Origin of the sequence: Delftia acidovorans SPH-1 (assembly GCF_000018665.1) — a bacterium.
GTDB lineage: Bacteria > Pseudomonadota > Gammaproteobacteria > Burkholderiales > Burkholderiaceae_C > Comamonas > Comamonas acidovorans.
Genome location: NC_010002.1, coordinates 5535176 through 5649578, shown reverse-complemented (window position 1 = coordinate 5649578; position 114403 = coordinate 5535176). Strand labels below are relative to the sequence as shown.

97 protein-coding genes (2 of these 97 cut by a window edge) are annotated in these 114403 nt (G+C 67.2%); 66 read left to right on the top strand and 31 right to left on the bottom strand.

Annotated elements, in window-relative coordinates; all coding sequences use genetic code 11:
• Positions 1-368: the 5' portion of an FKBP-type peptidyl-prolyl cis-trans isomerase gene (locus DACI_RS25755; protein WP_012206894.1), read on the bottom strand. Its footprint begins 154 nt before the window's first position; 368 of the gene's 522 nt are visible here — the first part of the coding sequence; its start codon is at positions 366-368; the stop codon falls past the left edge of the window.
• 152 nt (positions 369-520) lie between these two features.
• Positions 521-1972, bottom strand: a complete 1452-nt coding sequence (locus tag DACI_RS25750; RefSeq protein WP_012206893.1) for an aldehyde dehydrogenase — start codon at positions 1970-1972, stop codon at positions 521-523.
• A gap of 260 nt (positions 1973-2232) precedes the next feature.
• Here DACI_RS25750 and DACI_RS25745 point away from each other — a divergent pair, with 260 nt between their 5' ends.
• From DACI_RS25745 to DACI_RS31680, 3 genes are all read left to right on the top strand, one after another.
• Entirely contained in the window at positions 2233-3192 is a 960-nt protein-coding gene (locus DACI_RS25745) for an AraC-like ligand-binding domain-containing protein (protein ID WP_012206892.1), read from the top strand.
• Between the two features lie 103 nt (positions 3193-3295).
• Positions 3296-4426, top strand: a complete 1131-nt coding sequence (locus DACI_RS25740) for a cupin domain-containing protein (protein WP_012206891.1) — start codon at positions 3296-3298, stop codon at positions 4424-4426.
• A gap of 387 nt (positions 4427-4813) precedes the next feature.
• Positions 4814-5098, top strand: coding sequence for a hypothetical protein (locus DACI_RS31680; protein WP_012206890.1), 285 nt, complete (start codon positions 4814-4816; stop codon positions 5096-5098).
• 183 nt (positions 5099-5281) lie between these two features.
• Here DACI_RS31680 and bamC read toward each other — a convergent pair whose 3' ends face one another.
• The 5 genes from bamC to DACI_RS25715 all read right to left on the bottom strand — a co-directional run bounded on the left by bamC (position 5282) and on the right by DACI_RS25715 (position 9425).
• A complete protein-coding gene (gene bamC / locus DACI_RS25730; protein ID WP_016447628.1) occupies positions 5282-6394 on the bottom strand; it encodes an outer membrane protein assembly factor BamC in 1113 nt (370 codons plus the stop codon).
• 41 nt (positions 6395-6435) lie between these two features.
• Positions 6436-7332, bottom strand: coding sequence for a 4-hydroxy-tetrahydrodipicolinate synthase (gene dapA, locus DACI_RS25725; protein WP_012206888.1), 897 nt, complete (start codon positions 7330-7332; stop codon positions 6436-6438).
• A 75-nt stretch (positions 7333-7407) separates the two neighbouring features.
• The gene (locus tag DACI_RS25720; RefSeq protein WP_043782632.1) at positions 7408-7977 is read right to left on the bottom strand and encodes a class I SAM-dependent methyltransferase; all 570 of its coding nucleotides are present in this window, start codon (positions 7975-7977) and stop codon (positions 7408-7410) included.
• Between the two features lie 70 nt (positions 7978-8047).
• The gene (locus tag DACI_RS32425) at positions 8048-8197 is read right to left on the bottom strand and encodes a hypothetical protein (protein ID WP_012206886.1); all 150 of its coding nucleotides are present in this window, start codon (positions 8195-8197) and stop codon (positions 8048-8050) included.
• Position 8198: 1 nt separating this feature from the next.
• Complete coding sequence (locus DACI_RS25715; RefSeq protein ID WP_012206885.1) at positions 8199-9425, bottom strand: MFS transporter; 1227 nt, start codon at positions 9423-9425, stop codon at positions 8199-8201.
• Positions 9426-9585: 160 nt separating this feature from the next.
• On the opposite strand from DACI_RS25715, the gene DACI_RS25710 reads away from it, so the two are divergent.
• The 4 genes from DACI_RS25710 (at position 9586) to DACI_RS25695 (ending at position 16768) form a co-directional block, all read left to right on the top strand.
• Positions 9586-11568 (top strand): DNA topoisomerase IV subunit B, encoded by a 1983-nt coding sequence (locus DACI_RS25710; RefSeq protein ID WP_012206884.1) that lies wholly within the window; start codon positions 9586-9588, stop codon positions 11566-11568.
• Between the two features lie 3 nt (positions 11569-11571).
• Positions 11572-12444 carry a lytic transglycosylase domain-containing protein gene (locus tag DACI_RS25705; RefSeq protein ID WP_012206883.1) on the top strand — a complete coding sequence of 291 codons (873 nt, stop codon included), beginning with the start codon at positions 11572-11574 and terminating at the stop codon, positions 12442-12444.
• 39 nt (positions 12445-12483) lie between these two features.
• Entirely contained in the window at positions 12484-14871 is a 2388-nt protein-coding gene (parC, locus tag DACI_RS25700) for a DNA topoisomerase IV subunit A (protein ID WP_012206882.1), read from the top strand.
• Between the two features lie 127 nt (positions 14872-14998).
• Positions 14999-16768 (top strand): methyl-accepting chemotaxis protein, encoded by a 1770-nt coding sequence (locus DACI_RS25695; RefSeq protein ID WP_012206881.1) that lies wholly within the window; start codon positions 14999-15001, stop codon positions 16766-16768.
• Positions 16769-16811: 43 nt separating this feature from the next.
• Here DACI_RS25695 and DACI_RS25690 read toward each other — a convergent pair whose 3' ends face one another.
• Positions 16812-17270 carry a RidA family protein gene (locus DACI_RS25690; RefSeq protein WP_012206880.1) on the bottom strand — a complete coding sequence of 153 codons (459 nt, stop codon included), beginning with the start codon at positions 17268-17270 and terminating at the stop codon, positions 16812-16814.
• 173 nt (positions 17271-17443) lie between these two features.
• Between DACI_RS25690 and DACI_RS25685 the strand changes: the two genes are divergently transcribed.
• The 3 genes from DACI_RS25685 to DACI_RS25675 all read left to right on the top strand — a co-directional run bounded on the left by DACI_RS25685 (position 17444) and on the right by DACI_RS25675 (position 22524).
• A complete protein-coding gene (locus DACI_RS25685) occupies positions 17444-19942 on the top strand; it encodes a DNA internalization-related competence protein ComEC/Rec2 (protein WP_012206879.1) in 2499 nt (832 codons plus the stop codon).
• Positions 19943-20085: 143 nt separating this feature from the next.
• Positions 20086-21555, top strand: a complete 1470-nt coding sequence (locus DACI_RS25680) for a circularly permuted type 2 ATP-grasp protein (RefSeq protein WP_012206878.1) — start codon at positions 20086-20088, stop codon at positions 21553-21555.
• Positions 21556-22524 carry an alpha-E domain-containing protein gene (locus tag DACI_RS25675; RefSeq protein WP_012206877.1) on the top strand — a complete coding sequence of 323 codons (969 nt, stop codon included), beginning with the start codon at positions 21556-21558 and terminating at the stop codon, positions 22522-22524.
• Positions 22525-22597: 73 nt separating this feature from the next.
• Here DACI_RS25675 and DACI_RS25670 read toward each other — a convergent pair whose 3' ends face one another.
• On the bottom strand, positions 22598-23140 hold the full coding sequence (locus DACI_RS25670) for an ureidoglycolate lyase (protein ID WP_043782625.1): 543 nt from the start codon (positions 23138-23140) through the stop codon (positions 22598-22600).
• Between the two features lie 216 nt (positions 23141-23356).
• On the opposite strand from DACI_RS25670, the gene DACI_RS25665 reads away from it, so the two are divergent.
• The 3 genes from DACI_RS25665 to DACI_RS25655 all read left to right on the top strand — a co-directional run bounded on the left by DACI_RS25665 (position 23357) and on the right by DACI_RS25655 (position 26914).
• Complete coding sequence (locus DACI_RS25665) at positions 23357-24691, top strand: MFS transporter (protein WP_013801125.1); 1335 nt, start codon at positions 23357-23359, stop codon at positions 24689-24691.
• 106 nt (positions 24692-24797) lie between these two features.
• Positions 24798-25517, top strand: coding sequence for a FadR/GntR family transcriptional regulator (locus DACI_RS25660; RefSeq protein WP_034396394.1), 720 nt, complete (start codon positions 24798-24800; stop codon positions 25515-25517).
• 98 nt (positions 25518-25615) lie between these two features.
• On the top strand, positions 25616-26914 hold the full coding sequence (locus DACI_RS25655) for a sensor histidine kinase (RefSeq protein WP_012206873.1): 1299 nt from the start codon (positions 25616-25618) through the stop codon (positions 26912-26914).
• A gap of 94 nt (positions 26915-27008) precedes the next feature.
• Here the strand turns inward: DACI_RS25655 and bfr are convergent, their stop codons facing one another.
• Positions 27009-27485, bottom strand: a complete 477-nt coding sequence (gene bfr, locus DACI_RS25650; protein WP_012206872.1) for a bacterioferritin — start codon at positions 27483-27485, stop codon at positions 27009-27011.
• A 368-nt stretch (positions 27486-27853) separates the two neighbouring features.
• On the opposite strand from bfr, the gene ahpC reads away from it, so the two are divergent.
• The 5 genes from ahpC to DACI_RS25625 all read left to right on the top strand — a co-directional run bounded on the left by ahpC (position 27854) and on the right by DACI_RS25625 (position 34327).
• Complete coding sequence (ahpC, locus tag DACI_RS25645) at positions 27854-28417, top strand: alkyl hydroperoxide reductase subunit C (protein WP_012206871.1); 564 nt, start codon at positions 27854-27856, stop codon at positions 28415-28417.
• A 103-nt stretch (positions 28418-28520) separates the two neighbouring features.
• Positions 28521-30077: an alkyl hydroperoxide reductase subunit F gene (gene ahpF, locus DACI_RS25640; protein WP_012206870.1), complete on the top strand. Its 1557-nt coding sequence runs from the start codon at positions 28521-28523 to the stop codon at positions 30075-30077.
• Positions 30078-30479: 402 nt separating this feature from the next.
• Positions 30480-32768: a TonB-dependent hemoglobin/transferrin/lactoferrin family receptor gene (locus DACI_RS25635; protein WP_012206869.1), complete on the top strand. Its 2289-nt coding sequence runs from the start codon at positions 30480-30482 to the stop codon at positions 32766-32768.
• Positions 32769-32834: 66 nt separating this feature from the next.
• Positions 32835-33206, top strand: coding sequence for a hypothetical protein (locus DACI_RS25630; RefSeq protein ID WP_043783655.1), 372 nt, complete (start codon positions 32835-32837; stop codon positions 33204-33206).
• Positions 33203-34327: a hemin-degrading factor gene (locus DACI_RS25625; protein WP_012206867.1), complete on the top strand. Its 1125-nt coding sequence runs from the start codon at positions 33203-33205 to the stop codon at positions 34325-34327. The genes DACI_RS25630 and DACI_RS25625 overlap by 4 nt, the downstream gene beginning before the upstream one ends.
• 48 nt (positions 34328-34375) lie before the next feature.
• On the opposite strand, the gene DACI_RS25620 is transcribed toward DACI_RS25625, so the two are convergent.
• Positions 34376-34654, bottom strand: coding sequence for a DUF2798 domain-containing protein (locus DACI_RS25620; protein WP_043782617.1), 279 nt, complete (start codon positions 34652-34654; stop codon positions 34376-34378).
• Positions 34655-34798: 144 nt separating this feature from the next.
• Here DACI_RS25620 and DACI_RS25615 point away from each other — a divergent pair, with 144 nt between their 5' ends.
• Complete coding sequence (locus DACI_RS25615) at positions 34799-35743, top strand: LysR family transcriptional regulator (RefSeq protein ID WP_012206865.1); 945 nt, start codon at positions 34799-34801, stop codon at positions 35741-35743.
• A gap of 15 nt (positions 35744-35758) precedes the next feature.
• On the opposite strand, the gene ppsR is transcribed toward DACI_RS25615, so the two are convergent.
• On the bottom strand, positions 35759-36580 hold the full coding sequence (gene ppsR, locus DACI_RS25610; RefSeq protein ID WP_012206864.1) for a posphoenolpyruvate synthetase regulatory kinase/phosphorylase PpsR: 822 nt from the start codon (positions 36578-36580) through the stop codon (positions 35759-35761).
• A 209-nt stretch (positions 36581-36789) separates the two neighbouring features.
• Here ppsR and ppsA point away from each other — a divergent pair, with 209 nt between their 5' ends.
• The 4 genes from ppsA to DACI_RS25590 all read left to right on the top strand — a co-directional run bounded on the left by ppsA (position 36790) and on the right by DACI_RS25590 (position 42381).
• The gene (ppsA, locus tag DACI_RS25605) at positions 36790-39180 is read left to right on the top strand and encodes a phosphoenolpyruvate synthase (RefSeq protein WP_012206863.1); all 2391 of its coding nucleotides are present in this window, start codon (positions 36790-36792) and stop codon (positions 39178-39180) included.
• Between the two features lie 17 nt (positions 39181-39197).
• Complete coding sequence (locus DACI_RS25600) at positions 39198-39578, top strand: DUF4212 domain-containing protein (protein WP_012206862.1); 381 nt, start codon at positions 39198-39200, stop codon at positions 39576-39578.
• On the top strand, positions 39571-41670 hold the full coding sequence (locus tag DACI_RS25595) for a VC_2705 family sodium/solute symporter (RefSeq protein ID WP_012206861.1): 2100 nt from the start codon (positions 39571-39573) through the stop codon (positions 41668-41670). Before DACI_RS25600 ends, DACI_RS25595 begins: the two co-directional genes overlap by 8 nt.
• Before the next feature lie 186 nt (positions 41671-41856).
• Positions 41857-42381 (top strand): hypothetical protein, encoded by a 525-nt coding sequence (locus DACI_RS25590; RefSeq protein WP_012206860.1) that lies wholly within the window; start codon positions 41857-41859, stop codon positions 42379-42381.
• A 117-nt stretch (positions 42382-42498) separates the two neighbouring features.
• On the opposite strand, the gene DACI_RS25585 is transcribed toward DACI_RS25590, so the two are convergent.
• The 3 genes from DACI_RS25585 to DACI_RS25575 all read right to left on the bottom strand — a co-directional run bounded on the left by DACI_RS25585 (position 42499) and on the right by DACI_RS25575 (position 44564).
• Positions 42499-42852, bottom strand: a complete 354-nt coding sequence (locus DACI_RS25585) for an FKBP-type peptidyl-prolyl cis-trans isomerase (protein ID WP_012206859.1) — start codon at positions 42850-42852, stop codon at positions 42499-42501.
• Between the two features lie 109 nt (positions 42853-42961).
• On the bottom strand, positions 42962-43267 hold the full coding sequence (locus DACI_RS25580) for a winged helix-turn-helix transcriptional regulator (protein WP_012206858.1): 306 nt from the start codon (positions 43265-43267) through the stop codon (positions 42962-42964).
• A gap of 220 nt (positions 43268-43487) precedes the next feature.
• Positions 43488-44564, bottom strand: a complete 1077-nt coding sequence (locus DACI_RS25575) for a Bug family tripartite tricarboxylate transporter substrate binding protein (protein WP_012206857.1) — start codon at positions 44562-44564, stop codon at positions 43488-43490.
• A gap of 370 nt (positions 44565-44934) precedes the next feature.
• Here DACI_RS25575 and DACI_RS25565 point away from each other — a divergent pair, with 370 nt between their 5' ends.
• The 6 genes from DACI_RS25565 (at position 44935) to DACI_RS25540 (ending at position 51982) form a co-directional block, all read left to right on the top strand.
• Positions 44935-45573 carry a PepSY-associated TM helix domain-containing protein gene (locus DACI_RS25565; protein ID WP_012206856.1) on the top strand — a complete coding sequence of 213 codons (639 nt, stop codon included), beginning with the start codon at positions 44935-44937 and terminating at the stop codon, positions 45571-45573.
• Positions 45574-45593: 20 nt separating this feature from the next.
• A complete protein-coding gene (locus DACI_RS25560; protein WP_012206855.1) occupies positions 45594-46121 on the top strand; it encodes a DUF2271 domain-containing protein in 528 nt (175 codons plus the stop codon).
• Between the two features lie 100 nt (positions 46122-46221).
• Positions 46222-47040 (top strand): DUF4198 domain-containing protein, encoded by an 819-nt coding sequence (locus DACI_RS25555; RefSeq protein WP_012206854.1) that lies wholly within the window; start codon positions 46222-46224, stop codon positions 47038-47040.
• Between the two features lie 41 nt (positions 47041-47081).
• Positions 47082-48158: an FAD:protein FMN transferase gene (locus DACI_RS25550; RefSeq protein ID WP_043783652.1), complete on the top strand. Its 1077-nt coding sequence runs from the start codon at positions 47082-47084 to the stop codon at positions 48156-48158.
• A gap of 45 nt (positions 48159-48203) precedes the next feature.
• Positions 48204-49589, top strand: coding sequence for a sulfite reductase subunit alpha (locus DACI_RS25545; RefSeq protein ID WP_012206852.1), 1386 nt, complete (start codon positions 48204-48206; stop codon positions 49587-49589).
• A gap of 212 nt (positions 49590-49801) precedes the next feature.
• Entirely contained in the window at positions 49802-51982 is a 2181-nt protein-coding gene (locus DACI_RS25540; protein ID WP_012206851.1) for a TonB-dependent receptor domain-containing protein, read from the top strand.
• Here DACI_RS25540 and DACI_RS25535 read toward each other — a convergent pair.
• The 3 genes from DACI_RS25535 to gabT form a co-directional block, all read right to left on the bottom strand.
• The gene (locus DACI_RS25535; protein WP_012206850.1) at positions 51970-52947 is read right to left on the bottom strand and encodes a ketopantoate reductase family protein; all 978 of its coding nucleotides are present in this window, start codon (positions 52945-52947) and stop codon (positions 51970-51972) included. The genes DACI_RS25540 and DACI_RS25535 overlap by 13 nt on opposite strands.
• A 105-nt stretch (positions 52948-53052) precedes the next feature.
• Positions 53053-54510 (bottom strand): NAD-dependent succinate-semialdehyde dehydrogenase, encoded by a 1458-nt coding sequence (locus tag DACI_RS25530; RefSeq protein ID WP_012206849.1) that lies wholly within the window; start codon positions 54508-54510, stop codon positions 53053-53055.
• Positions 54511-54540: 30 nt separating this feature from the next.
• Positions 54541-55851, bottom strand: a complete 1311-nt coding sequence (gene gabT / locus DACI_RS25525; protein WP_012206848.1) for a 4-aminobutyrate--2-oxoglutarate transaminase — start codon at positions 55849-55851, stop codon at positions 54541-54543.
• Positions 55852-55990: 139 nt separating this feature from the next.
• Between gabT and pdxR the strand changes: the two genes are divergently transcribed.
• Together pdxR and DACI_RS25515 are read left to right on the top strand one after the other, a co-directional pair.
• The gene (gene pdxR / locus DACI_RS25520; RefSeq protein ID WP_012206847.1) at positions 55991-57499 is read left to right on the top strand and encodes a MocR-like pyridoxine biosynthesis transcription factor PdxR; all 1509 of its coding nucleotides are present in this window, start codon (positions 55991-55993) and stop codon (positions 57497-57499) included.
• A 41-nt stretch (positions 57500-57540) separates the two neighbouring features.
• Positions 57541-58047, top strand: a complete 507-nt coding sequence (locus DACI_RS25515) for a GNAT family N-acetyltransferase (RefSeq protein ID WP_043782603.1) — start codon at positions 57541-57543, stop codon at positions 58045-58047.
• 85 nt (positions 58048-58132) lie between these two features.
• Here the strand turns inward: DACI_RS25515 and DACI_RS25510 are convergent, their stop codons facing one another.
• The 5 genes from DACI_RS25510 to DACI_RS25490 all read right to left on the bottom strand — a co-directional run bounded on the left by DACI_RS25510 (position 58133) and on the right by DACI_RS25490 (position 66472).
• Positions 58133-58612 carry a CYTH domain-containing protein gene (locus DACI_RS25510; RefSeq protein ID WP_012206845.1) on the bottom strand — a complete coding sequence of 160 codons (480 nt, stop codon included), beginning with the start codon at positions 58610-58612 and terminating at the stop codon, positions 58133-58135.
• Between the two features lie 150 nt (positions 58613-58762).
• Positions 58763-61189, bottom strand: a complete 2427-nt coding sequence (rpoD, locus tag DACI_RS25505) for an RNA polymerase sigma factor RpoD (RefSeq protein WP_012206844.1) — start codon at positions 61187-61189, stop codon at positions 58763-58765.
• Between the two features lie 263 nt (positions 61190-61452).
• Positions 61453-63486, bottom strand: a complete 2034-nt coding sequence (gene dnaG / locus DACI_RS25500; protein WP_012206843.1) for a DNA primase — start codon at positions 63484-63486, stop codon at positions 61453-61455.
• Between the two features lie 41 nt (positions 63487-63527).
• A complete protein-coding gene (locus tag DACI_RS25495; protein WP_012206842.1) occupies positions 63528-65750 on the bottom strand; it encodes a sensor histidine kinase in 2223 nt (740 codons plus the stop codon).
• Positions 65747-66472 carry a response regulator transcription factor gene (locus DACI_RS25490; RefSeq protein WP_012206841.1) on the bottom strand — a complete coding sequence of 242 codons (726 nt, stop codon included), beginning with the start codon at positions 66470-66472 and terminating at the stop codon, positions 65747-65749. Before DACI_RS25490 ends, DACI_RS25495 begins: the two co-directional genes overlap by 4 nt.
• Positions 66473-66739: 267 nt before the next feature.
• On the opposite strand from DACI_RS25490, the gene DACI_RS25485 reads away from it, so the two are divergent.
• The 3 genes from DACI_RS25485 to DACI_RS25475 all read left to right on the top strand — a co-directional run bounded on the left by DACI_RS25485 (position 66740) and on the right by DACI_RS25475 (position 71672).
• Complete coding sequence (locus tag DACI_RS25485; RefSeq protein WP_043782599.1) at positions 66740-68077, top strand: SPFH domain-containing protein; 1338 nt, start codon at positions 66740-66742, stop codon at positions 68075-68077.
• Positions 68078-68080: 3 nt separating this feature from the next.
• On the top strand, positions 68081-69553 hold the full coding sequence (locus DACI_RS25480) for a hypothetical protein (RefSeq protein WP_012206839.1): 1473 nt from the start codon (positions 68081-68083) through the stop codon (positions 69551-69553).
• A gap of 472 nt (positions 69554-70025) precedes the next feature.
• Positions 70026-71672: an acyl-CoA synthetase gene (locus tag DACI_RS25475; RefSeq protein ID WP_012206838.1), complete on the top strand. Its 1647-nt coding sequence runs from the start codon at positions 70026-70028 to the stop codon at positions 71670-71672.
• Between the two features lie 27 nt (positions 71673-71699).
• Here the strand turns inward: DACI_RS25475 and DACI_RS25470 are convergent, their stop codons facing one another.
• Genes DACI_RS25470 through DACI_RS25460 form a run of 3 tightly spaced genes read right to left on the bottom strand, consistent with a single transcriptional unit; the run spans position 71700 to position 73116 of the window.
• Positions 71700-72035 (bottom strand): SMR family transporter, encoded by a 336-nt coding sequence (locus tag DACI_RS25470; RefSeq protein ID WP_012206837.1) that lies wholly within the window; start codon positions 72033-72035, stop codon positions 71700-71702.
• Between the two features lie 2 nt (positions 72036-72037).
• On the bottom strand, positions 72038-72844 hold the full coding sequence (map, locus tag DACI_RS25465) for a type I methionyl aminopeptidase (protein ID WP_012206836.1): 807 nt from the start codon (positions 72842-72844) through the stop codon (positions 72038-72040).
• Positions 72841-73116: a ParD-like family protein gene (locus DACI_RS25460; protein ID WP_012206835.1), complete on the bottom strand. Its 276-nt coding sequence runs from the start codon at positions 73114-73116 to the stop codon at positions 72841-72843. The genes map and DACI_RS25460 overlap by 4 nt, the downstream gene beginning before the upstream one ends.
• Before the next feature lie 397 nt (positions 73117-73513).
• Between DACI_RS25460 and DACI_RS25455 the strand changes: the two genes are divergently transcribed.
• Entirely contained in the window at positions 73514-74836 is a 1323-nt protein-coding gene (locus DACI_RS25455; RefSeq protein ID WP_012206834.1) for an NAD(P)/FAD-dependent oxidoreductase, read from the top strand.
• Between the two features lie 16 nt (positions 74837-74852).
• Here DACI_RS25455 and DACI_RS25450 read toward each other — a convergent pair whose 3' ends face one another.
• From DACI_RS25450 to DACI_RS25430, 5 genes are all read right to left on the bottom strand, one after another.
• A complete protein-coding gene (locus tag DACI_RS25450; protein ID WP_012206833.1) occupies positions 74853-76484 on the bottom strand; it encodes a phospholipase D family protein in 1632 nt (543 codons plus the stop codon).
• A gap of 23 nt (positions 76485-76507) precedes the next feature.
• Positions 76508-77737, bottom strand: a complete 1230-nt coding sequence (gltS, locus tag DACI_RS25445; protein WP_012206832.1) for a sodium/glutamate symporter — start codon at positions 77735-77737, stop codon at positions 76508-76510.
• A gap of 137 nt (positions 77738-77874) precedes the next feature.
• Entirely contained in the window at positions 77875-79509 is a 1635-nt protein-coding gene (locus DACI_RS25440) for an alkaline phosphatase D family protein (RefSeq protein ID WP_012206831.1), read from the bottom strand.
• Positions 79510-79569: 60 nt separating this feature from the next.
• On the bottom strand, positions 79570-81168 hold the full coding sequence (locus DACI_RS25435; protein ID WP_012206830.1) for a GGDEF domain-containing protein: 1599 nt from the start codon (positions 81166-81168) through the stop codon (positions 79570-79572).
• 58 nt (positions 81169-81226) lie between these two features.
• On the bottom strand, positions 81227-82207 hold the full coding sequence (locus DACI_RS25430; RefSeq protein WP_012206829.1) for an NADPH:quinone oxidoreductase family protein: 981 nt from the start codon (positions 82205-82207) through the stop codon (positions 81227-81229).
• A 117-nt stretch (positions 82208-82324) separates the two neighbouring features.
• Between DACI_RS25430 and surE the strand changes: the two genes are divergently transcribed.
• The 31 genes from surE to ntrC all read left to right on the top strand — a co-directional run.
• Positions 82325-83110: a 5'/3'-nucleotidase SurE gene (surE, locus tag DACI_RS25425; RefSeq protein WP_043782596.1), complete on the top strand. Its 786-nt coding sequence runs from the start codon at positions 82325-82327 to the stop codon at positions 83108-83110.
• Entirely contained in the window at positions 83107-83895 is a 789-nt protein-coding gene (locus tag DACI_RS25420; protein WP_013801166.1) for a protein-L-isoaspartate(D-aspartate) O-methyltransferase, read from the top strand. Before surE ends, DACI_RS25420 begins: the two co-directional genes overlap by 4 nt.
• A gap of 13 nt (positions 83896-83908) precedes the next feature.
• Positions 83909-84787 carry a peptidoglycan DD-metalloendopeptidase family protein gene (locus DACI_RS25415; protein WP_012206826.1) on the top strand — a complete coding sequence of 293 codons (879 nt, stop codon included), beginning with the start codon at positions 83909-83911 and terminating at the stop codon, positions 84785-84787.
• A complete protein-coding gene (locus tag DACI_RS25410; RefSeq protein WP_012206825.1) occupies positions 84787-85857 on the top strand; it encodes an RluA family pseudouridine synthase in 1071 nt (356 codons plus the stop codon). Before DACI_RS25415 ends, DACI_RS25410 begins: the two co-directional genes overlap by 1 nt.
• Before the next feature lie 110 nt (positions 85858-85967).
• Positions 85968-86804 (top strand): SMC-Scp complex subunit ScpB, encoded by an 837-nt coding sequence (scpB, locus tag DACI_RS25405; protein WP_012206824.1) that lies wholly within the window; start codon positions 85968-85970, stop codon positions 86802-86804.
• A complete protein-coding gene (locus DACI_RS25400; protein WP_012206823.1) occupies positions 86801-88204 on the top strand; it encodes a pseudouridine synthase in 1404 nt (467 codons plus the stop codon). The genes scpB and DACI_RS25400 overlap by 4 nt, the downstream gene beginning before the upstream one ends.
• 169 nt (positions 88205-88373) lie before the next feature.
• Entirely contained in the window at positions 88374-88799 is a 426-nt protein-coding gene (gene ndk / locus DACI_RS25395; protein WP_012206822.1) for a nucleoside-diphosphate kinase, read from the top strand.
• 92 nt (positions 88800-88891) lie between these two features.
• The gene (gene rlmN, locus DACI_RS25390; protein WP_043782590.1) at positions 88892-90016 is read left to right on the top strand and encodes a 23S rRNA (adenine(2503)-C(2))-methyltransferase RlmN; all 1125 of its coding nucleotides are present in this window, start codon (positions 88892-88894) and stop codon (positions 90014-90016) included.
• 49 nt (positions 90017-90065) lie between these two features.
• On the top strand, positions 90066-90926 hold the full coding sequence (pilW, locus tag DACI_RS25385; protein ID WP_225970998.1) for a type IV pilus biogenesis/stability protein PilW: 861 nt from the start codon (positions 90066-90068) through the stop codon (positions 90924-90926).
• Positions 90919-91950: a RodZ domain-containing protein gene (locus tag DACI_RS25380; RefSeq protein WP_012206819.1), complete on the top strand. Its 1032-nt coding sequence runs from the start codon at positions 90919-90921 to the stop codon at positions 91948-91950. Before pilW ends, DACI_RS25380 begins: the two co-directional genes overlap by 8 nt.
• A gap of 2 nt (positions 91951-91952) precedes the next feature.
• Entirely contained in the window at positions 91953-93236 is a 1284-nt protein-coding gene (ispG, locus tag DACI_RS25375; protein ID WP_012206818.1) for a flavodoxin-dependent (E)-4-hydroxy-3-methylbut-2-enyl-diphosphate synthase, read from the top strand.
• A gap of 179 nt (positions 93237-93415) precedes the next feature.
• Positions 93416-94675 (top strand): histidine--tRNA ligase, encoded by a 1260-nt coding sequence (gene hisS / locus DACI_RS25370; protein ID WP_212739077.1) that lies wholly within the window; start codon positions 93416-93418, stop codon positions 94673-94675.
• Between the two features lie 70 nt (positions 94676-94745).
• A complete protein-coding gene (locus DACI_RS25365) occupies positions 94746-95429 on the top strand; it encodes a YfgM family protein (RefSeq protein WP_012206816.1) in 684 nt (227 codons plus the stop codon).
• A 20-nt stretch (positions 95430-95449) separates the two neighbouring features.
• The gene (gene bamB / locus DACI_RS25360; RefSeq protein WP_043782580.1) at positions 95450-96607 is read left to right on the top strand and encodes an outer membrane protein assembly factor BamB; all 1158 of its coding nucleotides are present in this window, start codon (positions 95450-95452) and stop codon (positions 96605-96607) included.
• A 15-nt stretch (positions 96608-96622) separates the two neighbouring features.
• Complete coding sequence (gene der / locus DACI_RS25355; RefSeq protein WP_012206814.1) at positions 96623-97969, top strand: ribosome biogenesis GTPase Der; 1347 nt, start codon at positions 96623-96625, stop codon at positions 97967-97969.
• Between the two features lie 102 nt (positions 97970-98071).
• Positions 98072-98323 (top strand): RNA chaperone Hfq, encoded by a 252-nt coding sequence (gene hfq / locus DACI_RS25350; protein ID WP_012206813.1) that lies wholly within the window; start codon positions 98072-98074, stop codon positions 98321-98323.
• A 67-nt stretch (positions 98324-98390) separates the two neighbouring features.
• On the top strand, positions 98391-99605 hold the full coding sequence (gene hflX / locus DACI_RS25345) for a GTPase HflX (RefSeq protein ID WP_012206812.1): 1215 nt from the start codon (positions 98391-98393) through the stop codon (positions 99603-99605).
• A gap of 71 nt (positions 99606-99676) precedes the next feature.
• Positions 99677-101071 carry an FtsH protease activity modulator HflK gene (hflK, locus tag DACI_RS25340; RefSeq protein WP_012206811.1) on the top strand — a complete coding sequence of 465 codons (1395 nt, stop codon included), beginning with the start codon at positions 99677-99679 and terminating at the stop codon, positions 101069-101071.
• 12 nt (positions 101072-101083) lie between these two features.
• A complete protein-coding gene (hflC, locus tag DACI_RS25335) occupies positions 101084-101974 on the top strand; it encodes a protease modulator HflC (RefSeq protein WP_012206810.1) in 891 nt (296 codons plus the stop codon).
• A 200-nt stretch (positions 101975-102174) separates the two neighbouring features.
• Positions 102175-103323, top strand: a complete 1149-nt coding sequence (locus DACI_RS25330) for an ATP phosphoribosyltransferase regulatory subunit (protein ID WP_012206809.1) — start codon at positions 102175-102177, stop codon at positions 103321-103323.
• A gap of 39 nt (positions 103324-103362) precedes the next feature.
• A complete protein-coding gene (locus DACI_RS25325) occupies positions 103363-104739 on the top strand; it encodes an adenylosuccinate synthase (RefSeq protein ID WP_012206808.1) in 1377 nt (458 codons plus the stop codon).
• Positions 104740-104782: 43 nt separating this feature from the next.
• Complete coding sequence (locus DACI_RS25320) at positions 104783-105307, top strand: phosphoribosyltransferase (protein WP_012206807.1); 525 nt, start codon at positions 104783-104785, stop codon at positions 105305-105307.
• A gap of 182 nt (positions 105308-105489) precedes the next feature.
• On the top strand, positions 105490-106722 hold the full coding sequence (locus DACI_RS25315) for a YncE family protein (protein WP_012206806.1): 1233 nt from the start codon (positions 105490-105492) through the stop codon (positions 106720-106722).
• Positions 106722-107540 carry a polysaccharide deacetylase family protein gene (locus DACI_RS25310; protein WP_012206805.1) on the top strand — a complete coding sequence of 273 codons (819 nt, stop codon included), beginning with the start codon at positions 106722-106724 and terminating at the stop codon, positions 107538-107540. Before DACI_RS25315 ends, DACI_RS25310 begins: the two co-directional genes overlap by 1 nt.
• A 39-nt stretch (positions 107541-107579) precedes the next feature.
• Positions 107580-108560 (top strand): sterol desaturase family protein, encoded by a 981-nt coding sequence (locus DACI_RS25305; RefSeq protein ID WP_012206804.1) that lies wholly within the window; start codon positions 107580-107582, stop codon positions 108558-108560.
• A 15-nt stretch (positions 108561-108575) separates the two neighbouring features.
• Positions 108576-109475, top strand: coding sequence for an EI24 domain-containing protein (locus tag DACI_RS25300; RefSeq protein WP_043782572.1), 900 nt, complete (start codon positions 108576-108578; stop codon positions 109473-109475).
• Positions 109472-110290 (top strand): competence/damage-inducible protein A, encoded by an 819-nt coding sequence (locus DACI_RS25295; protein ID WP_012206802.1) that lies wholly within the window; start codon positions 109472-109474, stop codon positions 110288-110290. The genes DACI_RS25300 and DACI_RS25295 overlap by 4 nt, the downstream gene beginning before the upstream one ends.
• Positions 110291-110526: 236 nt before the next feature.
• Entirely contained in the window at positions 110527-111942 is a 1416-nt protein-coding gene (gene glnA / locus DACI_RS25290) for a type I glutamate--ammonia ligase (RefSeq protein WP_012206801.1), read from the top strand.
• A gap of 180 nt (positions 111943-112122) precedes the next feature.
• Complete coding sequence (locus DACI_RS25285) at positions 112123-112626, top strand: hypothetical protein (RefSeq protein ID WP_012206800.1); 504 nt, start codon at positions 112123-112125, stop codon at positions 112624-112626.
• Positions 112627-112656: 30 nt separating this feature from the next.
• The gene (gene glnL, locus DACI_RS25280; RefSeq protein WP_012206799.1) at positions 112657-113733 is read left to right on the top strand and encodes a nitrogen regulation protein NR(II); all 1077 of its coding nucleotides are present in this window, start codon (positions 112657-112659) and stop codon (positions 113731-113733) included.
• A gap of 45 nt (positions 113734-113778) precedes the next feature.
• A protein-coding gene (ntrC, locus tag DACI_RS25275; RefSeq protein WP_012206798.1) for a nitrogen regulation protein NR(I) crosses the window boundary here: on the top strand, positions 113779-114403 show its 5' end (the start). It continues 947 nt past the right edge of the window; 625 of the gene's 1572 nt are visible here — the first part of the coding sequence; the start codon lies at positions 113779-113781; its stop codon lies off the right edge, out of view.

Genomic DNA, 114403 nt, shown 5'->3' with positions numbered 1-114403 from the left:
TCCAGCACCACATGCTCGGGATAGATTTCCGTGACGGTGTAGAGCAGGTCGGGCTGCACGGCGCTGCAGCCCTTGGGCAGGGCGCTGGCCTCGAAGCTCATGCCTTCCTCCAGCTCGGCCGGGAACAGGGCGCGCGGCTCCAGGAAGATCAGGCTTTCGTTGTAGTCGCCAAAGGCTTCCTCGGGCTCCAGGTGCAGGTCCAGGGTCTTGCCCTGGCCGTGGCCCTGCAGGGCTTCCTCGATGCGCTTGAGCAGATCGTCGCCGCCGACCAGGAACTCCACGGGCTCATCGAGCACGTCCAGTTCCTCGCCCAGGGTGTCCTTGAGGGTCCAGGTCAGAGCGACCACGCATTGTTCTGTGATTTCCATGGTGTGCAGCTTGTGCGGCCCATGCCGCGGTGGGGAAAAAGAAAGACCGCCGCGCGCGCCCGTGTTTGACGAAGGCGTGCCGGCGGCCGCGTTGGCGCGATTTTCCCACGGCTGCCCGGCTGCTGCGCAGGCCGGGCGGCGAGTCCTGCCGATCAGAACGGATAGTGGCGGGGGGTGGTCTGCATGGTGATCCAGCGCGTCTCGGTGAAGGCATCGATGCCTGCCTGGCCGCCGAAGTGGCCGTAGCCCGAGTTTTTCACGCCGCCAAAGGGCATCTGTGCCTCGTCATGCACGGTGGGGCCGTTGACGTGGCAGATGCCGGCCTCGATGCGCGCCGCCACGCGCCAGCCGCGTGCGGTGTCGCGGGTGTAGACGGACGAGGACAGGCCGAATTCGTTGTCATTGGCCATGGCGATGGCCTGCTCCTCGCCGCGCACGCGCACGATGGCCTTGACGGGGGCGAAGGTTTCCTCGCGGAAGATGTCCATCTCGGGCGTGACGCCGTCGATCAGCGTGGCCGCCATCAGGGTGTTGGTGGCCTTGCCGCCGCACAGCAGCCTGGCGCCCTTGGCCAGCGCGTCGTCGATCAGGCGGTTGGCGCGCTCCACGGTGGCCATGTCCACCACCGAGCCCAGCACCACGGGGCCCTTGCGCGGATCGCCCAGCGGCAGCGAGCTGGCACGGGCCACCAGCTTGTCCAGGAAATCGCCGGCCACGGACTCGTCCACGATGATGCGTTCGGTGGACATGCAGATCTGGCCCGAGTTGGCGAAGGCACCGAAGGTGCAGCCGGCCACGGCGGCGTCGATGTCGGCATCGTCCAGCACCACGAAGGGCGCCTTGCCGCCCAGCTCCAGAATGGCGGGCTTGAGGTACTTGGCGCAGGTCTGGCCGAGGATGCGGCCCACGCGCGTGGAGCCGGTGAAGTTCACGCGGCGCACGGCCGGGTGGGCCACCATGGCTTCGACCACGGCCCCCGCATCTTCGGGCGCATTGGTCACGAAGTTGACCACGCCGGGCGGCAGGCCGCCTTCCTGCAGGGCCTCGATGATCAGGCCGTGCGTGGCGGGGCACAGCTCCGAGCCCTTGAGCACCACGGTATTGCCGCAGGCCAGCGGCGTGGCAATGGCGCGCACGGCCAGGATGACGGGCGCATTCCAGGGCGCAATGCCCAGCACCACGCCAGCGGGCTGGCGCACGGCCATGGCCAGGCTGCCGGGCACGTCCGAGGGAATGATCTGGCCGTTGATCTGGGTGGTCAGCGATGCGGCCTCCAGGAACATGCTGGCAGCCAGGTGCACGTTGAAGCCGGCCCAGATGCCCGATGCGCCGGTCTCGGCGGCCATGGCGGCGGCAAAGGCCTCGGTCTTGGCCTCCAGCGCCTGCGATGCCTTCATCAGCATCTGGCGGCGCTCGGTCGGACCCAGCGCGGCCCAGGCGGGGAAGGCCTTTTGCGCGGCCTCGACGGCACGCACGGCATCTTCGGGGGTGGCGGCCGGGGCGCGCGTGGCCACCGATCCGTCCAGCGGATTGCGGCGCTCGAAGGTGGCGCCATTGCCGGCCTGTGCGGCCTGGCCTGCGATGAGCATGGTTTGTTCGATCATGACTGTCTCCTTGGTATGCGGTTGTGGCCTGGGCGTTGGCGCTGCCGGGCGTGCCGGTCATCGTAGAAGCAGGCGATGGCGAAGGCAGCCCGCTGCGCGCACAAAGCGCATGACGGATCGTGCACAGGCTCCGGGGTTTACCCTTGTCCTGGCTGTCCGCGGGGAAAGCCAAGGGGCGCGATGGGCCTGCACTTTCCCATAATCAAGTCCATGGCCGCACACAGATCCTTCACCCGTGCGGCGAGCAGGAGGGACCGCACATGACCGATGCCATGGTGTTGAGCACCGACGGACTGCCGCCCGGCGAGACGGCGTCGGCTTGGCACGCCTGGATGTCGAGCCTGTTTGCGGGCCTGGATACCGATGTCTATGGCGATCGCCTGTTCGAAGGCCATGTGCGCGTGGCCAATGCCGGCGATGTGGTGCTGACCCGGCTGGAGGCGGGCCGCCACCGCGTCATGCGCAGCATGCAGGGCCTGCGCGCCCATGAGTCCCCCTATCTGAAGATCGTCGCGCCCTGGGAGGGCGTGGCCAGCGTGCGCCAGCACAACCGCGAGGCCAGCGTGCGCAAGGGCAGCTGGGTGATCTATGACACGGCGCAGGAGTACGAGGTCACCAACCCCGAATGGTCTGAACACCTCATCGTGATGCTGCCGCGCCAGGCCATCGTGGACCGGGGCATCCGGCTGGAAGGGCTGATGGGGCGCAATGTGGGCGGCAGCTCGGGCATTGCCCGCATCGCGCTGGAAACCATGCGCAGCACGTACCAGGAGCTGCCCGGTATGGCGCCGCATCTGGCGCGCCGCGCGGGCGAGCTGCTGGTGGACATGGTCCATCTTTCGCTGCAGGAGCTGGCCGGGCAGGGCACGGCAGGCACGCAGCAACTGGCGCTGCAGGACCGCATCCGCGCCCATGTGGCGGCCCACCTGCGCGACCCGGGCCTGTCGGTGGAGTCCGTGGCCGCCGCGCTCAACTGCAGCAAGCGCCATCTGCACAACGCCTTTGCGGACAGCCAGACCAGCCTGGGCGCCTTCATACAGCACAGCCGCCTGGAGCTGTGCATGCGCGAGCTGCTGCAGCCCGCCCAGGCGCAGCGCACCATCACCGAGGTCGCCATGGATTGCGGCTTTGGCAGCACCGCGCATTTCAGCCGCGCTTTCAAGATCTATACGGGCCTGTCGCCCTCGGATTTCAGGGCCATGCGCAAGCCGGCCGGCTGACTGCCACGAAGCCATTGCGGGGCAGCTTGCGCTGGCGCCAGGACAGGGCAATGCCCGCATAGGACAATGCCGCCCTGTCTCTTCGCTCACTTCGGACCATTTCATGGACACCAACACACCGCTTGCCCTGCTGGGCGGGCTTACCGCTTCCCAATTCATGCGCCGCCACTGGCACAAGAAGCCCTTGCTGGTGCGCCAGGCAATCCCGGGCTTCAAGCCCCTGATTCCCCGCGCCAGGCTGCTGGCCATGGCAGGCGAGGACGGTGTGGAGTCGCGCCTGATCCAGCAGCAGGACGGTGGCCAATGGAAGCTCAGCCACGGCCCGCTGTCGCGCCGCAGCCTGCCCTCGCTGCAAAAGCCCGGATGGACCGTGCTCGTGCAGGGCGTGGACCTGCACGACGACGGCGTGCACCAGCTGATGCAGCAGTTCCGCTTCGTGCCCGAGGCGCGGCTGGACGATCTGATGATCAGCTTTGCCACCGACCAGGGCGGCGTGGGCCCGCATTTCGACAGCTACGACGTCTTCCTGCTGCAGGCGCATGGCCGCCGGCGCTGGCGCATCGGCCGCCAGAAGGACCTTTCGCTGCAACCCGATGTGCCGCTGAAGGTGCTCTCGAATTTCGAGCCCGAGGAGGAGTTCGTGCTCGAGCCCGGTGACATGCTCTACCTGCCGCCCAAGTGGGCCCATGACGGCATCGCCGAGGGCGAGTGCATGACCTACTCCATCGGCTTTCGCTCGCCCGCGCGCGACGAACTGGCCCGCGAGCTGCTGCTGCGCATGTCCGACGAGCCCGATGAACCCGAAGCGCCCATGGTCTACCGCGATCCCGACCAGCCCGCCGTCGAGGCTCCGGGCGAGATTCCGTCGAGCCTGCACGACTTCGCGCGCAAGGCGCTGGAGCGCGCGCTGGCCGAGCCGCTGGCGCTGGAGCGCGCGCTGGGCGAGTACATGACCGAGCCCAAGGCCAATGTCTGGTTCGAGCATGGCGAGGAGCACGGCATGTTCGAGAGCGTGGTCCTCGATCGCCGCACGCGCATGATGTATGACGCAAAACACATCTTCATCAACGGCGAAAGCTATCTGGCCGGTGGCCGCGATGCCACCCTGATGCGCAAGCTGGCCGATACGCGCGCCCTGTCACGCGCCGACCTGGCCAAGGCCAGCGATGACGCGCTGGAGCTGCTGTCCTCCTGGTTTGACGCCGGCTGGGTGCGAGGCGGGCCGCTGTCCTGAACCGGGTAGACGCTGTGACGCAGTCATGCTAAGTTCGGGCATTCACCGTTGACAGCGTTCTGCTGATTCAAGGCGGACTCCGATAGATTTGTAAAGAATTGTCTTGGGTTCGTCAGTAAATTGACAGCAACCTGGTTTTGTTACACAGTGGACGCCAAGGCAGCTTCCTGCTGCCCCATTCGGACTTGGCAAGAGGATTTGTGCGGAATTGTTCAGAGGCTGTCAGTTTCAGTCAGCCTTGAGAAAATCTCCCTATAATTCGCTCCAAGTCGAATGAATGTGTTTGACGTGGCTTGGCCGCCGCGTACCGGTTGCCCGCATCCGGTGGCGCAAGTGGCGGGGCCCCTCCTGTGTACTGTCTTCTTACCTACTCTCTAGGAAACTGTGATGAAGAACTCTCTGATCCTGGCTACCGTGATCGCTGCTGCAGCTCTGGCCGCTTGCGGCAAGAAGGAAGAGGCTCCGGCCCCCGCTCCCGCACCCGCCGTTGAAGCTCCCGCACCGGCAGCTCCCGCTCCCGCAGAAGCTCCTGCTGCTCCCGCCGCCGACGCTGCTGCTCCCGCAGCGCCTGCCGCCGACGCTGCAGCACCTGCTCCCGCTGCTGACGCTGCCGCTGCAGACGCCGCCAAGGCCGCTGCCGACGCTGCCGCCAAGGAAGCCACCAAGCAGTAATTCGGCCCTCGCCGATGGCAGAGGTTTCGGCCTCTGCTGCGAAAGAACCGCATCCTTCGGGCTGCGGTTTTTTTTCGTCTTCGCTTTGCTTTGGTCCAGCAAAAAAGCCACCGGCAAATGACTGCGCGGTGGCTGCAAGCCAAGGGCGGACGCTGCCGCCCCAAGGCTCGAAAAGAGGCTTGCTTACTTCATGTCGTCGGTGATGACGCGCACGATGCGCTGGGCATTGGCCGATGTCTCGGGCTGGCCCTGGGTGTTGAGCACGGTGACGGTGGACTTGTCGCCTTCGCTGCGCACCTGGATCTGGTACTTGACCGGCGCAGCCGCATCGGGCGAGCGGCTGAACAGCTTGCTGAAGAAACCCTTGGGCTCGACCTTGGCGTCAGGCGCGACATAGCGCACGAAGTAGATGCCGCGGCTGCGGTCACGGTCCTCCACGGTGAAGCCCGTGCGGTCCAGGGCCACGCCGACACGGCGCCAGGCGCGGTCAAAGCCTTCGTCGATCTGCAGCACGGGCTGTCCGTTGGCGGATTCCATGCGCACGCTGCCGGTGGCGGCTGCCGTGGTGGTGTTGGCCTTGGCCACGGCATCGGCCTGCTCCTGGCTCACGCCGAGCTTGACCATCAGGCGGCGCAGGAATTCGGTTTCCAGTTCCGGGTCGGAGGGGCGCGGCTGCCAGATGGTCTGGTCCTTCTGGGCGCTGGTGTAGACCTCCTGCATGCCGCGGTGCGTGATGTAGACCTCGGTGGAGCCGTCGGCCGAGCGCTCCAGGCGCGTGCGGAAGCGGTCGCGCTCGCTGGTGGAGTACAGGCCATCGAAGACCTTGCCCAGCGTCTTGCGGATCACGTCCTGCGGGATCTTGGCGCGGTTCTCGGCCCAGTCGGTCTCGATGATGCCCAGCTGGCGGTCTTCGGTAGTGAAGATGAAGCCGTTTTCCAGCCAGAAGTCGCGCACGGGCTCCCACAGCTGGTCAGCCGGGCGCTTGATCACCAGCCAGCGCTGCTCGCCGTTGCGCTCGATGCGCACATCGCCCAGGGCGGCGGTGGCGGTGCGGCCTTCGGCGGGCTTTTGCGCCTTGGAGTTGGCTTCCATGGCTGCGGCGGAGACCACGCCGCCGGGCACGGCATAGCGGGAATCCGTGGACAGCTGGGTCAGATCCGGGGGGACTTCCAGGGTGGGCGCCTGCTGCTTGCCGGCGCTCTTGTAGTCGATCTTGCTCTCTTGGAACGTGGTCGTGCAGGCTGTCAGGCCGATGGCCAGGCTCAGCAGGCTCAGACGTGCAATGGGCTGTTTCACGCGAATATCCTTGGTGCGTTCGGTCGGTGGGGCAGGGCGCCTCACAGCAGGCCAGCGGAGCCCAGGGCGGCTTCCACGGTGGCTTCCAGGTTCTTGCTCAGAGGTGTCATCGGCAGGCGCATGGCCGGGCCGCACAGGCCCAGGCGCGCTGCGGCCCACTTGACGGGAATGGGGTTGGCCTCGACGAAGAGGTTCTTGTGCACGGGCATCAGGCGCAGCTGGATGTCCATGGCGGTGCGCACATCGCCGGCCAGGGCCGCCTTGCACAGATCGCTCATCAGGCGCGGTGCCACGTTGGCCGTGACGCTGATGTTGCCGTGGCCGCCGCACAGCATCAGGGCCACAGCGGTCGGATCATCGCCGGAGTACACGCCGAAGTCCTTGGGCACTTCACGGATCAGCCATTGGGCGCGCTCGATGTTGCCCGTGGCCTCCTTGATGCCGATGATGGCGGGGATCTGCGCCAGGCGCAGCACGGTGTCGTGCTGCATGTCGGCCACGGAGCGGCCGGGCACGTTGTAGAGCACCACGGGCAGGTCGCCCACCGCTTCGGCAATCGCCTTGAAGTGCTGGTACTGGCCTTCCTGCGTGGGCTTGTTGTAGTAGGGCACGACCTGCAGCTGGCTGTCGGCGCCGACCTTCTTGGCGTAGCGGGCCAGCTCGATGGCCTCGTGCGTGCTGTTGGCGCCGCAGCCGGCCATCACGGGCACGCGGCCCGCGGCCTGCTCGACGGACACGCGGATGATTTCGCAGTGCTCCTCCACGTTGACGGTGGGGGATTCACCTGTCGTTCCCACCACGCCGATGCAGTCCGTGCCTTCGGCCACATGCCAATCGATGAGTTTTCGCAGCGCCGGGTAGTCAACACTACCGTCCTCGTGCATGGGCGTGATGAGGGCAACGATGCTGCCAGTGAGAGCGACGGAGGAGGATGTCATGTCCGCAAGAAAAAACGGGAAAGGATCATTCTAACGAGTGTCGGAGGCAGGCCCAAGGCGGGCGCCTGTAGGGATTCAGGCGATTGCAGAGCCTGACGCCTTCTGATGCGCCAGCATGGCCACGGGTTCCCGGCCTGTTGCATCGGGGCGCAGTGCCGCAATGCGCTGGACCATGCGATCGGGCTCGCCCAGCTGGCCGTGCTCGTAGGCCACGATGTGCCAGCCCGTGCAGGCCTGCAGCAGCTCGCCGGGCGCCAGCAGGAAATCGGGGCGGGAAGGCTTGCCGAAAGCCTCATTGCCCTGGGCAAAGGTTTCGTACAGCAGCACGCCGCCGGGGGCCACGCTGTCCAGCAGTGCCGGCCACAGCGGGCGCCACAGATAGTGGGTCACGACCACGGCGCCGAACTGCCGGCCGGGCAGGGGCCAGGGGCCGTTTTCGATGTCGGCGCACAGCAGCTCGCCCACGCCCTGCAGGCCGGCCAGGGCCTGGGCGTCGCGGTCCACGCCGGTGACGGCGTGGCCACGCGCTTGGAACCAGCGCATGTGCCGGCCGGGGCCGCAGGCCACGTCAAGCACCGAGGCCTGGGGTGCCAGAAGGTGCGACCAGCGTTGGATCCAGGGCGAGGGCGGCGTGGCTGCGTGCATGTGCAAATTTGGAAATAAAGTGAAAGCGGCCGACATTGTGCCGCCGGGCCTTCGCCGCTCCGCCTCCATTTCAGAAGCAGGCCCAGATCTGGTCTGCCATGCCCAGCATGAACTGCGGCTGCAGGTAGAGCATGAAGACCAGGCCCAGCACCAGTAGCACGGCGGCCCACAGCGCCAGCCTGCGCAGGATGCGTGAGCGGGGCCTGGTGGATGTCGTCATGTCAGGCAGCGGCCTGGGCCGCGCGCAACCGTGCCACCGGGGCTTCGCGTATGGGCAGGTTCAGCAGGCCGGCGGCCACGCCCAGGCCGATGGCCAGGTACCAGACCACCTGGTAGCTGCCCGTGTGGTCATAGAGATAGCCGCCCAGCCAGACGCCCAGGAAGCTGCCCACCTGGTGGCTGAAGAACACCATGCCGCTCAACATGGACAGATGCTGCACGCCGAAGATCTGGGCCACGGTGGCGTTGGTCAGCGGCACGGTGGACAGCCACAGCAGGCCCATGGCGGCAGAGAAGATGTAGACCGACCACGGCGTCAGCGGCGCCAGCAGGAAGAGCACGATCACCACCGAGCGCGTGAAGTAGATGGTGGACAGCAGGTAGCGCTTGGGCAGGCGCTGGCCCAGGTTGCCGGCCACGTAGGTGCCAACGATGTTGAACAGCCCCACCAGCGCCAGCGAGATGCTGGCCACCTGCGGTGCCAGGCCGTAGTCCTTGAGGTAGCTGGGCATGTGCACGCCGATGAACATCACCTGGAAGCCGCAGACGAAGTAGCCGGCCGTCAGCAGCACGAAGCTGGGCGTGCGCAGCGCTTCGGCGACGGCCTGGCCCGCGCTCTGGTCGCGCACGGGACGGGCGTTGCCGGGCTGGAAGCCCGGCTCGCGCAGGCCGAAGGCCAGCGGAATGATCATCAGCGCGCACAGCGACAGCAGCAGCAGGGCGTTGGACCAGCCGAAGTTCGAAATCAGGCTGCCTTCCACGGGCACCATGAAGAACTGGCCGAAGGAGCCCGCCGCCGCCGTCACGCCCATGGCCCAGCTGCGCCGCGCCACGGGAATCTGGCGGCCCAGCACACCGTAGATCACGGCATAGGTGGTGCCTGCCTGGGCTGCGCCGATCACCACGCCGGCCGTCAGGGCGAACCAGGTTGTCGTGGGCGCCATGGCCATGCCGGCCAGGCCCAGCGCATACAGCAGCGCGCCCACCAGGAGCACGCGGAAGGCGCCGAAGCGGTCGGCCAGCATGCCGCCGAAGATGCCGAGCACGCCCCAGGACAGGTTCTGGATGGCGATGGCCAGCGCGAAGGACTCGCGCGTCCAGCCCATCTCCTGGGTGATGGGCTGCAGCCACAGGCCGAAGCCGTGGCGGATTCCCATGGACAGCGTCACGACTGCGCCCCCGCACAGCAGTATCTGCACCATGGACATGGGTTGGTTGTTTTTGTGCATGCGGCAAACTTTAGCGAAACTCCGGGTTTTGCGCTGTGCCGCTTGGGTCGCCCATGCGCCAGCGCGGCCCTTGATGGCAGCGGCTTTTTCGGGATAGTCACTGTCAATGACTGTGAATGCATCCAGCACTGAGCCGGGCCGCGCACTACAATCCGCCCCCATGGCAGTCAAACCATCTCCCACTTCCGCCAGCGAATACTCCGAAGGCTCGATACGCGTGCTCAAGGGCCTTGAGCCCGTCAAGCAGCGTCCCGGCATGTACACGCGCACCGACAACCCCCTGCACGTGCTGCAGGAGGTGATCGACAACGCGGCCGACGAGGCCCTGGCCGGCTTCGGCAAGAAAATCCGCTTCACCCTGCATTCCGACGGCTCCTACAGCGTCGAAGACGACGGCCGGGGCATCCCCTTCGGCATGCATCCCGAGGAAAAGGCGCCCGTGGTGGAGCTGGTCTTCACGCGGCTGCATGCGGGCGGCAAGTTCGACAAGGGCAAGGGCGGCGCCTACAGCTTCTCGGGCGGCCTGCACGGCGTGGGCGTCTCGGTCACGAATGCGCTGGCCACGCGCCTTGAGGCCTGCATCCACCGCGAGGGCAAGGTGGCCACCATCGCCTTCTCGGGCGGTGACGTGGTCGAGCCCCTGCAGTCGCGGCCGCTGGCCGCGGGCGAACGCAAGCAGGGCACGACCGTGCGCGTGTGGCCCGATGCCCGCTATTTCGAATCGCCCCAGCTGCCCATGGGCGAGCTGATGCACCTGCTGCGCAGCAAGGCCGTGCTCATGCCCGGCGTGTCGGTGACCCTGGTCAACGAGAAGACGCGCGACACCCAGACCTGGCAGTTCAAGGGCGGCCTGCGCGACTACCTGCAGCAAAGCCTGCATGGCGAGGCGGTCATCCCCCTGTTCGAGGGCGAAGGCTTTGCCGACCGCCACCACGACAGCTTTGCCGAAGGCGAGGGCGCCGCCTGGTGCGTGGCCTTCACCGAGGACGGCGCACCGCTGCGCGAAAGCTATGTCAACCTGATCCCGACCACCGCCGGCGGCACGCATGACAGCGGCCTGCGCGACGGCCTGTTCCAGGCGGTCAAGGCCTTCATCGAGATGCACTCGCTGCTGCCCAAGGGCGTCAAGCTCATGCCGGACGACGTGTTTGCGCGCGCCAGCTATGTGCTCAACGCCAAGGTGCTGGACCCGCAGTTCCAGGGCCAGATCAAGGAGCGCCTGAACTCGCGCGATGCCGTGCGCCTGGTCAGCGGCTATGTGCGCCCCGCGCTGGAGCTGTGGCTCAACGAGCACGTGGAATGGGGCCGCAAGCTGGCCGAGATCGCCATCAAGGCCGCGCAGACCCGCCAGAAGGCGGGCCAGAAGGTCGAAAAGCGCAAGGGCTCGGGCGTGGCCGTGCTGCCGGGCAAGCTCACCGATTGCGAAAGCCGCGACCTGAGCCTGAACGAGGTCTTCCTGGTCGAGGGCGACTCGGCCGGCGGCAGCGCCAAGATGGGCCGCAACAAGGAAACCCAGGCCGTGCTGCCCCTGCGCGGCAAGGTGCTCAACACCTGGGAGGTGGATCGCGACCGGCTGTTCGCCAACAACGAAATCCATGACATCTCGGTGGCCATCGGCGTGGACCCGCATGGCCCCAACGACACGCCCGACCTGTCGGGCCTGCGCTACGGCAAGGTCTGCATTCTTTCGGATGCCGACGTGGACGGCTCGCACATCCAGGTGCTGCTGCTGACGCTGTTCTTCCGCCATTTCCCCAAGCTCATCGAGGCCGGCCACATCCATGTGGCGTTGCCGCCGCTGTTTCGTGTGGACGTGCCTGCGCGCGGCAAGAAGCCTGCGGCCAAGATGTACGCGCTGGACGAGGGCGAACTGACCGCCATCCTGGACAAATCGGCCAAGGACGGCGTGCCGCGCGAAAAATGCCAGATCAGCCGCTTCAAGGGCCTGGGCGAGATGAATGCGGAGCAGCTGTGGGAAACCACGCTCAACCCCGACACGCGCCGCCTGCTGCCCGTGCAGTTCATGAACCTGGACTTCGCGGCGGCCGAGCAGGTCGTCACCAAGCTCATGGGCAAGGGCGAGGCCGCAGCGCGCCGCGAGCTCATGGAGCTCCATGGCGACGCCATTGAAGTCGACATCTGACCCATGACTGTGCTCCGCGCCGCCCTGAAGCACCGCCCGCACCTGGCGCGCGGCGCCGGGGTGCGCGCGCTGGCGGCGCTGGGCCTGGCCCTGGCGCTGTGGGGGCTGGCGCGGCCGGCGCATGCCGATCTCTGGGCCTTCGTGGACGAGCGCGGCATCACGCACTTCGCTGCCGAGGCGCTGGACGAGCGCTACAGGCTGTACTTTCGCGGCTCGGTCTATGACAGCGCCGAGCAGGGGCTCAAGCCCCCGATGGTGCAGGCCGAGGCCGCTGCCGACGCTGACGGCAGCGGCGATGCCGGCCGCAGGCTGCAGGCGCATACGCGGCTGCAAAGCTTCTTCGACATCTCGCCGCGCTACAAGAGCGTGCGCGGCCATCTGCGCAAGGCGGCGGACCACACGGGCGTGGACTACGATCTGCTCAAGGCCGTGATCGCCGTCGAGTCGGGCTTTGACGCGCAGGCCATCTCGCCCAAGGGGGCGGTCGGCCTGATGCAGCTGATGCCGGCCACGGCCCAGCGCTTCGGCGTGGAGGCCAGCCGCCAGCGCAGCGTGCAGCAGCAACTGGCCGATCCGGCCGTCAACGTGCCGGCTGGCGCGCGCTACCTCAACCATCTGATGGGGCTGTTCCCCGGCCGGCTGGACCTGGTGCTGGCCGCCTACAACGCAGGCGAGGGCGCCGTGCGGCGCGCGGGCCAGGCCATCCCTCCCTTCCAGGAAACCCGCAATTACGTGAAGGCCGTGCTCGGCATCTACGAGCAGCTGCAGGGCGGGCGCGAGCGCGCGGGCCCTGCAGCGCCTGCAGCAGCGGCGTTGCCGGGCACCACGCCCCGGGTGCGCATGACGCTGCCCACAGGACTGCCCACGCCGCAATGAGCGGCATTCATTGCATTTTTTGAGATCACGAATTTCTTCATGAGCGACCAAACCTCTCTGGATCTGGCACAACAGGCGGCCGGCGATGCACTGGACCTGGGCCAGTACGCGCAACGGGCCTATCTCGAATACGCACTGTCCGTGGTCAAGGGCCGGGCACTTCCCGACGTGACCGACGGCCTCAAGCCCGTGCAGCGGCGCATTCTGTACGCCATGGACCGCATGGGCCTGAGCTACAGCGGTCCCAACCACAACACGGCGGCCAAGCCCGTCAAGAGCGCACGCGTGGTCGGCGATGTGCTGGGCCGCTTTCACCCGCACGGCGACCAGTCGGCCTACGACGCGCTGGTGCGCATGGCGCAGGACTTCAACCAGCGCTATCCGCTGGTCGATGGCCAGGGCAACTTCGGCAGCCGCGACGGCGACGGCGCAGCCGCCATGCGCTACACCGAGGCGCGCCTGTCCAAGATCACGGGCCTGCTGCTCGACGAGATCGACATGGGCACGGTGGACTTCGTGCCCAACTACGACGGCAGCACGCAGGAGCCGCAGCAACTGCCCGCGCGCCTGCCGTTCGCCCTGCTCAATGGCGCCAGCGGCATTGCCGTGGGCCTGGCCACGGAAATCCCCAGCCACAACCTGCGCGAGGTGGCCGACGCCTGCGTGGCCCTGATCAAGCGGCCCCAGCTCAGCGACGAGGAACTGTTCCAGATCATCCCCGGCCCCGACTATCCGGGTGGCGGGCAGATCATCAGCAGCGCCTCCGACATCCAGGACGCCTATCGCACGGGCCGTGGCAGCCTCAAGCTGCGCGCGCGCTGGAAGATCGAGGAGCTGGCGCGCGGCCAGTGGCAGATGGTGGTGACCGAGCTGCCGCCCGGCGTCTCGGCGCAGAAGGTGCTCGAAGAGATCGAGGACATCACCAATCCCAAGGTCAAGACCGGCAAGAAGGCCTTGAGCCAGGAACAGACCCAGCTCAAGGCCAGCATGCTGGCCGTGCTCGACGGCGTGCGCGACGAGTCCAGCAAGGATGCGCCGGTGCGCCTGGTCTTCGAGCCCAAGACCGGCAAGGTGCCGCAGCAGGAACTGATCACGGCGCTGCTGGCGCATACCAGCCTGGAGTCGTCCAGCTCCATCAACCTGACCATGATCGGCCTCGATGGCCGTCCGGTGCAGAAAAGCTTGCGCCTGATGCTCGAGGAATGGATCGCCTTCCGCCAGACCACGGTCACGCGGCGCAGCCAGCACCGGCTGGCCAAGGTGCTGGACCGCATCCACATCCTCGAAGGCCGGCAGGCCGTGCTGCTGAACATCGACAAGGTCATCGCCATCATCCGGGCCAGCGACGAGCCCCGGCAGGCGCTGATCGATGCCTTTGCGCTGTCCGAGCGCCAGGCCGACGACATTCTTGAAATCCGCCTGCGCCAGCTGGCGCGGCTGGAGGCCATCAAGATCGAGCAGGAACTCAAGGAGCTGCGCACGGAGCAAGGCAAGCTCGAAGACATCCTGGGCAGCGAAAGCACCATGCGCCGCCTGATCTGCAAGGAGATCGAGGCCGATGCCAAGCAGTTCGCCGATGCGCGCCGCACGCTGATCCAGGAGGAAAAGAAGGTCGTCGCCGAGGTCAAGGTGGTCGATGAACCCACCACGGTCATCATCTCGGACAAGGGCTGGGTGCGCACGCGCCAGGGCCATGGCGTCGATGCGGGCACGCTCAGCTTCAAGGCCGGCGACAGCCTGCACGGCACCTTCGAATGCCGCACCGTGGACCAGTTGCTGGCCTTTGGCAGCAACGGCCGCATCTATTCGGTGCCGGTGGCGCAACTGCCCGGCGGGCGCGGCGATGGCCAGCCCGTGACCACGCTCATCGAGCTGGAGGCCGGCACCCAGATCCTGTACTACTTCGCCGGTGCCGAGGGCACGGCGCTGCTGCTGTCGGGGTCGGGTGGCTACGGCTTCGTGGCCATGGTGGGCGACATGGTCTCGCGCCAGAAGGCGGGCAAGGCCTTCGTCACGCTGGCCGACGGCGAGACGCTGTGCGCCCCGTCCACGGCCTACGGCGTTCCCATGGGCGCACGCGCCGAGCCGCAGGAAGGAGAGCAGGGCGCGGGCCTGCTGCTGCCAGCCACGCATGTGATCTGCGCTTCCACGGGTGGCCGCATCCTCACCTTCGAGATCGCCAGCCTCAAGCACATGGCCAAGGGCGGTCGCGGCCTCATGCTGCTCGACCTGGAGGACAAGGACACGCTGGCGGGCGCTGCCGCCTACACGCGCAGCATCCGCATCGATGGCGTGGGCCGCGGCGGCAAGGAGCGCAGCGAGACGCTGGAGATCCGCAGTCTCAACAATGCCCGTGGCACGCGCGGCCGCAAGGGCAAGTCGGCCGACCTGGGCTTCAAGCCGCAAAGCGTGACGCGCGTGGAGTAAGAATGCGGCCGCCCCTGCAATGCCCTCCGCGAAAGGGGCGGATCAGGGGTTTCCTCTGGGTTTTTCCGCCCACCAGGCCCTCTTCCAGGCCTCAACATGGAGTCTTCCAAAATGAGGGAGACTGCATATGCTGCGACTTCGCATGGCACACAAGCTGTGGCTTGCAGTGGCCGCCATCGTGGTGGCGCTGGTGGGCGTGGTCGGCTTGTCGGGCTATCGCTCGGCCCAGGTCCAGGCCCGGTCCGAGGCGGTGAACCAGGAGATGCAGGCGCGGGTCCAGGCCGCCGTGCGCTGGATGGGGCTGACCGAAACCAACGCGGCCCGCACCCAGGCCGTGGTGGTCAGCAGCGATGCCGCGGTCGAGGCCGAGTTCAAGGACGTGATCTCCGCCACCTCGGCGCGGATCACCGAGGTGCAGAAATCACTGGAAGCCATGCCCCTGTCCGACGCAGACAAGGCGCAGATGGCCAGGATTGCGGCAGCCCGCAAGACCATGACCGAACTGCGTGCCCAGGCGCGCCAGCTCAAGGCCGACGGCCGGCAGGAGCAGGCATTGGTCCTGGTCAAGCAGTCCTACAACCCTGCCGTGGATGCCTACCTGCAGTCGCTGCGCGACTTCGTGCAGATGCAGGAGCAGGTGGCGCGTACCAGCCAGCAAGAGATGGCCGCCTCGCGCAGGCTCACCGTGGGCTTTGCCGCTGTAGCCGTGGGCCTGCTGCTGCTGGGCATCGTCATCGGCGCCCATTTTCTGATTGCCAGCATCCGCCGGCCCCTGGCCGAGGCCAGCGAACTGGCCGAACGCATTGCCGCAGGCGACCTGAGCGCAGGCGCGCAGGGACAGGCACAGCGTGCTGATGAATTCGGCGACCTGCTGCGCTCGCTGCAGGCCATGAGCGAATCGCTGTCGGGCATGGTGCAGCAGGTGCGCCAGAGCACGGACAGCATCGCCATCGCCAGCGCCGAGATCGCCACCGGCAACCAGGACCTGTCCGTGCGCACCGAGCAGACCTCCAGCAACCTGCAGGAGACGGCTGCCGCCATGGAGCAGTTCACCAGCACGCTGCAGCAAAGCGCCAGCAGTGCCCAGCAGGCCAGCAGCCTGGCGGCGGGCGCATCACAGGTGGCCCAGCGCGGCGGCGAGGTCGTGGCCCGGGTGGTCGAGACCATGAAGGGCATCAACGACAGCAGCCGGCAGATTGCCGACATCGTCGGCGTCATCGACTCCATTGCCTTCCAGACCAACATCCTGGCGCTGAACGCCGCCGTGGAGGCGGCCCGCGCCGGCGAGCAGGGCCGGGGCTTTGCCGTGGTGGCCAGCGAGGTGCGCACGCTGGCACAGCGCAGCGCGGCGGCTGCCAAGGAAATCCGCCAGCTCATCGGCGCCTCGGTGGAGCGGGTGGAGGACGGCGCCCGCCTGGTGGGCGATGCGGGCACCGCCATGGACGGCATTGTGCAGTCCGTGCAGCGCGTGGCCGACACCATCGGCGAGATCACGGCGGCCTCTTCGGAGCAAAGCGCGGGCGTGGCCCAGGTCAACCAGGCCGTGGGGCAACTGGACCAGATGACGCAGCAGAACGCGGCCCTGGTCGAGCAAAGCGCGGCCGCGGCGCAAAGCCTGCGAGAGCAGGCCGAGCAGCTGTCGCGGACGGTGGCGGTGTTCAAGGTGGCGCACCTGGCGCCTTCGCCGACGACGCTCGCAAGGCAGGCTGCGCCGGCGGCGCGCACTGCGCACAGCGCGGCCGCAGCGCCAAGGCGGCCGGCAGCAGCCGTGGCGCCTGCGGCTGCCGGGCCGGTTGCCGCGCGGCCTGCCGCAGCAAGGGCGGCGGCGCCCAAGCTGGCCTCGGCGCCCCGGCCTGCCGCACCGGCAGCCGAGGATGGCCAATGGGAGAGTTTCTAGCCGCCTGCGAGCACCGTGGCTCCGAGCGGCGGCATGCTGCCGATCAGGCCAGTTCGGCGATCAGCTCGATTTCCACGCAGGAGCCCAGCGGGATCTGGGCCACGCCGAAGGCGCTGCGCGCATGCGTGCCGGCATCGCCGAAGACCTGGCCCAGCAGCTCGCTGCAGCCGTTGGCCACCAGGTGCTGCTCGGTGTAGTCGCCCGTGGAGTTGACCAGGCACATCAGCTTGACGATGCGGCGCACGCGGCCCAGGTCGCCGCCGGCGGCGTGCTGGAGCGTGCCCATCAGGTCGATGGCGATGGCGCGCGCGGCCTGCTGGCCGTCGGCGGTCTGCAGATCACGGCCCAGCTGGCCGGCCCAGACCTTGCCGTCCTTGCGCGCGATATGGCCGCTCAGGAACACCAGATTGCCCGTCTGCACATAGGGCACGTAGGCCGCCGCCGGGATGGCAGGCGACGGCAGTTCGATGTTCAGGGCCTTCAGTTGTTCGTAAACGCTCATCGTTGATTCCTTCGAGACAAGAAAAATCCGGCACCAGTGCCGGGGTGGCGGACAGTGTGACACAGCCCCTTGCACCCTGGCATGTCAGGGCCTGGGCTTCCGTCAGTCTGATTGTTGTCTGAATCCGAGGCGGTGCATGGTGGCTGCGCGGCATCCGCTCCTAGCATGTGTGGATGCACCCTGCGGCACCTGCCCAAACCCTCTCGCCGTCTTCCTGGACGCCCCTGCTGCTCGGCTGCGTGGCCGGTGCGGCCTGGCAGGTCACGCAGCCGCGCCTGTGGCCGCTGTGGATGTATCTGCTCTTGGCGGGCATGGGGCTGGCAGGCCTGGCATGGAGGGCGTGGCGGGCATGGGCGGGCCGGCGCGGCCGTGGTGTGCACCGCCTGTGGGCCGCTGTCTGCGCTGCCTTGCTGGTGGGCGGGTTGACCGGCTGGCGGGCCCAGGACTTTGCGGGCCAGGCGCTGTCTGCGCCGTTGGAGGGGCGTGACCTGCGCATCGTCGGCGTCGTGGCATCGCTTCCCCAGAACATGGCCCAGGGCATGCGCTGGTGCATGGAGGTGGAGCAGGCTCGGATCGTCGGCAGCGAAGAGGTCTTGGCGCCGTTTCCTGCACTGATCGAACTGTCCTGGTATGCCCCCCGTGGCCGGCAGTCCAGGGGTGTTGCCATGCTGCCCGATCTGCGGCCGGGCCAGCGCTGGGCGCTGACCGTGCGGCTCAAGCGCCCGCATGGCGCGCGCAATCCCCATGGTTTCGACTATGAGCTGTGGCAGTGGGAGCAGGGCGTGCAGGCCACGGGCCATGTGCGCGAACAGCCCGCTGCACGCCAACTGGCCGACACCGGCAGCCATGCCCTGCAGCGCTGGCGCCAGCAGATGCGCGACGCCATCCTGGGCCGCACATCCGCGCTTGCGGCATCCCTGCAGCGCATCGGCCTGGACCCTGCCCATGCGCCGCGCATGCTGGGTGTGGTGGCCGCCCTGGCCATGGGTGATCAGCAGGCCATTGCGCGGGATGACTGGGCGCTGTTCAGGCATACCGGCGTGGCCCATCTGATGAGCATTTCCGGCCTGCACATCACCTTGTTCGCCTGGCTGGCAGCCCTGGTGGTGGGGAGGCTTTGGCGCTGCAGCGCACGGGCCTGCCTGTGGTGCCCGGCGCCGCAGGCGGCCCTGCTGGCCGGCGTGCTGCTGGCGGGCGGCTATGCGCTGTTCAGCGGCTGGGGACTGCCGGCGCAGCGCACCGTCTGCATGCTGGCCAGCGTGGCTGCGTTGCGCGGCGCCGGACTGCGCTGGCCCTGGCCCGCCGTGTGGTGCCTGGCGCTGGCCGTGGTCGTGGTGCTGGACCCCTGGGCCCTGTGGCAGGCCGGCTTCTGGCTGAGCTTTGTGGCCGTGGGCGTGCTGCTGGCCACCGATGCGCGCATGCAGGGCGCGCAGCGGCCTTCGCTGCCTGCCCGTGCGCTGGCCCTGTGGGGCGAGCAATGGCGCATCTCGCTGGCGCTGGCGCCGCTGGGCCTGATGCTGTTCGGCCAGCTGTCGTTGTCGGGCCTGCTGGCCAATCTGGCGGCCATTCCCTGGGTGACCTTCGTGGTCACGCCGCTGGCCCTGCTGGGTGCCTTGTGGCCGCCATTGTGGACAGGCGCGGCGCTGGCGCTGGCCCCGCTGCTGGAGCTGCTGCAATGGCTGGACCAGTGGGCATGGGCCGTGGTGCAACTGCCGCAGTCGCCGCTGTGGGCAGGGCTGGCTGCGCTGTGCGGTGGCCTGGCGCTGGTGGCTCCGGTGCCTGCCGGATGGCGCTGCTGGGGCCTGGCCATGTGCCTGCCGGCCCTGTGGTGGCCGTCGCCAGCACCGGCGCATGGCGAGTTCGACCTGATGGCCGTGGACATAGGCCAGGGCAATGCCGTACTGGTGCGCACGGCGCGGCATGCCTTGCTGTATGACACGGGGCCGCAGTACGGCCTGGACAGCAATGCCGGCGACCGGGTGCTGGTGCCGCTGCTGCAGGCTCTGGGTCTGAGGCTGGATGCCCTGTGGCTCAGCCACCGCGACAATGACCACACGGGCGGTGCATTGGCCGTGCATGCCGCGCAGCCGCAGGCGCAGGTCTGGGGATCGGATTCCGTGATCCTCGACCCTGCGCTGGCCGGCCTGGGCGCTGTGCGCCGCTGCCAGGCGGGCCAGCACTGGGAATGGGATGGCGTGCGGCTGGAGGTGCTGCATCCGTCTGCCGGCGAACGGTTGCCCTCCGCACGGGCGCTGGCCCATGCCAATGCGGGCAGCTGCGTGCTGTTGCTGCGCTCGGCATCTGGCGTGCAGGCCTTGCTGGCCGGTGACATCGAGGCTGCGCAGGAGCGGTCTCTGGCAAGGGCCGGCGCCCTCACGCCCGTGCAGTGGCTGCTGGTGCCCCACCACGGCAGCCGCACTTCATCGAGCACCGCCCTGGTGCAGGCACTGGCACCGCGCTGGGCCATGGTGCAGGCGGGATATCGCAGCCGCTATGGCCATCCTGTCCCCGAGGTGGTGCGCCGCTATGAGGCCCATGGCGCCGGCGTGGTGCAGTCGGCCCGCTGCGGTGCGGCGCACTGGCGCTCTTCGGACCCCGTGCACCTGGTCTGCGAGCGGGAAAGGGCGCGCCGCTATTGGGATGTGCACGTCACGCAGGGGCAGGGCGGATAGGGCGTGCGCCGATGGCGAAGCAGGATGCATATGCTGGATACCGCTTGTCCGGATTGAGGTTACCTATCGCTACACTGGTGCGATACGAGGGCTGGCCCGTAGCTTGCTAGACCCCGTACACATGCAGCGACAGGAGGTGACGAATGCATCCATTTGACGAGATGTACACGATGACGCCGTTCGACGGCAGCGATGTGCGCCTGCACTACAAGGACTACGCGCAATGGCTTGCGCGCCAGTCCGAACAGACGCTGCGAGCGCGCAGCGCCGAGGCCGAGATCATCTTCCGGCGCGTCGGCATCACGTTCGCCGTCTACGGCGACAAGGACGAAAGCGGCGCCGGCAACGAGCGCCTCATCCCCTTCGACCTGATACCGCGCGTCATTCCCGCACATGAGTGGTCGCGAATGCAGGCGGGCCTGGTGCAGCGCGTGACGGCGCTCAACCGCTTCCTGCACGATGTCTATCACGACCAGGAGATCCTGCGCGCGGGCCTGGTGCCGCGCGAACTGGTGCTGAACAACAGCCAGTACCGGCCCGAGATGCGGGGCCTGGCGGTGCAGGGCGGCATCTACGCCCACATTGCCGGCATCGACATCGTGCGCGCCGCCAATGCCCAGGGCGAGGGCGTGTACTACGTGCTGGAGGACAACCTGCGCGTGCCCTCGGGCGTGTCGTACATGCTGGAGAACCGGCGCATGATGATGCGGCTGTTCCCGGACCTGTTCTCGCGCCATCCCGTGGAGCCCGTGGCCCACTATCCCGACATGCTGCTGGAGACGCTGCGCGCCAGCGCGCCGGCCGGCACGCCCGAGCCCACGGTGGTGGTGCTGACGCCCGGCATGCACAACAGCGCCTACTTCGAGCATGCCTTCCTGGCCCAGCAAATGGGTGTGGAGCTGGTCGAGGGCCAGGACCTGGTGGTGGACAAGGACGTGGTCTACATGCGCACCACGCGCGGCCCGCAGCGCGTGGACGTGATCTACCGGCGCGTGGACGATGATTTTCTCGACCCCGAAGTCTTTCGCCCCACCTCCACGCTGGGCTGCCCCGGCCTCATGCGCGCCTACCGTGCCGGCAACGTGAGCATCTGCAATGCAGCGGGCACGGGTGTGGCCGATGACAAATCGGTCTACCCCTATGTGCCGGAGATGATCCGCTTCTACCTGGGCGAGGAACCCATCCTGCAGAACGTGCCGACCTGGCTATGCCGCAAGCCCGATGATCTGCGCTACGTGCTCGACCACCTGGACGAGTTGGTGGTCAAGGAAGTCCACGGCGCCGGTGGCTACGGGATGCTGATCGGGCCTGCCGCCTCGCGCGGCGAGATCGAGGATTTCCGCCGCGCGCTCATCGCCAATCCCGGCGGCTATATCGCGCAGCCCACGCTGGCGCTGTCCACCTGCCCCACCCTGGTGGAGCAGGGCATCGCACCAAGGCACATCGATCTGCGGCCCTTCGTGCTCAGCGGCAACCAGGTGCGCATGGTGGCCGGCGGCCTCACGCGCGTGGCGCTTAAGGAGGGCTCGCTGGTGGTCAATTCATCACAGGGCGGCGGCACCAAGGACACCTGGGTGCTCGGGGCCGGTGAGTCAAACGAGGGAGGACATTGAATGCTCAGCCGTACTGCCGATCATCTGTACTGGATGTCCCGCTACACGGAGCGTGCGGAGAACACCGCCCGCATGCTCAACGTCTCCTATGACACCTCCATGCTGCCCCAGGCGCCGCAGGTGGCGCGCAAGGCCTGGCAGGGCGTGCTGTCCATCAGCGAGCTGATCCCCTCCTACGCCGCCCGCCACGGCGAGGTGCAGCGCGAGGCCGTGCTGCACTTCATGGTGCGCGACGAGAGCAACTCCTCGTCCATCGCCTCCTGCCTGCGCGCTGCGCGGGAGAACGCGCGCGCCGTGCGCGGCGCCCTGACTACCGAGGCCTGGGAGACCCAGAACCAGACCTGGCTGGAGCTCAAGCGCCTGCTGGCCGAGGGCGACTGGGAGCGCGATCCGGGCCAGTTCTTCGAATGGGTCAAGCACCGCTCGCACCTGTCGCGCGGCGTGACGCTGGGCACCATGCTGCAGGACGAGGCCTTCCACTTCCTGCGCCTGGGCACCTTCATCGAGCGCGCCGACAACACGGCACGCCTGCTGGACGTGAAGTTCCACGCCATCGAGCGCGACTACCACGGCAGCGCACGCAACGGCGCATCGGGCAAGGCGGCCACGCCGTTCGACTTCTACCACTGGAGCGCGCTGCTGCGCAGCGTCTCGGCCTTCGAGGTCTACCGCAAGGTCTACCGCGACGTGATCACGCCCGAGCGCGTGGCCGAGCTGCTGATGCTGCGCAGCGACATGCCGCGCTCGCTGCTGGCCAGCATGCTGGAGGTGGTGGCCAACCTGGAAAGCGTGGCCAACGCCCAGTCGCGCGAGACCCAGCGCAAGGCAGGCCGCCTGCTGGCCGACCTGCGCTATGCGCGCATCGACGAAATCCTGGCCACGGGCCTGCACGCCTATCTCACGCAGTTCCTGGACCGCGTGCACGACCTGGGCCAGGGCATCAGCCGGGACTTTCTGGTGCCCGCCTGAGTCCGTCGGCCGCCATGCAGCACAAAGCCGCCCTCGGGCGGCTTTGTTCATTGGTTCATTGGGCGGGCCGAATTCAGGCCTGCGCGCTGCCCAGGTCCAGCACAACGCCCTCGGCGCCGCCGATGGGCAGCACGTCGCAGTTGTCGCCAGGGCCGCCACGGTCGATCACGATGAAGCGCGCCGGCGCATTCAACGCGATCAGCGAGTGGTGCCAGACACCGCGCCGGTAGTTCACGCCCTGGCGGCCGTTGGTGATGAAGGCGCGCAGGTCGGCGGTTGCCACCTGTTCGCCCAGGGGGGCCACCACCACGATGAAGGGCTGTGCATCCAGCGGCATGAAGGCCTGGCTGCCCAGGGGGTGGCGCTCCATGCTGGTCAGCCGCAGGGGCAGCGCATAGGGCCGGGCATGGAACAGGTTGATCAGCCCATGGCCTTCGCTGCCGCCCGTGTCCACGCGGGCCAGGGCGTGGTAGCGCTCGGTCATGCCATCGTTGATGAGCAGCGGTGTGTGGCCTGTGCTGTCCAGGACCTCGCCAAACTCGGCAAAGGCCTCGGCGGTCAGCGGCTGGGCGCGCAGGCAAAGGCTGGCGGGGCGGGTCTCTGACAAGGTGTTCACGAAGTTTTGCCTCTTGTTTTCGTACTGGTATTACCAGTTTGCTGTTGCCTGGGGATTTTGTCAAACCCGAGTGATGCCAGCCGATGTCCTGCGCATCATTTGGGGTGGTTCGGGTAAATGCGAGTGTGCATTGGCCGGCGGGAAGGGCAACATTCGCTCCGTATTTTCAGACCGGTCATACCAGTTGATCACAACCCTTCAACCAAGGACTTCCTGATGTCATCACTTCCCGCATCTGCCGAGGTCGCCGGCGCGGCGCCGGCGCTGGCCAGCGAAACGCCGGCCGAGGCCGCCGTCTACCGCAAGGTGGCCTGGCGCCTGCTGCCCTTCATCATGGCCTGCTATGTGGCGGCCTACCTGGACCGAGTGAACGTGGGCTTCGCCAAGCTGCACATGCTGGCCGACCTGCAGTTCAGCGAGGCCATGTACGGCCTGGGTGCGGGGCTGTTCTTCATCGGCTACTTCTTCTTCGAGGTGCCCAGCAACATGCTGATGCACCGCATAGGCGCCAAGGCCACCATCTCGCGGATCATGATCATGTGGAGCCTGATCTCGGCGGCCATGATGTTCGTGAGCACGCCCACGCAGTTCTACGTGCTGCGCTTTCTGCTGGGCGCGGCCGAGGCGGGCTTCTACCCCGGCATGATCCTGTACATGACCTACTGGTTTCCGTCGTACCGGCGCGCCCGCATGGTGGCGCTGTTCATGTGCGCGATTCCGGTGTCGGGCATCCTGGGCGGCCCGCTGTCGGGCGGCATCATGGACCTGATGCAGGGCGTGGCGGGGCTGCGCGGCTGGCAATGGCTGTTCCTGCTCGAGGCCATCCCCTCGATGATCCTGGGCCTGGCCGTGCTCTGGTACCTGGACAACGGCATCCGCGCCGCCCGCTGGTTGACCGAGGCGGAAAAGACCCTGCTGGAGCGCAACATCGCCCGCGAGAACGCCAGCAAGAGCGATAGCCATGTGACGCTGCGCGCGCTGTTCTCCGACCCGCGCATCATCAAGATGGCCCTGATCTGCTTTTGCACCGTCATGGGCCAGTACGGGCTCACGTTCTGGCTGCCCAGCCTGATCCGCCAGTCGGGCGTGGAGGGAGCCTTTCACATCGGCCTGCTGACGGCCGTACCGTTCTCGGTGGCCGTGGTGTCCATGAACCTGGTCAGCCGCAGTTCGGACCGCATGCGCGAGCGCCGCTGGCACCTGATCGTGCCGTTTTGCGTGGGCGCAGCGGGCCTGATGCTGTCGGCCATCTTCAGCGGCAACGTCTATCTGTCGCTGGCCGCCCTGGCGCTGGCCGCGGGCGGCAGCCTGGCGACCTCTCCGCTGTTCTGGAGCCTGCCCACGGCCATCCTGTCCAGCGCGGGTGCGGCAGCCGGCATTGCGCTGATCAACTCCTTTGCCAACCTGGCCGGCTTCATCAGTCCCTACATGATCGGCCTCATCAAGGATGCGACACAGAGCACCAATGCCGCCATGTTCGTGCTGGCCGGCGTGCTGCTGTTCGGCGCCTTCCTGACCTATACGGTGCCGGCCAAGCTGGTCAACAAGTAGAGACACCAACGCAGCACGACCACACGACCACACGACCATGCGGCAGCGGTGCGCAGTCGCTAAGATCAGCGCACCTGCCGCCCCCGACCCCGAGACCTGCCAACGCATGGAACCCAGCACCGCTTCCAGTCCTTCCGCCAGCACCGCCGTTGCCGGCAATGCCGCCCGCGTGATCCGCGAGTGGATCGAGGGCGGCGTGTATCCGGTGGGCGCGCTGCTGCCGTCGCAGCGCGACCTGTCGGAGCAACTGGGCATCAGCCGGACCTCGCTGCGCGAGGCGCTGTCCACGCTGCAGGGGCTGGGCCTGGTCGTGGCCCGGCCAGGCAAGGGCATGTACGTGACCGAGGCTACCGACGCCCCGGCCTCTGGCGCAGAGGCCTGGCGCTTTGCCGACTCGCATGCGCTCACCGACGTCTATCAGCTGCGCTATGCGCTGGAGGGCTTTGTCGCACGCCTGGCCGCCCTGGTGGTGCAGCCCGAAGACGTGGCGGCCCTGCAGGCCAACCTGCAGGCCATGCAGCAGAGCATCGAGCTGGCCGATTTCGTGCAGGCCACGCGCCTGGATTTCGAGTTTCACCTGCAGATCGCCACCATCTCCGGCAACCATGCGATTGCCGACGTGCTGCGCGGCAGCGGCGAGGTCATGCAGGAAAGCCAGCGCCTGCCGTATTACAAGCGCGGCGCGCGCCATGCGACCGCCGAGGAGCATGCCGCCATCATCGAGGCCCTGTCCCAGGGCCGGCCCGAACTGGCGCAGCAGGCCATGGCCACGCACATCGTGCAGGCTGCCCAGCGCGCGGGCGTGCACTTTCCCACCGGCCTGTAGGCGCGCCGGCACGAGCCCGATCGGCCGGGTTTTTGGCCTTACCATCCTTGGCGCAACGCTTTTTTCCCCTCTCTACAGACCGCCACGGATGCCGATCCATGACAAGCCAAGGAAATGAACTCTGCATACTGGCAGACGCCCTCGCGGCGCAGCGCGAAGGACTCTTGCAGACATGGCGCAAGGCCGTCAGGCGGGACCCGGCACTGACCGCCGGCGAGGCGCTTCCCCGCACCCAGTTGAACGATCACATTCCGGCCGTGCTGGCCGCGTTCGAGCAGCAATTGCGGGCCCTCGGCGGTGCCCCGGCAGGCGCTGCCGAGCCGCCGGTCGATGGCGAGCAGGCCGCCGCCCACGGCCTGCACCGCTGGCAACAGGGCTATGACCTGCATGAGGTCGTGCGCGAGCTGGGCCTGCTCAACGAAGTCATGGTGGCGCAACTGGAGGCCTATGCCGAGGAGCATCCCGATGCGCATGGCGCCATGCGCGTTGCGCGCAAGGCCTGGGCCGCCACCTACACGCGCGATGTGCAGGACAGCAGCACCCAGTATTTCCGCCTGCAGCAGCAAGAGGCCGAGGGCCATGTCCGGGACCTGGAAGCGGCGCTGCATGACGTGAGCATGCTGGACCTGCAGCGCTCGCAACTGTGGGAGCAGGTCGCGCATGACCTGCGCAGCAACGTCGGCGTGGTGGCCAATGTGACGCATGGCCTGGGCATGCAGCATGCGCCGGCGCAGTCGCGCGAGAAACTCCTGCGCATGCTGGACCGCAACGTCCAGTCGCTGCGCCATCTGCTGGATGACGTGACGGAGCTGGCCAAGCTGCACGCCGGGCGCGAGCATCGCCAGCTGACCTCCTTTGACGCAGCCGAGGTGATCACCCATCTGTGCGAGGGACTGCAGGCCCTGGCCAACGATCGCGGCCTGTACCTGCACCTGCAGGGGCCGGGGACGATGCCGGTGGAAGGGGATGCCTTGAAACTGCGCCGCATCGCGCAGAACCTGATACTCAACGCGCTCAAGTACACCCAGGAGGGCGGTGTCACGGTGAAGTGGGCTCTGGGCGATGGGGAGGACCGGCGCCGCTGGATGCTCTCCATCGGGGACACGGGCCCTGGCATGGCGCCTGCGGCGCCTTTGGTTGCCGCCCTCAAGCAGGCCACGGACATGGACCCTTCGGGCCACCTGGGGACGGCGGCGTCCGGGGAGGTCCGCACCGGGGGGGCGCCGCAGCAAGGCGGTGCGGCGGCCAGCTACCGCAGCGGCGCAGGCGAGGGGATCGGCCTGTCCATCGTCAAGCGGCTGGCGGAATTGCTGGACGCCACGATCGAGGTGCAGTCGGCCGCGCAGACCGGCACGACCTTTCTTCTGTTGTTTCCGCTGCGATATGCCGACGAGTGACCGATAGCCGGGCCAGAAGATGAAAAAACGGGCACACAGGCCCGTCGTTTCGAGTGGGGGGTGCGGCCTGTGCCGCCGCCCCTGAGTCCGATGCTCAGGACTCTTCGTCCATCTGCGACTGCAGGTAGTTCTGGATGCCGACCTTGTCGATCAGGTCCAGCTGGGTTTCGAGGTAGTCGATGTGCTCCTCGGTATCGTCCAGGATCTTTTGCAGCAGATCGCGCGAGACATAGTCGCGCACGCTTTCGCAGTGGGCGATGCCGTCCTTGATGGTCTGCTGCGCGGTTTTCTCGCTGCTCAGGTCGCAAGCCAGGGCTTCGGGCACGTCCTCGCCGACTTGCAGCTTGCCCAGGTCCTGCAGGTTGGGCAGGCCGTCGAGCACGAAGATGCGGTCCATGAGCCAGTCGGCGTGCTTCATCTCGCCGATGGACTCCTTGTATTCCTTCTTGGCCAGCCTGTCGAAGCCCCAGTGCTTGTACATGCGGTAGTGCAGGAAGTACTGGTTGATGGCCGTCAGCTCGTTCTTGAGCTGGGCTTGCAGCCAGGTGATGACTTGTGCGTCGCCTTGCATGGGGAACTCCTTTGTTGTACGTGGGGGACCGCGCCGATCGCCGGCCGCTATAGGGCTGGATTGTCTAGGGTTTCTGCGTCAGATCAAGCAAACCCCTGTTATCGCGCATTGGCTGCTTATGAGGCGCGTTCTCGTTTGCGGGCCGGCTGCCGACGCGGCTGCGGCGTTGCTGCATTGCCTTGTCATATTTCGGCCCAAAATAGCCTCTTCAGGCCGGTGGCAGGCTGGTCAAGCCCGCAGGCCTGGAGACCAAGGATGTTCACATAGTTTTTGACAATCGTATGAATTCAATCAATTCATTGGATCAATCGATTGCCTGGGCCTAGACTTCGTCCTGTGTTCACTCACCAACCACAAAGGAAACAGCAATGTCCGTGATCAACACCCAAATCAAGCCCTTCAAGACGCAGGCCTTCAAGAATGGCAAGTTCATCGAAGTGACCGAAAAGGACGTCCTGGGCAAGTGGGCCGTGTTCTTCTTCTACCCCGCTGACTTCACCTTCGTGTGCCCCACCGAACTGGGCGACGTGGCCGACCATTACGACGAACTGCAAAAGCTGGGCGTGGAAGTCTTCTCCGTGTCCACCGACACCCACTTCGTGCACAAGGCATGGCACGACACGTCGGACACCATCCGCAAGATCAAGTACACGATGCTGGGCGACCCCACCTGGGAAATCAGCAACAACTTCGAAGTCCTGCGTCCCGGCCAGGGCCTGGCTGACCGCGGCACCTTCATCGTCGATCCCGATGGCGTGATCCAGGCCGTGGAAATCACCGCCGAAGGCATTGGCCGCAACGCCGTCGATCTGCTGCGCAAGGTCAAGGCTGCCCAGTACGTCCGCAACCACCCCGGTGAAGTCTGCCCCGCCAAGTGGGAAGAAGGCGACAAGACCCTGGCTCCCTCGCTCGACCTGGTCGGCAAGATCTAAGCGGTACACCGCTTCCTGTTCACAGTTGAACTGTTGAAGACGCCCGGGTGCCTGGCGCCCGGGCTTTTTTTTCCGAAAATTCGTATTTCCCTAGGAGTCCGACATGCTTGACAACAACCTGAAAGCCCAATTGCAGGCCTACCTGGAGCGCCTGCAGCGTCCGGTGGAGCTGGTGGCTTCGCTGGATGACAGCCAGGGTGCGCGCGAGCTGAAGGAACTGCTGCTGGAAATCCGCGAGCTGAGCGACAAGATCACCGTCGTCGAGCACAACGACGCCGAGGTGCGCAAGCCCTCGTTCCTGATCACCAATCCCGGCGTGGACAGCGGCGTGCGTTTCGCAGGCGTCCCCCTGGGCCATGAATTCACCTCGCTGGTGCTGGCCCTGCTGCAGGTCGGCGGCCATCCGTCCAAGGAATCGGCCGAGCTGCTGGAGCAGGTGCGCAATATCGACGTGCCGCTGCACTTCGAGACCTATTACTCGCTGTCCTGCCACAACTGTCCCGACGTGGTGCAGGCGCTGAACCTGATGTCCGTGCTCAACCCCAAGATCAGCCATACCGCCATCGACGGCGGGCTGTTCCAGAAGGAAGTCGAGCAGCGCGAAGTCATGGGCGTGCCCACCGTCTTTGTGAACGGCGAGCGCTTCGGCCAGGGCCGCATGGAGCTGGCCGAGATCGTGGCCAAGGTCGATACCGGCGCCGCTTCGCGTGAAGCGGCCAAGATTTCCGCCAAGGATGCCTTCGACGTGCTGATCGTCGGCGGCGGCCCGGCCGGCGCCGCGGCTGCCATCTATGCGGCGCGCAAGGGCATCCGCACCGGCATCGCCGCCGAGCGCTTCGGTGGCCAGGTGCTGGACACCGTGGACATCGAGAACTTCATCTCGGTCTCCAAGACCGAAGGCCCGCAACTGGCCGCCGCCATGGAGCGCCATGTGCGCGACTACGAGGTGGACATCATGAACCTGCAGACGGCGTCCAAACTGATTCCGGCTGCCACGGAAGGCGGGCTGATCGAGGTGCAGACCGCCTCGGGCGCCAGCCTCAAGGCCAAGACCGTCATCCTCTCGACCGGCGCGCGCTGGCGCAACATGAACGTGCCGGGCGAGGACAAGTACCGCACCAAGGGCGTGACCTACTGCCCGCACTGCGACGGTCCCTTGTTCAAGGGCAAGAATGTGGCCGTGATCGGCGGCGGCAATTCGGGCGTGGAAGCGGCCATCGACCTGGCCGGCATCGTGCGCAGCGTGACGCTGCTGGAGTTCGCCAGCGAGCTCAAGGCCGACGCCGTGCTGCAAAAGAAGCTGCGCAGCCTGCCCAACGTCACGGTCATCCTCAACGCCCAGACCACCGAGGTCAACGGCGATGGCAAGAAGGTCACCGGCCTGACCTACAAGGACCGCACGACGGAAGAGGTCAAGACCGTGGCGCTGGAAGGCATCTTCGTGCAGATCGGCCTGCTGCCCAACACCGACTGGCTCAAGGGCACGGTGGAGCTGACACGCTTCGGCGAGATCGTGATCGACGCCAAGGGCCACACCAGCGTGCCCGGCGTGTTCGGCGCAGGCGACTGCACCAACGTGCCGTACAAGCAGATCATCATCGCTGCCGGTGCCGGCTCCACGGCTGCGCTGTCGGCCTTCGACCACCTGATCCGCCACTGACCAGCCATTGACCAGTTGCTGCTCCGCCATGGTGCGGAGCAAGCCGGAGAAAGGGCTCGGATGCCATGGCATCCGGGCCCTTTTTTCATCGCCCTGCCAGGGGCAGAAGGCCTGGCGCAGCAAGGGGAGGGCGGGGGCTGTTTTTCATGCCCGCGTCTTCAGGCGCGGGCCTTGTCGCAGTGGGTGTCGCGCAGATAGCTGCCTGGCGGCACGCGGCGCCAGCAGGGTTTGTTCCGGGGCCCATGCGCCAGGTCAAACCAATAAATGAGAACTATTCGCATATAATTTTTCTTCATCCAGCCAGCACATGACGCGCCAACGGCTGGCGGACCACCCGCCAGCCGCTGCAAGCAGAAGCCAGCTCTCGCACATCCATGTTGATCAGAGAGAGAGGGCTTCGCAATGGCTTACGACTTCGCAATGCAATCAAGCGCCCGGCGGGCGCGCCATCCCCTGGCCGCCGCCTGCGCGCTGCTGTGCGCCTCCGCTGCCCTGGCCCAGGAGCCGGGGCAGGCCGCCGCAGACGCCGCAGACGTTGCAAATGCCGGAGATGCCGACACGCAATTGCTGGCGCAGGCCGCGTCCGGGGCACGGACCCGTGCCCCGGCCCTCAAGGAGATGGTGATCAGCGCCTCGCGCGAGGTGCAGGACCCTGACACCCTGCCCATGAGCATCGACGTGATCGACGCCGGCCGCATGGAACGCGAGCAGGCCAGCGACATCCGCGAGATGGTCAACCTGCTGCCCAATGTCGAGGTGCCGCGTGCCCCGGCGCGCTTCTCGCTGGCGGCCTCTCCGGCCGGGCGTGACCAGAACAGCGGCTTCAACATCCGTGGCCTGGATGGCAACCGCGTGCTCATGCTGGTCGATGGCGTGCGCCTGCCGCGCAGCTACAGCTTCAGCGCCAACAGCTTCGGCCGCGACTACCTGGACCTGGGCCTGGTGCAGCGCGTGGAAATCCTGCGCGGCTCCACGCCCGCGCTGTATGGATCGGACGGCATGGGCGGCCTGGTCAACTTCGTGACCGTGCAGCCGGACGATCTGCTGGGCAAGGACAAGCGCATAGCCGGCCGCGTGGCTGCCGGCTATGACGGCTCGGACAACGGCCGCAAGCTGGGCGCCACCGTGGCGGGCCGTGCCAGCCCCGAATGGGCATGGCTGCTGTCGGCGGGCCTGGGCCGCTCGCACGCGCTGGAGAACATGGGCACGAACAACGTGACGGGCGCGGCGCGCACCACGCCCAATCCCGAGAAAGACCGCAGCGAATCGCTGATGGGTCGCCTGGTCTTCACGCCCAGCGCCGTGCAAAAGCATGTCTTCACCTTCGAGAACGTGGACAAGCGCGCCGACTACGCCCTGCTGTCCGCGCGCTCGGCTACCGTGGCCAATTCCGACTCGCGCACCGACATGAAGCGCTGGCGGGCCAGCTGGCAGGGCCAGTGGCAGCAGCTGGGCACGGCGCTGGCCGACGAACTGCAGCTGATGGCCAGCTACCAGAAGTCCGACGCGCGCGAATTCGTCACCGAGACGCGCATCGGCCTGCCCTACCGCGAGCGCGACGTGACCTATGACGAGGACGCGATCCAGCTGCACGCCCAGGCCAGCCGCCTGCTGCGCTGGAGTTCTTCGGCCAGCGGCAAGTTCACCTACGGGCTGGACTACCTCCGCAACAAGGTGGTCAACGCGCAAAACGGCATCACGCCGCCCGTGGGCGAGAGCTTCCCGCTCAAGCGCTTCCCCGACACCACCGAAAGCGCCACCGCCCTGTTCGCCCAGGCCGAACTGCACAACGGCCCCTGGAGCGTGACCCCGGGCCTGCGCGCCGAGCACTACAGCATCAAGCCCCGGCAGAGCGGCTTTGTGCCCGCCGTGGTCAGCAACTCGGACTCCGCGCTCTCGCCCAAGCTGGGCGTGATGCTGCAGGCCAGCCCGGTCTGGTCCGTCTATGGCAACTATGCGGCAGGTTTCCGGGCGCCCAATGCCGGCCAGATCAACGCCTTCTTCGAGAACCCGGTGGCGTTCTACCGCAACATCCCGAATCCCAACCTGCGGCCCGAAAAGAGCCAGACCTTCGAGCTGGGCCTGCGCGGGCGCCTGGACAGGCTGCGCCTGGACGCCGCCGTGTTCACGGGGCGCTACAAGGACTTCATCGTCGACCAGCAGTTGGTTGCGGGCCAGCCCGGCAACGCGGCCAACCCCGCCATCTACCAGTCCATCAACGTGGGCCGCGCCCGCATCAGCGGCTTCGAACTCAAGGCCGATTACGACTGGGGCCGCTGGGCCGGCGGCGACTGGCAGACGCGCCTGGCCTACGGCTATACCGACGGCAAGGACACGCAGTCCGACAAGCCGCTGGACACCATCTCGCCCCAGCAACTGGTGCTGGGCGTGCGCTATGAGCGCTCTGCCGTGGGCGTGCAGTTCAACGTCTCGCACTGGAGCGGCAAGAAGGCCGGCGACGTGTCCAACGGCAGCGCCGCCTGGCTCAGCCCCTCGGCCACCGTGGCCGACCTGAGTGCCCAGTGGCGCATACGCCCCGACCTGCGCCTGAACGCCGGCATCTACAACCTGACCGACAAGAAGTATTGGCGCTGGGCCGATGTGCGCGGCCTGGCTGCCAGCACGGCGATTGCCGACGCCTACAGCCAGCCCGGCCGCCATGTGCGGGTGTCGATGGTCAAGGATTTCTGAAGCATGCGCCTGTGGCGCGGGCGCATGCATGTGCAACGCTACCAACTGAAACGCAAGGAGAACCCCATGCATCCATCCAAGAGTGAGAGCCTTGCCCAGGACGAGGAATACCTGCTGCCCGAGAACGAGGCCGCGCTGGCTGCCACGCTGGCCCTGATGACCGGCTTCGGCCACGGCTGCTGCGACACCCATAGGCCGGCCATGGCCGCCCGGGTGGCCGAGCAGCTCGAAAACCTGGCCTGCGCGGGCGGCTTGTCCCATGACATGCGCGCCCTGCTGGGGCGGCTGCAGCAACGCTGGCAGGCAGTGGCCGATGCGGGCGCGCCGTCGCGCTCGCACCGCGCCGTGTCTGAGGCCGGAGTGTCTCTGCCCGGAGTCCATGCAGCCCAGCCGGTGCCCCATGCGCTCTGGCACGCACCGCTGGACACCCTGCAATGAGCAGCGCCGTCCACGATGCCGAGGAGGGCGGGCTCCTGATTCCCGTCGATGCTCCCGCAGTCCGCCAGCGCTTTGCGCGGGCGCGCCAGGGTGGCCTGCGCGCCAAGGAGGCCGCCGATTCCCTGGGCCTGCCGGAAGGCGCCGCCATTGCCGCGCATGCGGGCCAGCATGAGGGCAGCCTCCAGGCCGTGCCGCTGCGCGCCGAATGGCTGGCCATCCTGAAGGGCTTGCAGGACTGCGGCCCCGTGATGGCGCTGACGCGCAACGAGTCCACGGTCCACGAAAAGACCGGGGTCTATCAGAAGCTTTCGGTCAACGGCGGCGTGGGCCTTGCCCTGGGCCGCGACATCGACCTGCGAATATTCTTTGCCCAATGGCATGCCGGCTATGCCGTGACCGAGCAGCCTGCCCAGGCCGGCAGGCCGGCCATGCGCAGCCTGCAGTTCTTCAATGCGCAGGGCCGTGCCGTGCACAAGGTCCATGCGCGCGAGTCCACCGACCTGCAGGCATGGGAGGCGCTGGTGCAGCGTTTCGCCGAGCCCAGCGCTGGTTACCTGTTCCGCCATGCCCGCCCGCGTGCGCTGCCGCAGGCCGACGAGGCCATCGACGTGCCCGGCCTGAGCACTGCCTGGGCCGCCATGCAGGACACGCATGAATTCTTCGATCTGCTGCGCCGGTTTGGCGCCGAGCGCCAGCAGGCCTTCCGCCTGGTGCCCGGCCACTGCGCGCGGCTGGCGCCCGAGTCCGTGGCCCAGTTGCTGGGCGATGCGGCCGTGGACGGCCTGCCCATCATGGTCTTCGTGGACAGCGGCGGCTGCATCCAGATCCACACCGGCCCCGTGCACAACATCCAGCCCATGGACACGCCCGGCGGCGCGCAATGGATCAATGTGATGGACCCGGATTTCAACCTGCATCTGCGCTGCGATCTGATCGCCAGCGTCTGGGCCGTGCAAAAGCCCACGGCCGATGGCGTGGTCACCTCGGTCGAGGCCTTCGATGCCCGGGGCGACCTGATGGCCATGTTCTTTGGCGAGCGCAAGCCGGGCCGGGCCGAGCTGCCCGGCTGGCGCGAACTGGTGGCAGGCCTGCCGCGCCTGGCAGCGCAGGCGCTGGCCTGAACGCACCCAGGCCCTGAAAAGAACGGTCCGGCCCTGCGTCGGGCCGCGTCAGAGATGCACGGTGGCGGCCACCAGCTTGCCCACCAGCGGACGCACCACCATCACGCAGACAAAGGCCACGGGCATGGCCAGCACATAGGCCTGTATCACGCGCCGCAGGTAGTCGGCGCCCAGGCCGCTGTTGGCGCCGACGATGGCACAGCACATCAGAAACGCCATGATTGCCGACATGTAGAAGGCAAAGACGACGGGTGCGAAGCGGCGGTGCAGCTTGCGGCTGCGGGGGGCTGCAGGGGAAATGGAGGCAGAGGCGGAGGTAGGAGGCATGGAGACGGATCCGGTCAGGCCGCTTGTCGATTCGGCGCGGCAAGTGCAGGACTGTAGGCAAGGCCCATGCTGCCGTGTAGAGGGCTGCAGCTTGGTGCACTCGTAAGCTATATTGATGAATCCATTTTTCATCCATAGTTTTTTGTGCCTAATCTGCGCTCCATCGAGACCTTCGTCAAAGCCCTGGAAGGCGGCTCCATTGCCTCGGCTGCGCGCCAGCTGGGCATTTCTCCGGCGGCGGCCAGCCAGAACATCGCCCGGCTGGAGCGCGAGCTGGGCACGCGGCTGATCACGCGCACCACGCGATCCATGGCGTTGACCGAGGCGGGCGAGCGCTATCTGGCGCGCGTGGGCCCCGTGCTGCAGGAGCTGGAAAAAGCGCAGTCCGACCTGTCCCAGCTGCACGGCGAGTTGCAGGGCCGGCTGCGCATCGCCTGCATGGCAGCCTTTGGCCGCCATGTGCTGGCGCCGCTGCTGCCGGTCTTTGCCGCGCAGCATCCCCGGCTGGAGCTGGAGTTGCTGGTGGTGGACCGGCAGGTGGATGTGCTCAAGGAAGACGTGGACATCAGCGTGCGTTACCGCGATGTGCTGGAGCCCGGCATGGCCGTGCGCCAGCTGGCGGCCGTGCCGCGCGTGCTGTGTGCATCACCGGCCTATCTGCAGGCCCATGGCAGGCCACGGACGGCCCAGGATTTGCTGGACCATGCCTGCCTGCTGTACCGGCGCGAGGCAGATGGCCGTTTCATGCGCTGGCCGTTTTCACGCGACGGCAAGCGCGTGGACCCGCAGCTGCGCGTGACCGCCATCGCCAGCGACGTGGATGCCCTGACCGAGATGGCCGTGGCCGGGGGCGGCATTGTGTGGATCGGCAGCTTCATTGCCCACCGCTACATGCGCGAAGGACTGCTGCAGCCGCTAACCCTGGGTCCGGCCCGCAAGGGGCAGCTGCATTTCGAGGACACCACGCTGGATTTCTTCGCCTGCTTTCGCGACCGCCAGTACGTGCCGACCAAGGTGCGTGCCCTGGTGGACTACCTGGTCGAGACGCTGCCGCAGCAGCCGATGCTGCGCTGGAACGTACCGGCCTGAGCAGCGCAGGGGAGGCTAGTGCCCCAGGTGCTGGGGCAGCACCTCCTGCAGGATGGTGGTGGCGATTTCCTCGATGGACTTGGTCGTGCTCGACAGCCACGGTATGCCGCTGCGGCGCATCATGGATTCGGCCTCGGCCACCTCGTAGCGGCAATTGACGAGGCTGGCGTACTTGGAGTCGGGCCGGCGTTCGTTGCGGATGCTGGACAGGCGCTGCGGATCGATGGTCAGGCCGAACAGCTTCTTGCGCGAGGGCACCAGGGCGGGCGGCAGCTGCTTGCGCTCGAAATCCTCGGGGATCAGCGGGTAGTTGGCCACCTTGAGGCCGAACTGCATGGCCAGGTACAGGCTGGTGGGGGTCTTGCCGCTGCGCGACACGCCGACCAGGATCACGTCGGCGCCCGTCAGGTCCTGGTGGGTCTGGCCGTCGTCATGGGCCAGCGTGTAGTTGATGGCCTCCATGCGCTCCAGGTATTCCTTGCTCTCGCTGATGTCGGCGAAGCGGCCCACGCGGTGCAGCGATTTCTGGCCCAGCTCCAGCTCCAGCGGCCGCACGAAGGTGCCGAACATGTCGAACACCTTGCCCTTGCACTGGGACTCGATCAGGTCGAGCATGTCCTGGTTGACCAGGGTGGTGAAGACGATGGGCTTGTGGCTTTCCGACTCGGCCACATGGTTGATCTGGCGCACGGCCTGGTGCACCTTGTCCATGGTGTCCACGAAGGGGATGCGGACCAGGCGCGACTTGGTGTCGAACTGGGCCATGATGGCCGTGCCGAAGGTCTCGGCTGTAATGCCAGTGCCATCGGAGATGACGAAGATGGTGTGGGTGTGCATGGTGGTCGGACTCTGGACAGGGGGGCTGCCGTCGGTTCACGGCAAACGCCTACAATGGCGCCCATTATTCCCAATTTCCCATCCATGCTCGCTGCCGGCCTCCAACCAGAACAGCAAAGCCTCGCGCATGCCTGCGTGGATGGATCGACCGTGCCCGGCTTTGGCAGCCGGGGCGGCGCACGACGGTTTTCAACTTCTGGAGCTTTCCCATGTCTCAACTGTTCGAGGCCACCGCCCTCGTCGTTCCGTTTGAACAACTGAGGATGACCGATGTCGAGTCCGTAGGCGGCAAGAACGCCTCGCTCGGCGAAATGATCTCGCAGCTGCCGCAGGGCGTGCGCGTTCCCACGGGCTTTGCCACCACGGCCCACGCCTTCCGCCAGTTCCTGGCCCACGACGGCCTGGCCGACAAGATCAGTGCCAAGCTGGCCGCCCTGGACGTGGAAGATGTCCGCGCCCTGGCCCAGGTCGGTGCCGAAATCCGTGCCCTGGTCGAGAACCAGCCCTTCCCGGCCGATCTGGAGCAGGCCATCCGCGAGGAATTCGTGCGCCTGCAGGGCGGCAACGAGGCAGCCTCGTTCGCCGTGCGTTCCTCGGCCACGGCCGAAGACCTGCCCGACGCCTCGTTCGCGGGCCAGCAGGAAACCTTCCTGAACGTGGTGGGCATCGAGTCGGTGCTGCACAAGATGAAGGAAGTGTTCGCCTCGCTGTACAACGACCGCGCCATCTCCTACCGCGTGCACAAGGGCTTTGCCCACGACGTGGTGGCCCTGTCGGCCGGCGTGCAGCGCATGGTGCGTTCCGACCTGGGCGCGGCCGGCGTGATGTTCACCATCGACACCGAATCGGGCTTCGAGGAAGTGGTCTTCATCACCTCCAGCTACGGCCTGGGCGAGACCGTGGTGCAGGGCGCCGTCAATCCTGACGAGTTCTATGTGCACAAGCCCATGCTCAAGGCCGGCAAGAAGGCCCTGATCCGCCGCAACCTGGGCTCCAAGCTGATCCAGATGGTCTTTGCCTCGCCCGAGGAAAAGGCCGCCAGCGGCAAGCTGGTCAAGACCACCGACGTCGCCCATGAGCTGCGCAATCGCTACTCGCTGTCCGATGAGGACGTGCAGCAGCTGGCCCACTATGCCCTGGTCATCGAGCAGCACTATGGCCGCCCCATGGACATCGAGTGGGGCAAGGACGGCACGGACGGCCAGCTCTACATCCTGCAGGCCCGCCCCGAGACCGTGAAGAGCCAGGCCAAGGGCCAGGCCGAGCAGCGCTACGCCCTCAAGGGCACGGGCAATGTGCTGGCCGAAGGCCGCGCCATTGGCCAGAAGATCGGCACGGGCCCCGTGCGCCTGGTCAATGACATCGCCAACATGGACCAGGTCCAGCCCGGCGACGTGCTGGTGACCGACATGACCGATCCCAACTGGGAGCCGGTGATGAAGCGCGCCTCGGCCATCGTCACCAACCGTGGCGGCCGTACCTGCCACGCGGCCATCATTGCGCGCGAACTGGGCATTCCGGCCGTGGTCGGCTGCGGCAACGCCACCGACCTGCTCAAGGACGGCACCCTGGTCACCGTCAGCTGCGCCGAAGGCGATACCGGCAAGATCTACGACGGCCTGATCGAGACCGAGATCACCGAAGTGCAGCGTGGCGAGATGCCCGCCATCAAGACCAAGATCATGATGAACGTGGGCAACCCCCAGCTGGCCTTCGACTTCGCCCAGCTGCCCAACGAGGGCGTGGGCCTGGCCCGCCTGGAGTTCATCATCAACAACAACATCGGCGTGCACCCCAAGGCCATCCTGGACTATCCCGCCGTGGATGCCGACCTCAAGAAGGCCGTGGAGTCCGTGGCCCGTGGCCATGCCTCGCCGCGCGCCTTCTACGTGGACAAGGTCGCCGAAGGCGTGGCGACGATTGCCGCCGCCTTCTGGCCCAAGCCCGTCATCGTGCGCATGTCGGACTTCAAGTCCAACGAGTACCGCAAGCTCATCGGCGGCAGCCGCTACGAGCCCGAGGAAGAGAACCCCATGCTGGGCTTCCGTGGCGCCGCGCGCTACATCTCCGAGGACTTCGGCGAGGCCTTCCGCATGGAGTGCGAGGCACTGCGCCGCGTGCGCGAGGACATGGGCCTGACCAACGTGCAGATCATGATTCCGTTCGTGCGCACGCTCAAGCAGGCCGAGCGCGTCACCCAGCTGCTGGCGGCCAACGGCCTCAAGCGCGGCGACAACGAACTCAAGCTCATCATGATGTGCGAGGTGCCCTCCAACGCCATCCTGGCCGACGAGTTCCTCGAGTTCTTCGACGGCTTCTCCATCGGCTCCAACGACCTGACCCAGCTGACGCTGGGCCTGGACCGCGACTCCGGCCTGGAGCTGCTGGCTGCCGACTTCGACGAGCGCGACCCGGCCGTGCGCAAGATGCTGTCGCGCGCCATCAAGGCCTGCCTGGACCAGGGCAAGTACGTGGGCATCTGCGGCCAGGGCCCTTCGGACCACCCGGACTTCGCCCAATGGCTGGCTGACGAAGGCATTGCCTCCATCTCGCTGAATCCCGACAGCGTGGTCGCCACCTGGCAGCGCCTGGCGCAGTAAGGGCTGGCAGCGTCGCCATGCATACGCCGAAAGCGCACTTGCATGACGACGCGGTCGGGGGACCGTCCGAAGGTGAGACCTTCGCCCCCGACCTGCACGACATCCGCCATCTGTGGCTCAAGGCCGTGCTGTTCGCGGTCTGGGTGGCCGTCTCCTTTGGCGCCTGCTACTACGCGCGCGACCTGCAGGCGCTGATGCCCGACTGGCCGCTGGCCTACTGGTTCGCGGCCCAGGGGGCAGTCCTGATGTTCCTGGCCATCGTCATCGTCTATTGTCTGTCCATGGACCATTTCGAGCGCCGCGAGGCCCGGGCCGCTTTTGCGACGGCACCGGCTCCCGCATCCCCATCGGCCGATACGCAACCGTCCGCACCGCCATCGCCTCCCGGCCATGGCTGAGCGCGCCCCGCCGACGGCGGCCTCCCACTCCTCCCACTGGCGGCTGCACCGCATCGTGGCCCTGTACACGCTGGGCGTGCTGGGTTTTCTGGCCCTCATGTTCTGGGCCGAGCAGCAAGGCCTGTCCCGCCACTGGATAGGCCCCATCTTCCTGTTCTTCACCGTCATGGTTTATGCGGCCATCGGCGTGTACCTGCGCACCAGCGACCCCGAGGAGTACTACGTCGCGGGCCGGCGCATTCCACCCTTCTACAACGGCATGGCGGCTGCGGCGGACTGGGTCAGCGCGGCCTCGTTCATCAGCCTGTCGGGGGCGCTGTACCTGCAGGGCTTTGCCGGCGTGCCGGGCCAGGCCGGCGGACTGGCCTACCTGCTGGGCTGGACGGGCGGCTTTTGCCTGGTCGCCATGCTGATCGCGCCGCACCTGCGGGCGATGAAGCTCTACACCATTCCCGATTTCTTCCAGCAGCGCTACGGCGGGCGCTGGCCGCGCGTGATCGCGGCGCTGGCGGCCGTGATCTGCTCGTTCACCTATGTGGTGGCGCAGATCTACGGCGTGGGGCTGATCGCCTCGCGGCTGACGGGCGTGCAGTTCGAGATCGGCATCATGCTGGGCCTGGGCGGCGTGCTGCTGTGCTCCTTCCTGGGCGGCATGCGCGCCATCACCTGGACCCAGGTCGCGCAGTACGTGGTGATCCTGCTGGCCTTTCTGATCCCCGTGTCCTGGCTGGCCTACCGGCAGATGGGCAATCCCGTGGCGCCGCTGGCCTATACGGCCCAGCTCAGCCAGATTGCGGAGATGGAGCAGCGCCTGCTGGACTCGCCGGCCGAGCAGGAGGTGATCGCCGCCTACCGCCTGCGCGCCGAGGTGCTGGAGGACAAGCTCAAGGACGTGCCGCGCGTTCTGGCCGCCGAGCGCCAGGCGCTGGCCGAGCGCATACGCGATCTGCGCACGCGCAGCGGCGATATCGGCGCCATCATGGCCGCCAGCCGCGAACTGGCCGCCATGCCGCGTGACGAAGCGGCCGCGCGCGCGCTGTGGACACGCCAGCTGCAGGAAATGCGCGAGCGCGAGAAGCCGCTGGGCGGCATCCCGCTGCACAGCCTGCCATTCGCCGGCAACCCCGACGGATCGGCCCAGGAGCAGCAGATCTACGAGGACAGCCGGCGCAACTTCCTGGCGCTGATGTTCTGCCTCATGGCCGGCACGGCCGGCCTGCCGCATTTGCTCACGCGCTACTACACGGCGCCCTCGGTGTCGGGGGCGCGGGCCTCGGTGGGCTGGACGCTGTTCTTCATCGGCGTGCTGTACATGAGCGCGCCGGCCCTGGCCGTGCTGGTCAAGTTCGAGGTCATGAACAACCTCGTGGGCATCCGCTTTGACGAGCTGCCCAACTGGATGGCGCAGTGGGCCAGGGTGGATGCCTCCTTGCTGGCCGTGGAGGATGTCAACGGCGACGGCGTGCTGCAGTTCGGCGAGATCCGCATGGGCGCCGACCTCATCATGCTGGCCACGCCCGAGCTGGGCGGCATGCCCTACGTGGTCTCCGGCCTGGTGGCGGCCGGCGGCCTGGCTGCGGCGCTGTCCACGGCCGATGGACTGCTGCTGACCATCAGCAACGCTCTGGTGCGCGACCTGTACTTTCGCGAGCGCCGCCGCCGCGCCTCGCCCGAGCAGCGCGTGATCCTGTCCAAGTTCGCGCTGCTGGTGATGGCGCTGTCGGCCGCCTTCGTGGCCTCGCGCCGTTCCTCGGACATCCTGCCCATGGTCACGGCATCGTTCTCGCTGGCGGCCTCGGCCTTCGTGCCGGCCATGGTGCTGGGCATCTTCTGGCGTGGCACCACGCGCCGGGGCGCCGTGGCCGGCATGCTGGCAGGGCTGGGCGTCACGCTGTACTACATGGTCTCGCATGTGCCGGCACTGCAGCCCGTGCTGCCCGAAGCGCTGCACGCGCGCCTGTGGTGGGGCATACAGCCGATTTCATCGGGCGTCTTCGGCGTGCCGGCCGGCCTGATGGTGACCTGGCTGGTCAGCTGCCTGGACCCGCGCCGCCGGGCACTGGCGCGTTCCGTGCCCGCAAAAGCGTCCTGACGGCAGAGGCCGCCGGGCGGGAGGATGGCCATTTTCTGCCCCGTTTTTGCGCTTTTGGCAGATCTGGATCATTGCCGGCCCCACTGAAGCCCGTGCGTGCTGGAAAACCCGCTTTTGGGAGCCGGAGGCTCATGACACGCTGCGAGCCGTGTCCGATCCGATCCATTGCAGAGAATCCCGTCCGCCATGCATTTTGTGAAAACGTCCGCCGGCCAACAGGCATTCAAGGAACGCCATGCCGACCTCTCGCCCCGGTTGCGCTCGGCCTTTTTGCTGTTTGACGGGCAACGCAGCCTGGCGCAGGTGCTGCAGGCCGTGGCCGGCATGGGCGTGACGCAGGACGAGATCTTGGCGCTGGTGGAGCGCGAATGGCTGGCACCGCGCGACGCGGCCGAGCCCCGGCTGGGCGTGGTGGCCGTCGCGGTGCCTTCGGTCCCTGCCGCGCCTGCTGCAGCGGCTTCGTCCACGGATTCGGCAGGCGATGCGCCCGCGCAGTCCGAGCCATCGCTGGCCGTGCGCTATCGCAACGCCTATCCGCTGGCCGTGGCCATCACGGCCAACCTGGGCCTGAAGGGGTTCCGGCTCAACCTTGCCGTGGAAGCGGCCATGGGCTACGACCAGCTGGTGGCGCTGGCACCGCGCCTGCGCGAGGCGGCCAGTCCTGCCAGCTACCTGCCGCTGCACGAGGCGCTGTTCGGTAAGGCACCTTGAATGAGGAATGGCCCGCACGCTCGCCGAGGGTGCGCTTTTCATCTTGGGGCGGCCCGGCAATGAAAAAGGGCAAGGCGCCTTCGCACCTTGCCCTTGCATGAACCTGTGTGTGCAGGCTCAGACGGCCAGCAGCTCCACGTCGAACTTCAGCGTGGCGTTGGGGGGGATCACGCCGCCGGCGCCGCGGGCGCCATAGCCCAGTTCGGCCGGGATGATCAGGGTGCGCTGGCCGCCCACCTTCATGCCTTGCACGCCTTCGTCCCAGCCCTTGATCACCATGCCGCCGCCCAGGGGGAAGACGAAGGGATCGTTGCGGTCCTTGCTGGAGTCGAACTTGGCGCCCTGCACGCCGTTGTTGTAGAGCCAGCCCGTGTAGTGCACGGTCACGCTGCGGCCGCGCTGGGCTTCGGCGCCGTCGCCCACGACGGTGTCTTCATACTGCAGGCCGGATGCGGTGGTGGTGAAAGCCATGGTGGTATTCCTTGAGAGAGAAACGGTAGGGGGAAAGGAGACGACCCGGCGGGCCGGTGGCCCTGCGCGGGAAGAGGCCGTGGCGCCTGGTGCCGCGCCCGGCCTGACATCACTTCTTGGCGCGCGCGGCCACCCAGCGGTTGGCAAACGCCTGCACATCGGACAGGCGCTTGAGCAGGTCCTGGCCGGCCAGCGTCACGGTGTAGCCGTCGGAGCCATGCTCCAGCAGCCCGCACTCGCGCAGCTCCTTGATGCGGGTGTTCAGCGTGTTGGGCGTGATGCCGCCCACGCTGTCTTGCAGCAGTCGAAAGGTCTGAGGATGGCCGTCACGCAGCGCCCACAGCACGCGCAACGCGTAGCGGCATTCGAGTTTCTCGAACAGCTGGTTGATGGCGGCGTTTTCCTTGGAGCTCATGACGCTTCTCCTTGCGCAATGGTGTGGGTGAGCCGGCGGGTGCGTCCGGGTGGGGCGCGCGCCGAGCCAAGTCCCGGGGAACTATAGCTCTGGATTCATTCTGCTACAAGTTTGGTAGCTCAAAACCCACAGCGGCAATGCCCCACGCTAGAGGAATACGCGTATGACCAAGCCAGTGTTGCAGACCCGCCACGTGGCCTGCCCGCTGCGCGGCGGTTTCTCAGCTCTTGAGTTTGAGCAGATAGGTCATCACGCTGGCCGTGGTGTGCTCCAGCTCCAGAAAGCCGTTGAAATCGCGGCCCGCCTGCCAGGAAGGCTCCCAGCGGTTCTGGCGCAGGGCGCGTTGCCAGCTCTCGTGCTGCGTGGCCTGCTCCACGGCGCCCAGCAGGGCCTGGGCACGTGCGGCGCTGACCTGCTTGCCGGTGAAGACGGCGCGCCAGTTGGCCATGTCCGCATCCAGCCCCTGCTCGCGGAACGAGGGCAGGCCGAACAGGCTGCGGCGCGAGGACACGCCGATGGCGCGCAGCTTGCCGCTGGCCAGCGCCTCGCTGAACTCGCTGTAGCCGGACACGCCCATGCGCGCATCGCCCTTGAGCAAGGCCTCCACCACCTGGGCGCCGCCAGGAAAGGGCTTGTAGACCAGTTGCTCGGGCGCCGCCTTGGCCGCGCGCGTGAGCAGGCCGGCGAACATGTGGTCCACGCCGCCTGCCGAGCCTCCCGCAAACGACTGGTGGGCCAGGTCGCTGCGCAGCGCGGCCACCAGGTCCTTGGCATTGCGGATGGGGGAGTCGGCCGGTACGGCCACGACCAGGTAGTCGCTGGTCAGGCGGGCAATCGGCTGCACATGCGACATGTTGACGGCCGGCTTTTGCAGTGCCACCGCACCGACCATCACCATGCCGCCTATCAGCAAGGCGTCGGGGTCCTTGCCATGGCGCTCGGCAAACTGGGCCAGGCCGATGGTGCCTCCCTTGCCGCCCACGTTTTCATACTCCACGCGCTCGGCCGCGCCGCTGGCCACCAGGGCCGCGCCCAATGCGCGGCCGGTCTGGTCCCAGCCGCCACCGGCATTGGCCGGAATGACGATGCGCAGGCTGGTCGCCACGCGCTGGGCGCTGCCGGCAGCCCGTGGCGCATGGGCTGCAGGTGCTGCCGCTGGCGGCGCGGCATGGGCCAGCGGAGAGCACAGCATGGCCAGGGCAGCGCCCTGGGCCAGCATCTGGCGGCGGTTCTGGCGCGTGCCGTCAGCGGCAGGGGTGGCGTCGGCGGCGGTTTGCGAAAAGCTCGGAAGGCGCATGCAGTCTCCAATCGGGTTCGCGCGCCATTGTGGGCGCAAATGAATCAGAAAGGCGGATTATGTAAGCATATGCGTCAGCTGGCTGACATAACGCAGGCTGCCTGGGGCCTGGGGGCCAGATGCGTCAGGTGCAGGCCAACCGACGGTGCATCGCTGTCCCGGGATGCGCGGCGGCTCGCCCGCCCCGGGGGCAAGGAGCGGAAATGGAGCGCCGTGACACAGATGTCGATTAAGCCGGTAAAGCTTGTGTAAATGCGATCAATTCTTATTTGTGGGCGGTAGAATCCCCGGGCCTTTCCTTTCCTGGGCTCCCGTGCCCGCCATCCGTGATGGTTGACGCCACGTGGCGCTTCCGCCTTTTTCTGTTGCGATGACATCCCCCAAACCGGACCCTCGGCGCCGTTCCTACTGGCTCAAGACACTGCACGAGTGGCACTGGGTCAGCTCCGCGCTGTGCCTGATCGGCATGCTGCTGTTCGCCGTCACGGGGTTCACGCTCAACCATGCGGGGCAGATCGAGTCCAGGCCGCGCATCGTGCGGGGCGAGGCGGCATTGCCCGATGCGCTGCGCGTGCAGTTGGTCCAGCAGCAGGCCAGCCAGCCGCGCGACCGGGCACCCGTGCCTGCGCCGTTTGCGGACTGGGTGCGCGGCCAGTGGGGCCTTGAGGCCGAGGGCCGCGAGGCCGAATGGACGGCCGACGAACTCTATGTCTCCCTGCCACGCCCCGGCGGCGATGCCTGGGTGCGCGTTGCCCTGGCCGATGGCGAGGCCGAATACGAGCGCACCGACCGGGGCTGGATCGCCTATCTGAACGACCTGCACAAGGGCCGCAACACGGGCGCCGCCTGGAGCTGGTTCATCGACATCTTTGCCGCAGCCTGCCTGGTGTTCACCGTCACGGGCCTGTTCATCCTGAAGATGCATGCAGGCAACCGCCCCTTCACCTGGCCCATGGTCGGCATGGGGCTGGTGATTCCCATGTTGCTGGCCCTCCTGTTGATCCACTGAGAACCGAAAGAGCCTTGCCAATGAATCCGCACTTCTCTCTGCGCTACACCATGGCGCTTGGCGCCTGCCTGGGCGCGGTCCCGGTCTTTGCCGCCGGCCTGAACGTGGGCGTGGAAATTCCGCGCCTGGATGTCGCCGAATACCACCGCCCCTACGTGGCCGTGTGGATCGAGCGCGCCGACGCCTCGGTGGCCTCCACGCTGTCGGTCTGGTACGACGTGAAGATGCGCAATGCCGAAGGCACGAAGTGGCTCAAGGACATGCGCCAGTGGTGGCGCCGCACGGGCCGTGACCTGACGTTGCCGATCGATGGCGTGACCAGCCCCACGCGTCCCGTGGGCAAGCACCAGCTGAGCTTCACCGAAGGCGCCAACCCCTTCGCCAAGCTGCCGCCCGGTGAATACAAGCTCGTGGTCGAGGCCGCGCGCGAAGTCGGCGGCCGCGAAGTGGTCACCGTGCCCTTCAAGTGGCCCGCGGCCAAGGCCGAGCAACTGAGCGCCAAGGGCAGCAGCGAGCTGGGCGAGATCAGCCTCGAACTCAAGCCTTGAAATTGAAAGCCGCTGAGGCGCTGTGCGTCTTCCCCCTCACGAGGGGGACGACGCCATCGCTGCACGTGCCAGACCCATCCACGAACCAAGGAGATTTTTCATGAAGTCCAAGACCCGCTTTGCCGTCCGTCTGGCTGCCAGCCTCGCCATTGCCTGCGGCGCCTTCCAGGCCGCCCAGGCCCACAACCTGTGGCTGCTGCCCTCGACCACGGTGCTGTCCAAGGCCGAATGGATCACGGTGGATGCCGCTGTCTCCAACGACCTGTTCTTCTTCAACCACGTGCCGCTGGGCCTGGACAACCTCGTTGTCTCGGCGCCGGACGGCTCGGCCGTCGCGCCGCAGAATGCCCATCGCGGCAAGCTGCGCAGCGTGTTCGACCTGGACCTGCAGCAAAGCGGCACCTACCGCCTGGCCATCGTCAACGACGGCCTGTTTGCCTCCTGGAAGGACAAGGCCACGGGCCAGAACCGCCGCTGGCGCGGCTCGCCCGAGAAGTTCGCCGCCGATGTGCCCGCCGACGCGCAGGACCTGAAGGTGACCCAGTCCGTGGGCCGCATCGAGACCTTCGTGACCGTGGGCAAGCCCAGCGCCGTCAAGCCTTCCGGCAAGGGGCTGGAGCTGGTGCCCGTGACCCATCCCAACGACCTGGTCAAGGGCGAGAAGGCCACCTTCGCCTTCCATGTGGACGGCAAGCCCGCCGCCAACCTGGAAGTCGTGCTGGTGCCCGGCGCCACGCGCTACCGCGACAACAAGGGCGAGATCAAGGCCACGACCGACGCCAAGGGCGAGTTCAGCGTGACCTGGCCCACCGCCGGCATGTACTGGGTGGATGCCGACGCGCAGGACAGCAAGACATCGCTGCCCCAGGCCAAGGAGCGCCGCCTGTCCTACGTGGGCACGTTCGAGGTGCTGCCCTGAGCCTTGCGTCCCCACCCGGGGCTCCGTCTGTGCCCGCGCCCGTGCGCGTGAGCTTCGCGCCCGCCCTGTTGCAGGGCAGCGCAGGCCGGGGCCTTGCGGCGCCTGTGTCCACAGGCGTGGCGTCCTTTGCCGTCTCCGGCTACGCGCCGCAGGCGGTGCGGCGGTCAGATCCGGCCGCGTTGCAAACGCTCACCGGCGAGGCCATGGGCACGACCTGGAGCGTGCGTCTGCACAACCCGGATTTCCGCCCGCTCGATGAGGCGCGCCAGGCCATAGAGGCTGCGCTGGCCCTGGTCGTGCGCCAGATGAGCAACTGGGAAGCCGGCTCCGACATCTCGCGCTTCAACCGCGCCGAGCCCGGCAGCTGGCATGCACTGCCGCCCGAATTCTTCACCGTGCTGGCCTGTGCACTCGATTGGGCACAGGCCAGCGGCGGCGCCTGGGACCCTACCGTGGGGCCGCTGGTCGATCTGTGGGGCTTCGGCCCGCGTGCGGAAAAGGAGCAGGGCGCCGGCATCCCCGATGCCTATGCGCTGCGGCGGGCGCGCGAGCGCGTGGGCTACCAGCACATCGTGCTGGACCTGGCAGGCCGGCGCGCGCTGCAGCCCGGCGCCGTACATGTGGACTTCAGCGGCATCGCCAAAGGCTATTCGGTGGACCTGGTCGCCGAGCGCCTGCAGGCGCTGGGCCATACCGATTTCCTCGTCGAGGTGGGCGGCGAGCTGCGGGCCTGCGGTCAGCGCCCTGGCAACCAGCCCTGGCGCGTGGCCGTGGCCAGCATGGCGGACCAGTCCACCCCGCTGGCGCTGCCGCTGCGCGACATGGCCATCGCCACCTCGGGCGACCACTGGCATGCCTTCGAGCAGGGCGGGCGCCGCTACTCCCACACCATCGACCCGCGCAGCGGCGAGCCCGTGGCGCATGGCCTGACCAGCGTCACCGTGCTGCATGCCGAATGCATGCAGGCCGACGCCCTGGCCACCGTGCTCACCGTGCTGGGGCCGCGCGAGGGCCTGGACTTTGCCGAGCAGCGCGGCGTGGCGGCGCTGCTGTGCGAGCGCACTGCGCAAGGCCCTGCCATGGCGATGACAACGGCTTTTGCCGCGCTGCTGCCGTGAGCGTTTCCTTCACTTTTTCCGCCGTGTAGATTTCCGGTCCCCGCCATGACCTTGTCCGAAACCGGGCTGCGCGTACTCGCGGCCGCCGTGCTGGTCCTGCTCTATGCGGCCATGTGCGCCGCCATTTGGTGGCGCGAGCGCCGCCAGCGCATGCGGGCCCGGCAGGAAGCGGCTGCGCTGACCAGCGCACGCGAGGGCGCGCTGCCCCTGCTTGTGGCCTATGCCAGCCAGACCGGCCAGGCCGAGGAACTGGCGCGCGAAACCGCCCGGCTGCTGCACACGGCCGGAGAAAGCGTGCACCTGTGCGCCCTGGACGCTGTGGATGCCGACCTGCTGGCGCGCACGCAAAGGGCGCTGTTCATCGCCAGCACCTATGGCGAGGGCGACCCGCCCGACAACGCGGCGCTGTTCCTGGCGCATGCCATGGCGCAGGCGCAGGACCTGTCCCATCTGCAATACGGCCTGCTGGCGCTGGGCGACCGGCAGTATGCGCAGTTCTGCGGCTATGGCCGCGCGCTGGACAGCTGGCTGCGTGCCGGTGGCGCCAGGCCCTGGTTCGAGCGCATTGAAATGGACAACGGCGCGCCGCAGGCGCTGACCGCCTGGCAGCACCAGCTGACCCAGATCAGCAGCCTGGGCGACATGCCGGCATGGGAGCAGCCGGTCTTCAGCGAATGGACGCTGGCCGCGCGCCGGCACATGAACCCGCGCAGCGCAGGCGAGCCGGTGTTCCACATCGAGCTGCAGCCCCCTGCAACGGAGCCGGCGCTGTGGGAGTCCGGCGACCTGGCGCAGGTCTGCATTCCTGCGGACCCGCAGCATCCGCGCGAGTACTCCATCGCCTCCATCGCCCAGGATGGCTGCGTGCACCTGCTGGTGCGCCAGGCGCGGCGCGAGGATGGCTCGCCGGGCCTGGCCTCGGGCTGGCTCACGCAGGGCGCGCCCCTGGGTGCAGCCATCACCCTGAGGCTGCGTGCGCACCGCAATTTCCGGCTGGAAGACAACCTGCAGCGCCCGCTGGTGCTGATCGGCAACGGCACGGGCCTGGCCGGCCTGCGCAGCCACCTGCGCGCGCGTGCTGCGGCGGGCCTGGGTCCCAACTGGCTGCTGTTCGGCGAGCGCAATGCGGCGCACGACCGGCTGTACGGCGACGAGCTTCAGGCATGGTGCGATGGTGGCGTGCTGCAGCGCCTGGACCTGGCCTTCTCGCGCGACCGCAGCGAAGGCGCGCCGCGCGCCTATGTGCAGGACCTGCTGGCGCAGTCCGGCGATGTCTTGCGCCAATGGGTGGCGCAGGGCGCAGCCATCTACGTGTGCGGCAGCCTGCAGGGCATGGCCCAGGGCGTGGACCAGGCGCTGCACGCCGTGCTGGGCGAGGCGCAGATGGAGCTGCTGGTGTGCAGCGGCCGATACCGGCGCGATGTGTACTGAACGCCGCTTGCGCCAGCGCAAAGATGGGCCCGGTTTGCTCCTAGGAACGTAGCATCGGCACGACAGATAAATCCTATTGTGCTCATGAGAATGGAAATGATTCTCAATGTTCATATAATTTCGTTACATATCCCCATCCCATCGCATAACCAATCATTTCAAAGCGAGTTTCACGGGCCCCACAGCCCGTTTTCCGTTTCTGGAGTGTTTGCATGTCGTATCGCGATCTGCGCGGAGTTCTTCCGTCGCGTCCTTCCCATCTGGCCCTTGTGGTGGCTGCCGTCTGCGCTTCGGGTGCCGTCTGTGCACAGACGGCAACAGGCAATGCCGTGCCCGCCACGGAGCTGCGCGAAGTCGTGGTCTCCGCCTCGGGTTTCGAGCAGGACATCAAGGAGGCGCCGGCCTCCATCACCGTCATACCGCGTGAGGAACTGGCCAAGGGCCGCTTCGGCAGCCTGACCGACGCGCTGGAAAGCGTGGAAGGCATCGACGTGGGCGCCCCCGCAGGCAAGACCGGCGGCCTGAACATCAGCATCCGCGGCATGCCCAGCGACTACACGCTGGTGCTCATCGACGGCCGCCGCCAGAACTCGGCCGGCAACGTCACGCCCAACGGCTTTGGCGAGACGCAGACCAGCTTCATGCCGCCCATCGGCGCCATCGAGCGCATCGAGGTCATCCGCGGCCCCATGTCCACGCTCTACGGCTCCGACGCCATGGGCGGCGTGATCAACATCATCACCCGCAAGGTCGGCAAGACCTGGACGGGCAGCGTCAGCGCCGACTACACGCTGCAGGAAGAGTCGGAGTTCGGCGACATCAAATCCGGCAAGTTCTACCTGAGCGGCCCCATCAAGGAGGACCTGCTGGGCCTGTCGATCCGCGGCAGCACGCAGCGCCGGGCCGCTTCGGACATCACCTATGCGGGCGCCAACGGCCAGCCCGCCGTGGCCATCATGGGCGCCAATCCGGTCAAGTCCGAGATCAACAACCTGGGCCTTCGCCTGGCGCTCACGCCCAACAGGTACCACGACATCACGCTGGACCTGGACTCGGGCCGCCAGACCTATGACAACTCGCGCGGCCAGCTCGGCACGCTGGGGCTGCAGGGCGGCTACGGCCCCGAACAGAAATACAACCGCGACCAGCTCACGCTGGCGCACACGGGCCGCTTCGGCTTCGGAACCTGGGACACCAGCTTCATGGTCAACCGCACCGAAACCATGGGCCGCACCATTCCCCCGGGAACGCCGGGCGCGACACCGGGCGCTGCGCGCACGCTGGAGGTGGAAAGCAAGGTGCTGGACAGCAAGCTGGTCCTGCCCTGGGGCGCCCACCTGACCACGCTGGGCGGCCAGTGGTGGGATGCCGAGATGAAGGACGGCGTGGCGCCGAACAAGTTCGCCTTCACGCAGAAGGCCCTGTTTGCCGAGGACGAATGGAGCCTGACCGACGCCTTCAAGCTCACGCTGGGCGCGCGCTATGACCGCCACAGCCTCTTCGGCGGCAAGCTCAGCCCGCGCATCTACGGCGTGTGGAATGCCGCGCCGCAGTGGACCGTGAAGGGCGGCATCAGCAACGGCTACAAGACGCCGCGCGTGGAACAGCTGGCGCCCGGTATCAACGGCTTTGGCCAGCAGGGCCGCCTGCCGCTGGTGGGCAGCCCCAACCTCAAACCCGAAACCAGCCGCACCACCGAACTGGGCGTCTATTTCGACAGCCCCACGGGCTTTGCAGGCAGCGCCACGGTGTTCAACAACGAGTTCAAGGACAAGATCACCAGCGGCCCGGGCCTGATCAACTGCGACTTCGCGGCAGCGCCCAACCGGCCCGGCTGCGTGAGCTTCGGCAACTGGCCCCTGGTGGATGCCTTCGGCCAGTCCATCAACGTGGACGAGGCCGTCACGCGCGGGCTGGAGCTGAGCGCGCGCATGCCGCTGGGGCGCGGCTGGAATGCCAGCGCGAACTACACCTTCACCAAGAGCGAGCAAAAGAGCGGCCCCAACCGGGGCAACCCGCTGAGCGACACGCCCAAGCATGCGCTCAACGCCCGCCTGAACTGGGAGCCGGGTGCCCAGTGGAACCTGTGGCTGCGTGCCGAATACCGCAGCGAACGCTTCCGCGACCCCGGCACCAGCGCCAGCACCCAGGCCGCCAAGGCCGCGCTGGGCAACTACAAGCCCTACACGCAGTTCCACCTGGGTGGCAGCTACCGCGTGAGCAAGCAGTTCACCATCAACGCGGCCATCTACAACCTGTTCAACAAGGGTTTCGTGGACTACCAGCCCTACAACGTACCGGGCCAGGTCCAGGGAGCCCTGCTGTTTGGCAACCGCTACGCGAACAGCCAGGAAGGCCGCCGCCTGTGGGTGTCCGCCAACTACGAGTTCTGAGGCGGGTTCCGGGGCGCCTGGCTGGCCTGCACGCGTGACGGGGCCAGCCTGACCAGCACCTGCAGCGTGCGGTTCAGCGGCACGGGCACGCCCAGGGCCTCGCCGCGGCGCACCACGTAGCCGTTCAGGTGGTCGATTTCGCTGGGCTTGCCCAGCGCCAGATCCTGGGCGGTGGACGAGAACTGGCCCGGCATGGTGGCCGGCAGGCCGCGCACGGCAGCGGGCACGTCGCCGGGCAGGGCTACGCCGTCGGCCCTTGCCACGGCCAGGCATTCGGCCACCACGTCGTCCACCACGTGCGCCACGCCGGGCGCCTGCACCAGCGGGCCGTAGGGCAGCTGGCACAGCGCCGACAGCGCGTTGTAGGCGCAGTTGATCACCAGCTTGGCCCACAGCGCGCCGCGCACATCGGGCGATACCTGCACGGCAATGCCCGCCGCGCCAAATTGCCGGGCCACCTGTTCGCTGAGTGCAGAGGGCGCGATGACCAGCTCGCCACGCCCGAAGTGGCGCACATGGCCGGGACCGGCCATGGCCGTGGCCACATAGACCACGGCGGCCGCCACGGAAACGGACGGGCCCAGCACGGCGCGCACGCGCTCGTCGTTGTCCACGCCGTTTTGCATGGTCAGCACCAGGGCGCCCGGCGCCAGGTGCGGCTGCATCTCGCGGGCCGCTTCCTCGGTGGCCGTGGACTTGACGCAGAACATCACCACATCGGCATCGCGCACGGCGCTGGCCTCGGTCGATGCCTGCATGGGTACCTGGATGTCCAGCGCCGCCGTCTCCAGCCGCAGGCCATGCTGCTGCACGGCCTGCACATGGGCGGGACGGCCAATCAGCGTGACCTGGTGGCCGGCGCGTGCCAGCAGTGCGCCGAAATAGCAGCCCACGGCGCCTGCGCCCATGACGGCGATGCGCAGCGGCGCGGTGGGGGAGGAGGGGCTGGCGGAAGAAGCGTCCATGGTGCGAATCGGATAGGCCTTTGATGGCGCCCAGTCTAGCCAGGCTGCCGTCAAGGGCCCATGCTGTCTTCCCTGCCGGGGGGCACTGCGGACTTCAGGCCGTGCTCATGCCGTCTGCAGGCACAGGTACTTGGTTTCCAGGTATTCCTCGATGCCGTGGCGCGAGCCCTCGCGGCCCAGGCCGGACTGCTTGACGCCGCCGAAGGGCGCGACCTCGTTGGAGATCAGGCCGGTGTTGATGCCCACCATGCCGTACTCCAGCGCACGCGATACGCGCCAGATGCGGCGGTTGTCGTTGGTGAACAGATAGGCGGCCAGGCCGTAGATGGTGTCGTTGGCGCGGCGCACCACTTCGTCCTCGTCGTGGAAACGGAACAGCGGCGCCAGCGGGCCGAAGGTCTCTTCCTCGCAGACCCGCATGCTGTCGTTCACATCGGCCAGCAGCGTGGGCTCGAAGAACAGCTTGCCCGGCACCGGGCGCCTGCCACCGGCCAGCAGGCGTGCGCCCTTGGACAGCGCGTCGGCCACATGGCTTTCCACCTTCTGCACGGCGGCCTCGTTGATCAGCGGGCCATGCGTCACGCCGGGCTCCAGGCCGTTGCCGACCTTGAACTCCGCCATGGCCCGCGCCAGGCGGCGGGCCAGTTCGTCATGGATGCGGTCGTGCACATAGATGCGGTTGGCGCATACGCAGGTCTGGCCCGCGTTGCGGAACTTGGAGGCCAGGATGCCGGCCACGGCCTGGTCGATATCGGCATCGTCGAACACGATCAACGGCGCATTGCCGCCCAGCTCCAGCGACAGCTTCTTGACCGTGTCGCTGCACTGGCGCATCAGCAGCCGCCCGGTGGCCGTGGAGCCCGTGAAGCTGAGCTTGCGCACCACGGGGCTTTGGGTCAGTGCCTGGCCGATGTCCTGCGGGTGGCCGGTCAGCACCTGGAAGACGCCGGCGGGAATGCCGGCCTCCTCGGCCAGCACGCCCAGGGCCAGGGCGGTGAAGGGCGTGCTTTCGGCCGGCTTGACCAGCATGGTGCAGCCGGCGGCCAGCGCCGGGCCGGCCTTGCGCGTGATCATGGCGGCCGGAAAGTTCCAGGGCGTGATGGCGGCGCACACGCCAATGGGCTCGCGCAGCGTGAGCAGTTGCTGGCCGGCCGTGGGCGACTGCAGCAGTTCTCCGTCCACGCGCTTGCCTTCCTCGGCAAACCATTCGATGAAGGAGGCCGCGTAGGCGATCTCGCCGCGTGCATCGGCCAGGGGCTTGCCCTGCTCCAGGGTCATCAGCCGCGCCAGATCGTCCTGGTGCGCCAGCATCAGGTCGAACCAGCGGCGCAGGATGCCGGCGCGCTGCTTGCCCGTCAGCGCGGCCCAGGCGGGCAGGGCGCGCTGTGCGGCGGCAATGGCGGCTTCGGTCTCGCCGGCCTGCAGGGCGGGCACCTGGCCCAGGCGATCGCCCGTGGCGGGGTTGAAGACGTCGATGGCGGGGCCGGAGCCCACGGCTCGCCAGCCCTCGGCGAGCAGGCAGGCCTGGCGGAACAGATCGGGGCGTTGCAGTGAAAGACTCATGGTGCGGCAGGGTGTGGCTGGGATGGGGATTCAGGCGGCGACTGGCTGGGACGCGCTCTGGGTGATGGCGCTGTCGATGATGTCCAGGGCCCTGGCGAACAGCGGCTGTGGAATCGTCAGCGGATAGAGAAAGCGGATGGCGTTGCCGTACAGGCCGCAGGTCAGCAGCAGCAGGCCCTGCTCCTGCGCGTGCCGGACGACGGCGGCCACGCGCTGCGCGTCGGGCTCGCCGCTGCCGGGAAGGCGGAACTCCACGGCCAGCATCGAGCCCAGGCCGCGCACGTCGGCAATGCCGGCATCCTGCGCCTGCAGGGCTTGCAGGCGCGCGCGCAGCTGGTTGCCCAGCGCGTGGGCGCGCTCGCACAGCCGTTCTTCATCGATCACGTCGAGCACGGCATGGGCCGCGGCCACGGCCAGCGGGTTGGCGGCATAGGTGCCGCCCAGGCCGCCGGGGTGGGGTGCGTCCATGACGGCCGCGCGGCCCACCACGCCCGAGATCGGCAGGCCGCCGCCCAGGCTCTTGGCCATGGTGATCAGGTCGGGCTGCACGCCGTAGTGCTCCATGGCGAACAGCTTGCCCGTGCGAGCGAAGCCGGTCTGCACCTCGTCGGCGATCAGCAGCATGCCGTGCTGGTCGCACAGCTGGCGCAGGCCGGTGAACAGGGCGGCAGGCACGGGGTGAAAGCCCCCTTCGCCCTGGACGGGCTCCACGATGATGGCGGCCACGCGCTGCGGGTCCACCGAGGTCTTGAGCAGCATGGCAATGGCGTCCAGCGACTGCTGCACGCTCACGCCCGCCTGCTCGCCGGGGAAGGGCGCGTGGAAGACTTCGCCCAGCATGGGGCCGAAGCCCTGCTTGTAGGGCGCCACCTTGCCCGTCAGTGCCATGCCCAGCTGGGTGCGGCCATGGAAGGCGCCCTGGAAGGCGATCACGGCCGAGCGGCCCGTGGCATGGCGCGCGATCTTGACGGCGTTCTCCACGGCCTCGGCGCCCGTGGTGAAGAAGGCGGTCTTGGCCGGGCCGGCGATGGGCGCCAGCGCATTGATGCGCTCGGCCAGCGCAATCGCGCTTTCGTAGGGAACGATCTGGAAGGCCGTGTGCGTGAAGCGCTCCAGTTGCTGCTGCACGGCCTGGACCACGCGCGGATGGCGGTGGCCCGTGTTGAGCACGGCAATGCCGGCCGCGAAATCGATGTACTGCCGGCCCTCGGCATCGGTCAGCAGGGCATTGTCGGCCTGCACGGCATGGAAGCCGCACATCACGCCCACGCCGCGCGGCATGGCGGCGTTGCGCCGGTTCTGGAGTTGCTGGTTCGGGGAAGAGGCGGTGGCGCTGGACATGAGAGGGTTCTCCGTTGATGGGGATGCAAGGCTTCCCGTTATAGTGGGCATTGGTTCCATGACTGGAGCCATCTTTTGAAAAGATGGTGGTGCCAATTGAGCGCGCCTCCACCTCTCTCCTCACTCCACCAAGGCAGGCATGGCAAAACCCTCCGTGTGCGCGGATCTCATCCTCCAGATGGACTGGCGCGGGCTGGGCGGCGACCGCACCCATCTCAACCGGGGCCTGTACCTGGCCATCCGCCAGGCCATAGACAGCGGAGCCCTGTTGCCGCGCAGCCGTCTGCCTGCCTCGCGTGACCTGGCGCGCGAGCTGGGCGTGTCGCGCAACACCGTCAACCACGCCTACGAGCAGCTGCAGGTGGAGGGCTATGTGCGCAGCCAGGTGGGGCGGGGCACGCATGTGGTGGACACCCTGCCTGCGGCCTTGCTGCTGAGCGGCGGGCGTGCGCCCGCACGCCGCGCCACCGCCGCGGCGCCCGCACCGGGCGGCGGCCTGTCTGCACAGGCGCAGGCCCTGCTGAGAACGGCCCAGGCCTCCGAGCAGCAATGGGGCGCCTTCATGCCCGGCGTGCCCGACGTGACCGAATTCCCGCGCGCCACCTATGCGCGCATCCACAACCGCCTGCTGCGCCACGCCGGACCGCAACTGCTGACCTACGGCACGCGCGGCGGCGTGGACGCGCTCAAGCAGGCCCTGGCCGAGCACCTGCGCGTGGCGCGCTCGGTGGACTGCGGGCCGGGCCAGGTGCTGATCACCGAAGGCGTGCACCAGGCCATCGACCTGGTGGTGCGCAGCCTTGCCGATCCCGGCGACTGCGTGTGGATGGAGGAGCCCGGCTACTGGGGCATTGCCAATGTGCTGCGCATGCAGCATGGGCTGCACCTGCACGGCGTGCCCGTGGACGAGGAGGGCATGCAACTGCCCGAAGGCCTGCCCGTGCCCCGGCTGATCTTCGTCACGCCCTCGCACCAATATCCCTTGGGCGCCGTCATGAGCATGGCCCGGCGCCGTGCACTGATTGCCTATGCGCGCCGCGTGGGCGCCTGGATCGTGGAGGACGACTACGACAGCGAATTCCGCTTCTTCGGCAGTCCCGTGCCCAGCATGCAGGGCATGGAGGAAGGTGCGCCCGTGATCTACATAGGCACCTTCAGCAAAACCCTCTATCCGGGGCTGCGCATGGGCTACATGGTGCTGCCACCGGCGCTGGCCGAGCCCCTGCGGCGCATCCATTCCGAGCTGTACCGCGAGGGGCACCAACTGCCCCAGCAGGTGATTGCCGAGTTGATCACCGAAGGCCACTACGCCGCCCACATCCGCAAGATGCGCCTGCTCTACGGCAAGCGCCGCCGCATGCTGCTGTCCCTGATCGAGCGCTACCTGGGCGCCGACCACCTGCCCTGGGTGGAAAGCAGCGCAGGCCTGCATTTCGTGATGCAGCTGCCGGGCCAGGACGACGATGTGGCGCTTGCCGAGGATCTCCGGCAGGCCGGCATCTTCGTCAAGCCGCTGTCGCGCTATTACGCAGGCCCGCACAAGCGGCGCGGCCTGCTGCTGGGGTACGCCTGCGTCTGCGAGGAGGAGATTGGTGCCGCCTTCTTCCGCATGCTGGCGGTGCTCGCAGCCCGGCATGGCCGGGGCTGAGGTTCTCTTTCCCAACCCCTTTGTCCGACGCAGAAAGCTCCATGATCTCCATCCGCCCCGTTGATCCCCATGAATGGCCGCAGTACCGCGATATCCGCCTGCGTGCCTTGCGCGATGCCCCCGACGCCTTCGGCAGCACCTGGGCGGTAGAGGCTGCAAGGGCTGACCCGGACTGGGCTGCACGGCTGCAGGCCGCTGCTGCCGGGGGCAGGGACAGGGTGCTCTTCGCCGTCAACGGCGAACAGGCCTGCGGCCTGGTCTGGTGCAAGCTGTGTGCCCCCGAGCCCGGCGTGGCCGATCTTTTCCAGATGTGGGTCGATCCCGCCGTGCGTGGCCGGGGGGCGGGCCAGGCCCTGCTTGCGCAGGCCATCGCCTGGGCCTGGCACAAGGGCATGCAGCGTGTGCGGCTGGGTGTGACCGATGCCGACTCTCCCGCCATGCGCCTGTACCTGGCGCACGGCTTCCGGCCTGTGGGCGGGCTGCAGCCGCTGCGCGAGGGCTGCGAACTGCGGGTGCAGACGATGGCCCTGGACCGGGCCCGCGGCTGAACCGCTGCACAGCGCAGGCAGTTCCTACAGTCAGTCCCGGCCGTCAGTCCCTATAGCCCCGGGGCGTCCACAGGGCCGTCCTGCGTCAACCCGGCAGCACGGCCGGTGAAGGCAACTGCCGGGTCTTGGCCAGTTGCGAATTGCTGTAGCGCAGGTCGGTGGTGACCTCCGCGCCCAGCCAGGCGGGCGATGGCGGCTGGATATCCTCGCTCGCCAGTTCGATCTCGGCCGTGACCAGGCCGGCCAGGGGGCCTTCGAACACATCGACCTCGAAGTCGAAGCCGTCCACCGGCACGATGTAGCGCACCTTGTCGATGGCGCCATGCGCGCAGTGCTGGGCCAGCAGCGTCTCGGCATCGGCCAGCGGGATCCGGTATTCGAATTCGGCCCGGCTCATGCCGCGTGCCGGGCCCTTGAGCGTGAGAAATCCGGTGTCTCCGGCGATGCGCACCCGCACCCACATGCCGTTGTCGGCGATGTATCCCTGCGCCATGCGCACGCCGGTCAGGCCTGCCACGATGCCAGGGTCGGCCACCAGGTATTTGCGTTCGATTTCGAGAGCCATGCTGTTGCCCGTGCAGACAAAGGCGGCAGTCTATCGCGCCACCGTTGCCCTGCCCGGCAGATGGCCCGCCACAAACAAAAAGCCCCGCAGGGGAGTGCGGGGCTTTCCAGGGGGCGGTTGCCGGCCCGGGGGGGCGGCATCCACAGCGCCTTACAGCGAGTCGATGAAGCTGCGCAGCTTGTCCGAGCGGCTCGGGTGCTTGAGCTTGCGCAGGGCCTTGGCCTCGATCTGGCGGATGCGTTCGCGCGTGACGTCGAACTGCTTGCCCACTTCTTCCAGCGTGTGGTCGGTGGACATTTCGATGCCGAAGCGCATGCGCAGCACCTTGGCTTCGCGCGGGGTGAGGCCGTCGAGGATGTCCTTGACCACGTCGCGCAGGCCGGCCTGCATGGCGGCGTCCACGGGAGCGGTGTTGTTGGTGTCCTCGATGAAGTCGCCCAGGTGCGAATCGTCGTCGTCGCCGATCGGCGTTTCCATGGAGATCGGCTCCTTGGCGATCTTCATGATCTTGCGGATCTTGTCCTCGGGGATCTCCATCTTGGCCGCCAGGATGGACGCATCGGGCTCGAAGCCGAACTCCTGCAGATGCTGGCGCGAGATGCGGTTCATCTTGTTGATGGTCTCGATCATGTGCACCGGGATGCGGATGGTGCGCGCCTGGTCGGCGATCGAGCGCGTGATGGCTTGGCGGATCCACCACGTGGCATAGGTCGAGAACTTGTAGCCGCGACGGTATTCGAACTTGTCCACCGCCTTCATCAGGCCGATGTTGCCTTCCTGGATCAGGTCCAGGAACTGCAGGCCGCGGTTCGTGTACTTTTTGGCGATGGAGATCACCAGGCGCAGGTTGGCCTCGATCATCTCCTTCTTGGCGTCACGGCTGGCGCGCTCGCCATCGTTCATGCGCTTGTTGATGCGCTTGAGCTCGTCCAGCGGCACGACCACGCGCGATTGCAGGTCGATCAGGTTCTGCTGCAGCTCCTGCACGGGCGGGATGTTGCGCTCGAGCACGTTGCTCCAGGGCTTGCCGGCCGCGACCTGCTGCACCACCCACTGCAGGTTCAGCAGGTTGGGCGGGAACTGGGCGATGAAGGTCTCCTGCGGCATGCCGCACTTGTCCACGATGATCTTGCGCAGCTCGCGTTCCTTCTTGCGCACGTCATCCACCTGGGCGCGCACGAGGTCGCACAGCTTCTCGATGGTCTTGGCCGTGAAGCGGATGGTCATCAGCTCTTCGGTCAGGGCCTTCTGCACCTTGATGTACGTGGGCGTGCCGTAGCCTTCCTTGTCGTACACCTTGTGCATCTTGTCGAAGTTCTCGCGCATGGCGTCGAAGCGGCGCAGCGCCTCGTTCTTGAGCTCTTCGAGCTTCTTGGTCAGCGCCTTGGAGCCGCCCTTGCCGTCGTCGTCGTCCTCTTCGTCGTATTCGTCGAAGTCTTCTTCGGCCACGTAGTCGTCGTTCTCATTGGCGTTGACGAAGCCGTCGACGATGGTGGAGATGACGACCTTGCCTTCGCGGATTTCCTCGGACATGGCCAGGATCTCGGCGATGGTGGCAGGCGAGGCCGAGATGGCCTCCATCATGTCCATCAGGCCGCCTTCGATGCGCTTGGCGATTTCGATTTCGCCTTCGCGCGTCAGCAGCTCGACCGTGCCCATTTCGCGCATGTACATGCGCACGGGGTCGGTGGTGCGGCCGAATTCGGAGTCCACCGTGGACAGGGCGGCTTCGGCCTCTTCCTCGGCTTCCTCTTCGGTAGTGGCGGACTGGCCCGTGTTGTTCAGCAGCAGGGTTTCCGCATCGGGCGTCTGCTCGTAGACGGCCACGCCCATGTCGTTGAGCATGGAGATCACGACTTCCAGCGTCTCGGCATCGACCAGCTTGTCGGGCAGGTGGTCGTTGATTTCGCTGTGCGTCAGGTAGCCGCGCGTCTTGCCCAGCTTGATCAGCGCCTTCAGGCGCTGGCGGCGGGTGGACATTTCCTCTTCGGTCAGGACGGTTTCGTCCAGGCCGAATTCCTTCATCAAGGCGCGTTCCTTGGCCTTGCTGATCTTCATGCGCAGGGGCTTGACCTTTTCGGCCGGGGCCGAAGTGGTCTCGACCTCGACTTCCACTTCGGTCTCGACCTCGGACTCGCCTTCACCTTCGCCATCGATGTCGCCATCGATATCGGACAGGTCGGCATCATCGATGTCGTCGCCGCCTTCCTTGGCCTTGGGCTTGCGGCCGCGCTTGGCGGGGGTCTTGGCAGCGGCGGTGGAGCTGGCGGCTGCCTTGGCCGGCGCCTTCTTGGCAGCGGCAGGCTTCTTTTCGGTCTGGGCGGGGGCGTCGTCGCCTTCGGCTGCCTTCTTGCGGCCGCGCTTGGGGGTCGCGGCGGCGAGCAGCTCGTCGGCCATGGCTTTGAGTTCGGCTTGGGACTTGGTTACCACGTCGGTATCTTTCTTTGCTTTGGCCGCAGATGCGGCGCTCTTCGGTCCTGCAGCGGCCTTGGCCGGGGCTGAAGAGGTTGTCGAAGTCTTGGGCTTCGCTGGAGCTTCGGGGGCCTGCTTGGACTTCACGGACTTTGAAACGGGCATGAACACCTCACGGTCAGGAGCGAACACACACAAAGGGAAACTCAAACAAGCGCCGCCTAGGCGCACGCGCGGACGGACTAGGTCCGCCAGGGAAGCGAAAAACGTTCCAGGCAAGATGTCTGGGCGAACATTTGGTGTGCAGTCCTTGCGGGAAATTGGGCCGTGCAGTTGCTGCAATCACGTGAGTTCTTCACGGGGCCCGGTCCGGAGGTGCTGCTGTCGCTCTTGCCGATAGCCCCTAATTATATCTGCTTACCTCGATTTCAAGAGGAAGTGCGCATCTGGTTTTCCAGGGCCTGCTGTCGGGCAAAGAGATCGCGATAGCGCTGGGCGGCGCTGGGGTCCCGCGCCATGTCGCGCAAGGCTTCGTCGATCTGGGCCTTGATGTGGACGATGACCATGCGATTGAGGACATCACGCAACTCACGGCGCAGCTCGGGCAGTTCGCCCTCGGGATGCGCATGGGGGCCGCTCATGAGCCTGTCTGCCAGCGTTTCGTGAGGCAGGCCGCGCAGTTGCTCGCGCAGCACGGCAAAGGGCCGGGCCCCGGATTCCTGGAACTGTGCCTCCATCCAGCGGAACATGGCGCCATGTTCGCCTGAGCAGTGCGCCAGTGCCTCGAAGTCCTCATGGGTGAGTTCTTCCATGAATTCCATGTGCGCCATGAGCAGGCGTGCCGCCTGGTCGGTGCGTGTGGCTGGCGCGCCACGCGGGCCCATGGGGGGCGGGTTGAAATCGGCCCGGCCATTCTTGTCCCAGGGCTTGCGCGGCCAGGGCTTTTTGCCGCCGCGCCCGGGCTCGCCGCTGCGCCAGCCGCCCGCGCCGCCGCCATGGCCGCCACGCTCGTGCCAGCCCGAAGGCGCGCCGTATTCGACAGGCTGGCCCCAGTCGGGCGCGGCCGGTGCATGGCTGGCCTGGCCTGGATGGGGGGCGCCGCCGGCCATGGAGCCCCGTGCCGGGCCGCTGCGGGCGGCTTCCTGCGACCACAGGTCCGAGAGATCGCGCGCATCCAGCTGCACGAGTTCGGCGATCTCGCCCAGCAGCTGGCGCTTGAGGGCGCCGTCGGGCAGGGCCGTCCACAGCGGGCGGGCATTGCTGGCCATGTGGGCGCGGCCTTCGGCCTGGCCCAGGTCGCAGCCTTCGCTGGCCGCCTCGATGAGAAAGCGGCTCAGCGGCAGCGCGTCGCCCACGTAGCGGGCAAAGGCTTCGCTGCCGTACTCGCGGATGAAGCTGTCCGGGTCGTGCTCGGCGGGCAGGAAGAGGAATTTGACGCTGCGCGTGTCGCTGGCATAGGGCAGGGCGGCATCAAGCGCCTTGCGCGCGGCGCGCCGTCCCGCCGCATCGCCGTCGAAGCTGAAGACGACGGCTTCGGTAAATCGAAACAGTTTGTGAATATGGTCGGGCGTGCAGGCGGTGCCCAGCGTGGCGACGGCGTTGGCAAAGCCCAGCTGGGCCAGGGCCACCACGTCCATATAGCCTTCGGTGACCAGCGCATAGCCCATGTCGCGCAGGGCGGTGCGGGCCTCGAAGAGGCCGTAGAGCTCGCGCCCCTTGTGAAAGACCGGGGTTTCGGGCGAATTCAGGTATTTGGGCTTCTCGTCGCCGAAGACGCGGCCGCCGAAGCCGATGCACTCGCCCTTGACGTTGCGGATGGGAAACATCAGCCGGTCGCGGAAGCGGTCGTAGCGCTTGTCGTCGCCCTCGCCAACGATGACCAAGCCCGATTCTTCGAGCTGCGGATCGTCGTACTGCGGGAACACGCTGGCCAGCGACCGCCAGCCCGCAGGCGCGTAGCCCAGGCCGAAGCGCTTGGCGGTCTCGCCCGAGACGCCGCGGCGCTTGAGGTAGTCGATGGCCTGGGGCGATGCCTTGAGGTGCTTGCGGTAGGCGTCGCCTGCCTTCTCCAGCACGTCGGTGAGGGTGGCCTGTTTCTGCTTTTGCGCGGCCTGGCGCTCGCGCTCGGCGGGGCTGATGTCGTCCTGCGGCACCTGCAGGCCGACCTGGCTGGCAAGATCCTGCACGGCTTCGACGAAGCCCATGCCGGCATGGTCCATCAGAAAGCCGATGGCGTTGCCATTCTTGCCGCAGCCAAAGCAGTGATAGAACTGCTTGCTGGGACTGACGGTGAAGGACGGCGACTTCTCGCTGTGGAACGGGCACAGGCCCATGAAGTTGGCGCCGCCCTTCCTGAGCTGCACGTAGCGTCCCACGATATCGACCACGTCGACGCGCGAGAGCAATTCCTGGATGAACGATTGGGGAATGGACACCCGCGTATTGTGCCTTCGCGGGGCCATCCGGCCGTGCCCCGGGGGCACTGGCCGGCGGTGCCCGGCCCTCAGCCCAGGCGCTGGAAGGTCAGCGTGAAGGCCACGCCATCGCGCGTGTTGTGCGCCTTGATCGTGCCGCCCATCTTGGCCATGTAGGTCCTGGCCACGAACAGGCCCTGGCCCCGGTGCTCGGCGCCGCCGGCGGCCGCCGGCTCCTGGGGGGCGGACACGCCCAGCTCGAAGATGCGCTCCAGCAGGTCCTCCGCAATGGTGGCGCCCTGGTTGTGCAGCGTGGCGCTGGCGGCGGACTCCGAGGCCGACAGCGACAGCGTGATGGCCGTGCCCGCGGGCCGGTAGCTGTCGGCATTGCGCAGGATGTGGGTGACCACGTCTTCCAGCGCAAACTCGTCGGCGCGCACGATCACGGCGCCCGTGACGTCCCTGTTCCCGCCCCCTTCCCCGCTCCCGCCTTCGTAGACCACGTTGGCAATGCCCGCGAAGTGCGCGTTGGCGGCCACGTGGGACAGAAAGGCGTCCAGGTCCAGCCGGCCTTCGGGCACGTTGGCGGCCTGCAGCGCCTCGGCCGGCGATGCCGTGCCGTAGAGCACATGCACGGCCTGCTGCATGCGCTGCACGTAGCGGTGGCCGGGGTCGTCGGGCCCATAAAGCACCATCAGCGATTGCAGGGGCGACATGATCTCGTGGCCCACGGCATGCCACATGTCGCGTTCCTGCTGGGCGCGCAGTTGCTCGCGCTGCAGGTCGTCCTTCACGCGCTGCAGCAGGTCGGCCAGTCCGCCAGCCAGAATGCCCAACTCGTCGGAACCACGTAGGTCCGATACTTCGAGGTCGCCCAGGCGCGGGCCGACATGGCCGTCCTGCACGTTGTAGGACACGGCGGCGGCGCGCCGGGTGAGGGCGGTCACGCGGCGGATCAGCCCCAGCTCGACGATCAGCCAGGCCAGCGCAATGGCGGCCAGCATGGCGCCCAGGTACCAGGACAGGCGCGTGGCCACGGCGGCCAGGCCCTGCTCCACATCGCGCGGGTGGCCGGTGAAGCTGACGGTGTAGTTGCCCGTGGGCGTGTCCAGAATGTCCTGGCCCGTGGGCACGGCCGGGGTCATGGTGGCGGCGGAGACGCCGGCCGCATCCAGCGGCAGCCAGCTGATCAGGCGCAGCAGCCAGGGCGCCGACGGCGCGGCCTGCACATCCACGCCCTTGAGGGTGATGGCGCTGGCTTCGTCGGCGCCCACCTTGCGGATCTGCACGCGCTCGCCCGGCAGCAGGCTGCGCGAGATGTCGTTGAGCGAGGCCGCAAGCTGCGCTCCCGGCGCATTGCTGTCGAACAGCGGCGGCTCCGTGTCCCCGGGGGCCAGCATTTCCACGCGCACACGCATGCTGCCCAGGTCTTCGGGCGGCCAGACGGGGCGCACGTCCCGGCGGAACAGGGCTTCGCGGAACAGCTCGACCGGCAGGCGGATGGAGTAGTGCGTGCGGCGCAGGCAGTCGGCTGCAGGGGGTGTCTTGTCATTGCCCGCATTGCCCTGCACGCCAGGCGGCAGGTCGCGGCAATGGCCGTTCTGCCAGAGCCAGCCACGGAAATCGCGCACGGGCCGCGCGCGGGCGTCAAGCTGGGGCGTGCCGTTGTCCACAAAGCCGGTGAGCCGGCCGTGCTCGCCGTTGCCGGACTTGTTGCCCTGTTGCGGCATGGCCTCATAGGGCGCGATCCAGCGGTAGGTGCTGCCGCGCATGTCCAGCGTGATGCGGGCGCGGTGCGCCTGGGCGGGCTCGCGCGAGCCGCGCTCGCGCGGTGTCAGCTCGCCTGCGAAGAAGCTGCCCACCAGATAGATGAATCCGCCTGCGTAGGGATTGTTGCCGATGGCTGCGCACAGCGAGGCGCCATCGGGATACTGCACCGAGCAGCCGGCCATCTCCACGGCCTGCTGGGACTTTTGCGGATCGTCGAAGTCGATGGCCGCGTAGGGCAGCAGCAGCGGCGCCAGCGGCGTCACGCCCTGGCCCAGGTGGCCGGCGTTGAGCAGGGCCAGCCGGCCCGAAGGATGGCGCAGCCGCGCCATGACCTCGGCCTGGCTGCGCACAAAGCCGTGCTGGTAGGCCTGCCAGGCGCGTTCCTTCTCGTCCTTGAGAACCACCACGCTCAAGGACACCGTGGCCACGGCCAGCAGCACGAACACGCCGCGCAGCAGGATGCGCTGGCGGAATGCGGCCAGGCCCAGGCGCGGCACTTCCAGCCGGGGCAGCTCCAGCCTGGGGTTGAGCAGGCGCTTCATGTGCGGACGGCGGCGCCGGCCTGGCCCACCCAGCGAAAGCCGCGCATGGGCACGTTCTCTATGCCTTCGAAGCCCGGGTCCACCTCGCGCAGGGCCTCGCGGATGGTGCTCACGTGCTTGCGCACGTTGTCGCGGTTGCGGCCGCTTTTGACCACCTCGAACAGCTCGTCGTAGGACACCACTTCGCCGCTGCGCTGGTGCAGCGTGGCCAGGATGCGCTGGGCCGTCAGCGGCAGGTTGATGCGCTCGCCGCGCCAGGTGGGCGTGCGCTGCCACAGCGGGTCCAGCACCAGGGCGTCGCCTGCAGGCGCTGCGGCGGCCTGCGCGGCCACGGGCGCCGCGCGCTGCGTGGTGCGCAGGATGTCGAGGAAAGTCTCGATGAAGTCCGCCTCCTCGAAGGTGGTCTTTTGCAGGTAGTCCCAGGCGTCCAGCGCTTTCATGATGCTGCGGTAGATGGCGGCCGGCATGGCCGACACCACCAGCACCGGCGTGCCCTGGCCCAGCTTGTTGATGGCGTTGATCAGGGCCACGCCCGCATGGCGCTCGCGGCCCAGCTCGATGTCCAGCACCACGGCGTCGTAGTGCTCGCGCGCCAGGGCGGCCTCGGCCTCGTCGCGCGTGAACCACTGGTCGATCACGATGCCGCTGCGCGCACTGCGTATCCATCCCGCCAACTGGTTGCTGGTGGGCAGGTCGTCTTCGATCACGGCGATACGGGTCATGGGGCTGTGCAGTGGTGGGGTCGGGGAGGCCGCCGTGGCGGTGTTCGCGGGATTATCTCGGCCCTGCGCCGGCCCGGGTGTGAGTTTTTCTTCCGGGGTCGGAGCATTTGCGCTGGCGCCGTGAACGCATTGGGCCGTGCGCCGCGTTGTTGCTTCCGGGGTGGATCCGAACAATCGGTCCTCAATGAGCCACCCCTGTTTCCGGTGCCTCAGAAACAGCCAACAACAGCCAACAACAGCCATCACAGCCGAGAGAGAGAGAACACCATGAAAGCCACCTGGAACCGCATCATGCAGGCCCTGACGGGCCGCAAGTCCGCCCGCCTGGACGGAGCCGGCCCTGCCGATTCCTCCGAGCCTGCAGCCGACGCCGGCACGCTGCCGGGCAACGCGCCCCGCCGCCAGCCCGTGGACTGGGCAGTCCTGCTGCCCACGGCACGTACCGTGCGCTGGCTGGCCATCGGCGCCGTGGTGGTGGCGGCCGGCCTGGTGGTGGTGCGCAACCCGCCCGTGCAGCACCTGGAGCAGGGCACGCTGGGCGTGCGCCTGAACCAGTTCACGGGCTCCGTCAGCCTGTGGCGCGATGGCAGCGTGTGGGTGGTTCCGGGCCTGCACACGGTGCGCGTGTTCTCCCTGCGCGACCAGAGCTACCGTCCGGAGGCCATGCGCCAGGCCAATGGCAGCGCACCCCTGCAGTCGGTCGAAGGCCTGTCCCTGGGTCTGGACCTGAACGTGCGCTATGCGCTTGATCCCGCATCGCCCGCCGTCAAGGCCGGCAACCTGCCTCTGGACATAGGCGGCGACATCGTGGAGCCCGCCGTGCAGGGCCTGGTCTACAAGGTGTTCGCACGCTACACCGTGCGCGAGATTTTCTCGACCAAGCGCGCCGAGATCGCCCAGATCATGGAAACCGAACTGCGCACGCGCCTGGCGGCCGACGGCGTCACGCTGCGCAGCATCCAGATCGGCAAGGTGGACCTGCCCGCCGAGTACCGCCGCGGCATGGACAGCCTGCTGGCCGAGGAGCTGGCCTCCGAGAAGATGCGCTACACGCTGGAGCTCAAGGACAAGCGCGTCAAGGAAACCGAGCTGGACGCCAATGCCGACAAGGTGCGCCGCGAAGTGGCCGCCGAAGCCGCCGCACGCGAGCAGGTGATTGCGGCGCGTGCCCAGGAAGAGGCCATGAAGCATGTGCTGCCCTTCAAGCAGCGCCAGATCGAGCAGCGCCAGCTGGAGGCCGAGGCCGAGCGCGTGGCCCGCGTGAAAGCCGCCGAGGGCAGCGCCCAGGCCCGCCGCATCGAGGCCAACGGCGAAGCCGATGCACGCCAGAAGCTGGCCGAGGCCGAGGCCTTCCGCATGGACCGCCTGGGCAAGGTCAACGCCGAGCAGATGGCGCGCGAAGGCACCCTGGTCACGCGCTACCCGTTGCTCATCCAGAAGACGCTGGCCGACAAGCTCTCGGACAAGATCCAGGTCATCATCGCGCCCCCGCCGACCAATGGCGACTTCATCGGCGCGGCCCTGCTGGGCGGCAGCCGCAATGCACAGGCCGGCGCAGCCTCCGTGGCCGCCGAAGATGCCAACGCAGCCGTTCAGGAGCAATAAGCCATGCTGACCGTATCGACCTTGGCCGCCGCAGCGCTGGCCACCGGCATGGGCAGCGCCATCGTGGTGCAGGACCAGGCCAGCCTGCGCGCCGCGCCGCGCGATGGCGCCCAGCAGCAGGCCAGCCTGTGGCAGGGCGAGGTGCTGGAGATCAGGGGCGAACGCCTGGACTACCTCCAGGTCTGGGACCACAAGCGCGAGCGCGGCGGCTTCATCCGCGCCGGCGATGTGCGCCGCGTGGCCATGACCGAGGCCGATGCCCCCGCCTTGCTGGCCGTGCTGCGCTTCGTGCAGGACACGCCCGGTGCCGAGGCGCTGGGCATTGGCCTGGCGGCCGCCTACCTGCAGGCCGCGCCCGCCAGGACCCTGGCCGGCGCCGAAGGCGCGCAGGCCTTCGACGCACTGGGCGGCTTTGCCGACCGGCTGGCGCGGCGCGCCTCCGCCGCTGCGCCCGGCAAGGCCTCGGGTGCCACGCTGTCGGCCCACCTGGATGTGGCCAACGGCTACGGCCTGCGCTTTGCGACCTATGAGGTCGAAGGCCGCATGCAGGTCTGCTATGAAGGCGAATTCTTCCGCCGCGTGCTGGCCATGCCAGCTGCCGACGCGCCGCAGCGCGCCCGCGCCGCCCTGGCGTTGACACGGCCCGAATGCGTGGACCCCGATCTGCCGGCCCATGAGCGCGCCCGCATGCATGCCTGGCAGGCCGATGTGCTGGAGCGCGTGGACGTGACCGGCCTGCCGCCCTACCTGCGCGGTCGCGTGCAGATGCGCCGCGCCAGCGTGTGGGCGGCGCTGGCCTTTCAGCAGGCGCGCAAGAGCATGGCCGACCCTGCCGTGGCGGCATCGGCCGCCCGGGCGCTGGCCGAGTTCACGGGCGTCAGCAAGTCCGAGCTGCCCGATGAAGACCAGAGCGCCTACAACGACGCGGCCATGCGGGTGAGCGCCGTGCGCTGGGCGCTGTCGCCTGTTGCTGCTGCGGCTCCTTCTGCCGGAGCCCGCCCGACGCTGCTGACCGAGCCCGGTGCCGCCGGCGAAACCTGCGTGCTGCTGGTGGACGCCCAGCACGGCGCCAAGGCCCCTTTGCTGCGCCGCTGCACCTATGGCGTGGTGTGGGCTGCATCGGCCAGCACCAACCGCGAGGGCACGGCCGTGGCCCTGGCCGTGCAGCCGCTGGAAGGCTGGCGCGAACTGTGGGTGCTGCGCAAGACCGAAGGCGGCTGGCTGGCCGATGTGCTGCCCCCGGCCGCCACCGCCCCGGAGACCGGCGTGGCGGAATGGGCGGGCTGGGTGCCTGGCGGCCAGCTGATGCTGGTGGCGCGCGAGGCCCGTGGCCAGGGCCGGTACCGCAAGAGCTTCGAAGTGGTGCGGCTGGACGGCCTGGCCACCGAGCGCGTGACCGGCGATGTATCGGCTCTGCCGCTGTTCCAGCGCTGGCAGGACCCGGCCTGGAAGCGCCAGTCCCTGAGCCTGCGCTGAAGCAAAAAAAAAGCCTGCACCGGTGGGGTGCAGGCTCGTCTCCAACGATGCCTGGAGCGTTGCCAGGCGACTCCTCTAGGAACTCCTTGTTCGCCTTCCAGCGGTGCTGGCCGGCGAATCCAAGCGGCGATTCTACGAGTGAAGCCGGGGCCGTGCGGCCGAGTCATCTGATAAATGATGTCTTATAGAGGACTGTGGTTGTGCAGTCGCCTGGGGGACAGTCACAGGCGCGCCTGCAGGCAGGTCAAGTGATTGTTCTGCATAGGTATTTTCAATTTCCATGAAATTCTGAAAGTCGTGATGCCCTGCAAAGACCATGCATGCCGCTTTGGTTATCCGGGCCTGTGCGGTGGCGAGCCGGGTGGATGCGCATCAAGCTTGTGTAAGCCTGTCTTGCTATATCTTCAGGTTTCGCCAGCCTGCGGCGGCAGGCGGGCATCTCACCAGAAAACCCAGCGAACCGGAGACCACGATGACCCACATTTACGACCAGCATCTGGAGCGCAACAGCGCCAACCATGCGCCGCTCAGCCCCTTGGGCTTCATCGCCCGCACGGCCGAGGTCTATCCCGAACGGCTGGCCGTGGTCCACGGCACGCTGCGCCGCAACTGGGGCGAGACCTATGCGCGCTGCCGCCAGCTGGCCAGCAGCCTGCACAAGGCGGGCGTGGGCAAGAACGACACCGTGGCCGTGATGCTGCCCAATACGCCGCCCATGGTGGAGGCGCATTTCGGCGTGCCCATGGCCGGAGCCGTGCTCAATGCGCTGAACACGCGGCTGGATGCGGAAACCATTGCCTTCATGCTGGACCACGGCGAGGCCAAGGTGCTGATCGTGGACCCGGAGTTCACGGGCGTGGTGGCCAAGGCGCTGAAGCTGCGCCAGCGCAGCGCGCCGCTGCTGGTGATCCAGGTCGAGGACGCGCTGTACGGACCGGCCGCCGAGCAGGTGGGCAGCCTGGACTACGACGACTTCGTGGCCGGTGGCGATGCCGGTTTCGACTGGCAGCTGCCTGCCGACGAGTGGGACGCCATTGCGCTGAACTACACCAGCGGCACCACGGGCAACCCCAAGGGCGTGGTCTACCACCACCGGGGTGCGGCCATCAATGCCATCAGCAATGTGCTGGAGTGGGACATGCCCAAGCACGCCGTCTACCTGTGGACCCTGCCCATGTTCCATTGCAACGGCTGGTGCTTTCCGTGGACGGTGGCGGCGCGCGCGGGGGTCAATGTCTGCCTGCGCCGGGTGGAGGCACAGGCCATCTTCGACGCCATCCGCAACCACGGCGTCACGCATTACTGCGGCGCGCCCATCGTGCACGGCCTGCTGGTCAATGCGCCGGCCGCCATGAAGGAGGGCGTGCCCGCCGGGGTCAAGGCCATGGTGGCGGGTGCCGCGCCACCGGCGTCGATGATCGAGGGCATGGAGCAGCTGGGCTTCGACATCACCCATGTCTACGGCCTGACCGAGGTCTATGGCCCGGCCACGGTCTGCGCCAAGCACGCAGCCTGGGATGCGCTGGACATCGGCGAACGCGCGCGCCTCAATTCCCGCCAGGGCGTGCGCTACCACCTGCAGCGCTCGGCCAGCGTGCTCGATCCGGAGACCATGGAACCCGTGCCCCATGACGGCCAGACCATGGGCGAGATCATGTTCCAGGGCAACATCGCCATGAAGGGCTACCTGAAGAACCCGCAGGCCACGGACGAGGCCTTCCGCGGCGGCTGGTTCCACACGGGCGACCTGGCCGTGCAGCATCCGGACGGCTATATACAGATCAAGGACCGCAGCAAGGACATCATCATCTCGGGCGGGGAGAACATCTCGTCCATCGAGGTCGAGGACGTGCTCTACCGCCACCCGGCCGTGCTGGCCGCCGCCGTGGTGGCCAAGCCCGATCCCAAATGGGGCGAGACGCCCTGCGCCTTCATCGAGCTGAAGGCCGGCGCGCAGACCACGGCCGAAGACATCGTGGCCCACTGCAAGAAGCACCTGGCCGGCTACAAGGTGCCGCGCGCCGTGGTCTTTGGCGAGCTGCCCAAGACCAGCACGGGCAAGATCCAGAAGTTCGAGCTGCGCCGGCAGGCCGGATCGGTCCAGGCCATCACGGGCTGAGGGCCGGGCCGCAGCGCGGGCAGCGGCTCAGTGTCCGGCGGTCTTGGAAAACAGCTGGATGACCAGCACGCCCGCCACGATCAGGCCCATGCCCGCCAGCGCGGGCAGGTCCAGCGTCTGGCCCTGCCAGAGCCAGCCCACCAGCGAGATCAGCACGATGCCCGCGCCGGACCAGATCGCATAGGCCACGCCCGTGGGCACGGTGCGCAGCGTCAGCGACAGGAAGTAGAAGGCCAGCGCGTAGCCCAGGACCGTGACCACGCTGGGCCACAGCCGCGTGAAGCCTTCGGACTGCTTGAGGCAGGAGGTGGCCGCCACCTCGGCGACGATGGCCAGGCCCAGGTACAGGTAGTTGGACGCCATGCTCAGATGGCCGCGTAGCTGCCGGTGCCCTCGGGCCAGCGCGTGAGCACGTCGAAGCCCGTGTCGGTCACCACCACCATGTGCTCCCACTGGGCGGACAGCGACTTGTCGTTGGTGATCACCGTCCAGCCGTCGGCCAGTTCGCGGGTGGCCGCCTTGCCGGCGTTGAGCATGGGCTCGATGGTGAAGATCATGCCGGCCTCCAGCACCATGCCCTGGCCGGGCTGGCCGTAATGCAGCACCTGGGGGTCGTCGTGGTAGACCTTGCCGATGCCGTGGCCGCAGTACTCGCGCACCACGCTGAAGCGCTCGCGCTGGGCCACGGTCTGGATGGCATGGCCGATGTCGCCCAGCGTGGCGCCGGGGCGCACGGCGCGGATGCCGGCCAGCAGGGCCTCGTAGGTGGTCTCCACCAGGCGGCGCGCCTGGTTGGAGGGCTGGCCTACGTAGTACATGCGGCTGGTGTCGCCGATCCAGCCCTCGGGCGTGGTCACGGCCACATCGACATTGAGGATGTCGCCCTCGCGCAGGATCTGCCGGGCGTCGGGAATGCCGTGGCAGACCACGTGGTTGGGCGAGGTGCAGACCGACTTCGGAAAGCCGTGGTAGCCCACGTTGGTGGGCACGCAGCGCAGTTCGTCGACGATGAAGTCATGGCAGAGCTTGTCCAGGTGCTCGGTGCTGACGCCCGGCTGCACGTGGGGCACCAGCATCTGCAGGACGCGGGCGGCCAGGCCACCGGCCTTGCGTGATTGCCCGATATCGAGGGCGTCGTGCAGCGGAACGCTGCGCAGCTTGGCGCCCCTCATTGCAGGCCTCCCGACAGGCGAACGGGGCGCGGGCGGCGTGCTGCCGTATCGGCGGGAGCCGGTGCCGCCTCGGGCTCGCCCAGCTTCAGCGTGGCCGCGGCCTCTTGCAGCAGCAGGGCGCAGATGCCTGCGTAGTCGAGATGGGGATGGTGTTCGGCCAGCTGGCCGACACGCAGCCAATGCTCGGCCTGGGCGTTGATGGATCGACCCAGGGCCGCGCTGGACAGGCGGATCTGGTCGTGCAATTGGTCGGATATTTTGACGATTCCCATGGGGTGGCGATCATACGGGGAATATACGTTTCGTATATTGACAATCGCAAATCGCGGGCCCGGAGGCGGGGCATTCGTGCAGGTCTGCAGATGCAGGCCGTCATGTCGTCGGCAAGACTGCGCGAAGGACGGCGTGGATGCTCTTGTGTTGATAGCGCAATGATCACGTCCGGCTGGTCATCCGGCAAAGGTGATGTTTTTCCTGCAGCGCGGTCCTGTACAAGACTGGGCCTTGCGTGATCGGCGGTCTTCTATCAGATATCTGTTGCAGATCTGGGGCTTACCCCTAGCAAGTCGCCTGCTACCCAAACTGACAAGAATCAAGACTGTCTGGAAGCGAATGTCCTGCAAGCCGGCGCATGGTGCGGCCGGCCGGGCCTTCCGGGAGGGAGCAGCAATGGGCAAGGAACAAGAAGCGGGTTCGGCAACGGGATCGGGCGGGGCGCGCATCGTCGTCGTGGGCGGTGGCGTGGCGGGGCTGGAGATTGCCACGGCGCTGGGCAAGGGGCGCGCGGACGCCATCGGCTCCGTGACCCTGGTGGACAGCGATTCGGCCCATGTCTGGAAGCCCATGCTGCACACCATTGCGGCCGGCACGCGCGACCTGGCCCAGCAGCAGACCACCTACCTGGCCCAGGCCAGCGACGCCAGCTTTGCCTACCAGCCCGGCGAGATGTGCGGCCTGGACCGCGAGGCCCGCGAGGTGCTGCTGGCCCCCATCGAGGCGCCCGATGGCCGCGAGATCGTGCCGGGCCGGCGCATTGCCTACGACAGGCTGGTGATCGCCGTGGGCAGCGGTGCCAATGATTTCGGCACGCCGGGCGTGGACGAGCACTGCTTCATGATCGACTCGCGCCGCAAGGCCGATGCCTTCAACAGCGAGATCCGCCTGCGCATGGTGCGCTGCATGACCAGCGGCGAGCAGTTGCGCGTGGCCATTGTGGGCGGCGGCGCCACGGGCGTGGAGCTGGCGGCCGAGCTGGTGCAGCTGGCCGAGAGCGCCCGCGCCTACGGCGCGCTGGGCGAGGCCGCGCGCTTCGGCATCGTGCTGATCGAGGCCGGGCCGCGCCTGCTGCCCGGTTTTCCTGAAGAGATTTCCGAAGCCACGCGCCTGCGTCTGCAGGCCCTGGGCGTTTCGGTGATCGTCAACGGCCGCGTGCAGTCGGCCAGCGAAGAGGGGTTCGTTCTGGCCAGCGGCGAGTTCGTCCCCGCAGGCCTGCGCGTCTGGGCAGCGGGCGTGAAGGCCCCGGCCTTCCTGGCGCAGCTGGGACTGGAGACCACGCAAGGCAACCAGCTCAAGGTCAACGGCCAGTTGCAGACCAGCGACCCCCATGTCTACGCCGTAGGGGACTGCGCCAGCTTCACCCTGCCCGGCGCCAGCGTGCCGCTGCCGCCCACTGCCCAGGTGGCGCACCAGCAGGCCCGCTATCTGGTGGAGACGCTGCCGCGCCTGCTGAAGGAGCCGGGGTTCCGCCCCGAAGGCTTTGCCTACCGCGACTTTGGCGCCCTGGTGTCATTGGCCCATTACGACGCCTATGGATCGTTGGGCAAATTCGGCCTGTTCAACGGCGGCGTGATCCGCGGGCGCATGGCCATGCTGAGCCACATCATGCTGTACCGCTCGCATCAGGCGCGGATCTACGGATTTTGGCGCGGGGGGCTGCTGTGGCTGATCGATTTGATGAATTCGCGCCTGCGCCCGTCGATCCGGCTGGACTGAGCGGCCGGGCCCGGCATCAAAGCAGCCCCTCGATGGGCAGCCAGCCCAGCACGCGCAGCATCAGGCGCTTGAATGCACTGCTGCCGGGCTCGGTGGTGGTGGTGAGTGGCTCAGGCGGCGTGCCGCTTTCCGTGGTCCAGCTCAGGCGGCCCTGTGCATCGATCTGCACGTGGTAGGCGGCGGACGGCAGGCTCTGGTCGAGCATGCGGCTCATCTGCGAAGCCATCTCGGGGCTGTCGATCAGCAGGCCCATCTCGGTGTTGAGGTGGGCCGAGCGCGGGTCGAAGTTGAACGAGCCCACGAAGATGCGCTCGCCATCGACCGCAAAAGTCTTCGCATGCAGGCTGGAGCCCGAGCTGCCGGGGCGGCTGCCAGAACCCACGCCCGCCTTCCCGCCCGAGGACGCGGCGGGCGACGGGGGGGCTTGCCGGGGCACGCCTGCATCGGCTGCGGGCGTGTCCGGCTCGCCGATCTGGCGGCGCAGCTCGTACAGCTGCACGCCTTCCTCGATCAGCGGGCGCCGGTACCGGGCATAGCCGGCATGGACCACGGCCACGTCGGTCGCCTCCAGGCTGTTGGTGAGCACGCGCACGGCAATGCCCTGGCGGCGCAGGCCGGCCAGGGCGCGCACACCGGCCTCGGTGGGCACGAAGTAGGGCGAGACCAGGTCCAGCTGGCGCTGCGGCTGGCCGATGGCGGGTGCCAGCTGCGTGATCAGCAGCCCCTGCCTGGGCACCTGGCCCAGCACCTTGGCCGGGTCGTCGCTGACCAGGGTGGTGCGGGCCCATTGCAGTGGCAGGCGGCCGGCCAGCAGCTCTTGCGTGAACGGGCTTTGCGCCACGGCGCGCACATAGGCCTGGGCCTCGGGGCGCTGCACCTCGGTGGCCAGGGCCTCGCTGGCGCGCGCCACCGCATAGTCGGGCAGCGGCGGCAGCAGGCTGGCCACGGGATAGGCCGAGGCGCTGGCCCAGTACTGGTCGAACGAGTGCGCGATATCGGCCACCACCGGCCCCATGGCGACCACGTCCAGGTCGGCGAACAGCACGCCGTCGGTGGCCGCGAAGTACTCGTCGCCGATGTTGCGTCCACCCACGATGCTGGCCTGGCTGTCGGCCGTGAAGCTCTTGTTGTGCATGCGCCGCTGCGTGCGCGAGAAATCCGTCACATAGCCCAGCGCCTTGGGCGTGCGCTGCGCAAAGGGGTTGAACAGCCGTACCTCGATCTGCGGATGCCGGTCCAGCGCGCTGAGCTGGGTGTCCAGCCCCGCCGTGCCGCCGTCGTCCAGCAGCAGGCGCACGCGCACGCCCCGGTCGGCGGCCTGGCGCAGTTCGTCGAGCAGCAGGTGGCCCGTGGTGTCGTCACGCCAGATGTAGTACTGCACATCCAGCGTGCGCTGGGCCACGCGAGCCAGCAGGGCACGCGCCGCGTAGGCGTTGCGTGCATCGGAAAGCGCGTGGATGCCGGTAAGCCCCGGATGCTGGTCCAGCAGCGGTGCCAGCGCCTGGCCCAGCAGCGTGGCCTGGGCGGCCTCGGGCGGCAGCGCCGTGGATTCGCTGCGGCCGGCCAGCGGCGGCAGGCTGCAGCCTGCCAGCAGCAGGGCCAGGACGAGCGCCTGGGTGGTGGCAAGGGCGCGGCGCAGCAGGGGCATGGGGCGTTCGGTGTTTGCGGTGGTCAGTGCAGCCAGCGGATGAACAGCTGGATCACCGTGGCATTGACGATGTCGACGAAGAAGGCGCCCACCATCGGCACGATGAGGAAGGCCTTGTGCGAGGGGCCGTACTGGTTGGTGATGGCCTGCATGTTGGCCACGGCCGTGGGCGTGGCGCCCATGCCGAAACCGCAGTGGCCGGCGGCCAGCACGGCCGCATCGTAGTTGCTGCCCATGATGCGGAAGGTCACCAGCGCGGCATACAGGCCCATCACCAGGGTCTGGGCCGCCAGGATCACCATCAGCGGCGCCGCCAGCCCCGCCAGCTCCCACAGCTTGAGCGACAGCAGGGCCATGGCCAGGTAGATGGACAGCGAGGCATTGCCGAAGACGTCGATGGCCCGGTCGAATACCTGGAAGTGAAAGACATAGTCCAGCGTATTGCGGATCACGACGCCGCCTGCCAGCGCCCAGACGAAGGTGGGCAGGGAGAACAGGGTGCCGGCGGTGAACTGCGCCATGAACTCGGCAAAGCCCAGGCAGCCTGCGAACAGGGCCAGTGTTTCTATGGCCGCGCTGGTGGTGATCAGGCGCGTCTGCTCGGGATTCTCGAAGCCGCCGTGGCTTGCACTTTCGCCCAGCGGGGGCTGTTTTTCGGGGGCGGCTGCGGGGTCGTGCACGGCAAGCCGGCGGCGCGTGATCAGGGCCTTGGCCAGCGGGCCGCCGATCAGGCCGCCGATCACCAGTCCGAAGGTGGCACAGGCAATGCCCAGCGTGACCGCGCCCTGAATACCGTATTCGCGCTCGAAAACCTGGCCCCAGGCACCCGCCGTGCCATGGCCGCCCGTCAGGGTGACGGAGCCTGCGATCAGCCCGAACAGCGGGTCGAGCCCGAGCATCGTGGCCAGGCTCACGCCCACCAGGTCCTGCAGGCCGATGAAGACGGCGACCACGGCCAGGAACAGCAGCAGCGAACGGCCGCCTTCGCGCAGCTTGGCGAAATTGGCGCTCAGCCCGATGGATGAGAAAAACACCAGCATGAAGGCCATCTGCAGCTCGCTGCTGAAGCTGAAGGTGTAGCCCAGGGTCTGGTTGAGCACGAACAGGGCGACGGCGACGACCAGACCGCCGGCCACGGGCTCGGGGATGTTGAATTCGCGCAGCAGGCGCAGGTGCTGCACCAGCCATTTGCCCAGCAAAAGGACAAGGGCGGCGAAGATCAGGGTGTAGTAGGCGCTGAAAGTCAGGTGCATGGCTTCCGTGTTCTGGTGGGCGGGGCAAGGCAGCTCACCATACGATAGGCGGCATGCCGGGGGGCGATGTCAGGATAGCCACTGATTCCCAGGCCTGCTGAAAGTGCCCTTCGGTCGTGCCCTGTGTCAGTGCCCTGTCAGCTGGCTACGGGGCCGGGCCGCCTGTCCTCGACGGTGAAGCGGGCCAGCGTGTAGATGCGGCTGTCGGCGCGCATGGGGTTGGCCACGGCACGCAGCTCGCTGGTCCAGCGTTCGGGCGTGATGTCTGCCAGGCCATAGCCGCGTTCCTCGCAGCGTGCGTACAGCACCTGCGGGTTGTGGGCGACGATGGCATCGACCTTGGCCTGTGTGGTGCCGCTGCGCGAGGTGATCGAGGTGCTGCAGAACTCGCTGGCCACGATGGGGTTGCGCCGTTCGGGCGCGGCCTCGGGATCGGCATGCACGGCACAGACGTAGTTCTGGTGCAGGTCGCCGCCCAGCAGCACGCTGTTGCGCGGCGTGGGCTGGGCGCCCGGCGTGAGGTGGCGCACCAGGCGCTGGCGCGCGGCCGGGTAGCCGTCCCAGCTGTCCGTGGCCTGCGATCCCGAGGGCGGCCGGTGCGCCGACAGCAGGGTGGGCTGGGCCAGGATGCTCCAGCGCGGCCCCTCGCTGCCCTGGTGGCGTGCGTCCTCGGCCAGTTGGCGGTACAGCCACTGCTCCTGAGTCCAGCCCAGGAAGCTGCGCGCCGTGTCCGACAGGGCCGCACATTGCGCAGGGCGCACGCTGCCCTTGTCTGCCTCGCCCTCGGTGCGGCAGGCCTGGGCGCTGCGGTACTGGCGGCCGTCCAGCAGATGCAGCCGGGCCAGCCGGCCCCATTGCAGGCTGCGGTACAGCTGCAGGCCGCCGCCGCCATGCGATGCCCCGGCGCCCGTCAGCGCGCTGGCACGCAGCGGCATGTTTTCGTAGAAGGCCTGCCAGGCGGCCATGCGCCGGGCCAGGAAACGCGCGGCATCGCCCTGGCCCTGGTCGCCCGCGTAGTTGTTTTCCACCTCATGGTCGTCCCAGCCCACGGACCAGTTGCACAGGGCGTGCGCGGCCTGCAGCAGCGGGTCGCTCTTGTGCAGGGCGTAGCGGTCGCGGTAGTCCTGCAGGGTCTGCGCGGCGCGCAGGTTGTGCGTGCGGGCCAGGCCCAGCGTCATGGCGGGCGTGGCGTATTCGTAGATGTAGTCGCCCAGGAAGATCACCAGGTCCGGCGCATCCTGCACCACCTGGCGCCAGGCCGCGTAGTAGCCGTGCTCCCAGCGCTGGCAGGAGGCATAGGCCAGGCGCAGGCGCTGCGGCATGCTGCCGGGGGCGGGCGCCGTGCGGCAGCGGCCCGTGCCGCTGACCGCCTGTCCCAGCATGAAGCGGTAGTGGTACCAGCGGTCGGGCGCCAGTCCTCCCACCTGCACATGCACGCCGTGGCCCCATTCGGGCTGGGCCATGGCCTCGCCGCTGCGCACGATGTGGCGGAACAGCGGGTCGTGCGCCAGCTCCCAGCGGATCTTGAGCGCAGGCATGGCCGTGGTGTCGGTCTCGCCCAGCTGGGACAGCGGTGGCGTCAGCCGCGTCCACAGCAGCACGTTGTCGGGTTCGGGGTCGCCGCTGGCCACGCCCAGCGTGAAGGGGTTGTGCGCAGGCCGCTCGCCCAGCCGGGCCCAGGCAGGCAACTGGCCCAGCGCCGTGGCCAGGCCCGAGCCGACCAGAAACTGGCGCCGCGGTGCAGGGACGGAGGCGCTGAAGGGCAGGTGCATGGCGGTTCGGGGCAGGTGGCGCAAAAAAGCGGGGAAAGACGGGGCGTGGCCTTGGGTGGATCAAAGGCCGGCGCCTGCATTTCCAACTGGCTGCGATTGTGCGCCTGATGCCGTGGCAATGCAGTGCTTGCCCCGCTCCTTGGCCTGCAGCATGGCGGTGTCGGCGCGGCGCAGCACGTCCATGCCGTTTTCGTGGCCTTGCAACTGGGCCACGCCCGCGCTGAAGCTCAGGGGCCGGGGTGCGGGCTGGCCTGGGGTCTGCGCAGATGCGGGCAAAGGCGCCTGCTCCAGCAACTGCAGAAGGCGCTGCAGCGCCTGGGCGCCCGCCGTCTCCGGGGTCTGCGGCAGCAGCAGCACGAAGGCCTGGCCTTCATAGCGGCCCACCACGTCTTCCGGGCGCAGCCCTTGGCGTGCCAGCTGGGCCACATGCACCAGCGCGGCATCGCCCATGGCGTGCCCCAGCTCGGCATTGAGGGCCTGCATGCCGTCCATATCGACCAGGGCAACGCTCAGCGGCTGGCCATGGCGCTGTGCGCGTGCCACCTCGCGGTCCAGTGCCTCGCTCACGCCCAGGCGGTTGAGCTGGCCGGTCAGCGGGTCGTGGCGTGCGCGGCGCGCGGCCTCGTCCAGCTCCTGCTGCAGTGTTTCGATGCGGGCCTCGCAGGCATCGACATGGGCGCGCAGCGCCTGCAGCTCCTCCTGAGCCACGCGGCTGCCGGCGGCCATGGTGCGCGTGGCCTCCAGCACCTGCTGCAGCAGCGGGGCTGCATCTTCCAGGCGCTGGATGCCGTCCAGCTGGCGTGCCGCCTCTTCCATGCGGGCGCCCAGCGTTTCGTTGCTGCTCGTGATCTGCGCCAGGTGCTGGACGAAGCCGCCCAGCATGTCCCTGAGCGCCTGCTGCGCGGCGGCCATGCCGTCCTGCAACTGCAGGCGCCGGTGGATCACGGTCTGCAGCTCGCGCCGTGCATCGGCCAGAGGCGCGGGCGACAGCGGCGGGGTGATGGCCTGCTCGATGGCCGTGAGCTGCTGCACCAGCCAGCTGCCATGCGTGGGGTCCTGGGCCAGGTGCTGCACCAGGGTCTGCAGCAACTCCTGCATCAACTGCAGGACCTGAAGCTGGTCGGCGATGGCGAACGACAGCTGGTAGTGCTGGTCGTGCAGGCGCCGCGCCAGGGCCTTGGCATCCACGGGCGGCGATTGCAGCTGCTCCATCAGCTGCTGGTGCAGTTGCCCGGTTTTGGTGTCCTGGGTGTCCAGCAGCGTGGACAAGGCCTCGAAGCGCCGCGCCAACTGCTGGGTCAGGTCGTCGGGCAGGGCCTGGACGGGCGGCGGCACGGGCAGCTCCACGGGCCTGGCCTCATAGGCGGGCGGCTGCAGGGCCGCGTTGGCATAGGCGGTGATGACCTGCTGCAGCCCTTGCCAGTCGCTGCGCTCTATGGCGGCGCCCAGCTGGTCGCGCAGGCGCTTTTGCCCCGGCGTCTGCGCAGGCAGCAGCGCGTGGACGTGGCGCAGCGGGCCCTGGGGAAAGCTGGCGGGGCCGGGCTCGCCAGCCGCCTGTTCATAAAGGCGGGTGTAGTTTTCCGGTGTGGGCGGCAGGCGGTTCAGCGCCAGTTGCCGCAGGGTTTCGCGTGCCAGTTCGGAAGCGGAGCGCTCGGCCATGGGTGGGCAGTTGTTTCAGAATGCAATGCCCTCCAGTGTGGCATGGCCAGCGCCCGGTTCACTGCTCGTTGACCATCACCAGCTTGCCCTGCACCTGGCGCGATCCCATGCGCGCATAGGCGGCGTGCAGCTCGGCCATGGGCATGGTGCGATCGATCACGGGCTTGATCTTTCCCTGGCCGTACCACTGCGCCAGCTCCTGCATCATGGCCGCATTGGCCTTGGGCTCGCGCCGGGAGAACTCGCCCCAGAAGACGCCCACCAGCGATGCGCCCTTGAGCAGCGGCAGGTTCAGCGGCAGGGCAGGAATCGGACCAGCGGCAAAGCCCACGATCAGATAGCGGCCGCGCCAGGCGATGGAGCGGAAGGCCGGCTCGGCGAAGTCGCCGCCCACGGGGTCGTAGACCACGTCGGGGCCCTTGCCGTCGGTGGCTTCCTTGATGGCGGCGCGCAGATCGCCCTGGCTGTAGTTGATGGTGGCATCGGCGCCCTGTGCCTTGCACAGCGCGCACTTTTCGTCGGTGGAGGCCGCTGCGATCACACGCGCACCCGCCGCCTTGGCGATCTGGATGGCGGCCGTGCCCACGCCGCCTGCCGCGCCCAGCACCAGCACGGTCTCGCCCGCGCGCAGCTGGCCGCGGTCGATCAGCGCATGGTGCGAGGTGGCATAGGTCATGATGAAGGCCGCAGCATCGACGAAGCTGAAACCGTCTGGCAGCGGCATGCACAGCGCGGCCGGCGCCAGCGTATGGGTGCCGAAGCCCCCCGTGCCCGACAGGCAGGCCACGCGCTGGCCCACGGCCAGGTGGCTCACGCCTTCACCCACGGCCTGGACCACGCCCGCGTATTCCGAGCCCGGCACGAACGGCAGCTCAGGCTTCATCTGGTACTTGTTCTGCACGATCAGCAGATCGGGAAAGTTCAGGCTGGCCGCCTTCACTTCGAGCAGTACCTGCCCCGGGCCCGGCGTGGGCGTGGGCAGCTGCGTCCACTGCAGTTGATCGACGCCTGTGGGCGTGGTGCAAAGCCAAGCGTGCATGGTGGTTGTCTCCTGTGATTGAATGCCTGGCCGATGATAGGAGTGTGGTGGGAATGCCTCCTGTCCCTCGGGCGACGAGACGCCCGCCTACAATCGCCCGCAATCCCTGCTGTATCCATGAAGATTCTCATTTGTAACGACGACGGCTACCAGGCGCCCGGCATCCAGGCCCTGTACGAGGCGCTGCGCACGGTGGCAGACGTCGAGGTGGTGGCACCGGAGCACAACAACAGTGCCAAGTCCAACGCCCTGACGCTGAACGCGCCGCTGTATGTGCACCAGGCCCACAACGGCTTTCGCTATGTCAATGGCACGCCTGCGGACTGCGTGCACATCGCCCTGACCGGCCTGCTGGGCTACCGGCCCGACCTGGTGGTTTCCGGCATCAACAACGGCGCCAACATGGGCGACGACACCATCTATTCCGGCACCGTGGGCGCCGCCATGGAAGGCTTTCTGTTCGGCATTCCCTCCATTGCCTTCTCGCAGGTGGACAAGGGCTGGTCCGAGATCGAGGCCGCTGCCGCCGCCGCGCGCCAGCTGGTCATGGACATGCAATCGCAGGAGCTGATCGGCCTGTCGCCCTGGCTGCTCAACGTGAACATTCCCAACATGCCCTTGTCCGCGCTCAAGCCCCTCAAGCTGTGCCGGCTGGGCCGCCGCCATGCGGCCGAACGCGTCATCACCCAGGAGAGCCCGCGCGGCGAAATGATGTACTGGATAGGCAGCGCAGGCGCGGCCAAGGATGACTCGGAGGGCACGGACTTCCACGCCACGGCGCACGGCCATGTGTCCGTCACGCCGCTGAAGGTGGACCTGACCGACCACGACAACCTGGGCTACTGGGCACAGACGGCGGCCAGGCTGGCGTCGGCCGGCCAGGGCGGGGCGGTGCAACCGTGAGCGAGCGCCGTCCCGGAGTTCCCTCGTGGGTGGCGCGCTCGGTGCAGACCCCTGCGCCGGCCTCGCGCGCGGCGCCTGCGCGCTCTGCGCTGGCGCCGGCCGGTGCCCGTGTCCCGCAACAGCCTTCGGGCATCGGCCTGGACTCGGCCGCCGTCCGCGCCCGCATGGTGCAGCGGCTGGCTGCCACCGGCATACAGTCGCCGGCCGTGCTGGCCGCCATGGGATCGGTGGAGCGCCACCGCTTTGTGGACAGCGCCCTGGTCAACCAGGCCTATGAAGACACCAGCCTGCCCATTGGCCTGGGCCAGACGATCTCCAAGCCCAGCGTGGTCGCCCGCATGACCGAGCTGCTGCTGGGTTCGGAGGCCGCGAAGTCGGGCCTGGGCCGCGTGCTGGAAATCGGCACGGGCTGCGGCTACCAGGCGGCGGTGCTGGCGCGCGTGGCACGCGAGGTCTATTCGATCGAGCGCCTGCGCGGCCTGCACGAGAAAGCGCGCAGCAACCTGCGGCCCTGGCGGCTGACCAATGTCCATCTGATCTTTGGAGATGGCATGGAAGGCTATGGCAGCGGCGCGCCGTATGCGGGCATCATCTCGGCCGCTGGCGGCGAGAGCATGCCCTCGGCCTGGTGCGACCAGCTGGCCGTGGGCGGGCGGCTTGTCGCGCCCATGGTGGTTACGGGTGGTAAGCAGGCACTGCTGGTGATTGACAAGAGTTCACACGGGTTTACGCAGTCGATTTTGGAGGCCGTGAACTTTGTCCCCCTAAAATCGGGCATCGCCTAGAAGGGAATAACTTATGTTGGTATCGCGAAGTCTTGGGGCTTGGGGAACGGTGGTGCTGGCCGGCATGGTTCTGGCAGGCTGCACATCCCAAGTGAACAGGGCTCCCGTGGAGGACCGTGGAACGACCACCACCTCCTCCACCTCTTCCTCGCCATCGGCAGCCGTCAAGCCGCTGCCCGGCGTCGAAAACGCCGGCAAGCCCGGCTACTACACGATCAAGCCCGGTGACACGCTGATCCGCATCGGCCTGGAAACCGGCCAGAGCTGGAAGGACATCGCGCGCTGGAACAATCTGGAGAACCCCAACCTGATCGAAGTCGGTCAGGTGGTGCGCGTCGTGCCGCCGACCAGCTCGGACAGCGTCGGCACGCGCCCCTCGTCCACTGCCTCCTCCACGCCCAGCGGCTCGCCCGTGGTGGCAACGCCGCTGCCACCCGTGGCATCGTCGGGCGGCTCCACGGCAACGCCTGCACCCGCACCGACCCCGGCACCCGCCCCTGCACCCGCAGCCGGCAAGGGCGCCGACGATGTGGACTTCATCTGGCCTGCATCGGGCAGCCTGATCGCCGGTTTTGACGAGGCGCGCAACAAGGGTTACGACATCGCAGGCAAGGCCGGCGATCCCGTGATGGCCGCTGCCGATGGCCGCGTGGTCTATGCCGGCGCCGGCCTGCGTGGCTATGGCAACCTGATCATCCTCAAGCACAACAACACCTACCTCACGGCCTACGCGCACAACCAGACGCTGCTGGTCAAGGAAGACCAGACCGTGCGCAAGGGCCAGAAGATCGCCGAGATGGGCAGCACCGACGCGGACCGCGTGAAGCTGCACTTCGAGGTGCGTCGCCAGGGCAAGCCTGTCGATCCTTCGCGCTACCTGCCTTCGCGCTGATGAGCCGCAGCACCAGGCAAACCGGACAAGCCCCTGCCCCGCAGGGGCTTGTTTCTTCTGCGCCCGGCGAATCGCCGTGGGAGCCGGTCGAGGACGAGGCCGAAGGCGGCGAGGTCGAGGCCGCCGCAGCCGAGCTGCGCGAGATCACCGTGCCGCCGGCCCAGCACGGCCTGCGCGCCGACAAGGTGCTGGCCGAATGCGTGGCCGAGTTCTCCCGCAGCTATCTGCAGCAACTGCTGGCGCAGGGCGCGGTCACGCTCAATGGGCGTGTGCTGGTCAAGCCGGCCACCAAGGTGGCCGCCGGCGACCGGATGGTGCTGGAGATGCGGCCCACGCAGCAGAGCATGGCCTTCCAGCCCGAAGACATGGCGCTGGACGTGGTGTATGAGGACGAGCACCTGCTGGTCGTCAACAAGCCGGCTGGCCTGGTCGTGCACCCGGCTCCGGGCAATTGGACGGGAACCCTGCTCAACGGCCTGCTGGGACGCGACCCCAAGGCGCGGGAGGTGCCGCGCGCCGGCATCGTCCACCGCCTGGACAAGGACACCAGCGGGCTCATGGTGGTGGCGCGCAGCCGCGCCGCCATGGACGCGCTGGTGGCCATGATTGCCGCGCGCGATGTCAGCCGCCAGTACCTGGCGCTGGCCCACAAGGCCTGGGGCCCGCGCAAGCACCGCGAGGTCGATGCGCCCATCGGCCGCGACCCGCGCAACCGCCTGCGCATGGCCGTGGTCGACCTGGCGCAGCATGCAGGCAAGACCGCGCGCACCGACATCGACCTGCTGGCCGGCAACGAGGAAGTCAGCCTGGTGCGCTGCACGCTGCACACGGGCCGCACCCACCAGATCCGCGTGCACATGGCATCGCTGGGCCACCCGCTGGTGGCCGATGCCGTCTACGGCGGCAAGGAGGCTGGCGGCATGGCGCGCCAGGCGCTGCACGCCTTCCGGCTGGCCTTCACCCATCCCATGACAGGCCAGGCCCTGGTGCTGCGCGCTCCGCTGCCGCCCGATATGGCACAGGCGCTGGAAAATTGGGGGCTGAGCTACAATCCCGCCGAAAGCCTCTGACCATCTCTCGCATGGCATCCGTGGAGCGCTTGCTTCCTCTTCTTTGATTCGGCGCACCCTGGCTGCCACCTCTGGTGGCACGCGCGCCTTTGTTCCCGAGACGCTGAGCCATGAATACGGTAGATGCCAAGCGGGTCCTGGAAACTGCATTGATCTGTGCGCCGCAGCCTGTCACGCTGCGTGAGCTGCGCTCGCTGTTCGATGACGTGCTGGGCTCCGACACGCTGAAGGACCTGCTGCTGGACCTGCAGAAAGACTGGGCGCAAAAGGGCGTGGAGCTGGTGCAGGTGGCGTCTGGATGGCGCTTCCAGAGCCGGCCCGAGATGCGGGTCTATCTGGACCGGCTGCATCCCGAAAAGCCGCCACGCTACACCCGCGCGACCCTGGAGACGCTGGCGATCATCGCCTACCGCCAGCCAGTGACGCGCGGCGACATCGAGGACATACGCGGCGTGACGGTCAACAGCCTGCTGATCAAGCAACTGGAAGACCGGGGATGGATCGAGGTCATTGGCCACAGGGAAACCGTGGGCCGGCCCTCTTTGTTCGCCACCACGCGCCAGTTTCTGGACGACCTGGGCCTGCAGTCGCTGGACCAGTTGCCCATGCTCGAGGAGCCCGAATCCCAGCAAAGCCTGTTCAAGGCGCTGGAAGAGTCGGATGCGCAGGAATTGGCAGCGGACGAGGCCGCGCCAGCCGGTGACGCTCCCTTGCCCGAAGAGCCCCAGGGCGAGACAGATGCCACGGAATCGGACGGGGCAGATGCCGCAATGGCAGCAGATACGGCTCAGGCAGATACGGCAGACCTGTCGGATGCGGCAGATGCAGCGGATGCGGCAGACGCAGCGGATGCGGCAGAGACAACAGACACAACAGACACAACGGATACAGCGGATACAACGGATACGGACGGCGCTGCAAAGCAGGCCGAAGAAGGAAAGCCATGACGGGTAGTGATATCTCCAAAGACCAGGACGCCCAGCCGGCGTCCGATGAGGCCGGCGCGCAGCGCAAGGCCCGCCCTGCGCGCACGCGCGCTCCCAAGGCCGGGGCGCGGCCCGGCGCCAAGCCTGTGCGCAAGCCGCGTCCGGCCGCCGAGGCGGTGCATGCCGAAGACACCGTGCAAGAGCTGGTGCCGGCTGATGCATCAGAGTCAAGCGACTCAGGGTCTGTCGAAGGCTACGGTTTTGCGGACGTCATCTCGGGCGAGCTCGACGCCGCCGAAGAGCGCGACGATGCCGCGCCTGCCAAGCGCGTGCTGCTGCCCCAGGTCGATTCGCCCAAGCTGCACAAGGTGCTGGCCCAGGCCGGGCTGGGATCGCGCCTCGAAATGGAGCAGCTCATTCTTGAAGGCCGCATCTCGGTCAACAACGAGCCTGCCCATGTGGGCCAGCGCATCCAGTTCGGCGACCAGATCAAGGTCAATGGCCAGCCCATCCGCTTTCGCATCGACCCGCCGCCGGCGCGTGTCATCGCCTATCACAAGCCCGTGGGCGAGGTCGTCACGCATGACGATCCGCAAAACCGTCCCACGGTGTTCCGCAAGCTGCCTCGCCTGCAGCATGGCAAATGGCAATCGGTGGGCCGCCTGGACCTGAACACCGAAGGCCTGCTGCTGTTCACCAGCTCGGGCGAGCTGGCCAACTCCCTGATGCACCCGCGCTTCGGCCTGGAGCGCGAATACGCAGCCCGCGTGCTGGGCGCGCTCAGCAAGGAAGAAAAGCAGCGCCTGACCGACGGCGTGCAGCTGGAAGACGGCGTGGCCGCCTTCGGCTCCATTGAGGACGGCGGTGGTGAAGGCGCCAACTGCTGGTACCGCGTGACCATTTCCGAAGGCCGCAACCGCGAAGTGCGCCGCATGTTCGAGGCGGTGGGCCATGCCGTGAGCCGGCTGATCCGCATCCGCTACGGCGCCATGGTGCTGCCGCGAGGCCTCAAGCGCGGCGCCTGGGTGGAGCTGGACCAGGCCGATATCCAGTCCCTGGCTTCGGCAGCCGGCATGCAGGCGCGTGCGCCCGCTGCACCCAAGCCCCCGGCCGGAGGCCGCCGTGGTGGCCCGGCCGACCGCAATACCGTTCGCCGCGAAGGCGGCGGCCGCTACTTCGACGGCAATCGCCCGGCGCCCAACGCCATGCTCGACGGCCCGCGTGCCAAGCCTGCCGCCAAGGGCGGCAAGGCTGACGGCGGCCAAGGACAGGGCAAGGGGCAGGGCGGCGCAGGCGGACGGGGCAAGGGCGGCGGCAGCCAGCAGCCCGATCCGATGCGTACATCGGTGGGCTACATCGGCTCCGACAGCCTGTCGCGTGCACGCCAGAACGCCAAGCGCAAGCCGGGAGGACGCCGCTGAAAGGCGGCCGGGCCGTCCGCCTTCTGGTTCATCCAGAGGTGGTCGGCCCGCCCTGTAAGCCTGCCATTTGGCAGCACCATGTCATCAAGGACTTTGATGGCACAGCTAGAATCAACGGTTTTGTCCAATTGACAAAAATCCATAGTAACCCTGATTAGGAACCATTCAAATGGCCATCGAACGCACTCTTTCCATCATCAAGCCCGACGCCGTTGCCAAGAACGTGATCGGCCAGATCTACGCACGCTTCGAAGGCGCTGGCCTGAAGGTCATCGCTGCCAAGATGGTGCACCTGTCGCGCGGCGAAGCCGAGCAGTTCTACGGCGTCCACAAGGAGCGTCCTTTCTTCAAGGACCTGGTGGACTTCATGGTCTCCGGCCCCGTGATGATCCAGGCTCTGGAAGGCGAGAACGCCATCCTGAAGAACCGCGAACTGATGGGCGCCACCGACCCCAAGAAGGCTGAGAAGGGCACGATCCGCGCCGACTTCGCCGACAGCATCGACGCCAACGCCGTGCACGGCTCTGACGCCGCTGAAACTGCAGCCGTGGAAGTGGCTTTCTTCTTCCCCGGCATGAACGTCTACTCGCGCTAATCCCCGCGTCTTCCGCGGCCGTCATGGTCTGTCCGGTGCAGGCCGTGCCTGCCGCGGAAGAGCCGAGAGCGGCGTGGCACCGGCCTGCCGACATGAACACCAATTTGCTAGATTTTGATCTCGACGGACTTGCCGCTTACTGCGAGCAACTCGGCGAGAAGCGTTTCCGCGCGACGCAGCTGTTCCGCTGGATCCACCAGCGAGGCGCCAGCGACTTCGACCAGATGAGCGATCTGGCCAAGTCCCTGCGCGAAAAGCTCAAGGCGTGTGCCCACATCACGGCCCTGCCGGTTCTGACCGAGCATGTGTCTGCCGATGGAACAGTCAAGTGGCTGTTCGACGTGGGAGGCGGCGATGCCGTCGAAGCCGTTTTCATTCCCGAAGATGACCGGGGCACGCTGTGCGTGTCGTCCCAGGCGGGCTGCGCCGTGGGTTGCCGCTTCTGCTCCACGGGTCACCAGGGCTTCAGTCGCAACCTCAGCACGGGCGAGATCCTGGCCCAGCTGTGGTATGCCGAGCATTCGCTGCGCAAGCGCCTGGGCACGGGCGGCGAGCGCGTCATCTCCAACGTGGTGATGATGGGCATGGGCGAGCCGCTGCAGAACTACACGGCCCTGGTGCCGGCGCTGCGCGCCATGCTCGATGACCATGGCTATGGCCTCTCGCGCCGCCGCGTGACCGTGTCCACCTCGGGCGTGGTGCCGATGATCGACCGGCTGTCCCAGGACTGCGCCGTGGCCATGGCCGTGTCGCTGCACGCGCCCAATGACGAGCTGCGCGACCCGCTGGTGCCGTTGAACCGCAAGTACCCCATCCACGAGCTGCTCGATGCCTGCGAGCGATACCTGGAATTCGCGCCCCGTGACTTCATCACGTTCGAATACTGCATGCTCGATGGCGTCAATGACCAGCCTGAGCATGCGCGCCAACTGATAGAGTTGGTCCGCGCGCGTGGCGATGGCCGCAGCTGGTGCAAGTTCAACCTGATTCCGTTCAATCCGTTCCCGGCCTCGGGGCTGCTGCGTTCACCCGCAGCGCGGGTGACGGAGTTCGCCAGCCTGCTGAGCAATGCCGGCATCGTGACCACGGTGCGCAAGACACGTGGCGACGACATCGACGCAGCCTGCGGACAGCTGGCTGGCGATGTCAAGGACCGCACGCGCGCTGCCGAGCGCATGGCCAGGCAGCGCACCATTGTTCTCAAGCAGGTGCCTTGAGAAGACCTGGGGCATGCTTGGCATGCCCCGACGGAACAAAGGACAGTTCATGAAGTCAGTGGCTCGGCGGCTGCGAACGGGGGATTTCGGTACAGGCATGCGCTGGGCAGTGCCCGCGCTGGTTCTTTTCTTGGCGGGCTGCGCAGGCAAGCAGCCTTTAGTGCCCCCGACGAATTCTGGCTCCGGCAACGCTTCCTCCGTCTCCAATGCCTCGATGGCTTCTGCCGCCGAGGCCGATCCCCGCCGCCGCGCAAGCATCCGCCTGGAGCTGGCGGCTTCCTATTTCCAGGCTGGCCGCATCGATGTGGCCCTGGAAGAGGTGAATCAGGCGCTGGCCGCTGACCCCAGTTCCGCCGACGGCTACGGCCTGCTGGCCCTGATCTACATGCGCAACCAGGACTGGGACCAGGCCGACGCCAGCCTGCGCAAGGCGATGTCGCTGCGTCCCCAGGACGGCGACCTGCAGCACAACTACGGCTGGCTGCTGTGCCAGCGCAAGCAATACGCGCAAGCCCAGGAATGGCTGGACAAGGCCCTGGCCCAGCCCGGCTACCTGGAGCGCCCCAAGACCTGGATGGCCAAGGGCCTGTGCCTGCAGCAGGCCGGCCTGCTGGCCGAGGCCCAGCAGGCGCTGCTCAAGGGCTATGAACTCGATCCCGCCAACCCGGTGATCGCCTACCACCTGAGCAACGTGATGCTGCAGGGCGGCGATGCCAAGAGGGCGCAGTTCTACATCCGGCGCCTGAACAGCAGTCCCCAGTCCAATGCGGAAAGCCTGTGGCTGGGGATCAAGATAGAGAGGGCGCTGCAGCAATCTGCAGCGATGCGGCAGCTGGCTGACCAGCTGCACCAGCGCTTCCCCGAGTCCCGCCAATGGCTGGCCTACGAGCGTGGAGCATTCAATGAGTGAGGTGTTGGCGGTGCATGACGAAGCAGGTACGCAAGGCGAGAACGCACAAACTTCCATGACGGCGGGCACGCTGCTGCGCCAGGCGCGCGAGGCGGCGGGTCTGTCTCTGGCCGGGCTGGCGGCGGCACTCAAGGTGCCAGCCCCCAAGCTGGAGGCGCTGGAGGCGGATGACTACGCCGCATTCCAGGACCATGTCTTCATGCGGGCCCTGGCGCAAAGCGTCTGCCGCACGCTGCGCATGGACTCTGCATCGGTGCTGGCCCTGCTGCCGCGCACCCAGCTCAAGAGCCTGGCCGATGATCGCGGCAGCATCAACGCCACGTTCAAGGAGCGCTCCTTCAAGGCCACAGGAACATCGCTGGGACGTGAAAACGGCTCGCGCAAGGTGGCCATCATCGTGCTGCTGCTGCTGGCCGCTGCCGCTGCCGTCTACTTCCTGCCCAAGCATGAAGGCGACGCCGAAGAGCCGCAGGCCGGCGCTTCCGATGCCGCTGCCCTGGTGCAGCCTGCAGGGACTGTGTCCGAGCCCGTGGCCGCCCAGGAGCCCGTTGCGCCTGCGGCGACGACGCCGGCCGATGTGCCGGCTGCACCTGCATCTGCATCTGCATCTGCATCTGCATCTGCATCTGCATCTGCACCGGCAACTTCAGCGCCTGCGGCGGCAGCCGTTCCGGCTCCTGCGTCCACCACAACGCCTGCTGCCCCTGCTGCTGCAACAGTCCCTGCCGCCAATGCGCCTGCCGATGGCGCCGCAGCGACATCGGCAGCCACTGCGGCGCAAACGCCTGGTGGCGTGCTGGTCATGAAGGCCAACGCACAATCGTGGGTACAGGTCAAGGATTCCAGCGGCCGCGTGGTGCTGCAAAAGACGCTGGCGGCCGGTGAATCCATTGGCGCCGAGGGCGCACTGCCGCTGTCGGTCATCGTCGGCAATGCCAGCGGCACCGAGGTGCGTGTGCGTGGCGAATTGCTGGAAGTCGCCAAGACCACCCGCGACAATGTGGCCCGCTTTGAGGTGAAGTGACCGTGCAAGATCTCCCCATCACGCAGCAGCCGATAGCGATTGCCTCGCCGCTGCCGCGCAAGTCCCGCCAGGCCCGTGTGGTCTGGCGCAACAACGTCGTCACCGTGGGCGGCGATGCGCCTGTGCGCGTGCAGTCCATGACCAACACCGATACGGTGGACGCGGTCGAGACGGCCATCCAGGTGCGCCAACTGGCCCAGGCCGGCTCGGAGATGGTGCGCATCACCGTCAACACGCCCGAGGCGGCCGCCGCCGTGCCCTACATCCGCGAGCAGCTGGACCGCATGGGCGAGTACGTGCCGCTGGTGGGTGACTTCCACTACAACGGCCACCGCCTGCTCACCGAATACCCGGCCTGCGCCGAGGCACTGTCCAAGTACCGCATCAACCCCGGCAACGTGGGCAAGGGCGACAAGAAGGACAAGCAGTTCGGCCAGATGATCGAGGCGGCGGCCCGCTACGACAAGGCCGTGCGCATCGGTGTCAACTGGGGCTCGCTGGACCAGGAACTGATGGCCCGGCTGATGGACGAGAACTCGCGCCGCGCCCAGCCCTGGGACACGCGCCAGGTCATGTTCGAGGCGCTGATTTCCTCGGCCGTCGATTCCGCGCGCCTGGCCGAGTCCATGGGCCTGAATGGCGACAACATCATCCTGTCGTGCAAGGTCAGCGGCGTGCAGGACCTGATCTCGGTCTACCGGGCCCTGGCGCAGCGCTGCGACTATGCGCTGCACCTGGGCCTGACCGAAGCCGGCATGGGCACCAAGGGCACGGTGGCCTCGGCCGCCGCGCTGTCCGTGCTGCTGCAGGAAGGCATTGGCGACACCATCCGCGTCTCGCTCACGCCCCAGCCCGGCGAGGCGCGCACGCAGGAAGTGGTGGTCGCCTCCGAAATCCTGCAGGCCCTGGGCCTGCGCATCTTCGTGCCCAGCGTCACGGCCTGCCCGGGCTGCGGCCGCACCACCAGCACCACCTTCCAGGAACTGGCCAAGCAGATCGATGACTATCTGCGTGGCCAGATGCCGCTGTGGCGCATGAAGTATCCCGGTGTCGAGGCGATGAAGGTGGCCGTGATGGGCTGCATCGTCAACGGCCCCGGCGAGAGCAAGCATGCCAACATCGGCATCAGCCTTCCCGGCACGGGCGAGGCGCCCGCCGCCCCCGTCTACATCGACGGGGAAAAGGCGCTCACGCTGCGCGGCGAGCGGATTGCCGAGGAATTCCAGGCACTGGTCGAAAATTATGTAGCGCGCACCTATGGCGCCACCGCCGCTGCACCTGCCTGAGCGGCTGCACCTGCAGTTATTGCAAAATAGATAGCGCACCACGCTTTGCCTCATTGGCTCTCACGCAAAACAGGCGTTGAGAGCATGGGGCGCAAAAAGCGGGGTCAGCGCCTGTTTCCGAGCATTCATCGAACGAGAACAACGTGGCCAAACCCGAAAAACTCTCCGCCGTCAAAGGCATGAACGACATTCTTCCCGCCGAGTCCGCTCGCTGGGAATGGCTGGAAGCGCAGGTGCGTGAATTGATGGCGCGCTTTGCCTACCGCAATGTGCGCACGCCCATCGTCGAGCATACGCAGCTGTTCGTTCGTGGCATCGGCGAGGTGACGGACATTGTCGAAAAGGAGATGTACTCCTTCGAGGACAAGCTCAACGGCGAGCGCCTGACGCTGCGCCCCGAAGGCACGGCCAGCCTGGTGCGCGCCACCATCGAAAACAACCTGCTGTACGACGGCGGCAAGCGCATGTGGTACATGGGCCCCATGTTCCGCCATGAGCGCCCGCAGCGCGGCCGTTACCGCCAGTTCCACCAGATCGGCGCCGAGGCCCTGGGCTTTGCCGGCCCCGATGTCGATGCCGAACTCATCATGCTGGCCGTTTCCCTGTGGAAGCAGCTGGGCCTGACCCAGTGGCGCCTGGAAATCAACAGCCTGGGCCAGCCCGAGGAGCGCCAGGCACACCGCCAGGCCCTGATCGCCTACCTGGAGCAGCACCAGGACGTGATGGACGAAGAGGCCAAGCGCCGCATGTACAGCAACCCGCTGCGCGTGCTGGACACCAAGAATCCCGCCATGCAGGAAATGGTCAACGGCGCGCCGCGCCTGCTGGACTTCCTGGGCGAGGGCTCGCTGGCCCACTTCGACGGGCTCAAGGCCATCCTGGACGCCAACGGCGTGCCCTGGACCGTGAACCCGCGCCTGGTGCGCGGCCTGGACTACTACAACCTGACGGTGTTCGAGTTCATCACCGACATGCTGGGCTCGCAGGGCACCATCTGCGCGGGCGGCCGCTACGACTACCTGATCGAACAGGTAGGCGGCAAGAGCGCGCCTGCCGTGGGCTGGGCATTGGGTGTGGAGCGCGTGCTGGAACTCGTCAAGGAGCTCGGCACCGACATTCCCGCGCCCACGCTGCATGCCTACGCCATCGTCCCCGATGTGGCGGCCATGCCCGTGGCGCTGCGCACCCTGCAGCAGCTGCGTGAGGCCGGGGTGCGCGTGCAGATGCACGCGGCCAGCGCCGAAGGCATGGGCAGCATGAAGTCGCAGTTCAAGAAGGCCGATGCCAGCGGCGCACATTTCGCGCTGATCTTCGGCTCCGATGAGCTGCAGCAGGGCCTGGTCACCGTCAAGTCGCTGCGCGACGGCGCAGGCCAGCAGGTGCAGCAAGCCCTGGCTGATGCGGCCCAATGGGCTGCCACCCTACAATCGGCGGTTTGACCAGCATCCGCAGCTTTTCAAGCGACCGCTCCAGCGGCGACCTCCATACATAAAGCGACACAGGCGATCCATGGCAAACCATTTCGATCTCGAAGAACAAGAGCAGATAGAGCAGCTCAAGCATTTCTGGAATACCTGGGGCACGTTGATCACCGGCGTGCTCGTGGTCATCTTCGTCGGCTTTGCCGGCTGGAATGGCTACCAGTACTGGGAAAAGCGCCAGGCCACGCAGGCTGCCGCTCTGGCGCATGCCGTTGACGTGGCGCTGGCTGGCAAGGACGCGGCGCGCGCCGGCCAGGCCTTCGCCGATCTCAAGGACAAGTACGCAGGTACCACACAGGCGGCCCAGGCCGGCCTGCTGCTGGCCAAGGCTGCAGTGGACGAAGGCAAGCTCGATGACGCCAAGGCAGCCCTGAGCTGGGTGGCCGACAAGGGCGACGAAGGCTACAAGGCCCTGGCCAAGCTGCGCCTGAGCGCCGTGCTGGAGCAGCAAAAGCAATACGACGAAGCCCTCAAGGCGCTGGAAGGCAGCATGCCCGAGTCCTTCGCCGGCATCGTGGCCGATCGCCGTGGCGACATTCTTGCGGCCCAGGGAAAGCAGGCCGAGGCCATTGACGCCTACCAGCGCGCCCATGCCGCCCTGGACAAGGGTGTGGACTATGGCCGTCTGATCGAGTTCAAGCTCAATGCGCTGGGTGCTGAACCCACCGTGCTGGCACAGGCCAAGACGTCGACTTCGGAGAAGCAACCTTGAAAACCTCGGCTGATCAATTGATGGCGATTTCGCGCCCGCGCGGCGTTGCGCGCTGGATGGCTCTGGGCCTGCTGGCCGGTGCCCTGGGTGGTTGCTCCACCGTGTCCTCGTGGTTCAGCAGCGACACCAAGCCCAAGCCCCAGGAGCTGGGTGCCAACCCCGGCCTGCTGGCCGTGCACCAGGCCTGGACCGCCAAGCTCGGCGCCGAAGTGCCGCTGGCCACCGACATCCATGTGCAGGGCGACACGCTGCTGATCGCTGCCAAGGACGGCAGCGTCACGGCCCTCGATGCACGCAACGGCAGCCAGCTGTCGCGCTTCACTGTTGGCGAGCCGCTGACCGCGGGCGTGGGCGGTGACGCCGAGCGCCAGGCCGTGCTCACGCGCAGCAACCAGGTCATCGTCTACTCGCAAGGCAAGCAGCTGTGGAAGCAGCCGCTGCCCGCAGCCGCCTACACGCCGCCGCTGGTCGCGGGAGGCCGCGTCTTCGTGCTGGCAGCCGACCGCTCGCTGGCCGCTTTCGATGCCGCCAACGGCCGCAAGCTGTGGACCGCGCAGCGCCCGGGTGAGCCCCTGGTGCTGCGCCAGCCCGGTGTGCTGATCGCCGTGGGCAACACGCTGGTGGCCGGCTTGTCGGGCCGCATGGTGGGTATCGATCCCGACACCGGCGCCGTGCGCTGGGAGGCCCCGCTGGCCAGCCCGCGCGGCACCAATGACGTGGAGCGCCTGGTGGACCTCGTGGGCCGCGTCAGCCGTGTCGGTGACAGCGTCTGCGCGCGTGCCTTCCAGGCTGCCGTGGGCTGTGTGGATACGCAAAACGCATCGGTGCGCTGGACCCAGCCGTCCAAGGGTGCCGATGGCATCGACGGCGATGGTGATTCCGTGTTCGGCGCCGAGAGCAATGGCACCGTCCAGGCCTGGCGCCGCGGCGACGGCTCGCGCGTGTGGTCCATCGACCAGCTGCAGCACCGCCGCCTGACGGCGCCGTTGATGCTGGGCCGCTCGGTGGTGTTTGGTGATGACTATGGTGTGGTGCACCTGCTGTCCAAGACGGACGGACAGGCGCTGGCACGATTGAAGACGGACGACTCCGGCGTGGCCTCGCCCCCGGTATCGGCTGCCAATACGCTGGTGGTGGTAAGCCGCAGCGGAACTGTGTACGGCTTCAGGCCGGATTGATAGGTATTTTCGGGAATGAAGCCAGTTATTGCCCTGGTAGGGCGACCCAATGTGGGCAAATCGACGCTGTTCAATCGGCTGACCAAGTCGAGGGATGCAATCGTCGCGGATTTCGCGGGCCTCACGCGTGACCGCCACTATGGACAGGGCCGCCAGGGTAAGCACGAGTACATCGTGATCGATACCGGCGGTTTTGAGCCAGATGCATCCAGCGGCATCTTCAAGGAGATGGCGCGCCAGACGCAGCAGGCTGTTGCCGAGGCTGACGTCGTGGTCTTCGTTGTCGATGCGCGCCTGGGCATGTCCGCCCAGGACCACGACATCGCCAAGTACCTGCGCCGGCTGGGCAAGCCCTGCGTGCTCGTGGCCAACAAGGCCGAGGGCATGAAGGAAGGCGTGCAGCTGACCGAGTTCTACGAACTGGGCCTGGGCGATGTGCTGCCGGTTTCCGCAGCACACGGGCAGGGCGTGCGCGACCTGCTCGACCTGGCCCTGGGCCAGCTCAACCTGCCCGAGCCCGAGGAAGACGACCCCTTCGACGATGTGGCCCAAAAGCCCATCCGCCTCACCGTGGCAGGGCGCCCCAATGTCGGCAAATCCACGCTGATCAACACCTGGCTGGGTGAGGAGCGACTGGTCGCCTTCGACATGCCGGGCACCACGCGCGACGCCATCTCGGTGCCCTTCGAGCGCGCCGGCCAGAAGTTCGAGCTGATCGACACGGCAGGCCTGCGCCGCAAGGGCCGGGTGTTCGAGGCCATCGAGAAGTTCTCCGTGGTCAAGACGCTGCAGGCCATCGAAAGCGCCAACGTCGTGCTGCTGCTCATCGATGCCACGCAGGGCGTGACCGACCAGGATGCGCACATTGCCGGGTACGTGCTGGAAAGCGGCCGTGCCGTGGTGCTGGCCGTGAACAAATGGGATGCGGTGGACGACTACCAGCGCCAGATGCTGGAGCGCTCGATCGAGACGCGCCTGTCCTTCCTCAAGTTCGCCCCCATGCATTTCATCTCGGCGGAAAAGCGCCAGGGCCTGGGTCCGCTGTGGAACTCCATCATCCAGGCGCACAAGGCTGCCACCTGCAAGATGCCCACGCCGGTGCTCACGCGCCTGCTGATGGAGGCCGTACAGTTCCAGACGCCCAAGAAGACGGGCATCTACCGCCCCAAGATGCGCTATGCGCACCAGGGCGGCATGAACCCTCCGGTCATCGTCATACACGGCAATTCGCTCGAGCATGTGACGGAGGCCTACAAGCGCTTCCTCGAAGGGCGATTCCGCAAGGAATTCAATTTGGTTGGCACGCCGTTGCGGATCGAGTTGAAAACCTCTCATAATCCTTTTGCCGACAAGGACAAGTAACAAGCTACGGGATTTCGGGAAAACCCTTGTACGAACAAGGGCCCCAAAACACTGTGGTAAGGTGTCGGTTTACAACAACACTCTTCGAACACGGAGAATATCGTGAGCAACAAAGGCCAACTCCTCCAAGACCCGTTCCTGAACGCGCTTCGCCGCGAACATGTTCCGGTGTCCATCTACCTCGTCAACGGCATCAAGCTGCAAGGCCAGATCGAATCCTTCGACCAGTACGTGGTTCTGCTTCGCAACACCGTCACGCAGATGGTTTACAAGCACGCCATCTCCACCATTGTTCCCGGCCGCGCCGTGAACTTCTCCACGGCCGAAGCTGCCGGCAGCGACGCCAGCGCTTGAGCTCGCGGCGCCCTGATGCCTCCCCGCACCGCCGGGGAGCTTCCTCACCCTTCGGGAGAGGTTTTTCTTGAGTTCTGAATCTTTTGACCGGTCCACGCCAACGCCAGTGCTGCTGGTGGGCGTGGATTTCGGCTTTCCCCATTTCGATGGCGAGTTGGAAGAGCTGGGCCTGCTGGCCGGCACGGCCGGCCTGCGTCCCGTTGCACGCCTGACCTGCAAGCGCAAGGTGCCCGATGCGGCGCTGTTCGTGGGCAGTGGCAAGGCCGACGAAATCCGCATGCTCGCCCAGATGCACGGTGCCCAGGAAGTGCTGTTCGACCAGGCCCTGAGCCCGGCCCAGCAGCGCAATCTGGAACGCCATCTGCAGATGCCGGTCAACGACCGCACCCTGTTGATCCTGGAGATCTTCGCCCAGCGTGCGCGCAGCCATGAAGGCAAGCTGCAGGTGGAACTGGCGCGCCTGCAATACGTGGCCACGCGCCTCGTGCGGCGCTGGACCCACCTGGAGCGGCAGATGGGCGGCATCGGCGGCCGTGGCGGCCCTGGCGAAAAGCAGATCGAGCTGGACCGCCGCATGATCGACGAGTCGATCAAGCGCACCAAGGAGCGGCTGCAGAAGGTCAAGAAGCAGCGCGCCACGCAGCGTCGGCGGCGCGAGCGCCATGGCATCTTCAATATCTCTCTGGTTGGCTACACCAACGCCGGCAAGTCCACGCTGTTCAATGCGCTGGTCAAGGCGCGCGCCTATGCGGCCGACCAGCTGTTCGCCACGCTGGATACGACCACGCGCCAGCTGTACCTGAATGAAGCCCAGCAATCGGTGTCCCTGTCGGATACCGTGGGGTTCATCCGCGACCTGCCGCACGGCCTGGTCGATGCATTCCAGGCCACGTTGCAGGAGGCGATCGATGCCGATCTTCTGCTGCACGTGGTCGACGCCTCCAATCCGAATTTCCCAGAGCAAATCCAACAAGTCCAGAAAGTTCTGAAGGAAATCGGTGCCCAGGAGGTGCCTCTGGTACTGGTTTTCAACAAATTGGACGCCGTCGATCCGGAGCGGCTTCCAGCGCAGTTGCAGGACCAGTACGAGCTTGACGGGCTGCCTGTTTCACGGGTGTTCGTCAGCGCCCGCTCCGGCGAGGGGCTGCCGCAGCTGCGGCAGTTGCTGGCCGAGCATGCGCTGCGCGCGGAGGCGGAACACGCCGAAGCGCACGGTGGTGATGAGCGGGATCAGGAGGAGGTGGATGGCGCGATGCCCCCTGGGCAGGACGCCGAATACTAGGGGCTAGCGCCCTGATTGGGCAAAATGCCGATTGGGTCCCTGTCTTTACCGAAGAAACCGAGACTTCTCGCATGAATCTTTCACAACGCGCCCATCGCTGGGCGATGCTGCCGCAGCGCCTTCGCGGGATGTTCAACCTGAATGATCCGCGATGGGGACGTGGCGACGACAAGAACGACGATGCTTCGCGCCCCGATGCCGACCGTCCCGCGCCGCCGCCCCCGCCTGCGGAACCTGCACGCGACAACCGCGACAGCCGTGACAACCGCCCCTCGTCGGGCGGCGGCCAGCCGCCTGATCTGGATGAGCTGTGGCGCGACCTCAACCGCAAGCTCTCGGGCCTGTTCGGCGGCAAGCCGGGCGGCGGCCGTGGCCAGCCGCCCATCCGCAATGGCGGCGGCAGCCAGCCGCCGGACATGCGCAGCGCCGGCATGGGCGTGGGCCTGATCGCCGGCATTGCCTTCATCATCTGGATGGGCACGGGCATCTTCATCGTCCAGGAAGGCCAGCAGGCCGTCATCACCCAGTTCGGCAAGTACAAGAGCACGGTGGGCGCCGGCATCAACTGGCGGCTGCCGTACCCGATCCAGCGCCATGAACTGGTCTTCGTGACGCAGATCCGCTCGGCCGACGTGGGGCGCGACACCATCATCAAGAGCACGGGCCTGCGCGAGTCGGCCATGCTCACCGAGGACGAGAACATCGTCGAGATCAAGTTCGCCGTCCAGTACCGCCTGAGCGACGCGCGCGCCTGGCTCTTCGAGAGCAAGAACCCGTCCGAGGCCGTGGTCCAGGCCGCAGAGACTGCCGTGCGCGAAGTCGTCGGCAAGATGAAGATGGACACGGCGCTGGCCGAGGAGCGCGACCAGATCGCCCCGCGCGTGCGCGACCTGATGCAGACCATCCTGGACCGCTACAAGGTGGGCGTGGAAGTCGTGGGCATCAACCTGCAGCAAGGCGGCGTGCGTCCGCCCGAGCAGGTCCAGGCGGCCTTCGACGACGTGCTGCGTGCCGGCCAGGAGCGTGAGCGTGCGAAGAACGAAGCGCAGGCCTACGCCAACGACGTGGTGCCGCGCGCAGCCGGCTCGGCAGCGCGCCTGCTGGAAGAGTCCAACGGCTACAAGGCCCGCATCGTGGCTCAGGCCCAGGGTGATGCGCAGCGCTTCAGCTCGGTGTTCACCGAGTACCAGAAGGCTCCCCAGGTCACGCGCGACCGCATGTACCTGGAAACCATGCAGCAAATCTACGGCAACGTGACCAAGGTGCTGGTGGAATCGCGCCAGGGCTCCAACCTGCTGTACCTGCCGCTGGACAAGATCATGCAAGGCGTGAGCGGCAATGTGCCGGCAGCCGACAGCTCGGCGGCCCCCAGCACCCAGGCGCCTGCGCCTGCCGCCATTCCCGGCCTTTCGAACGATGCGCGCAGCCGCGACAGCAGTCGCAGCCGTGACCGCGAAGCACGCTGAGGAGCAGCCCAAGTGAACCGAGTTGGATTTTTCATCACCAGCATTCTTCTGGCGCTCGCGCTGCTCAGCTCCATGCTGTTCGTCGTCGATCAGCGCCAGTTCGGCGTGGTCTATGCCCTGGGTCAGATCAAGGAAGTGATCACCGAGCCGGGCCTGAACATCAAGATGCCGCCGCCGTTCCAGAACGTGCGCTACATCGACAAGCGCCTGCTCACGCTGGACAGCACCGACACCGAGCCCATGCTCACTGCCGAAAAGCAGCGCGTGGTCATCGACTGGTACGTGCGCTGGCGCATCTCCGATCCGTCGGAGTACATCCGCAATGTGGGCCTGGACGAGTCGGCTGGCGCCATGCAGCTCAACCGCGTGGTGCGCAATGCCTTCCAGGAGGAAATCAACCGCCGCACCGTGCGCGAACTGCTGTCCAGCAAGCGCGATGCGCTGATGAACGACGTCAAGCGCGAAGTGCTGGAGACCGTGCGCGGCGCCAAGCCCTGGGGCGTGGACGTGGTCGATGTGCGCATCACGCGCGTGGACTATGCCGAGACGATCACGGAATCGGTCTACCGCCGCATGGAAGCCGAGCGCAAGCGCGTGGCCAACGAGCTGCGCTCCACCGGCGCCGCCGAAGGCGAGAAGATCCGCGCCGAGGCCGATCGCCAGCGCGAGATCACCATCGCCAATGCCTACCGTGATGCCCAGAAGATCAAGGGCGAGGGCGATGCCGAGGCCGCCCGGACCTACGCCGAGGCCTTTGGCAAGGACCCGCAGTTTGCGCAGTTCTACCGCAGCCTGGAGGCCTACAAGGCCAGCTTTGCCAAGAAGAGCGATGTGCTCGTGCTCGATCCTTCGCAGACCGATTTCTTCAAGGCCTACCGCAGTGGTGGAAGCTCTGGAAAATAAGCGCGCCTGAGCGGCAATGCCGCCCGGCCCCTGCACGGCGCCCCTGTTGGGGCGCCGTTTTTTCTTGCGCCGCCGCTGTCGCCCGTGCACCGAATCGATTCGGAATACCGAACACCCGCCGTGGGCCTTGGGTCACCCCCAATTTGGGCTGGCCCGCAACAGCCGGTAGAATCACGTTTTTAACAGCCTCCCCCTTTTCCATGTCTGCTTGGGTCCTGCCGGATCACATCGCCGATGTCTTGCCTTCCGAGGCCCGGCACATCGAAGAATTGCGTCGAGGCCTGCTCGATACAGCGCGTGGCTATGGCTATGAACTGGTCATGCCGCCCATGCTGGAGTACCTCGAATCCCTGCTCACCGGCACAGGGGAGGCGCTGGACCTGCAGACCTGCAAGCTCATCGACCAGCTGACAGGCCGCACCATGGGTCTGCGTGCAGACACCACGCAGCAGGTGGCCCGCATCGACGCCCATCTTCTCAACCGCAAGGGCCTCACGCGCCTGTGCTACTGCGGCCCCGTCGTTCATGCCCGCCCTGACCGCCCCCGCGCCACGCGCGAGCCGCTGCAGTTCGGTGCCGAGATCTACGGCCACCAGGGCATGGAAGCCGACCTGGAGGCACTGCACCTGGCGCTGGACTGCCTGCGCAGCGCAGGCGTCACCAACATCAATGTCGATCTGGCCGATGTGCGCATCGTGCGCAGCCTGCTGGCTGGCGTGATGGTGGACATGCAGGTGCTGCGCGGCGTGCACGCTGCGCTGGCCGCCAAGGATGCGAGCGAGCTCGAGCGCCTCACACGCGACTTCCCTGCCGCCTCGCGCGAAGGCCTGATGGCCCTGCTGCAGCTGTACGGCGGCATCGAGGTACTGGACCGCGCCGAGAAGCTGCTGGCCCGCACCGCAGGCGTGCAGCCTCTGCTGGACCAGCTGCGCTGGCTGGCGCAGCGCCTCGAAGGCGTGAGCGTGAGCTTCGATCTGGCCGATCTGCGCGGCTATGCCTACTACAGCGGCACGCGCTTTGCCATCTATGTGCCGGGTGCCAGCGATGCGCTGGTGCGCGGCGGCCGCTATGACGAGGTGGGTGCGGTCTTTGGCCGCAACCGGCCCGCCGCCGGCTTCAGCCTGGACATCAAGCAGCTCGTCGCCGTCGTGCCCGAGCGCCCGCTCAAGGCTGCCATCCGCGCGCCCTGGGGCGACGATCCCCAGGTTGCGGCTGCCATTGCTGCATTGCGCCGGCAGGGCGAGACCGTGGTCTGCGTGCTGCCAGGGCATGAAAGCGAAGTGGACGAATTCCACTGCGACCGCGAGCTCGTGCAGGTTGCCGGGCAGTGGGCCGTGCAAGCCATCTGACGCATTTGTCAATTTCTTCGGATTTCATCGGATTTGAATATGAAAGCTACCAAAGGTCGCAACGTGGTCGTGGTCGGCACCCAGTGGGGTGACGAAGGCAAGGGCAAGCTGGTGGACTGGCTGACCGAAAGCGCCCAGGGCGTGGTCCGCTTCCAGGGTGGCCACAACGCTGGCCACACGCTGGTCATCAACGGCGTGAAGACCGCACTGCACCTGATCCCCAGCGGCATCATGCGCCCCGGCGTGAAGTGCTATATCGGCAACGGCGTGGTGCTCTCTGCCGCCAAGCTGTTCGAGGAAATCGAAGGCCTGGAGAAGGCCGGCGTGCAGGTGCGTGACCGTCTGCGCGTGTCCGAAGCCTGCCCACTGATCCTGCCTTTCCACTCCGCGCTGGACGTGGCGCGCGAAGCTGCGCGCGAGCAGGGCGGCACTGAGAAGATCGGCACCACCGGCCGTGGCATCGGCCCCGCCTACGAAGACAAGATTGCCCGCCGCGCACTGCGCGTGCAGGACCTCAAGTACCCCGAGCGCTTCGCCACCAAGCTGCGCGAACTGCTGGCTTTGCACAACCACATCCTGGTCAACGTGCTGGGTTCGAAGAACTTCACCTTCGGTGACGCGCTCAAGCCGTACATCAAGGATGGCGAAGTGCAATTCGACGCGGTGTACGAAGAGGCCATGCGCCATGCCGAGCTGCTCAAGCCCATGATGGCCGATGTCTCGCGCGAGCTGAACGCCGCGCACGCCGAAGGCGCCAACCTGCTGTTCGAAGGCGCGCAGGGCACGCTGCTGGACGTGGACCACGGCACCTATCCCTATGTCACCTCGTCCAACTGCGTCGCCGGCAATGCGGCTGCAGGCTCGGGCGTGGGCCCCGGCATGCTGCACTACATCCTGGGCATCACCAAGGCCTACTGCACCCGCGTGGGCGGCGGTCCTTTCCCCACCGAACTGGATTGGGAAAAGGAAGGCACGCCGGGCTGGCACATGAGCACCGTGGGCGCCGAAAAGGGCGTGACCACCGGCCGCTCGCGCCGCTGCGGCTGGTTCGACGCCGCGCTGCTCAAGCGCAGCGCCCAGGTCAACGGCCTGTCGGGCCTGTGCATCACCAAGCTCGACGTGCTCGACGGCCTGCAGGAACTGCTGCTGTGCGTGGGCTACGAGCTCGATGGCGAGAAGATCGACCTGCTGCCCATGGGCGCCGACGAGATCGCCCGCTGCAAGCCCATCTATGAGTCCATCCCCGGCTGGACCGATTCCACCGTGGGCGTGACCGACTACGACAAGCTGCCGGCCAATGCCCGCCGCTATCTGGAGCGCATCGAGGAAGTGACGGGCGTGCCCATCGCCATGGTTTCGACCAGCCCCGACCGGGATCACACCATCCTGATGCAAAACCCCTACGCCGCCCAGTGAACCACTGGCGGCTGAACCCCAAGATTGAACCAGGAGCCATTCCATGCTGACGGAAGACGGTCAACACCTGTATGTGAGCTACGACGAATACCACGGACTGATCGAAAAGCTCGCGATCAAAGTGCACCAGTCCGGCTGGGAATTCGACACCATTCTCTGCCTGGCCCGTGGCGGCCTGCGTCCCGGTGACATGCTCAGCCGCATCTTCGACAAGCCGCTGGCCATCATGTCCACCAGCTCCTACCGCGCCGAAGCCGGCACGGTGCAGGGCCATCTGGACATCGCGCGCTTCATCACCACGCCCAAGGGTGAGATCGCCGGCCGCGTGCTGCTGGTCGATGACCTGGCCGACTCGGGTCACACGCTGAACGCCGTGATCGCCATGCTCAAGACCAACTACCCGCCGATCACCGAACTGCGCAGCGCCGTGATCTGGACCAAGGGCCTGTCGGCTTTCACGCCCGACTACTCGGTGGACTACCTGCCGACCAACCCCTGGATCCACCAGCCCTTCGAGCACTACGACACCCTGCGTCCCGAAAAGCTCATGGAGAAGTGGAAGATCTGATCGCCACTGCGCCTTTGGGCGCATGCCAGCGAAGGGAGCCTGTCGGCTCCCTTTTTCGTTGTGGCGGGTATTTCCATGCGCCGTTGTCATGCCTTGATGCAAGTCATGGATTGGCGCGCTTGCCGCGATATCTCGGGCCAACGTCGCGCAAATGTCGGTTTTTTGCACAGCAGCAAAGGCCGATGCCCCAGAGCGTCCGAGGGGCTGATTGGCGCAGCTACACTGCGCAGATTCTCAGAAGGTGGTGCTTTGTGAAACGTCTTTCCGTCGGGCGCTTGAGCGCGGCTGTGGCTTTGGTTGTGGGCGGCGGTGCGCTGGCCTGGCTGGCTGTGGCATCCCTGCCCGGATCCAAATCGGCCCGCGCGGCCTCGGCCACGTCTGCTGCCGTGCAGGCGCAAGCCGCATCGGCCCAGGCGGCCGCCGTTCCTGCCGCGCCTTCCGTTCCCTCGGCTACGGCAGCTCCCGCGGCCCCGGTCGCGCGTGTCACGCCGCCACCGCAGACCCAGGGCCCCACGCCCATCTTTGTGCTCAACTCGCTTGATGCCAACATCAGCATCGTGGACCCGGTCACCTGGCAGGAGACGGCACGCATTCCCACGGGCAAGGAGCCGCATCACCTGTACCTCACGCCGGACGAGAAATCGCTGGTCGTGGCCAATGCGCTGGGCGACACCCTGACCCTGGTCGATCCGCGCACGGGCGAGGTGCAGCGCGTGATCCGCGACATCATCGACCCCTATCACCTGCGCTTCAGCCCGGACATGAAGTGGTTCGTCACGGCGGCCAACCGCCTCAACCACATCGACATCTACCGCTGGGATGGCCAGAACCCGCAGCTGGTCAAGCGCGTGCCCACGGGCAAGACGCCCAGCCATCTCTGGATCGATGCCAAGAGCACGACCATCTATTCCACCATGCAGGACAGCGATGCCCTGGTGGCCATCGACATCGCCACCCAGACCATCAAGGCCCGCGTGCCCACCGGCCCCATGCCGGCCGATCTCTATGGCAGCCCGGACGGCACCAAGCTGTTCATCGGCCTGACCGGCAGCGATGGCGTGGAAGTGTTCGACATCACCGGCCCCGAGCCGCGCAGCGTGGCCCGCATCAAGACAGCCGCTGGCGCCCACGCCATGCGCGCCGCCGGCGACGGCCGCCACCTGTATGTGAGCAACCGCGTGGCCAACACCATCAGCAAGATCGACATGCAGACCAACCAGGTCGTGGCCAACTACCCGGCACCGGGCGGCCCGGACTGCATGGACGTCTCCGCCGACGGCCGCTACCTGCTGGTCAGCTCGCGCTGGGCGCGCAAGCTGTCGGTGATCGACACCGTGGAAAAGAAGGTGGTCCAGCAGGTCAAGGTCGGCAAGTCGCCGCACGGCGTGTGGACGCTGGCCCACGCGCAACGCTGATGGACCGCCGTCTCTTTGCGCAATCGCTGGCCGGTGCGGCGGCTTTCGGCCTGCTGCGCCCCGCCTTGGCGGCAGGGCAGGGCACAGGCTGTGCCAAGACCGTGTATCTGACCTTCGACACGGGCCACATGGGCATTGCCGACCTGGTGGCCGATGTGCTCAAGCGCCATGCGGTGCCAGTGACGTTTTTCGCGGCCAACGAGCCCACCCAGCAAGGCGATGGCAGCCTGGGCGAGACATGGGCGCCCTGGTGGCGCGCACGCGCTGCCGAAGGCCATGAATTCGCCTCGCACACCTACGACCACATGTACTGGCGCGGTGATCTGCGCGCCTCGAAGAACGGGCCGGTCACGGGTTTTCGCGTGCGCCCCTCGGCAGGGCCTCGCGCCAACGAGACCTTCACGGTCGATGCGGCAGGCTATTGCGACGAGATCCGCCGATCCGCACAGCGGCTGCAGCAGATCACCGGGCGCAAGCCCCTGCCGCTGTTCCGTGCGCCCGGCGGCAAGACCTCGCCCGCGCTGCTGGATGCCGCGCGGCAGGGCGGCTACATGCATGTGGGCTGGGCCAGCGCGGGTTTTCTGGGCGATGAGCTGCCCAGCGACCGCTACCCGAATGCGCAGCTGCTGGCCCAGGCGCTCAAGAACATCCGCAGCGGAGACATCCTGCTGGCCCATCTGGGCATCTGGTCACGCAAGGACCCCTGGGCACCTGCCGTGCTGGAACCTTTGGTCACGGGCCTGCTCAAGCAGGGGTTCTGCTTCCGCACGCTGCGGGAGCATCCCGACTATCGGGATTGGGTAGCAAAATTCGCATAGTGTCCGCGCGCGCAGCGCGGCGGGCGATGGGAGCGTGGTGTGGACTGGTGGATTCAGTGGTTCGGTAATGCGCAGCAGCGCCTGTTCGAGGGCGTTGTCCAGCCCCTGCTGTTCGGCCTGGGGCAGGCCAGCCTGCTGGAGGACGCCTATGGCGCCACGGGCTGGCTGCTGGTGGGTCTGCTGCAGATCTTCATCATGGTGGCGGTGATCGCGCCGCTGCAGTACTGGCGGCCCGTCGAGCCCGTTACCGACCGGCGCGCCATCCACGTGGACATCATCTACACCGTGGTTCACCGGCTGGGCCTGTTCCGGCTGGCCCTGTTCTTCACGCTGGACCCGCTGTGGGACGAGCTCATGGGCCGTCTGCATGTCTGGGGGCTGCCGAGCTTTCACCTCGACGGCGTGTGGCCCGGCGTCACCGACCTGGCCTGGGTCAGCCTGATCATCTACCTGCTGGCCTTCGACTTCCTGGACTACTGGATACACCGCGGCCAGCACAGCATCGGCTGGTGGTGGAAGCTGCATGCGCTGCACCACTCGCAGCGCCAGATGACGGTGTGGAGCGACAACCGCAACCACCTGCTCGACGATGTGATCCGCGACACCATCATCGTGCTCGTGGCCCAGCTCATCGGCGTGGCGCCAGGCCAGTTCGTGGCCATCGTGGCCTTCACCCAGCTCAGCGAGAGCTTCCAGCACGCCAACCTGCGCGTCTGGTTCGGCACCATCGGCGAGCGGCTGTGGATCAGCCCCCGTTTTCACCGCCGCCACCACGCCATCGGCATTGGCCATGAGCCCATGGCGCCCGTGCGCAACAAGAAGGCGCATGGCAACAACTTCGGCGTGCTCCTGCCCTGGTGGGACATGCTGTTCGGCACCGCCAACTTCGAGCTGCGCTTCGATCCCACCGGCGTGCGCGACCAGGTCCAGCCCAATGCCCAGGGCCAGCTGCGCGACTACGGCCAGGGCTTTTGGGCCCAGCAATGGCGTGGGTTCCTAAGGTTGATGGGTCGCGCTTGAGGCTGGGCTCGGGGTATGCTTGCCGGCATGGGCTTGCTACTCGATTCCTTCTGGCGTGCGACGGCGTATTGCCTGCATAAGCGGGTGATTGCATGGTCGCTGTTTCCCTTGCTGTTCATGGCCATCACGGCCTGGCTGCTGGGCTATTTCTTCTGGGCCGATGCCGTCGTCTGGACGGAAGGGGTCCTGCAGGGCGTGGGCTGGCTGCACACCGTCTGGTCCTGGATGGGCGTGCAATCGCTGCCCGAGCTGGTGGCGCCGGTGCTGGTCGTGCTCTCGGTCACGCCGGTGCTGGTCGTGGTCTCGCTGCTGCTGGTGGCGCTGTTCATGACGCCGGCCCTGGTCGAGCTGGTGGCCCAGCGGCGTTTTCCCGCGCTGGAGCGCAGGCAGGGCGCCACCCTGGTCGGCAGCCTGGTGTGGTCCGCAGGCTCTTCGCTGATTGCCTTGATCGCGCTGCTGGTGTCGGTGCCGCTGTGGTTCGTGCCGCCCCTGGTGGTGGTGATCCCGCCGCTGATCTGGGGCTGGCTGACCTACCGCGTCATGGCCTTTGACGCGCTCTCTGCCCATGCCAGCAAGCCCGAGCGCCGCAGCCTGTTCCTGCGCCACCGCCTGGCGCTGATGCTCATGGGCGTGGTCTGCGGCTATCTGGGCGCGGCGCCGGCCATTGTCTGGGCCTCCGGCGTGGTCTTCATCGCGGCCTTCTGGATACTGATTCCGGTGGCCATCTGGATCTATGCGCTGATCTTCGCTTTCTCCTCGCTGTGGTTTGCCCACTTCTGCCTGGCCGCGCTGCAGCGCATGCGCGAGGAGGAACCGGCGCTGCCCGACACCCCCATCGTGCCCTACGCTCCCGACGCGCCGCTCGGAGCCGGCGCGGCCTCTCCCCCCTCCACCCCGCAAGAAAAGACCTCATGACCCTTCAAGTAGGCGCACTCATCATCGGAGACGAAATCCTGTCGGGCAAGCGTGCCGACAAGCACCTTCCCAAGCTGATCGAGCTGCTGGGCGCGCGTGGCCTGTCCCTGGCCCATGCCGAGTACGTGGGCGATGACAGGGCGCGCATCACCGACGCCCTGCGCCGCGCCTTCGCATCGCAGGCCGTGGTCTTCAGCTTTGGCGGCATAGGCGCCACCCCCGACGACCACACGCGCCAATGCGCGGCTGAGGCCCTGGGCGTGCCGCTGGCACTGCACCCGGAAGCCGTGGCCCTGATCCGCGAGCGCATGCGCGATGTGGCCACCGAAGAAGGCAAGCCCTACGAACCCCAGCGCGCCGACAACCTGCACCGGCTGCAGATGGGCAACTTCCCCGAAGGCGCGCGCATCATCCCCAACGTCTACAACAAGATCCCGGGCTTTTCCTGCTCGGGCGCAGCGGGCACCGTGCACTTCGTGCCCGGTTTCCCTGTCATGGCCTGGCCCATGGTCGAGTGGGTGCTGGAGCAGCGCTACGCCAAGCATTTCCACAGCACGGTGCAGCGGGAGCATTCGGTCATCGTCTACGGCGGCATGGAAGCCACGCTGACGCCGTTGATGGTGGCCATAGAGCGCGATCACCCGGGCGTCAAGGTGTTCAGCCTGCCCAGCGTGGATGATTCCAAGCACGGCCGGCACATAGAACTTGGTGTCAAGGGCGAAGCTGGTGCCGTCACCAAGGCCTGGCCCACGCTGCTGGAAGGTTTGCACTCATTTGGTGCAAGTCTTGGCCCTGAATTGGTGCGCAATATCTGATTTACGGGCCGGTTCCTGAATCTGCACCGATTTGGTGAAGATGCCGGGCGGTGGATCGAATGCCGACAGAGGCTTCAATGTCATCCACAAGCCCTTCCCAAGGCGGCAGAATCACGGGGCTGGCGCGCCAAGCAGGTGCCAGTCTGCAGGCATGCACTCAATGGATGCAGCCTGGCACGCAAACTGCTTAAGAGTATTTATCTTTTTTGATCAGCCAGATTGGCAGGAGAGATCTGATGGCAAAGACCGTTGCAGACGTGTTGAACATGGTGAAGGAGAACGAGGTCAAATTCGTGGACCTTCGTTTTACGGACACCCGTGGCAAGGAGCAGCACGTCACGGTGCCGGTGTCGCACTTCGACGAAGACAAGTTCACCTCGGGCCACGCCTTCGACGGCTCGTCGGTGGCAGGCTGGAAGGGCATTGAAGCATCTGACATGCAGCTGATGCCCGATCCCGCTACCGCGAACATCGACCCCTTCTTTGAAGAGACCACGCTGTTCCTGCAGTGCGATGTGATCGAACCCGGTGATGGCAAGGCCTACGACCGCGATCCCCGCTCCGTGGCCAAGCGCGCCGAAGCCTATCTGAAGGCATCGGGCCTGGGCGACACCGCCTACTTCGGACCCGAACCCGAATTCTTCATCTTCGACGGCGTGCGCTGGAACACCGAACCCGGCAGCACCTTCTACGAAATCGAAGAGTACGAAGCACCCTGGAATTCGGGCGCCAAGTTCGAATCCGGCAACCGCGGCCACCGTCCGCGCAACAAGGGCGGCTACTTCCCCGTGCCCCCCGTGGACAGCACCCAGGATCTGCGCGCCGAAATGGTGCTGCTGCTCGAGCAACTGGGCATTCCCGTCGAAGTGTTCCACCACGAAGTGGCAGGCGCCGGCCAGAACGAGATCGGCACCCGCTTCAGCACCCTGGTGGAGCGTGCCGACTGGACACAGGTCATGAAGTACGTGATCTGGAACGTGGCCAACACCTACGGCAAGACCGCCACCTTCATGCCCAAGCCCTATCCGGGCGACAACGGCTCGGGCATGCACGTGCACCAGTCCGTCTGGAAGGATGGCAAGAACCTGTTCGCAGGTGACGGCTACGCCGGCCTGTCCGACTTCGCGCTGTACTACATCGGCGGCATCATCAAGCACGCCCGTGCCCTGAACGCCATCACCAACCCCGGCACCAACAGCTACAAGCGCCTGGTGCCCGGCTTCGAGGCTCCGGTCAAGCTGGCCTACTCGGCCAAGAACCGCTCGGCATCGATCCGCATCCCCTACGTGGCCAACCCCAAGGGCCGCCGCGTCGAGGCACGCTTCCCCGATCCGCTGATGAACCCCTACCTGGGCTTCTCGGCCCTGCTGATGGCAGGTCTGGACGGCGTGGAAAACAAGATCCATCCCGGCGAAGCCGCGACCAAGGATCTGTACCACCTGCCCCCGGAAGAGGACAAGCTGGTGCCCACGGTCTGCCACAGCCTGGACCAGGCCCTGGAAGCGCTGGACGCGGACCGCTCGTTCCTGACCAAGGGCGGCGTGTTCTCGGACAGCATGCTCGATGCCTACATCGAGCTGAAGATGGGCGAAGTGACCCGTTACCGTCAGGCCGTGCATCCGGTCGAGTACGACATGTACTTCTCGCTGTAAGGCGAGTCGGCAAAAAGGCGGCGCAAGCCGCCTTTTTTGCTTTCGGCCAGGACCTGGGTATGCTGGGCGCGGAACCAAAAGGGGTTGGCCCGCTCAAGAAATGACGTCCAGCCCGGAAGATGGAGCGATACTTGCCCGGATAAGCCGGGCCCTTCCGATCTGGCTACCCGAGGGAATGGAATGAAGAAACTGTTTGTGTCACTGCTGCTGCCCCTGCTGTCGGTGGGAGCCTGGTCCCAGGACGTGATCTACCGCTGCGGCAACGAGTACACCAACAACGTCAGCCAGGCCAAGGCCAAGGACTGCAAGCCGGTGGATGGCGGGCATGTGACGGTGATCCATGGCGGCAGCAAGCCGGCGGCCTCGGGCGGCAGCCAGGCACCGCGCACCTCCGCCACTCCGGCCGCAGGATCGCCCGCTCCGGCCAAGGTCAATAGCAGCGCCCAGAAGGCCCGCGACTCCGACGCGCGGACCATTCTGGAAAGCGAGCTGGCCCGCGCCCAGGAGAAGCTGACACAGCTGCGTCAGGAGTACAACGATGGCAATCCCCAGCGCACCGCATTGGAGTTGCGCAATCCCCAGGGCTATCTGGAACGTGTCGAGCAGCTCAAGAGCAGCATCTCGCGGCAGGAAGGCGATGTCGCCGGCATCCGTCGTGAGCTGGATCGACTTCCCAAGAACTGACGGGCCCGTGCGGCCCACCGGAGCCCGGCCATGATCCAGGACGACCGGCCGGCGCCCCCGGCCTCCTATCAGGCGCTTGACCTGCTGTGCACGCTGATGACCGTGCTCGACGAGCAGGGTGCCGTGCTTTTCGCCAACGCAGCCCTTGAAAACGCACTGGGCCTGTCGCGCCGCATGCTCGAAGGCAGCGAGCTGGCGGCCTGCTTCACCGAGCCTGCCTTGCTGGACAAGGCCTTGCGTGGCGCCCAGGACAACGACTTCGCGGCCCTGCGCTTCGAGGCCAGCCTGCACCGCGTGGGCGGCGATGCGCTGCCCGTGCACGTCACGGTCTCGCTGGCCGAGCGGCCCGGCCATGTGCTGGTCGAGTTCTGGCCGCTGGAGCAGCAGGCCCGCCAGGACCGCGAGGAGCGGCTGCGCGAGCAGGCCCAGGCACACAAGGAGCTGATCCGCAACCTGGCCCACGAGATCAAGAACCCGCTGGGCGGCATCCGTGGCGCAGCCCAGCTGCTGCAGATGGATCTGGACGCACCCGAGCTGCGCGAGTACACCGAAGTCATCATCCACGAGGCCGACCGGCTGCAGGCGCTGGTGGATCGGCTGCTGGCGCCGCACCGCCATCCGCATGAGGTCGGTGACGTCAACATCCACGAAGTCTGCGAGCGCGTGCGCTCGCTGGTGCTGGTCGAGCACCCTGCCGGGCTGACCATCACGCGCGACTACGACATCTCCATCCCGGAGTTCCGGGGCGACAGCGCCCAGCTGATCCAGGCCGTGCTCAACATCGTCCAGAACGCCGCGCAGGCGCTGCAGGAGCGCATTGCGGCTGGTGATGCCGAGATCATTTTGCGAACGCGTGTGGCCCGGCAGGTAACTTTTGGTCGCCAGCGCTATCGGTTGGCATTGGAATTGCATGTGATCGACAACGGGCCAGGCGTTCCCGATGCCATCAAGGAGCGGATCTTCTATCCGCTGGTATCGGGAAGGGATGGCGGTTCGGGACTGGGGCTGACGCTGGCGCAGACCTTCGTGCAGCGCCACCAGGGGCTGATCGAATGTGAAAGCCAGCCGGGACGCACGGATTTCCGCATCCTCATTCCCCTGCCTTGAGGCCCACGGAAGTCAACACTGCAACAAGGGAAGGATGCACCACCAATGAAACCGATCTGGATCGTGGATGATGACCCTTCCATCCGCTTCGTGCTGGAAAAGGCACTGGGCAGGGAAGGCTGGGCAACGCGCAGCTTCATCCAGGCGCGCGATGTGCTCACGGCACTGTCCGATGTCGATGCCGGCGACCCGGCGCGCCAGCCACCCCAGGTGCTGGTGAGCGACATCCGCATGCCCGGCGGCTCGGGGCTGGAGCTGCTCGAGCAGATCCGCGCCCAGCAGCCGGGCCTGCCCGTCATCATCATGACCGCGTACTCCGACCTGGACAGTGCCGTCTCGGCCTTCCAGCGCGGAGCCTTCGAATACCTGCCCAAACCCTTCGACCTGCCCAAGGCCGTGGAACTCATCCGGCGCGCCGTCGAGGAAAGCCTGCGCGAGGATGTGGCGGAGGCCCAGGCCCCGCTGCAGGCCGAGATGCTGGGCCAGGCGCCTGCCATGCAGGACGTGTTCCGTGCCATCGGCCGGCTCAGCCAGAGCCAGGTCACGGTGCTGATCACGGGCGAGTCGGGCTCGGGCAAGGAGCTGGTGGCGCGCGCGCTGCACAAGCACTCGCCCGTGGCGGGCGGCCCCTTCGTGGCCATCAACACCGCCGCCATCCCCAAGGACCTGC

Excerpts from the sequence above, each read along its gene's own strand:
- DACI_RS25750 (WP_012206893.1), bottom strand. The coding sequence starts at position 1,972 with ATGATCGAACAAACCATGCTCATCGCAGGCCAGGCCGCACAGGCCGGC.
- DACI_RS25745 (WP_012206892.1), top strand. The coding sequence starts at position 2,233 with ATGACCGATGCCATGGTGTTGAGCACCGACGGACTGCCGCCCGGCGAG.
- DACI_RS25740 (WP_012206891.1), top strand. The coding sequence starts at position 3,296 with ATGGACACCAACACACCGCTTGCCCTGCTGGGCGGGCTTACCGCTTCC.
- DACI_RS31680 (WP_012206890.1), top strand. The coding sequence starts at position 4,814 with ATGAAGAACTCTCTGATCCTGGCTACCGTGATCGCTGCTGCAGCTCTG.
- dapA (WP_012206888.1), bottom strand. The coding sequence starts at position 7,332 with ATGACATCCTCCTCCGTCGCTCTCACTGGCAGCATCGTTGCCCTCATC.
- DACI_RS25720 (WP_043782632.1), bottom strand. The coding sequence starts at position 7,977 with ATGCACGCAGCCACGCCGCCCTCGCCCTGGATCCAACGCTGGTCGCAC.
- DACI_RS32425 (WP_012206886.1), bottom strand. The coding sequence starts at position 8,197 with ATGACGACATCCACCAGGCCCCGCTCACGCATCCTGCGCAGGCTGGCG.
- DACI_RS25715 (WP_012206885.1), bottom strand. The coding sequence starts at position 9,425 with ATGCACAAAAACAACCAACCCATGTCCATGGTGCAGATACTGCTGTGC.
- DACI_RS25710 (WP_012206884.1), top strand. The coding sequence starts at position 9,586 with ATGGCAGTCAAACCATCTCCCACTTCCGCCAGCGAATACTCCGAAGGC.
- DACI_RS25705 (WP_012206883.1), top strand. The coding sequence starts at position 11,572 with ATGACTGTGCTCCGCGCCGCCCTGAAGCACCGCCCGCACCTGGCGCGC.
- parC (WP_012206882.1), top strand. The coding sequence starts at position 12,484 with ATGAGCGACCAAACCTCTCTGGATCTGGCACAACAGGCGGCCGGCGAT.
- DACI_RS25695 (WP_012206881.1), top strand. The coding sequence starts at position 14,999 with ATGCTGCGACTTCGCATGGCACACAAGCTGTGGCTTGCAGTGGCCGCC.
- DACI_RS25690 (WP_012206880.1), bottom strand. The coding sequence starts at position 17,270 with ATGAGCGTTTACGAACAACTGAAGGCCCTGAACATCGAACTGCCGTCG.
- DACI_RS25685 (WP_012206879.1), top strand. The coding sequence starts at position 17,444 with ATGCACCCTGCGGCACCTGCCCAAACCCTCTCGCCGTCTTCCTGGACG.
- DACI_RS25680 (WP_012206878.1), top strand. The coding sequence starts at position 20,086 with ATGCATCCATTTGACGAGATGTACACGATGACGCCGTTCGACGGCAGC.
- DACI_RS25675 (WP_012206877.1), top strand. The coding sequence starts at position 21,556 with ATGCTCAGCCGTACTGCCGATCATCTGTACTGGATGTCCCGCTACACG.
- DACI_RS25665 (WP_013801125.1), top strand. The coding sequence starts at position 23,357 with ATGTCATCACTTCCCGCATCTGCCGAGGTCGCCGGCGCGGCGCCGGCG.
- DACI_RS25660 (WP_034396394.1), top strand. The coding sequence starts at position 24,798 with ATGGAACCCAGCACCGCTTCCAGTCCTTCCGCCAGCACCGCCGTTGCC.
- DACI_RS25655 (WP_012206873.1), top strand. The coding sequence starts at position 25,616 with ATGACAAGCCAAGGAAATGAACTCTGCATACTGGCAGACGCCCTCGCG.
- bfr (WP_012206872.1), bottom strand. The coding sequence starts at position 27,485 with ATGCAAGGCGACGCACAAGTCATCACCTGGCTGCAAGCCCAGCTCAAG.
- ahpC (WP_012206871.1), top strand. The coding sequence starts at position 27,854 with ATGTCCGTGATCAACACCCAAATCAAGCCCTTCAAGACGCAGGCCTTC.
- ahpF (WP_012206870.1), top strand. The coding sequence starts at position 28,521 with ATGCTTGACAACAACCTGAAAGCCCAATTGCAGGCCTACCTGGAGCGC.
- DACI_RS25635 (WP_012206869.1), top strand. The coding sequence starts at position 30,480 with ATGGCTTACGACTTCGCAATGCAATCAAGCGCCCGGCGGGCGCGCCAT.
- DACI_RS25630 (WP_043783655.1), top strand. The coding sequence starts at position 32,835 with ATGCATCCATCCAAGAGTGAGAGCCTTGCCCAGGACGAGGAATACCTG.
- DACI_RS25625 (WP_012206867.1), top strand. The coding sequence starts at position 33,203 with ATGAGCAGCGCCGTCCACGATGCCGAGGAGGGCGGGCTCCTGATTCCC.
- DACI_RS25620 (WP_043782617.1), bottom strand. The coding sequence starts at position 34,654 with ATGCCTCCTACCTCCGCCTCTGCCTCCATTTCCCCTGCAGCCCCCCGC.
- ppsR (WP_012206864.1), bottom strand. The coding sequence starts at position 36,580 with ATGCACACCCACACCATCTTCGTCATCTCCGATGGCACTGGCATTACA.
- ppsA (WP_012206863.1), top strand. The coding sequence starts at position 36,790 with ATGTCTCAACTGTTCGAGGCCACCGCCCTCGTCGTTCCGTTTGAACAA.
- DACI_RS25600 (WP_012206862.1), top strand. The coding sequence starts at position 39,198 with ATGCATACGCCGAAAGCGCACTTGCATGACGACGCGGTCGGGGGACCG.
- DACI_RS25595 (WP_012206861.1), top strand. The coding sequence starts at position 39,571 with ATGGCTGAGCGCGCCCCGCCGACGGCGGCCTCCCACTCCTCCCACTGG.
- DACI_RS25590 (WP_012206860.1), top strand. The coding sequence starts at position 41,857 with ATGCATTTTGTGAAAACGTCCGCCGGCCAACAGGCATTCAAGGAACGC.
- DACI_RS25585 (WP_012206859.1), bottom strand. The coding sequence starts at position 42,852 with ATGGCTTTCACCACCACCGCATCCGGCCTGCAGTATGAAGACACCGTC.
- DACI_RS25580 (WP_012206858.1), bottom strand. The coding sequence starts at position 43,267 with ATGAGCTCCAAGGAAAACGCCGCCATCAACCAGCTGTTCGAGAAACTC.
- DACI_RS25575 (WP_012206857.1), bottom strand. The coding sequence starts at position 44,564 with ATGCGCCTTCCGAGCTTTTCGCAAACCGCCGCCGACGCCACCCCTGCC.
- DACI_RS25565 (WP_012206856.1), top strand. The coding sequence starts at position 44,935 with ATGACATCCCCCAAACCGGACCCTCGGCGCCGTTCCTACTGGCTCAAG.
- DACI_RS25560 (WP_012206855.1), top strand. The coding sequence starts at position 45,594 with ATGAATCCGCACTTCTCTCTGCGCTACACCATGGCGCTTGGCGCCTGC.
- DACI_RS25555 (WP_012206854.1), top strand. The coding sequence starts at position 46,222 with ATGAAGTCCAAGACCCGCTTTGCCGTCCGTCTGGCTGCCAGCCTCGCC.
- DACI_RS25545 (WP_012206852.1), top strand. The coding sequence starts at position 48,204 with ATGACCTTGTCCGAAACCGGGCTGCGCGTACTCGCGGCCGCCGTGCTG.
- DACI_RS25540 (WP_012206851.1), top strand. The coding sequence starts at position 49,802 with ATGTCGTATCGCGATCTGCGCGGAGTTCTTCCGTCGCGTCCTTCCCAT.
- DACI_RS25535 (WP_012206850.1), bottom strand. The coding sequence starts at position 52,947 with ATGGACGCTTCTTCCGCCAGCCCCTCCTCCCCCACCGCGCCGCTGCGC.
- DACI_RS25530 (WP_012206849.1), bottom strand. The coding sequence starts at position 54,510 with ATGAGTCTTTCACTGCAACGCCCCGATCTGTTCCGCCAGGCCTGCCTG.
- gabT (WP_012206848.1), bottom strand. The coding sequence starts at position 55,851 with ATGTCCAGCGCCACCGCCTCTTCCCCGAACCAGCAACTCCAGAACCGG.
- pdxR (WP_012206847.1), top strand. The coding sequence starts at position 55,991 with ATGGCAAAACCCTCCGTGTGCGCGGATCTCATCCTCCAGATGGACTGG.
- DACI_RS25515 (WP_043782603.1), top strand. The coding sequence starts at position 57,541 with ATGATCTCCATCCGCCCCGTTGATCCCCATGAATGGCCGCAGTACCGC.
- DACI_RS25510 (WP_012206845.1), bottom strand. The coding sequence starts at position 58,612 with ATGGCTCTCGAAATCGAACGCAAATACCTGGTGGCCGACCCTGGCATC.
- rpoD (WP_012206844.1), bottom strand. The coding sequence starts at position 61,189 with ATGCCCGTTTCAAAGTCCGTGAAGTCCAAGCAGGCCCCCGAAGCTCCA.
- dnaG (WP_012206843.1), bottom strand. The coding sequence starts at position 63,486 with ATGGCCCCGCGAAGGCACAATACGCGGGTGTCCATTCCCCAATCGTTC.
- DACI_RS25495 (WP_012206842.1), bottom strand. The coding sequence starts at position 65,750 with ATGAAGCGCCTGCTCAACCCCAGGCTGGAGCTGCCCCGGCTGGAAGTG.
- DACI_RS25490 (WP_012206841.1), bottom strand. The coding sequence starts at position 66,472 with ATGACCCGTATCGCCGTGATCGAAGACGACCTGCCCACCAGCAACCAG.
- DACI_RS25485 (WP_043782599.1), top strand. The coding sequence starts at position 66,740 with ATGAAAGCCACCTGGAACCGCATCATGCAGGCCCTGACGGGCCGCAAG.
- DACI_RS25480 (WP_012206839.1), top strand. The coding sequence starts at position 68,081 with ATGCTGACCGTATCGACCTTGGCCGCCGCAGCGCTGGCCACCGGCATG.
- DACI_RS25475 (WP_012206838.1), top strand. The coding sequence starts at position 70,026 with ATGACCCACATTTACGACCAGCATCTGGAGCGCAACAGCGCCAACCAT.
- DACI_RS25470 (WP_012206837.1), bottom strand. The coding sequence starts at position 72,035 with ATGGCGTCCAACTACCTGTACCTGGGCCTGGCCATCGTCGCCGAGGTG.
- map (WP_012206836.1), bottom strand. The coding sequence starts at position 72,844 with ATGAGGGGCGCCAAGCTGCGCAGCGTTCCGCTGCACGACGCCCTCGAT.
- DACI_RS25460 (WP_012206835.1), bottom strand. The coding sequence starts at position 73,116 with ATGGGAATCGTCAAAATATCCGACCAATTGCACGACCAGATCCGCCTG.
- DACI_RS25455 (WP_012206834.1), top strand. The coding sequence starts at position 73,514 with ATGGGCAAGGAACAAGAAGCGGGTTCGGCAACGGGATCGGGCGGGGCG.
- DACI_RS25450 (WP_012206833.1), bottom strand. The coding sequence starts at position 76,484 with ATGCCCCTGCTGCGCCGCGCCCTTGCCACCACCCAGGCGCTCGTCCTG.
- gltS (WP_012206832.1), bottom strand. The coding sequence starts at position 77,737 with ATGCACCTGACTTTCAGCGCCTACTACACCCTGATCTTCGCCGCCCTT.
- DACI_RS25440 (WP_012206831.1), bottom strand. The coding sequence starts at position 79,509 with ATGCACCTGCCCTTCAGCGCCTCCGTCCCTGCACCGCGGCGCCAGTTT.
- DACI_RS25435 (WP_012206830.1), bottom strand. The coding sequence starts at position 81,168 with ATGGCCGAGCGCTCCGCTTCCGAACTGGCACGCGAAACCCTGCGGCAA.
- DACI_RS25430 (WP_012206829.1), bottom strand. The coding sequence starts at position 82,207 with ATGCACGCTTGGCTTTGCACCACGCCCACAGGCGTCGATCAACTGCAG.
- surE (WP_043782596.1), top strand. The coding sequence starts at position 82,325 with ATGAAGATTCTCATTTGTAACGACGACGGCTACCAGGCGCCCGGCATC.
- DACI_RS25415 (WP_012206826.1), top strand. The coding sequence starts at position 83,909 with ATGTTGGTATCGCGAAGTCTTGGGGCTTGGGGAACGGTGGTGCTGGCC.
- DACI_RS25410 (WP_012206825.1), top strand. The coding sequence starts at position 84,787 with ATGAGCCGCAGCACCAGGCAAACCGGACAAGCCCCTGCCCCGCAGGGG.
- scpB (WP_012206824.1), top strand. The coding sequence starts at position 85,968 with ATGAATACGGTAGATGCCAAGCGGGTCCTGGAAACTGCATTGATCTGT.
- DACI_RS25400 (WP_012206823.1), top strand. The coding sequence starts at position 86,801 with ATGACGGGTAGTGATATCTCCAAAGACCAGGACGCCCAGCCGGCGTCC.
- ndk (WP_012206822.1), top strand. The coding sequence starts at position 88,374 with ATGGCCATCGAACGCACTCTTTCCATCATCAAGCCCGACGCCGTTGCC.
- rlmN (WP_043782590.1), top strand. The coding sequence starts at position 88,892 with ATGAACACCAATTTGCTAGATTTTGATCTCGACGGACTTGCCGCTTAC.
- pilW (WP_225970998.1), top strand. The coding sequence starts at position 90,066 with ATGAAGTCAGTGGCTCGGCGGCTGCGAACGGGGGATTTCGGTACAGGC.
- DACI_RS25380 (WP_012206819.1), top strand. The coding sequence starts at position 90,919 with ATGAGTGAGGTGTTGGCGGTGCATGACGAAGCAGGTACGCAAGGCGAG.
- hisS (WP_212739077.1), top strand. The coding sequence starts at position 93,416 with ATGAACGACATTCTTCCCGCCGAGTCCGCTCGCTGGGAATGGCTGGAA.
- DACI_RS25365 (WP_012206816.1), top strand. The coding sequence starts at position 94,746 with ATGGCAAACCATTTCGATCTCGAAGAACAAGAGCAGATAGAGCAGCTC.
- bamB (WP_043782580.1), top strand. The coding sequence starts at position 95,450 with ATGGCGATTTCGCGCCCGCGCGGCGTTGCGCGCTGGATGGCTCTGGGC.
- der (WP_012206814.1), top strand. The coding sequence starts at position 96,623 with ATGAAGCCAGTTATTGCCCTGGTAGGGCGACCCAATGTGGGCAAATCG.
- hflK (WP_012206811.1), top strand. The coding sequence starts at position 99,677 with ATGAATCTTTCACAACGCGCCCATCGCTGGGCGATGCTGCCGCAGCGC.
- DACI_RS25330 (WP_012206809.1), top strand. The coding sequence starts at position 102,175 with ATGTCTGCTTGGGTCCTGCCGGATCACATCGCCGATGTCTTGCCTTCC.
- DACI_RS25325 (WP_012206808.1), top strand. The coding sequence starts at position 103,363 with ATGAAAGCTACCAAAGGTCGCAACGTGGTCGTGGTCGGCACCCAGTGG.
- DACI_RS25320 (WP_012206807.1), top strand. The coding sequence starts at position 104,783 with ATGCTGACGGAAGACGGTCAACACCTGTATGTGAGCTACGACGAATAC.
- DACI_RS25315 (WP_012206806.1), top strand. The coding sequence starts at position 105,490 with ATGCCCCAGAGCGTCCGAGGGGCTGATTGGCGCAGCTACACTGCGCAG.
- DACI_RS25310 (WP_012206805.1), top strand. The coding sequence starts at position 106,722 with ATGGACCGCCGTCTCTTTGCGCAATCGCTGGCCGGTGCGGCGGCTTTC.
- DACI_RS25300 (WP_043782572.1), top strand. The coding sequence starts at position 108,576 with ATGCTTGCCGGCATGGGCTTGCTACTCGATTCCTTCTGGCGTGCGACG.
- DACI_RS25295 (WP_012206802.1), top strand. The coding sequence starts at position 109,472 with ATGACCCTTCAAGTAGGCGCACTCATCATCGGAGACGAAATCCTGTCG.
- glnA (WP_012206801.1), top strand. The coding sequence starts at position 110,527 with ATGGCAAAGACCGTTGCAGACGTGTTGAACATGGTGAAGGAGAACGAG.
- DACI_RS25285 (WP_012206800.1), top strand. The coding sequence starts at position 112,123 with ATGAAGAAACTGTTTGTGTCACTGCTGCTGCCCCTGCTGTCGGTGGGA.
- glnL (WP_012206799.1), top strand. The coding sequence starts at position 112,657 with ATGATCCAGGACGACCGGCCGGCGCCCCCGGCCTCCTATCAGGCGCTT.